The following is a 115,343-nucleotide window of genomic DNA, read 5'->3' as shown; positions in this document are numbered from 1 at the left end:
GCCGGGATCATCGTCGACAGCCCCGCCACCCTGATCAAGCTTGGCTCGTTGCGTGAACCCGGTCCGTTGCTGGCCGCGGTGTGCTTCCTGATGATCGCCGTGCTCAGTTATCACCGCGTGTTCGGGGCGATCCTGATCAGCATCATTGCCGTGACCCTGGCCGGTTGGGGCCTGGGACTGGTGCAGTACAACGGCGTCATGTCGACCCCACCGAGCCTGGCCCCGACCTGGATGGCGATGGACGTGGCCGGGGTGTTCAACATCAGCATGATCAGCGTGGTGCTGGCCTTCCTGTTCGTGCACATGTTCGACACCGCCGGCACCTTGATGGGCGTTGCCCAGCGCGCCGGCCTGGTGAAGGCCGATGGCAAGATCGAGAACCTGTCCCGCGCCTTGAAAGCCGACAGCGCCTCCAGCGTATTCGGCGCCATGGTCGGTGTGCCGCCGGTGACCAGTTACGTGGAAAGCGCCGCCGGTGTGGCCGCCGGTGGCCGCACGGGGCTTACCGCCGTGACCGTCGGTGTGCTATTTATTGCCGCCATGTTCTTCGCACCGCTGGCCGGGATGATCCCGGCCTATGCCACGGCCGGGGCCTTGATCTACGTCGCCATGCTGATGATGGGCGGCATGGCCCACATCGAATGGGACGAACCAACCGACAGCATTCCAGCCATCGTCACGGCCATCATGATGCCCCTGACGTTCTCGGTCGCCGACGGTATCGCCCTGGGGTTCATCACCTATGTGGTGCTCAAGGCCGGCACCGGAAAACACAAGGAAATCTCCGTCAGCCTGTGGGTGCTCTGCGCGATCTTCATCGCCAAGTTCATCTTCTTGTAAGCGATACCGTATCCACCTGCCTCACCCCTCGGGTGAGGCTTTTGTACATCAGGAGCAAAGCAATGAATCTGGAAACCTGGCTGTTGTTCAGTGGCGCCGCCTTGGTGGTGATCCTCATCCCCGGCCCGTTGTCGTTGTTGATGATCGGCAATAGCCTGAACTACGGTCTGCGCCGCTCGTACCCGGCATTCCTCGGCGGGGTGATCGCATCGATCTGCCTGCTGAGCGCTTCGGCGCTGGGGCTCGGCGCATTGTTGATGGCCTCGGAGCAGTTGTTCAGCGCCCTGAAGATCGTCGGTGCCCTGTACCTGTTTTACCTGGCCTGGCAGAGCTGGCAGCAATCGCGCCAACCCTCCCAAGGCGCCGAAGTGCCCCAGGCCGCTGCCGTCCCGCGCTTTCGCGCCCTCTTCGGGCGGGCGTTCGTGTTGGGTGCGAGCAACCCGAAAGACATCCTGTTCTTCGCCGCTTTCCTGCCGCAATTTTTGAGCGCCGAACACGCGTTCCTGCCACAACTGCTGATCATGATCGCCACCTGGACCGTACTCGACCTGCTGTGCAAGCTTGCCTACGGCCTCGGCGCCCATGGCGCGGCGCGGTATTTGCGCACGGGCAGAGGCCAGAGTTGGTTCAACCGCATCAGTGCCGGGCTGTTTGGCGGCGCGGGCGCAGCGTCCTTACTGTCCAGCCACTGAGTACCGGTGACCTTTTTTGAGCCGCGGCGCTGGTAAAACGGCGCAACAACCCATTGATATACACCCGTCAGAAAAACACCTTACATAGAAGGCCATTCATTATCGTTGAACAAGGAAGTTCACAATGGCCAAGGTTTTTTACCCCGGTTCCGTTTCTCACGAGCACGCCGTCGTCGTGACGGATCTAGGCTTTCATGCCAATGATCATTCTGTCGAGACACTCGATTTCAAAGCAGGCAATGAAACCCTGATCGGCCCGGAACATAAGCGAAGACAAGCCCAACTCGAAGTGGTCGATAAACTGTATGGCCCGCTGCGTATCGGCTCCGTGACGGTCACTCGTTTAGCCCTGGATGCGCTGGGCGTGACGACCAATGGCCAGCCCCTGAACGGCGACAATACGTTTTTCCGCACCCCCAATCGTTTTTTCCTGAATACGTTGCGGTTCAACCCGGTTGATGTCGAAACCCGTATAAAGCTGATCGACAACGCCAACGACTACCGCTTGCCAACACTGCTGTTCGAAATTGCCAGTGAGCGCTCCTCTATCGCCCCGCCGTTGCTCAATGACCCTCCTGAAACACAACCTGAATCAGCCCATTATCGAACCACGCTCGAAAAGCTTTTAAATTCTGCCCAAAAACTCAATACCGCTTCGCTTGCAGAAAAAACATTTAAGTGGGTAAACAGATCCAAGAGCAACATCCTGATTCCCACAGGGTTCGGACTCCAGGCCTTTGGCATCTACAGCGGCCTGCGTGGATTGCAAGATGCCATCCGCAACAAGAACGGTTACCAGGCCGTCTTCAATGGGGCCAGCGTGAGTGCCGAGGTCGCCTCGATCGGTGTCGAGGCCGCGCTGACCCGGCAAGCCACGCACATGCTCAAGGCCGGCCAAAGTTCCCTCGGGAGTTTCGCCAAAACCTCGTTTGCCTTACGGCTGGGGCGTGGCAGCGGCTTGATTGCCAGCGTGCTGACACTGCCATTCGATATCGTCGCGGCCATCGACGCTTTCAAGGCTGCCGCCAACGCCACCGGCAATGAAGCCACGGATCATTACGTCAACGCCGCCTTGAGCATCACCAGCGCCGCCATGTCCGTGATGATCGGCGCAGCGGCATTGGCGGGTTTTACTTCCGCCGGCCCCGTGGGCCTTGCCGCGGGATTGATCCTCGCGGTTGGATCACAAGTCTGGGGGGCGATTCGTGAAGTCGATGAAATCGACAACTACATAGAACTCACCGTGCATGAGCGCCTGCGCACAGGTTGGTTCGCCTTCTGGACCATCAGCCCCGATGAAGCCATCCAAGAGCGCTATACCATCGCCAAGGCGACCGCTGAACACACGAAACAACTTCGGGCCAATGCCATGAAGTTATTGCAAGGCACCTTGAAAAACAGCACCGAAGCCATCGTAAACGGAAAGTTCAGCGTAGAACTCGAACAGGTGACTTACAACACTTGGAATTGGTGGACGGGAGAACGCTACCAGGCGACCCGAGTGCGCCCCAGGATCACGGACAGCGACGACTTCATCGATGCCCGCGACGGGGTCACTGCCGATACCCCCGGGGCCGTGCTGGGTACTTCGGCGGAACACAAAGGCATCCACTGGTATATCGGTGGTGGCAACGACACCATCATCGGTCCGAAAAGCAAACCGAACGTTTTCCATTACGGCGCAGGTGTTAAACAGCTGACCGGGGGTGAGAAAGACGATGTTTTCATTTTCGAGGGTTCAACGCAGAGCCTCACGGAAAACCCTCCTTCACCCAATCGATTGGTCGGTGGCGCAGGCAGTGACACCGTCATTTTATCCGGTCGCTCTCGGGATACCGAGGCACAACAGCTTGGTTATCACGTCGACCTGGAGGCCGGGCAGATCACCCTCATCACCCAAGCCAGCCAGGAAAAAGACACCGAGGACTATCGCCATGCGGTCCTGGAGAGCATTGAACACGTAGAAATACTGGAGGGGGGTCGCAACATCATCAAGGGCACCGCCGGCCCCAACATCATTAAATCCCGCGGCGACGATGCCATCGAGGCCGGTGCAGGCGATGACCAGATTTTCCTCCTGGGCGCCAACAACCGCGACGCAGACGGTGGGCCGGGCAACGATGTCTACGCCATCGCCCATAAGCCGGGCCGCGTATCCATCAGCGAGGACGGCATCGGCAATAGCGTCATTGCCGTGGACTGGAGAGCCGACCTGATCGAAGGCTGGAAGATCGAAGGGGACAACCTGGTGGTGACCTCGGGCTTTGACGCAGATGACTGGCAACTGCGTGAAGTCATCATCAAAAAGGTCTACCAGCCCGACGACGACATACGATACCTCCAGAACAACAAACTGACCTTCATCACAAAGGATGGCTATCACTTGGTGCCCGACCTGCCCGACACCCTGGAGCAGAGCCAGTCCCTCGCCATTGAAGCGGTCATCACCCAGCAGGGAACACCTCGCAACCCGATTATCCTCAATAACCAGAAAACGCACCGGGTCGCACACGACAAGGACACGAGCTATTACCTGTCACGCCTTACCGTGGCGACGACGCTGCAGGTAACACAACGCAGCGACTTCACCACCACGGTGCATCTGGATTATGCCAGCACCGAGCTGACGCGGATCGAGGCCCATTACAACGTCCTGGTCACTCACGACGATGATGGTTGGGACACCGTAAAGTATGGGGAATGTGGCCTGACGATTTATTTCGGCTCACGCCACGTGGTCTTGAAGAACCTGGCCAGCTCCGATGAGCGTTACAGCGCGCAAAATACCCGCACGAAGCGACGTGCATTTTCCGCCCTGGGCTCCAACCACCTCGTTACCCTCATCATGAAGGACGGCGTGTCCTACCGCCTCGTGCAACCGGCACCCGACTATGGCCTGCTACTGAACGAGACATTAATTGGTCAATCGCCGGTGAACTGGACAACCGACGTGGCATTACCGCTCACGGCGACCCGAAAGCAATATGTCTATCTTCCTCCTTCGGACAAGCCCCCCTATTACATGCGCAACCGAGCCACCTGCGCCCAGCTTACCTCCCCCTCGGAGCAAACCGGCATTGAAGTCCTGATCGGCGAAGGCGCCACCTACCTGGTGCACCTGAGCCCGGACATGACGCTACGGTTATCCACACCCGGCGCCCTCGCGGGGGCCAATCCCCGGCTGCCCCAGGCCTCGACCTGGGAACTTGACGCTACGCGCCTGGGGCATGTCGAGATCAATCTTGCTTCCAACCGGTTGCAGCTGGGCACAACGATTATTCATCTCCCCACGTATGAGGCTGAAGACCTTGTCGACAAGATACGGGTCATCACCGCCCAAGGCGTCGTTCATGCGGTCGATACCCTGTTTGAACGGGTGTATGTCGAGGCGCTCGACGCTCGGTATTTCACTTTTGCGCTCGCCCCCTCAGCGGCATGGCCCAGCGAACTGGCCGCCTTCGCTGCCAGGGAATTGAGGGTGCTGAACATTGCCGTCAGGGACGGCACTCGCGGCGGTCTGACCTACAACCTGAAAACCCGCCAATGGACCCTTGAGACCGATAAGGCTCGCCCCATCGTTGCCCAGGACCTGAGAAAAACCAATCTTTGCGATCACCATCTCAGCCTCTATCAGGACTTGGCGCGCGAAGGCCTCAGCCAGACGCCGCCCGCAAACGATGGCGCACTTCGCTTGCTACGGGAAAAGTGCGTGGCCCTGGTGGAAAGCCTCACGCCGGGCAATTCGAAGTTCATGGTGCAAACCCTGACGCTCAGCCTGGCCTTTGGAATGAGCGCGGCTCAATTAAGCGGGCTTCTTGCATTGCATGGGTTCTTACCCGCCTATTTATAGCCCCATATACATATGTACTGCACAGGCTTGAGCCGTTTCCAGGAACATCTCAAGCCAGTGACCTGTCGGTGCGTCAATCGCAAGGCAGGGCATGCTCCACGACGAATGAATGACTCATTCATCACTTTCCAAACCTGAAGGAACAGGAATCCCAATGAGCCCAAAACTAAACACCCGCCCCAAGCTTCCAACCTCGCCCCCCGACACGCCCCATTCAAGTCGCGATACGTCACCGGAAACACTGCCCAGAAGCCCCGCCCGAGGCGAGGGAGGCGACCTGGCCCCCGTCACGCCGCCCGGACGACAACCTGACGCCGCAGAACCCCAGTCCCCCACCATCCAGATAGCCGAAATCACCTCACAGACACCCGGCCATGAGTCAACCATGGCGGTGCCGCTGGAGCACTATCTTCTTTCACCCGAACTGGTCCCCATGCTATCGGAGCCCGACGCAACCTCGGGCATCCGCACATTCAGGACACGTACCTATGTGGATCTAACGGAAGGCGGCACAGTGCTGTTGGGGCGCGATGCCGAGCAGAATTACCGGGCCCGACTAGGCACCGAACTCATCGCCTCCGGGCCACGCCTCGAACAAGTGGAAGGCAGCCTGCTGTGGCGTCTTGCGCACCGCGCCGAGCCGGATGCCGCTGACTCCATACTGACGATTACCCGCCGCAGACCGGCGGAAGATGAGCCCTCGGACGTCATTGAACCCAAGCGTCAGCACACGTCCCCTTCACCAAGCGAAGCCACCTTGGAGAGCGCCCCCGCCTTCGCTAAAAACTGGGGAATCGAGCCAAGGCTCACGGTACCCGACTTCCTGACCATAGACGGTGTTCACTACAAGGTAGTGACGCGCGCCGACGCCCGCGAGTATCCGATCGCCTACGTCCAGCAACCCACCCATTCACCGTATGATTTTGACGTACTGGAGGCGACCATCAGGCATACGCCCGACGAGCAACCCCGAAGCGCGATACGCGTGCCTCCTGACAATCGCTGGCAAATCGATGCGAGGCTGCCCTTTGACAAACCACTGACGGATTACGTCAGGGAGGCGTTTCCAGAAGTCACCACCGTCACCCTGGAAAATATCGCCAGAAAGCAATTTACCCTCGCCAACAGCTCGTCTTTTGCCGACGCGGCAGGCTTGACCGCGCTCCGGCAGATTTTCAGCAGTTGGAAAGACGGCACCCCGTCCCCGCACCCGGAATGGAGTGATCCATTATTGATGCTACCCGTGCTTCGCGCCGCTTCAGGCAGCGTCAGCAGCACTGCACGCTCGCTCGATCTGCCGAATCCAACGTCAAGAATGTCGTTGGATCGGCTGGATTTCGACCCTCAGCGATTCACCCAGCAGTGGGATTATTTCGTCATGACTTACTCCCCGTTGGACCTCAAGCGCTTCATGGCCAACCTCATGACCCGTAACGGCTATGCAGTCTTTGAACCCAATTCTTTCAATAGCTTTCCGGCGTTGGTATTCCGGCGCACAGGGCATGACTATGTATTTTTCATGAGCTTGCATCGCACCCGGATCCCGAAGATTTCCCTGCCGGCACACACCAGCCCAAACACAACCGGCATCAGCCTGGAAACCCAGGTCGGCGAACACGCCGCGAACGTTGTCAGGGAGGCCCACCAGAACAACAAGATCATCTGGCTCAAGGGCGGTTCGCAAATCCGGCCAAACCATCCGGACACCGTTTTCATCGTTCGGGATGACGACGCCAGGCTGTAAGTCTGCAGGCAAAAAAAAGCCCGCAGTGTGAGCGGGCGAAAACCAAAGAAGCGCCATGCGCAGTCGCTTCCAGGAGAGGCAGCTGCTTGGGGGATCAGCTGCCTCGATAGGTGGAATAGGCGTAGGGCGAAATCAGCAGGGGCACGTGGTAATGCTCCTGCTCGGCCGAAATACCGAAGCGCAGCACCACCACATCCAGGAACGCCGGATCGGGCAGTTGGACGCCACGGGCGCGGTAGTAATCGCCGGCGTGGAATTGCAGTTGATAGACCCCCGAACGGTAGTCATCCCCTTGCAGCAGCGGCGCGTCGCAGCGCCCGTCGCTGTTGGTCAGCGCACTGGCGACACAGTGCAGTTTCGAACCTTCCACGCGGTACAGCTCGATCTTGATCGAGCTGCCCGGGCAGCCGTGTGCGGCATCCAAAACGTGAGTAGTCAAACGTCCCATTGCTTATGCGCGCCTCGCTGCACTGCAGTCCGGCCCGACGCCTCCTGAATCAGTTGAAAGACAGGCCGCACCGTTTCGGAGCACGAAACGCCACGGCGATGTGCGAATTAAGACACTTTAAAAGAAAATTGTACACAATAAAAAATAAACACTTCGCCCATGGACTGCGCGACGGCGCGTCAGCCCCAGGCTCAAGCAAACCAAATGAATACAAGATCCTCCTGACGATTCACTGACCAAGTGGGCAGGTTTCTTGCAGTGTAGACAACACCAGGGACACAGTGAAAAATGCAGAAAATCAGGCTTACAAATCGCGCATAAAGTTGTATACAATCATTCCATCGTCGTGACGCCAGCCTGAACCACATCGCCAGGGCGCCACCTACATGGTTCGAACAAGAAGGAAAACTGCAGTGAGCGCTGACTACCCACGCGACCTGATCGGTTACGGCAGTAACCCTCCCCACCCCCAATGGCCGGGCAATGCCCGCATCGCGTTGTCCTTCGTGCTCAACTACGAAGAAGGCGGCGAGCGCAACGTCCTGCATGGCGACAAGGAATCCGAAGCGTTCCTTTCGGAGATGGTCGCGGCGCAACCGCTGCAGGGCGAGCGCAACATGAGCATGGAATCGCTGTATGAGTATGGCAGCCGTGCCGGTGTCTGGCGTGTCCTCAAACTGTTCAAGGAATTCGATATTCCTCTGACCATTTTCGCCGTCGCCATGGCCGCCCAGCGCCATCCGGAGGTGATTCGCGCCATGGTCGCCGCCGGTCACGAAATCTGCAGCCACGGCTATCGCTGGATCGACTACCAATACATGGATGAGGCCCAGGAGCGTGAGCACATGCTCGAAGCGATCCGCATCCTCACCGAAATCACTGGCGAGCGTCCGCTGGGCTGGTACACCGGCCGCACCGGCCCGAACACCCGCCGGCTGGTGATGGAGGAAGGCGGTTTCCTCTATGACAGCGACACCTACGACGACGACCTGCCCTACTGGGAACCGAATACCCCCAACGGCAAGCCGCACCTGGTGATCCCCTACACTCTCGACACCAACGACATGCGCTTCACCCAGGTGCAGGGTTTCAACAAGGGCGACGATTTCTTCCAATACCTCAAGGACGCTTTCGACGTGTTGTACGCCGAAGGCGCCGAAGCCCCGAAGATGCTTTCCATCGGGTTGCATTGCCGGCTGATCGGCCGCCCTGCGCGCCTGGCCTCCCTCAAGCGGTTTCTCGAATACGTCAAAGGCCATGAACACGTCTGGTTCAGCCGTCGTGTCGACATCGCCCGCCACTGGCAGCAAGTCCATCCGCATCAAGGGGCTTCGAAACCAGGAGCCTCGAAATGACCGCCTTCCAGACCCTCAAGCCCTCCACCTTGAGCCGTGAAGCCTTCATCCGGGCTTTCGCCGATATCTACGAACATTCGCCATGGGTCGCCGAAAAGGCGTTTGACCTGGGCCAGGATCCCTCGATCGACGAGATCGAGACCCTGCACCAACGCATGAGCGACATCCTGTTGAGTGCCGATCACGCCAGCCAACTGGCGCTGATCAACGCTCACCCGGACCTGGCCGGCAAAGCCGCCGTCCAGGGCCAACTGACCGAAGCCAGCACGAACGAACAGGCCGGCGCCGGTATTCACCAATGCACGGCCGAAGAGTTTCAACGCTTCACCGAGCTGAACGACGCCTACAAGGCCAAGTTCAAGTTTCCCTTCATCATGGCGGTAAAAGGCAGCAACCGGCACCAGATCCTCGCGGCGTTCGAAACGCGCATCCATCACTCGGCAGACGCCGAATTCAAATGCGCCCTGGCAGAGATCAACAAAATCGCGTTGTTCCGATTACTGACCCTTTAGCGAGCAGTCCTGAACCCAGGAACCTGCAAGCATCCCCAGCCAACTTATTTAAAGGCAGACAAGAAGAATGAAAGCTTACGCCGTACCTTTCGAGAAGTTCGTCAACCTGGCCGACGCCCGCCTGGGCACCAAGATCATTTCGGTCACCGATGACTGGTTCGCCGACGCCAACCGCCTGTTCCAGCCGACCCCGGCCGTGTGGAAGGAGGGCGTGTTCGATGATAACGGCAAGTGGATGGACGGCTGGGAGTCGCGGCGCAAGCGCTTCGAAGGCTACGACAGCGCGGTGATCCGCCTGGGTGTGGCGGGCTCGATCAAAGGCGTGGACATCGACACCTCATTCTTCACCGGCAACTACCCACCGTCGGCCTCCCTGGAAGCCTGCTTCCTGACGGAAGGCGAACCGGACGAAAACACCCAGTGGACTGAAGTGCTGTCGGCCGTCGAGCTGCAAGGCAACAGCCACCACTACCACGAAATCAGCAACGACCAGGCCTTCAGCCACCTGCGCTTCAACATCTACCCCGATGGCGGCGTGGCCCGGTTGCGGGTCTACGGCATTCCGTACCGCGACTGGTCGGCGGTGGGCGACAACGAACAGATCGACCTGGCCGCCGCCCTCAATGGTGGCCGCGCCCTGGCCTGCTCCGACGAGCACTTCGGCCGCATGAGCAACATCCTCAACCCGGGTCGTGGCGTGAACATGGGCGACGGCTGGGAAACCGCCCGTCGCCGTACCCCGGGCAATGACTGGGTCATCGTCGCCCTGGGCCATGCCGGCGAGGTCGAGAAAGTCATCGTCGACACCCTGCACTTCAAGGGCAACTATCCCGACAGCTGCTCGATCCAGGCCGCGTTCGTCAAGGGCGGCACCGACAGCCAGATCGAAACCCAGTCGCTGTTCTGGCGAGAACTGCTGCCGAGCCAGAAACTGGAAATGCACGCCGAACACACCTTCGCCGAGCAGATCAAGGCCCTGGGACCGATCACCCATATCCGCCTGAACGTGTTCCCGGACGGTGGTGTGAGTCGCCTGCGGGTGCTGGGCAAGGTCGCAAAATAAGGGTGAACCCAAATCGCGAGCAAGCTCGCTCCCACATTTGAAATGCATTCCCCTGTGGGAGCGAGCTTGCTCGCGATGGCGGCACAACAAACAACACAGAATTCAAGGTAAGAAGACCAGCATGCGCACACTCAAGATCGAACCGTTGACCAAAGAAGCCTTCGCCCCGTTCGGTGACGTGATCGAAACCGACGGCAGCGATCACTTCATGATCAACAACGGTTCGACCATGCGCTTCCATCGCCTGGCGACGGTAGAAACCGCCACGCCGGACGATCAGGCGATCATCAGCATCTTCCGCGCCGACGCGCTGGACATGCCGCTGACCGTACGCATGCTGGAGCGCCATCCGCTGGGCAGCCAGGCCTTCATTCCGCTGCTCGGCAACCCCTTTCTGATCGTGGTCGCGCCACTTGGCGATGAACCTGTATCAGGCTTGGTCCGCGCCTTCGTCACCAACGGCAGGCAGGGCATTAATTACCATCGCGGCGTCTGGCACCACCCGGTGCTGACGATCGAAAAGCGGGATGACTTCCTGGTGGTTGATCGCAGTGGCACAGGCAATAACTGCGATGAGCATTTTTTCAAAGAGGATGAGTACTTGATCCTCGCCCCCCACCAATAAGAGAAGGTCCGATCACGCGAAAACAAGCGTGACGGGCGAGAGGTAAAGACTGTGGAAGCACATATGCTGGAATGGCTGAACCTGAGCGTTCGCTGGGTTCACATGATCACTGGCGTGGCCTGGATCGGCGCGTCGTTCTACTTCGTCTGGCTGGAAAACAACCTCAATCGCGTCAACCCCAGGAGCGGCCTGGCCGGCGACCTGTGGGCCATCCACGGTGGCGGTATCTACCACCTGGAAAAATACAAACTCGCGCCGCCGTCCATGCCGGACAACCTGCACTGGTTCAAGTGGGAAGCCTACTTCACCTGGATGTCGGGCATCGCCCTGCTGTGCGTGGTGTTCTATTGGAACCCGACCGTCTACCTGCTGGCCCCCGGCAGCGGCTTGAGCGGCCCCGAAGGCGTGGCCTTGGGCCTCGGTTCGTTGCTCGTCGGCTGGTTCGTCTATTCCTTCCTCTGCGACTCGGCCCTGGGCAAGCGCCCTGCCTTGCTCGGCTTGATCCTGTTCGTGCTGTTGATCGCCGCGGCCTACGGCTTCAGCAAGGTGTTCAGCGGTCGCGGTGCCTACCTGCATGTCGGGGCGGTCATCGGCACGATCATGGTCGGCAACGTGTTCCGCATCATCATGCCGGCACAACGTGCCTTGGTCGCGGCCATCGCCGTGAACCGCACGCCGGATCCAGCGCTGCCAGCCAAGGGGCTGTTGCGTTCGCGCCACAACAACTACTTCACCCTGCCGGTGCTGTTCATCATGATCAGCAACCATTTCCCGAGCACCTACGGCAGCCAGTACAACTGGCTGATCCTGGCCGGGATCGCCGTGGCGGCGGTGTTGGTGCGGCATTACTTCAACACGCGCCATGACAGCAACCGGTTTGCCTGGACGCTGCCGGTCGGCGCCCTGGCGATGATCTGCCTGGCTTATGTCACCGGCCCCAAGCCCATGCCCAGCACACCGGAGGTGGCCAAGGCGCCCGGCGTGATCGAGTACCAACCGTTGCCGGAAACGGCAGTAGGCGGTGGCGCGAAACCGGCGACGGCCCCCGCCGCACCGGCAGCTGCGCCCACTCAGGCCGCCAACGCCCAGGGCCCTTCGTTCGAGAAGGTCCACAGCGTGATCCAGGAACGCTGCTCGGTCTGCCACTCGGCCAAGCCCACCAGCCCGCTGTTCAGCGCCGCCCCAGGCGGGGTGATGTTCGATACGCCGCAGCAGATCCAGCAACAGGCCGCGCGCATCCAGGCCCAAGCCGTGACCAGCCAGATCATGCCGTTGGGCAACATCACCCAGATGACCCAACAGGAACGCGATCTGATCGGCGCGTGGATCAACCAGGGCGCCCACACTAACTGAGCCACGCGCTCCAACACCGTTAAACGTCATACCGCTGACAGGTCGACCGGCACACCACCGGTCCCCCGTCAGCGACTGCCTGCGCCTCAACAATAAAAACAAGAGCAAAGCACCCGATGACCACGCCCCGCCATCACGCCCCAAATTCGCCGCGCATGCGCTGTTGCAGGGCACTTGAGCCTTCCAAGGCAAGCCCGTATCCTGCGCGGCCGTTTGAAACAGGCCGACCACAAAATCCCTTCAGATCCTGACCGGATCGCCAGCTTGTTGCGGTGTTGGCGGACATAAACGCGCCCCTGAAAACAGCTTTCCGACTGATCAAAAAACCGCAGGGCAAGCCTTTTCCGGTTTTTTCCGGACTTGGCTCAGCGCTTGCTATCAGCATTCGCCACGCTCAAAAAGCTGACCGAACGGATGTTTTTAATCCATGGAAAAAGGCGCCACACCAGAGCGCTGACCTGAAAAAAAGCGGTACCACTTACCTTTGGGAGCAAACCGAATGAAACGTACGTGCACCAGCCTGATACTCGCAGGATCCTTGCTGGCCGCAGGCCAGGCGATGGCCGACGATCTGTTCCAGTGGCAGAACAACAGCCTGACCTACCTGTACGGCAAGGATTTCCAGATCAACCCGCGTATCCAGCAGACCGTGACCTTCGAACACGCCGACGCCTGGAAATACGGGGACAACTTCTTCTTCCTCGATCGGATCTTCTATAACGGCCAGGATGACGGCCAGTCCGGCCCGAACACCTACTACGGTGAGTTCAGCCCGCGTCTGTCGTTCGGCAAGATCTTCGACCAGAAACTGGAACTGGGTCCGATCAAGGATGTGCTGCTGGCCATGACGTATGAATTCGGGGAAGGCGACAACGAGTCTTACCTGATCGGCCCGGGTTTCGACCTGGCGATTCCCGGCTTCGACTACTTCCAACTGAACGTCTACAACCGCCAAACCGAAGGCCCGCGCGCCGGCGACAACGTTTGGCAGATCACCCCGGTCTGGGCCTATACCGTGCCGGTGGGCTCATCCGACATCCTGATCGATGGTTTCATCGACTGGGTGGTGGACAACGACAGCAACTCGAAGGGCACCTACCACGCCAACCTGCACATTGTCCCGCAGATCAAATATGACTTGGGCAAAGCGTTGAAGCTCGGCGCCAAGCAGTTGTATGTCGGGGTGGAATACGACTACTGGAAGAACAAGTACGCCATTGAAGACAGCGACGGGTTCAAGACCAACCAGAGCACGACCACCTTTTTGCTGAAGTATCACTTCTGATCCCGGAATCAATATCGCAGACAATCCCCTTGTGGGAGCGAGCTTGCTCGCGATAGCGGTGGGTCGGCTTGCATTGATTTTGAATGTACCGCCGTCATCGCGAGCAAGCTCGCTCCCACATGGGTTTGTGTGCTGGGCTCAGCTTAAGCGTCCACCGCCAATCCCTTGTGGGAGCGGGCTTGCTCGCGAAGGCGTTGGGTCTGCTTGCATTGATGTTGAATGTACCGCTGTCTTCGCGAGCAAGCCCGCTCCCACACGGGTTGCATGCCAACCACAGGTTTAGCATCCACCACAAATCCCCCTGTGGGAGCGAGCTTGCTCGCGATAGCGGTGGGTCGGCTTGCATTGATGTTGAATGTACCGCCGTCTTCGCGAGCAAGCTCGCTCCCACACGGGTTGCATGCCAACCACAGGTTTAGCATCCACCACAAATCCCCCTGTGGGAGCGAGCTCGCTCGCGATGGCGGTGGACCTGCGTGCATCACGCCTCAGGACAACCCCAGAAACCGACTCAACGCCTCACGCTGCGCCAACGCATCCTGGCGCCCGAGCTCGATCAGTTCGCTGCAATACCCCGCCTCGAACAGCATGTAGCTCAGCACCCCCGCGCCACTGGTCTTGGTCGCGCCCGGCCCGCGCAAAAATACCCGCAACGCTCGCGGCAATTCCTGGCGATGGCGGGCGGCGATTTCGTCGATGGGCTGGCTTGGCGAAATCACCAGCACGTCCACCGGTGCCGCGCCGAGGGCATGGGCCGGGACGTCATCGGGCAGCAAGTGGCTGAACCCGTTCAGGCGCTCCAGCAACTCGATGTCACTTTCCAGGCTGTCGATGAACGTGCTGTTGAGCATATGGCCGCCGATCTGCGCCAGGGTCGGTTGCAGGCCGGTGTAGCTGCGTTCGGAGGGATCCTGCCCGCCACCACCACGGGGGTTGCCACTGACGCCGATCACCAGCACGCGATTGGCCCCCAGGTGCAAAGCCGGGCTGATGGGCGCCGATTGCCGCACCGCGCCGTCGCCGAAGTATTGCGGACCGATCTTGACCGGCGCGAACAACAGCGGAATCGCCGAACTGGCCAGCAAGTGTTCCACCGACAACTGCGTCGGCACACCGATACGCCGGTGGCGCAGCCAGGCATCGATGGTGCCGCGGCCCTGATAGAAGGTGACGGCCTGGCCGGATTCATAACCGAATGCCGTCACCGCCACCGCCCGTAGTTGCTGCTCGGCGATGGCCTGCTCGATACCCGAGGCGTGGAATTGGGCCTCGAGCAGTTCGCGCAGCGGCGAACTGTCGATCAGCGCCACCGGCAACTTGGCTCCCAGGCCCAGCAGGCTGTGAGTGATGAAACGCATTGACTGGGCGATCACGCCCCGCCAGTCGCTGCGCATGACCTGATGGCTGCGCACCGCTTGCCAGAACGCCGTCAGCCGCTCGATGGCAGTCTTGAAGTCCATCGCCCCGCTCGCCAGGCTGACCGCATTGATCGCCCCGGCAGAGGTGCCGACGATCACCGGAAACGGGTTATCCGCCCCGTCCGGCAGCAATTCGGCAATCGCCGCCAATACCCCCACTTGATATGCCGCCCGAGCCCCGCCGCCGGAAAGAATCAAACCTGTAACCGGTTCAGCTGGGGTCATCGCAATGCTCCGTGCTCAAGGTGATATCAAAAAAACTCAGCCGCGTTTGTCGTACAGCTTGGGCTCACCCGGTGGACGACTCTTGAAGCGCCGGTGGGCCCAGAGATACTGCTCGGGACAATCGCGCACCGACTGCTCGACCCATTGATTGATGCGCAGGCAATCGGCTTCCTCGGTCTCGCCCGGGAAATCGGTGAGCGGGGCCTGAATCACCAAGCGATAGCCACTGCCGTCGGCCAGGCGTTCCTGGATGAAAGGTACCACCAGCGCCTTGCCCAGGCGGGCGAACTTGGTGGTGGCGGTGACCGTCGCCGCCTGGATGCCGAACAACGGCACGAACACGCTTTGCTTGGCACCATAGTCCTGGTCCGGCGCATACCAGATCGCCCGCCCGGCCCGCAGCAGCTTGAGCATGCCGCGCACGTCGTCACGCTCCACCGCCAGGGAATCGAGGTTGTGCCGCTCACGACCGCGGCGCTGGATGTAGTCGAACAGCGGGTTCTTGTGCTCGCGGTACATGCCATCGATGGTGTGCTGCTGGCCGAGCAAGGCCGCACCGATTTCCAGCGTGGTGAAATGCAGAGCCATCAAGATCACGCCCTTGCCCTCGCGCTGGGCCTGTTTCAGATGCTCCAGCCCTTCGACGTGGGCCAGTTTCGCCAAACGCGAGCGCGACCACCACCAGCTCATGGCCATCTCGAAAAAGGCGATGCCGGTGGAGGCGAAATTTTCCTTGAGCAAACGCTTGCGCTCGGCAGCGGACTTTTGCGGGAAACACAGTTCCAGGTTGCGACGAGCGATGCGCCGTCGGTCGCCGGCCACCCGGTACATCAGCGCCCCCAATGCACGACCGACCCGCAGCAATAACGGATAAGGCAATTGCACGATCAGCCACAACAGCCCCAGGCCGCACCACAGCAGCCAGAAACGCGGATGAAAAAATGCAGCTCGAAAACGCGGGCGATCCATTACAGCTTCCATTAAGACATGGGCCGCGCATTCTACATTGTTCGACCCGGGTTGCGGCTGGCGGACGATCTCGTTATAAGTCTCGGCACTTTTAGTGACAAGCCGTTGTACGCCGACCATGAGCCAAACCGAACCGCTAGACCAAGATCCCGTGTTCCAGCTGAAGGGCAGCATGCTCGCCATTACGGTGCTGGAACTGGCCCGCAACGACCTGGAGAGCCTTGACCGGCAATTGGCGGCGAAAGTCGCCCAGGCCCCGAACTTCTTCAGCAATGCCCCCCTGGTGCTGGCCCTGGACAAGCTGCCGGCCGGCGAAGGCTCAGTGGATCTGCCAGGCCTGATGCGCATCTGCCGCCAGCACGGTCTGCGCACCCTGGCGATCCGCGCCAGCCGCATCGAAGACATCGCCGCTGCCATCGCCGTGGACATTCCGGTGCTGCCGCCGTCCGGCGCCCGGGAGCGCGTGCTGGAACTGAGCCCGGCCGAAGCGAAGAAAACCCCGGAAAAACCACCGGAGCCCACCATCAAGCCAACGCGGGTCATCACCTCGCCCGTTCGCGGCGGGCAGCAGATTTATGCCCAGGGTGGCGATCTGGTCATAGTGTCCTCGGTCAGCCCGGGAGCGGAACTTCTGGCCGATGGCAACATCCATGTATACGGCCCGATGCGCGGTCGAGCACTGGCCGGCGTCAAGGGTGATACCAAAGCCAGGATCTTCTGTCAGCAATTGAGCGCTGAGCTGGTTTCCATCGCCGGGCAGTACAAGGTCTCCGAGGATTTGCGCCGCGACCCGTTGTGGGGGGCCGGCGTCCAGATCAGCCTGTCGGGCGACGTGTTGAACATCATTCGGCTTTAACGGATACTGCCGCATTTTCCAAGCATCTCTAAAACGAGCGAAAACGGCTTAAACGACGTAGGAAAAAGGATCAGGCAGTGTTTACCGGAGGTAGACCCCGCCCGACAGCCGATTCCAGCCAAGCCTGTCCAATTGCAGCGGTTTTCCAGAGATGTTTTTCAGGGGCTGACAAAGTCCTTTTTCCTTAGGGGTGAAACACCTTGGCCAAGATTCTCGTGGTTACATCCGGCAAGGGTGGTGTGGGTAAGACCACCACCAGCGCCGCTATCGGTACCGGCCTCGCTCTGCGCGGCCACAAGACAGTCATCGTCGACTTCGACGTCGGCCTGCGTAACCTGGACCTGATCATGGGTTGCGAGCGTCGCGTGGTCTATGACTTCGTCAACGTGGTCAACGGCGAAGCCAACCTGCAACAAGCCCTGATCAAGGACAAGCGCCTTGAGAACCTCTACGTGCTGGCCGCCAGCCAAACCCGCGACAAAGACGCGCTGACCCAGGAAGGCGTGGAAAAAGTCCTGATGCAGCTCAAGGAAGACTTTGAGTTCGTGGTCTGCGACTCCCCGGCCGGTATCGAGAAAGGTGCCCACCTGGCCATGTACTTCGCGGACGAAGCGATTGTCGTGACCAACCCGGAAGTGTCGTCGGTCCGTGACTCCGACCGTATGCTGGGCCTGCTGGCGAGCAAATCCCGGCGCGCCGAGAAGGGCGAAGAGCCGATCAAGGAACACTTGCTGCTGACACGCTACAACCCGCAACGGGTCAGCGATGGCGAGATGCTGGGCGTCGAAGACGTCAAGGAAATCCTCGCTGTCACCCTGCTGGGTGTCATTCCGGAATCCCAAGCGGTACTCAAGGCTTCCAACTCCGGCGTGCCGGTGATTCTCGACGACCAGAGCGATGCCGGCCAGGCATACAGCGATGCCGTCGATCGCCTGTTGGGCAAGACCGTGGAGCATCGTTTCCTCGATGTAACGAAGAAAGGTTTCTTCGAGCGCCTGTTTGGAGGTAGGTAATGAACCTTTTTGACTTCTTTCGTGCCAACAAAAAGCCCAGTACCGCCTCGGTCGCGAAAGAGCGTCTACAGATCATCGTGGCGCACGAACGCGGCCAACGCAGTACCCCTGACTACCTGCCAGCCTTGCAGAAGGAACTGGTGGAAGTGATCCGCAAATACGTCAACATCGGCAGCGATGACGTGCATGTGGCACTGGAAAGCCAGGGCAGTTGCTCGATCCTGGAACTCAATATCACCCTGCCGGATCGCTGATCGCGCCGGCGGGAGCCACGGCGGCTCGGGTCCCAAAGTCCTTCTCCCTGTGGGAGCAAAGCTTGCTCGCGATAGCCTCAACCGGATCTAACAGACAGACCGTGTTGTTAATCGCGAGCAAGCTTTGCTCCCACAGGGTCAGGAAAAAGGGCCCGAGCCGCCGTTGGCGTTTGTAACGAGACTGTTTTCAATGCCCCTGTCCAACATCCGCATCATTCATCAGGACGCCGCTGTCCTGGTGGTCGACAAGCCGACCCTGTTGCTTTCCGTGCCCGGCCGGGCCGACGACAACAAAGACTGCCTGATCACCCGCCTGCAGGAAAACGGCTACCCGGAAGCGCGAATCGTGCACCGACTGGACTGGGAAACCTCCGGCATCATCCTCTTGGCCCGTGACCCGGACACCCATCGTGAACTGTCCCGACAATTTCATGATCGCGAAACCGAAAAAGCCTACACCGCGCTGTGCTGGGGTCAGCCGGAACTGGACAGTGGCAGCATCGACCTGCCCTTGCGCTACGACCCGCCGACCAAACCTCGGCACGTGGTGGACCATGAACAGGGCAAACACGCCCTGACCTTCTGGCGCGTACTGGAACGTTGCGGCGATTGGTGCCGGGTCGAATTGACGCCGATCACCGGGCGCTCACACCAATTGCGCGTGCACATGCTGTCCATCGGTCACCCGCTGCTGGGCGACGGTCTCTATGCCCATCCGCAAGCGCTCGCGGCCTGGCCACGCCTGTGCCTGCACGCCAGCATGCTCAGCTTCACCCATCCGCAAAGCGGCGAGCGCCTGCGCTTCGAGTGCCCGGCACCGTTCTGAGGGATGTATCCGCAAGCAGGCCACAAAACCTGTGGGAGCGAGCTTGCTCGCGATAGCGGTGGGTCAGTTTGCATTGATGTTGAATGTGCCGGCCTCATCGCGAGCAAGCTCGCTCCCACAAGGGATTTGTGGTGAACACAAGCTCTGTACACGCCTGCGCTCCAATGTGGGAGCGAGCTTGCTCGCGATGAGGCCCGCACATTCAACACGGATATCACCCACTTCCCACCCTCCCCATCGACTACCAATACGGTAAACTCCCGCCCATTGCTGTCTGGAGTTTCTTATGCGCGCAGAGTTGAACCAAGGCCTGATCGACTTCCTCAAGGCCTCCCCTACCCCGTTCCATGCCACCGCCAGCCTGGCCAAGCGCCTGGAGGCGGCCGGCTATCAGCGTCTTGACGAACGCGAGACCTGGACCACCGAGGCCAACGGTCGCTATTACGTCACGCGCAACGACTCCTCGATCATCGCCTTCAAGCTCGGCCGCCACTCAGCGCTGAACGACGGCATCCGCCTGGTCGGCGCCCACACCGACAGCCCCTGCCTGCGGGTCAAGCCGCAGCCGGAACTGCAACGCCACGGGTTCTGGCAACTGGGTGTGGAAGTCTACGGCGGCGCGCTGCTGGCGCCGTGGTTCGACCGCGACCTGTCCCTGGCCGGGCGCGTGACCTTCCGCCGCGATGGCAAGGTCGAAAGCCAGTTGATCGATTTCAAGGCGCCGATCGCCACGATTCCAAACCTGGCCATTCACCTCAATCGCGAAGCGAACCAGGGCTGGGCCATCAACCCGCAGAACGAACTGCCGCCGATCCTCGCCCAGTTCGCCGGTGACGAGCGCGTCGATTTCCGGGCCGTGCTCACCGATCAACTGGCCCGCGAACACGGCCTGAACGCCGACGTGGTGCTCGATTACGAGTTGAGTTTCTACGACACCCAAAGCGCTGCGGTCATTGGCCTGCACGGCGATTTCATTGCTGGCGCGCGCTTGGACAACCTGCTGTCGTGCTACGCCGGCCTGCAGGCCTTGCTGAACGCCGACACCGAAGAAACCTGCGTATTGGTGTGCAACGATCACGAAGAAGTGGGCTCGTGCTCGGCCTGTGGCGCCGACGGCCCGATGCTGGAACAGACCCTGCGGCGCCTGCTGCCCGAAGGTGAAGAGTTCGTACGGACCATTCAGAAATCCCTGCTGGTGTCGGCGGACAATGCCCACGGCGTGCACCCCAACTATGCCGACAAGCACGACGCCAACCACGGCCCCAAGCTCAACGCCGGGCCGGTGATCAAGGTCAACAGCAACCAGCGCTACGCCACCAACAGCGAAACCGCCGGGTTCTTCCGTCACCTGTGCATGGCCGAAGAAGTGCCGGTGCAAAGCTTCGTGGTGCGCAGCGACATGGGCTGCGGCTCGACCATCGGCCCGATCACCGCCAGCCAACTGGGCGTGCGCACCGTGGACATCGGCCTGCCGACCTTCGCCATGCATTCGATCCGTGAACTGTGCGGCAGCCATGACCTGGCGCATTTGGTGAAGGTGCTGAGCGCGTTCTACGCGTCTCGCGAGTTGCCGTAACCACCCAGAAGGCATGATGAACCCTGTGGGAGCAAGGCTTGCCCGCGATGAAGGTGATGCGATTTTTCCAGAAATCGAGTCACCTTCATCGCGAGCAAGCTTTGCTCCCACACAGCGCTCGCCTCGGGATTGAGGGGTGTGCTGACATACATCAGCCCCCCCAGCCAAACCCCAACTAGACTGTCCTTATCCCTCCCCGACAAGGCCGTCGTCATGATCTCGATGTCTTCGTTCAACGCCATGCTGGTGCCCATCATCGCCGGCATGATCCTGCTGGCCATCGGCTTCAACTTCCGTGACAAGAACTTCGGGGTCTTTGCCATGTGGATCGGCATGCTGCTGATCCTCGCCACGGTAGTGATCAAGATCCTGGGCAAGCTCAACGAGTCGCTCTGAACCTGCCTCAAACCGGCGCTTGCTCCGGCACATCCACGCCGACATGGATCGCATCGTGTCGCCAGAACTCCAGGTCGCAGTCGATCAGCCGCTGGTGCTGGTCATAGTTGACCCGCGCGATGCGCAGCCCGGGGCTGCCCACCGAAACTCTCAACGCCGCTGCCGCTTCCGGCTGTAAAGAGGTGGGCACGATCTCGAACTTCACCCGGCCGTAGTGCAGGTCGTAATGGCGGGCGTACAGCTCGGTGATGGACTGGTTGAGGTCGAATTCGAGGATGTCCGGAAAATACTGTGGGTTCAGGTAGTGCTCGACATACAGCACCAGCCGCTCATCGATGCGTCGTACGCGGCAGATCTGGATCACGCTGGACAACGCCGGCAGTTGCAACCAGGCACACACTGCCGCCGAAGCCGGTTGCAAGCGCGCCGAGATCACTTGGGTAGAAGGCACACGCCCCTGGGCCGCGACCATGGCGTGAAAATGGCTGCGCTGCATCAGGTTGTAGGCCAGGCGCGGCGGCGAGACGAACCAGCCCCGGCGCTCTTCCCGATAGATCTGCCCCTGGGCTTCGAGCTGCAACAACGCCTCGCGCACGGTAATCCGCGTGGTCCCGAACAATTCACTGAGCTTGCGCTCGGCCGGCAACTTGCTGCCGGGCGCCAGCAACCCGTGATCGAGTTGCTCTTGCAGGACCTGTCCGATGGCTGTCACCGCTTTGGTTGCATCGATGCGCATCAACGTTACCTATCTGGACTAGACCAGCACTGTTTCGGGGCAGGATCGACGGTCCGTCGATCCGCTTCTGGGTCCAACAAGCCTAGGCACTGCACATGACTGGCAGATGACAGAGCCGCCGAACGGTCGTTTTTCGAGCGTGCAAATTAACGGCCAAGTCCTTGCAGATCAGCTGTTTAACCATGGTCTACGCTTAATTCGCAGCCAATCTCCACGAGCCAGGCATTTCCCGCCCCCTGCGACACCGACATCAAAATGTCACAGGGCTCGCCTACATTGGCTCAGGTATTGCTGACCTAGACCAACACAACCGCAATCGCAGCGTTGAAAACGCCCATAGGAGCTTCGGATGAAACAGCTTTTCCTGGCATCACTGTTAGGCTCGACCATTGCCATGTGCACCGCCGCCATGGCCGCTGACACCGATCTGAAAACGTTGGAAGCCGCTGCGAAAGCGGAAGGCGCCGTGAACAGCGTCGGCATGCCCGATGACTGGGCAAACTGGAAAGGCACCTGGGACGACCTGGCCAAGATCTATGGCTTGAAACACATCGACACCGACATGAGCTCGGCCCAGGAAATCGCCAAGTTCGCCGCCGAAAAAGACAACGCCAGCGCCGACATCGGTGACGTCGGCGCGGCGTTCGGCCCGATCGCGGTCAAACAGGGCGTGGTCCAGCCGTACAAGCCAAGCACCTGGGAACAGGTCCCCGCCTGGGCCAAGGACAAGGACGGCAACTGGGCATTGGCCTACACCGGCACCATCGCCTTCATCGTCAACAAGAAGCTGCTGCACGGTTCCGAAGTGCCGACCAAATGGGGTGACCTGAAGACCGGCAAATACAAAGTTTCCATCGGTGACGTGAGCACCGCCGCCCAAGCCGCCAACGGCGTGCTGGCTGCGGCCCTGGCCAACGGTGGCGACGAGAAAAACGTTCAGCCGGCGCTGTTGATGTTCGCCGAAATCGCCAAGCAAGGGCGCCTGTCCATGGCCAACCCGACCATCGCCACGATGGAAAAAGGTGAAGTCGAAGTCGGCGTGGTCTGGGATTTCAACGGCCTGAGCTACAAGGCCAAGATGGCCAATCCGGATGATTACGTCGTGCTGATTCCGTCCGACGGCTCGGTCATTTCCGGCTACACCACCATCATCAACAAATACGCCAAGCACCCGAACGCCGCCAAGCTGGCCCGTGAGTACATCTTCAGCGACGCCGGCCAGATCAACCTGGCCAAGGGCAACGCCCGTCCGATCCGCGCCGAGCACTTGAAACTGCCGGCAGAGGTCCAGGCCAAGCTGCTGCCGAACGAGCAGTACAAAGGCGTGACCCCGATCAAGGATGCGGATGCGTGGGAGAAGACTTCCAAGGCACTGCCGCAGCAGTGGAATGAACAAGTCATCGTCGAGATGAAGTGAGGCGCTAGCGCCCGCTCGGCTATCCACTGGCAATCCAACTGTGGGAGCAGGCCCTGTGGGAGCGAGCTTGCTCGCGATGGCAGCGGATCAGTCAGCATTGAGGTTGACTGATACACCGCTATCGCGAGCAAGCTCGCTCCCACAGAAGCTCGCGCCCACATCAGGTTCCTGAAGGATCCGAGTTTTCTGGTATCTGCCCGGAGTCCCGGTACCCATGAAGCACAACGTCATCCTGGTGGTGCTCGACGGTCTCAACCATGAGGTCGCCCGGCATGCCATGGGGCATTTGCAGGCTTACGTCGGCGCAGGACGCGCGGCCCTCTACAAACTGGAATGTGAGTTGCCCGCCCTGTCCCGCCCGCTCTACGAATGCATCCTCACTGGCGTCGTGCCCATCGACAGCGGGATCGTGCACAACAACGTCACGCGCCTGTCGAACCAGCGCAGCATTTTCCACTATGCCACCCAGGCCGGCTTGAGCACGGCGGCCGCGGCGTACCACTGGGTCAGCGAGCTCTACAACGTCTCGCCCTTCGTCGCCGGTCGCGATCGTCACACCGACAACCCCGACCTGCCGATCCAGTACGGGCATTTCTATTGGAATGACCACTACCCCGATTCCCACCTGTTCGCCGATGCCGAACACCTGCGCCAGCGCTACTTGCCGAACTTTTTGCTGGTGCATCCAATGAACATCGACGACGCCGGCCACAAGCACGGCCTCGACACCCCGCAATACCGCAACAGTGCGCGCTCGGCCGATATCAACCTGGCGGTCTACCTGCAAGCCTGGCTCGATGCCGGTTACCAGGTGCTAGTGACCTCCGACCACGGCATGAACAGCGACCGTTCCCACAACGGCCTGCTGGCCGAAGAACGGGAAGTGCCGCTGTTCGTCCTGGGTGACGGCTTCAGTCTCGATCCCGCTGCCGCGCCGAGGCAGACCGAACTGTGCGGCACCATTTGCCAATTGCTCGGCGTCGACCACGACAAACCCTATTGCCAGGAGTTACTCAAGTGAACGCCATGACGCGCGGCAAATGGCTGGCAGCGTTGTGCCTGGTGCCCTTCGCGATTTTCTTCATCGTGTTCCAGATCGCCCCGCTGCTCTGGGTGCTGGTCAACAGCCTGGAATCGGAAGAGTTCGGCTGGGGCCTGGCCAACTTCAGCAAGATCTTCAGTTCCAAGTTCTACCTGCAAGCGATCCAGCACAGCCTGGAGATCAGCTTCTGGTCCAGTGTGTTCGGCATCGTCATCGCCGTGCTCGGCAGCTATTCACTGCGCCGTGTGGATTCGCGGCTGCGCAACTTCGTCAATGCCTTCGCCAACATGACCAGCAACTTCGCCGGCGTGCCCCTGGCCTTCGCCTTCATCATTTTGCTGGGGTTCAACGGCAGCATCACAATCATGCTCAACCAGGCGGGGATCATCGAGGATTTCAACCTGTATTCGAAAACCGGGCTGATCATCCTCTACACCTACTTCCAGATTCCCTTGGGCGTGCTGCTGCTCTACCCGGCTTTCGACGCCCTGCGCGAAGACTGGCGCGAATCCGCCGAGTTGCTCGGCGCCAGCGGCTGGCAGTTCTGGCGGCACATCGGCTTGCCGGTGCTGACCCCGGCGCTACTGGGCACCTTCGTGATCCTGCTGGCCAACGCCCTCGGTGCCTATGCCACGGTCTACGCGTTGACCACCGGCAACTTCAACGTACTGCCGATCCGCATCGCCGCCATGGTCTCCGGCGACATTTCCCTCGACCCGAACCTGGCCAGCGCCCTGGCCGTGGTGCTGGTGGCGTTGATGACCGTGGTGACCATCGTCCATCAGTTGCTGCTCAAGAGGAGCTACCATGTCTCGCGCTGAACCGGGCTCCGTCGGGCTCTATCATCGGGCGGTGGTGTACCTGCTGTTCGCCATCCTGCTGCTGCCCCTGGCCGGCACGCTGGTCTACTCCATCGCCAGCAGTTGGTCGGCCACCGTGCTGCCCAGCGGCTTCACCTTCAAATGGTATGTGCAGTTGTGGAGCGATCCGCGTTTTCTCCACGCCTTCGGTCAATCGCTGCTGGTCTGCGTCGGTGCGCTGGTGCTCTCGGTGGTGTTGATCCTGCCGCTGCTGTTCGTGGTGCATTACCACTTCCCCAAGCTCGACGCACTGATGAACATCCTCATCCTGCTGCCCTTCGCGGTGCCGCCGGTGGTGTCGTCGGTGGGGCTGTTGCAACTCTATGGTTCCGGGCCGCTGGCGATGGTCGGTACGCCGTGGATCCTGATCGGTTGCTACTTCACCGTCGCCCTGCCGTTCATGTACCGGGCGATCACCAACAACCTGCAAGCCATCAACCTGCGCGACCTGATGGACGCCGCCCAACTGCTCGGCGCCAGCACCTTCCAGGCGGCGTTCCTGGTGGTGCTGCCGAACCTGCGCAAGGGCCTGATGGTGGCGCTGCTGCTGTCCTTCTCGTTCCTGTTCGGCGAATTCGTGTTCGCCAACATCCTCGTCGGCACCCGCTATGAAACCCTGCAGGTCTACCTGAACAACATGCGCAACAGCAGCGGCCATTTCACCAGTGCCCTGGTGATTTCCTACTTTTTCTTCGTACTGGTCCTGACCTGGGCGGCCAACATCTTGAACAAGGACAAAAGCCAATGAGCTACGTCAGCGTCCAACACCTGCAAAAAAGCTATGCCGGCACACCGGTGTTCAGCGACATCAACTGCGAGATCGGCAAGGGCGAGTTCGTCACCCTGCTCGGCCCTTCCGGTTGCGGCAAATCCACGCTGCTGCGCTGCATCGCCGGCCTGACCGCGGTGGATGCCGGCCAGATCATCCTCGACGGGCAGGACATCGTCCCGCTGAGCCCGCAGAAACGCGGCATCGGCATGGTCTTCCAGAGCTACGCCTTGTTCCCGAACATGACCGTGGAGCAAAACGTCGCCTTCGGCCTGCGCATGCAAAAGGTAGACGCCTCGGACAGTCGCCAGCGCGTGCTGGAGATCCTGCGCCTGGTGGAGCTGCACGATTTTGCTGCCCGCTATCCCCATCAACTCTCCGGCGGCCAATGCCAGCGCGTCGCCCTTGCCCGCTCCCTGGTCACGCGGCCGCGCCTGTTGCTGCTGGACGAGCCACTGTCAGCCCTGGATGCGCGGATTCGCAAGCACTTGCGCGAACAGATCCGACAGATCCAGCGTGAATTGGGCCTGACCACGATCTTCGTCACACACGATCAGGAAGAAGCCCTGACCATGTCTGACCGGATTTTCCTGATGAACCAGGGAAAGATCGTACAAAGCGGCGATGCCGAAACCCTTTACACTGCGCCCGTCGATGTCTTTGCCGCCGGCTTCATCGGCAACTACAACCTGCTGGACGCCGACAGCGCGAGCAAACTGCTGCAGCGGCCGGTGACCGGTCGCATCGCCATCCGCCCGGAGGCCATCGAGCTGAGCCGCAGCGGCCAGGCCGATGCGCTGATCCGCAGCCACAGCCTGTTGGGCAACGTGATTCGCTACCGGGTCGAGGCTCGTGGCGTGGAGTTGGTGGTGGATGTACTCAACCGTTCGGCCGCCGACCTGCACCCCGATGGCGCACGGTTGGCACTTTCCATCGATCCGTCGGCGCTGTGTGAGGTAGCCTGACGGCTTTGTTGATTTTGAAGCTGATCTTGAAAAGGGAAACACGCTGATGGCCTTGGCAATTTTTGATCTGGACGAAACCCTGATCCACGGCGACTGCGCCACCCTCTGGAGTGAACAGATGGGTCGCCTGGGCTGGGTCGATCCCGAGTCGTTCATGCGGCGCAACAACGAGCTGATGGACGCCTACAGCCACGGCAAGCTGAGCATGGAAGAGTACATGGACTTCAGCCTGGAACCGATGATTGGCCGCACGCCCGAAGAGATCGAGCATCTGGTGGCGCCGTGGGTGGAAGACTTCATCGAGCCGATCATCTTCAGCGACGCCACCAAGGCCATCGCCGAACACCGCAAGGCCGGTGATCGGATCCTGGTGATCTCGGCCTCCGGCACGCACCTGGTCAAGCCGATTGCCGAACGCCTGGGCATCGACGAGATCCTGGCGATCGAACTGGAGGTGCTTCATGGGGTGTACAGCGGCCAGACCGTCGGTACCCTGACCTACCGCGAAGGCAAGATCACCCGGCTGCTGGACTGGCTGGATGCCGAGGAAGAGAACCTGGAAGGCGCGAGCTTCTATTCCGACTCGCGCAATGACCTGCCGTTGTTGCTCAAGGTCGATCACCCGCACGTAGTGAACCCGGACCCGGCATTGAAGGCCCATGCCGAATCGGCCGGGTGGCCGATTCATACCTGGAAATAAGCACTGCACAACCCCAGGAAGAACACTCGGATTGTGTGGCCAGGTGCCCTCTGTGGGAGCGAGCTTGCTCACGATAGCGGTGGATCGGCCGGCATTGATTTGGCTGACACACCGCAATCGCGAGCAAGCTCAGCTCCCACAGGTTCAGCCCCTAGCCCAGCAACAGCCACAGGCTCCAGCCAAGCAACAACACACCGCAGATACGACTAAGCCAGAGTCCCTGCGGCAGGTTTTTCTCCAGCAGAATGAAGGCACCGATCACTGCCACCCAGAGCAGGTTCATCACGCCGACCACGAACAACAGTCCCATCAAGGCCCAACAGCAGCCCAGGCAGTAAGCGCCATGGGCCAGCCCCATGCGCCAGCCGCCGAGCACGTCGGAGCGCCAGTAGCTGAGAAGAAAATGCAGCGGCCCGCGACAATGTTTAAGGCAGACCGCCTTGCTTGGCAGCCACTGATAGACGCCTGTGACCAACAGCAGGCCGGCGCCCAACGCGGTACTGCTGACGCGCATCCCTGGACTGAGCAAAGTGAGCTGCTCGAGCGCCCATTGCAACGCCGTGGCGCCCAGGGCGAAGCCAGCCCAGACCAGGCCATAGGCGCTGCAGAACAGCAGCAGGGCCAGGTGTCGCTGCGGTGCCGGCATGCGCTTGCACAGCATCTGCTGGTAGATCAGCAGCATCGGCAGGGCACTGGGCAGCATCATGCCGATCATCATCACCACCCACATGGCAAACATCAGCAGCGCATCGGCCAGGCTCCAGGGCATGACCATGCCAGCCATTGCCGCATCAGCCATGCCGCCCGGCGCGCTCATGTCACGGGCCATGTGCAGCAGCACCAGCCAGGCCAGGGCGGTCAGCGCAAGCAGGCAGGCCAGGAACAGCAACTGCTCGCCTGTCAGTCGCCTGCTCTGGGCCGCCACCTGAGGTGCTGCCATCTTTACGGCTCTATGCCATGGCCAGTGAAGTGCACATGGGCGAGGTGGCTATGACTGTCTTGGGATTGTAGCTTGAGGGCCGAATGCGTCTGGTAACTGCCGCTGGCGACCTCAGCCTCAAGGAATTCGAAGCCGTTGGGCAGGGATAGCCGGACTCGATGAGGTGAACCGTCGATCGGGCTGCGGATCGGCTCGCCGCTGGCCTGCAGCACGCCTGGAATGTCCAGGTGCGCCAAGCGTTGATCGACATCGATAGACAGAGTAATGGGCACGAACTGCGGTTCGAACACTTCACTCATGGTGCTGCTGAACACCTGGAACACGTTGGCCCCGGGGTCGCTCTCCAGACCAGAGAGGATGGTCAGCAGAGCCTGACGTTGCGCCTCGTCGGCGCGTTCATCGATGAACACCTGACAACTGCCGTTGCCCTCATGAATGGCACCCGGCCAAGCGAAGGTGGCGGCCCAGCACAAGCCTTCCAGCGTCACCTGATTGAAATACCCGTGTTCCACTCGCATCGACGCCACCGCCTGGCAGTGGCCATGGGTCGGTGGTGCGTCGAATTGACAGGGGCAGCCCCAATTGCAGTTGCAGGCAATGAATTCGACGCCCTGCATGCGCCATTCGGTGATGGCCATGATCAACCTCTTCACCTGGCGGGTGAAATGAAAGCTGCGGTTACCCCATCCCTCCATTAATTAACGCTAGCAGGACGCGCGCATCGGATACCGGCTGCCGACCAAAGGTCGGCCTGCCCGTGGTCGCAGGTCAAAGGTGAAAATTGGGGGGAACACCGACTCTGCGAACATCCGAAGCACCATGTGGGAGCGGGCTTGCTCGCGAAGGCGCCAGCACATCCAACCTCAATGCAAACTGACCCACCGCTATCGCGAGCAAGCCCGCTCCCACAGGGGATTTGGGGTGAATACCGGTTCTGTGAGCACCCGAAGATCCATGTGGGAGCAAGGCTTGCCCGCGATGGCGGCCGCACATTCAACATCACTGCAAGCTGATCCACCGCTATCGCGAGCAAGCTTTGCTCCCACAGCTCCGCACCCAGCTCCGGGAGTCAGCTCAGGCTCTCATCGATCAGCAACACCAACTTGCCGGACACCTGGTTGGTTGCCAGTTCCGCGAACGCCGCTTCGGCGTCCTTGATCGCGAAGGTCCGGGCCAGTTGCGGGCTCAGGCGTTTGTCGGCAAACAGCGGCCACACCTGTTGCCCCAGCTCACTGATCAGGTCGGCCTTGAATTGCTCGTCGCGACTGCGCAGGGTCGAGCCGAGCAGTTGGATACGCTTTCCCAGCACCTGGGCCAGGTCGAGCTCGGTCGAGCGCCCGCCCATCAGGCCGATCAACACCCAGCGGCCGTCAACTGACAAAAGTTTCACGTTGAGTTTGGCGTAGTTGGCGCCCACTGGATCGAGGATCACGTCGAAGGGACCGAGGTCGTTCAAACTCTCCAGGCCATCGGTGCGCACCACGCCCCCCTGGGCGCCCAGGGCCTCGCAATAGGCCAGCCGCTCGGTCGAACCGACACTGACCCAGCACGGGTTGCCGAACGCCTTGCACAGCTGGATCGCGGCCGAGCCGACGCCGCTGGCCCCGGCATGCAGCAGCACTTTCTCGCCCGGCTTGAGCCCGGCCAGCTGGAACAGATTCAGCCACGCGGTGCTGTAGACCTCAGGCAGCGCGGCCGCTTCAGCCAATGACAAGCCCTCGGGCACCGGTAGCACATGGCGGCCATCGACCACCACCTCCTCGGCCATCCCACCGCCGGCCAGCAACGCGCAAACGCGGTCGCCCACCTGCCAGGACGAGCCCGGCCCGACCTCGCTGATCACCCCGGAACATTCCAGCCCCAGCACCTGGCTGGCGCCGGGTGGCGGCGGGTAAAGCCCGGCTTTTTGCAACAAATCGGCCCGATTCAGGCCGGCAGCCGCCACACGGATGCGAACTTGCCCGACATCACACGCCGGACTTGGCTCATCAGCCCATACCACTTGGCCTTCAACGCCTTGCAATGCTTTCACGGTGCCTCCATAGTGAGTCTCGACTGGGCCCGCTGCTTCAACGCCGGGCTTTCTTGCATTATGCGCCCGGGCCACATGGAACCGGCGACTTCAAAGACGGCCTAATATGCGTTATCAATTGTCCCTGCGTCGAATCAGCATGAAGCACCTGTTCCCCAGCACCGCCCTCGCGCTCGTCATTGGCCTCGGCCTGTTACCGTTGTCGAACGATACGTTCGCAGCCAACAGCTGGGACAAGCTCCAGCCCGATCGCGACGAAGTGATTGCCAGCCTGAACGTCGTCGAATTGCTCAAGCGCCATCACTACAGCAAGCCGCCGCTCGATGACGCGCGCTCGGTCATCATCTACGACAGCTATTTGAAGCTGCTCGATCCATCGCGCAGCTATTTCCTGGCCAGCGACATCGCCGAATTCGACAAGTGGAAAACCCAGTTCGACGATTTCCTCAAGAGTGGCGACCTGAATGCCGGGTTCACCATCTACAAGCGCTACTTGGACCGCGTGAAGGCACGCCTGGACTACGCCCTTGCCGAGTTGAACAAAGGCGTCGACAAAATCGACTTCAATGCCAAGGAAACCTTGCAGGTCGACCGCAAGGACGCCCCTTGGCTCAAAAGCACAGCCGAACTCGACGACCTGTGGCGCAAACGCGTCAAGGACGAAGTGCTGCGCATGAAGATCGCTGGCAAGGATCCCAAGCAGATCCAGGAAACCCTGACCAAGCGCTACAAGAACCAATTGGCGCGCCTGGACCAGACCCGCGCCGAGGACATTTTCCAGGCGTACATCAACACCTTCGCCATGTCCTACGACCCGCACACCAATTATCTGTCGCCGGATAACGCGGAAAACTTCGACATCAACATGAGCCTGTCCCTGGAAGGCATCGGTGCCGTGCTGCAGAGCGACAACGACCAGGTGAAAATCGTGCGCCTGGTCCCGGCGGGCCCTGCGGACAAGACCAAACAGGTCAGCCCGGCGGACAAGATCATCGGTGTCGCCCAAGGCAACAAGGAAATGGTCGACGTGGTCGGCTGGCGCCTGGACGAAGTGGTCAAGCTGATCCGTGGCCCGAAAGGCTCGGTGGTGCGTCTGGAAGTCATCCCGGCCAGCAATGCGCCGAACGACCAGACCAGCAAAATCGTGGCCATCACCCGTGAAGCGGTGAAGCTGGAAGAACAAGCCGCGAAGAAATCGATCCTCAACCTCAAGCAGGACGGCAAGGACTACAAGCTCGGCATCATTGAGATCCCGGCCTTCTACCTGGACTTCAAGGCCTTCCGCGCCGGGGATCCGGACTACAAGAGCACCACCCGTGACGTCAAGAAGCTGCTGACCGAACTGCAGAAGGAAAAGGTCGACGGCGTGGTCATCGACTTGCGCAACAACGGCGGCGGCTCCCTGCAGGAAGCCACCGAGCTGACCAGCCTGTTCATCGACAAGGGCCCGACCGTGCTCGTGCGCAACGCCGATGGCCGGGTGGATGTGCTGGAAGACGAAAACCCGGGCGCGTTCTACAAGGGACCGATGGCCTTGCTGGTCAACCGCCTGTCGGCGTCGGCCTCGGAGATTTTCGCCGGCGCGATGCAGGACTATCACCGTGCGCTGATCATCGGCGGCCAGACCTTCGGCAAAGGCACCGTGCAGACCATCCAGCCGCTCAACCACGGCGAGCTGAAGCTGACCCTGGCGAAGTTCTACCGGGTGTCCGGCCAGAGCACCCAGCACCAGGGCGTACTGCCTGACATCGATTACCCGTCGATCATCGACACCAAGGAAATCGGTGAAAGCGCCCTGCCCGAAGCCATGCCGTGGGACACCATCCGGCCGGCGATCAAACCGGCCGTGGACCCGTTCAAGCCGTTCCTGGCCCAACTCAAGTCCGACCACGACGCGCGCTCGTCCCAGGATGCGGAGTTCGTGTTCATCCGCGACAAGCTGGCCCTGGCGCAGAAATTGATGATGGAAAAGACCGTCACCCTCAACGAAGCCGACCGTCGCGCGCAGCATGCCGATATCGAGGCCAAGCAACTGACTATGGAAAACCTGCGTCGCAAAGCCAAGGGCGAAGAACCGCTCAAAGAGCTGAAGAAAGAGGACGAAGACCTGATCACCGAGCCGGAGAAAACCAAGCCGGAAGACGATGCCTACCTGAGCGAGACCGGGCGAATCCTGCTGGATTACCTGAAACTCAACACGGCGATCGCCAAGCACTAAGATGATGGCCATTTAATGGTGATGCTCGTCGGAGTGTCATCAAACTGACATCAGTCTGTCGTGAAATACAGGACTGGGTGCCCCGCACCCGGTCCTTTTTTTATCGCCAGAGATTGCCATGACCACGACAGAACAGCTGGGTGCCTTGAGTTCGATCCTGGCTCAAAGCAGTTTGTACAGTCTGTTCCAACCGATCATCTGCCTTTCCGAACGGCGCATCGTGGGCTATGAAGCCCTGACCCGCGGCCCTTCCAACAGCCCGTTGCACTCGCCCATCGCACTGCTCTCCGTAGCGCGCCAGGCCGGACGCCTCAGCGAGCTGGAACTGGCCTGCCGCCGCAGCGCCTGCCAACGCTTCAACGAGCAAAAACTGCCGGGCAAGCTGTTTCTCAACGTCTCGCCCGAGTCCTTGCTGGAGTCCGCGCACCAGACGGGGCGCACGCTGCAACTGCTGCAAGACTTCGGCATCTCACCCAGCCAGGTCGTGATCGAACTGACCGAACAGACCCCCATCGATGACTTCCAGCTCCTGCAAACCGCCCTGCACCACTACCGGGCCATGGGTTTCTCGATTGCCCTGGACGACCTTGGCGCGGGTTATTCGAGCTTGCGGTTGTGGTCCGAATTGCGACCCGACTATGTGAAGATCGACCGACATTTCATCGACGGCATCCATCAGGACGCCCTCAAGCGCGAGTTCGTGGGCTCGATCCTGAAGATCGCCCGGGCCTCCCGTGCCCAGGTGATTGCCGAGGGCATCGAACTGCCGGAAGAACTGGCGGTGCTGATCGAAATGGGCGTCGACCTGGTCCAGGGTTATCTGCTGGCCCGCCCCCAGGAACAACCGTCACGCGATGCCAGGGCGCTGATGCCCAGGCAGGACAGCGGCGTGGCAGCGCTGAATGATGAGGTCAACGACCTCGGTGCGCTGCTCAATGAACAGCCGGCGGTGGCCCACAACACGCCAACCGCCACCGTACTGGAGGCGTTCCGGCGCCAGGCCAACCTCAACTCCCTGGCGGTGCTGGACAATCAGAACCAGCCCTGCGGCATCGTCCATCGCCATTCACTCTCGGACGCCTTGCTCAAGCCCTTCGCCACTGACCTGTTCGCTCGCAAGCCCATCAGTCGGCTGATGAGCGATGACTTCCTGGCGGTGGAGTTGAACCAGTCGCTGCAACAAGTCAGCCGCCTGATCACCAGCCGCGCCCGACAACGTATCGAAGAAGACTTCATCATCACCCTCAACGGCGGCTACCTCGGCCTGGGCCGGGTGATCGACGTACTCAAGCTCATCACCGAGCTGAAAATCCAACAGGCCCGCTACGCCAACCCACTGACCCTGCTGCCGGGCAACGTCCCGATCCAGCAATGCCTCACGCGCTTGCTACAACAACGGCAGGAATCGGTGATCTGCTACGTGGACATCGACAGCTTCAAGCCCTTCAACGACATCTACGGCTACGGCCGCGGCGACGAAGTCCTGCTGTGCCTGGCCCAATGTCTGAACGAACGCATCGACCCCAGCCGCGACTTCGTCGGACACATCGGCGGCGACGACTTCCTGCTGGTCCTCGGCCCGGAAGACTGGCGCAGGCGCCTGGACCAGTTGCTCGGCGACTTCCAGACCCACTGCCGCCGCTTCTACCGCCCTGAGCATTTAGAGGCGGGATGTTTTACGGCATTGAATCGACAGGGCATTCGGCAGGAGTTCGCGTTGTTGTCGCTGTCGATTGGCGTGGTGCACCTGCGCGCCGAGGCCTGTGAAGCACTGGACGCCAGTCAGTTGGCGGAACTGGCCTCGCAGGCCAAGCACCATGCCAAGGAGATTTTGGGGGGGAGTGTGTATCTGGTGGAGGGGTTGGCTGAGCGGGAGGCTGTGGTGGAGTTGGGTATTTCGGTGTAAGTCGGTTCGCGTTAGCGCCTCGCCACGGCCCGAATGCCTGGCGCTAACCCTGTGGCGAGGGAGCTTGCTCCCGCTGGGCTGCGCAGCAGCCCCCTCTTCTGACCAACGCCTCGGTGTGTCTGACTGAACGAGTTAGTTGTTTTTAGGGCTGCTTCGCAGCCCAGCGGGAGCAAGCTCCCTCGCCACGAAAAGCGGTTTGGTGATGTATTGATCAGCCATAGGTCAGCAAAGACTATCAATTCTAGAGCTCAGCCTGCTAGCAATATGCCGTAACCACACCTCGCCGACTTCCCATGTATTCCAATAACTGCAATAGCAACTTGACTCTTTCAATAAATACTCTCTCAACTCCAATTCATTTTTCTTTTTGCCAAGTAGGACACTGAGTTTTTGCTGACCGGTTTTCAATATCTCGACGTCCGACTCTGCTAGAAAGGCTTCAAGGACTTGCTCAGCGGATTACGCAGAGCGTCATAGGATGCATTACCACGCGGAGCGTGGGACGATGAAATTCCGTCTTTTGTAACAAAGCTCCTTTTCGGCAATTCAGCTATACATAATCCCAAGTAGATCTGTCCTCAGATTCAGCCTTGCGGAGATCATCTGCCCACAGCTCACTCGCCAGTCTGTATATATCTTCAAAAAAAATTCTTGGATTATCCATTGCGTCCCACCCGTTGGGTAGCAATGAACATTCCTGACAGTCATGCTCTAGCAAAGCCTGAAAATCATAACCGCTGTCTCGCAGCGCTTCTTCTAAACTTTTATGTAATGCAAATTTTTGCCTGTACGTTATTTTCCATTTTTTAGACAGCGAGTAATTTAAGATTAATGCCTCTCGATCTGCTGGGCTGTTGGGGTCATATTTCTCAAGCTCCTCCCCCAGTGTTTCTTCTCGATCATATATGTCAAAACAACCCAGAAAATACGCAGGTGTGGGTACATACGGCTGACCTGTGCTTGGATCGATCATCTTGTAGCTTCCTATTTTATTGGATACAGTGTAAATGGTACTTCGGTATCCCGATCAAACTTCATTTCTATGCGATTCATGTTGATCAATTTTGGATCGCTTGGATTTCTAGAATTTGGAATATATCCTTTCCCCGCGCCCGGCAAATCTGCCCGTAGATATTTGTTTCCGTTTTTGTCCACCAATAGTTCATGCCCGCTATTCTTCTTCGCAATTGCTAATTCATAGGCCTTTAGCTGTAGCTCCCAACTATTAAACCTTGAACTTGGATTCCCTTTCCTATGCGAGGGGGTTCTACCAGTTAAGGGATCTGTACCGTCAATTGCCCGCCGCTTCCACACCTGATCTGAAACCGCAAGGCTATGTTTACTGACCATATGCATGCCTTGCTCTCGATCTAGACGCCTGACTTCTTTTTCGGCCAACTCAGCGGCGGTCGGCTTGGGCAGCGCAGGCTCATTCTCATCCACCCCAACCTTAACCGCCGGATCCTGCTCCCCAACCGCCGGCCTACACCCGCCCTTCCCCGGACAGTCCACCAACCCCAACGGATCCACCCACCCCGTCGGGTTCAGGGTGTACCGGTACCCATTGAGCCCTCCCGCCAACTTGCTCGGGTCCGGCGTCAAATAGCGACCAGTCTCAGGATTGTAGTAGCGGTGCCGGTTGTAGTGCAGGCCGCTTTCGGGGTCGAAGTACTGGCCCTGGAAGCGCAGCGGTTGTTCCAGTGGCTCACCGTCGCCGTACTGGAGCTCGGTGACTTGGCCGTAGCCGTTGTAGCGCGCCGACCAGACGATCTGGCCGGCGGGGTTGGTCAGTTCCTGGGGCGTGCCCAGGTGGTCGAGGTGGTAGTAGAGCGGGCAGGCGTTGGGGCCTTCGCCCTCAAGTAGGGCCAGTGGACGGAAGGTGCCCGGTTCGTAGACATAACTGCGGTGGTGGTGCGGGCTGTTTTCGGCGACGAGCTGGTCGCCCTGCCAGAAAAATTCCGTGGTCAGGCCGTCCACGGTCTTGCTGATGCGTCGGCCGAAGGCGTCGTAGCGGTAGGACGTTTCGCGGCCATCGGCCGTGGTGACGCCGATCAGGCGGTGTTGGCTGTCGTAGCGGTAGGCGCTGACCAGGGCTTGGCCGCGGCGTTCGCGGATCAGGTTGCCGAAGGCGTCGTAGTCGTAGTGGCGGTCGCCCTCCCTCAGCAGGCGGTTGCCCTTGACGGTGGTCGGCCCGGGACGGTCCTGCATCAGCAGGTTGCCGGCCGGGTCGTGGCTGAAGTGTTCCGGCGGCTCGCTGTGGGAAAAGTCGATGCGGGTCAGGCGATCCAGCGGGTCGTATTGGTAGCTGCGGCGGTTTCGCTTGTCGGAAAGGGTCTGGAGGTTGCCCCGGGGCCTGTAGGCATAGTCGCGCCAGAACAGTTGCTGCTGTGAGCTCTGCCAGACGGTCTGGGCTTTGAGGCGGCCTTGCTCGTCGTACGCATAGTCACTGAGCAACCGGCCCTGCTGGCGTTGCCGTTCGCGGCCGCCGTCGAAGCGGTGTTCGGTCAGGCGCGTGCCGTTGAGGTCGATGGCGGTCAGCGCGCCGCCTGGGCTGTGGTGATAGTCGAGCTGGCTGTCGTCCGGCAGGCGCAGGTGGTTGAGGCGCCCGCAGGCATCGTAGCGATAACGCAAGGTGCCCCAGCCCTGGTGCTCAGCGATCAGACGGTCCTGGGCGTCGTATTCGAAGGCCAGCGGATGGTCGCTGCCGTCGTCGACCTGGACCAGCCGGCCCAGGTCGTCGTAGCGATACTCGATGGCCTGGCCGTCGGGCAAGGTCTTGACCCGCAGGCGCCCGGCCGCGTCACGCTGGTACCGGGTGACCAATTGCAAGCCGTCCTCGCCGTGCTCGGTTTTTTCCAGCAGGTGGCCGTTGAGGTCGTAGGCGTAGGCGGTGCGTTGGCCGTCGAAGCCGATCTGCTGTCGGATCAAGCCGTTGGGCGTGTAGTCCAGCTGATATTTTTCGCCGGATTCGTTTTCAATTTCCGTCAGCAACAGCCGCGCCGAGTCGTAGCGATACTTCACCTCGCTGCCGTCGGGGTTCAGGCGGCGGCTGACCAGGTGCAGGTCGTCGGCGTATTCGTAGCGGGTGGTCCGGCCCTGCTCGTCACGCTCGGCGATGACCTTGCCGTAGGCGTTGTAGCTCCAGGCCCGGGTGGCGCCGGTGGGCAGGGTCACTTGCAGCAGGCGGCCGACGGCGTCCCATTGGTAGTGCGTGAGGGCGCCGTGTTCGTCCCGACGGCTGAGCAAACGTCCCAGGGCGTCGTAGGCAAAACACCGGCGACCGCCGTCGGGCAGGGTCTCTTCGGTCAGTTGGCCCAGGCGACTCCAGGTGAAGCGATGTTCGCCACCGTCCGGGTCGTACCGCGCCAGCAGTTGCCCATGGGCGTCGTAGGCATATTCCGTACGCTGGCCGTGCGGGTCGATGCTGACGATCACATCGCCCCGGGCATTGCGCCGGTAGGTCCACACGGCTTTGCCACGGGAACGGGTATGCAGGAAACCGTTGCGGTATTCGTAGGACGTTGGCGCCTCGTCCGGAGGAATCAGCGCCACTAGCCGTCCGACTTCGTCGTAGCGGTATTCGCTGACCGCCCCCAGCGGGTCCTGTTCGGCGATCAACCGGCCCTGTTCGTCATAGGTCTTGAGGTGCTCGCCGCCGTCGGGCTCGACCTTGCGCACCAGCCGCGCCCCATCGTCGTGGACATACACTTCCTGGCTGCCATCCAGGTGCCGGACCGTGACGCTGCCGTCCTCGCCCCAGGTGTAGCGGCTGTCCATCTGCGCAAACGAGGCCCAATGCCGGACGCAGCGGGACGCCGCCCCGACGCCTTGCCACTCCCAATAAAAACTCGCCCCGCCGGCCAGTTGCCGCTGGAGGATGACGTGCTGGTCGTCGTAGTCGTAGCGTTCGCTTTCACCGGCGGCATTGGTCGCTTCGATCAGTCGGAAACGTCCGTCGTAGCGGTAGGACACCAACGTCTGTTCGGTCCGCCAGGCTTCGTCGAGGGTGATAGCCGGGTGGAAGCTCTGGTAGTCGACGGCGATCAGGTGGCGCTGTTCGTAACGCAGGCGCAGGGAACGCCCGGCGCCGTTGTCCAGGCGGCTGATGTCGCCGTGGATGTTGCGCTGGAGGGTCAGGCGATTGTCGTAGCGGTCGCTGAGGGCGATCAGATGGCCGTCGCGAAAGTGTAGGAAAGGGACGTTTTCGCCGGGCTGGGCGACGATCAGTTCGTCCGCCTCGGTGCCCAGGTAGATTGCCGAGCGGGCCAGGCTGTTGTGGATCGCCGGACGCTGGGTGGTGGGCCGGGGGAAGGTGGTGCGGCGGTTTTCCTGGTCGATCCAGATGACCTCCTCGCCTTCGATCAAAAGGCGATGGGCCAGGGCATGGCTCCAGCCGCGGCCGAGGCCGACGTCCAGGTCGGCGGCGCTGGTGCGGTACAAGCGGGTGAAGACAAACGGCAAGCGGCCATCGAGGGTGCCGTCGTCCAGGGTCAGCAGTTCTTCGCCGGTGACCATCGACACCGGGCAGCCGCTGGTCTGGGTCTGGGCCGCGGTGTCGGCGCTGTCGCCGTTGGGGTTTTTCGATTGGGCGGGGGCGTCGTCGTGGGGTTCGTGTTTTTTCAGCGTGGTGTTGCGCTGTGCATCCCAGCGCAGTTGCATCCGACCTTTTTTTATTCCCGCCGCGATGCCGCGTACCGCCACGGTTTTGTAGCGGTCCACGTAGGTCATGAAGCCGTTGACCACCGCGAAGATCGCCTTGACGAAACGCTGCACGGCGTTCAGCAGGCTAGCGCCGTGCCTGGCCAACCGCATCGATAGATAGGCGATCCCAGCGCCCGCCCCGGCAAAGGTCAAGACCACGCCGATCAGCAAGTCGATCACCAACTGCACCACCACGGTCGAGAGTGCTTCGGCCGTTTCGCCGGCAACCTCACTGGGCGGCAACATGTCCAACCAGAGACTGGCGGTGCGCACCAATAGGCACAACGCCGCTTCATCGCTGGCCAGCAGTTGCAGCCTGGCCATCAGTTGCGGTGCTTTTTCCGCCAGGTCCTCCAGCTGCTTGGCGCTTTCGCCCAACCGCTCTACAAACTGACCGGGATCCTTGAGGATGTCCGACAGCAGGCTGATGCTGTCCCACACCCCCTCGATCGCCGCCCAACTGCCAGCGAGCAACCCGTTCCCCACCGCAGCCGCCGATGTCGCCAAGGACTGCTGGGCCCATCGCGGCTTGAAGCCTTGCCACTCGCCCCGTAGCCAGTCCGTCAGATCGCGGGTCAAGCCATCGTAGGAAGAAAACAGGCTCTCGATGTGCCGGGGAGACACCTCGCCCTGGACATGCACCCGATAGGACTTGCCCGCCTCCCCCTTGAAGGTCCCGAGACCCTGGGCGTCCAAGGTGACCGGCGTCACCTCGCCGCTGTCCACCGCCACCACATCCACCACGATGCCGCCCAGCGGGATGTCGTACACCGACTCGAACTTGCTCTCGATCGTCATCACCCCGCCCAGGGGGCACTGGACGACCGTGGAGAGGAAATCATCGTCACCCGTGCTGACGGCGGTGGTGCTGTCGCCGAAGCGGATCAACCGCTCCATGCCCATCAGCGAGGGCAAGTCGACCGCATGGCTGGCCCGGTCCGCCGCCCGGCTGTACCAGCGTTCGAGTTGCTCGCGGTAGACCGACAGGGTGTCTTTGAAGCTGTCGAGTTCCTGCTCGATACGGCTCACCTGCTCCATCAGGACAGGGCTCGCGCAAGGGCCGGCAGGAAAAAACGGTCGAACATGGGCAGCGTCTCGCAGCACTCAGGGAGCGCGAGACTGTGCCGGGGATGACGGGGGAATTAAGTCAGGGGAACGGGACAAAGGATGTAGGGCGATTCGCTAAATTCGCCCAACTGCACAACGAATAGCCTGTGGATAACGCTAGAGATCGCGCGCTTCGAGGGCCTTGAGCTTGATCTCGGCCAACGGGTGCCCGGCTTTCGCCGCCAAGGTCCACCAGCGTGCCGCCTCGACCGGGTCCGGCGCTTTGCTGGTGGTACCGGCCAGGCTGATCACGCCGATCTGGTAGGCGGCCTTGCCATCACCGGCCAATGCCGCCAATCGCAGCAGGCGCACTCCTTCTTCACGGGCGCCCAGCCCTTGGCCGCGAAACGTGAGGATGTGCCCATAAAAGCTTTGCGCACCGACATCACCCAGGTTCGCCATGCGGGAGAACTGGCCCTCGAGCCAGGCCCAACCACGCGGCTGGCGGACGAACCAGGACCAGTGAAACAACCGACGCGCCAGCCAGTAACCGAGCCGCGCCTTGAGTCGCCAGAGCACTCAGGCCTCCGCCGACTCGGGGTATTCGTATTCAAACACCCGGACCACTTCCGAAGCGTGCCAAGAGGCGGCGGCCACCCCATCGGAAGGCCCGGAAAAACGGCCCAGGCGTTCAACACACTCGAAGAACCCCGTGCGCGGCAACCGGCTCGCACCCTGGCTGATCACCAGGGAACTGCGCAACGGCTGTTCTGCCCGGGCGTCCAGCGCCGCCAGGTGTTCAAGGGCCGCGGTCAAGGTCTGCATGGCCGGGCTGGGCAGCTGCAAGCGCTCCAGCAAGGCGCGGTAAGTCAATAAATGGCGCTGGCGACGCGCCTGGTCCAACTCACCCAACAACCCATCCCAATGCTGCCGACTGATGCGTACGCTCACGATTCTTCCCTCCAACCCGGCACCGTCAACTCCCAGGCCAAACTGCGCCGAATCGCGGCATCGGGCTGTCGCTCGCCGCTCTCGATCAAGGCCAGATAAGACGGGCTGATACCTACCGTGCGGGCCAACGCCTCAATGACGATGCCCTTCCCTTCGCGCAAACTGCGTAATTGATCCAGGCCAGGGAGAACCTGGCCGGGTGCCGCCGCGTGACGGACTGTCGCTTCGCGCGGCGGAGCTTGATCGATGCCTGCTGCTTTCAACAACGCTTGGTACTGATCCCACGGCAAAACCGCGTACTCGGGCTCTCCGTCACGTGTGATGATTTGAATATCCATGTCTACCCCGTAGGACAACAACACTTAGCGAGTCAGCCTTTTTCCTTGGAAGTGTAATCCTAAATGCTGGCTAAGGTCGCGGGGTGATGAATTCTCAGGGGATCAGGGCTTTTTCTGGCCTTGGAGCTGGAGTTGTTCCGGGGTATCGGGAAGCCTTTCGACCTGGGCCAGTTTCTCGGGGGATTGCCGATAACGCCAGGCGCGGAATGCCTCGAGTTCAACGTCGAGGGTTTTCATGACCCACGCCAGCACGGCGATGTCGTCGAACATGCCAAACATCGGCAAAAGGTCGGGAATCGCATCCAGGGGGCTGAGGAAGTACATGAGGCCGGCCACTACCGACAACATCGACTTGGCGCTGACCGCACGGTATTCGCCGCGCCAATAGGCCAGGCACAGGGCCTGCAACAGGCGCAGGTCCTCCTTGAGCTTGCCCAGCCGCCCGCCCTCCCGGGCACCTTTGCTGGCGACGGCGAAGAGCAACGTCGGCAATCGACCGCGGGCCAGCAGGCGGCCTGCCAAGGGCAGAAATCGCGCAAAATTCCACGGGGCCTTCATTTTTTCTCCCACTGAAATGTTATCCACACAAATTGTGGATAACCTTGTGAACAGAGCTGCATTTCACCGCTGAAGCCCCCGTTTCATAAGGGCCCGGCTTAGATCGGGCGTTTTTTACTCACATAAAAAAACCCAATATTTCATTGACTTGACCGGCTGACTGCGTCTAGAGCAGCGCCTGTACTGCCTATGACTGTAGCCTGCCTTATGCGTTCGGTTTTTTTGCCATTTGCCGCCGCCCAGATGCGACAACGCCCCGCATAAGCGAGGCGTTGTCGTTATAGCAGACGCGATTACTTGGCTGCGTCTTCTTTTGCCGGATCCTTGATCGCCAGCAGTTCCAGGTCGAACACCAGAACCGAGTTGGCCGGAATGGCCGGGCTCGGGCTCTGGGCGCCGTAGGCCAGGTCGCTCGGGATGTACAACTTGTACTTCTCGCCGACGTGCATCAGTTGCAGACCTTCGACCCAACCCGGGATCACGCCGCTAACCGGCAGGTCAATCGGGCTGCCACGCTCAACGGAGCTGTCGAACACGGTGCCGTTGGTCAGCTTGCCGGTGTAGTGAACGGTCACTACGTCGGTCGGCTTAGGCTGCGCGCCATCGGCTTTCTTGACCACTTCGTATTGCAGGCCGGAAGCGGTGGTGGTGACACCGGCTTTCTTGCCGTTTTCCTCGAGGAATTTCTTGCCGGCGGCTGCCGACTCTTCGCTCATCTTGGCCATGCGCTCTTCGGCACGCTTTTGCAGCGCGGCAAAGGCTTCGACCAGTTCTTCGTCTTTCAGCTTCTGTTCTTTCTTGCCGACGGCATCTTCGATGCCCTGGGCAACTGCTTTGGAGTCCAGGTCATCCATACCTTCCTGAGCCAGGCTTTTGCCCATGTTCAGGCCGATACCGTAGGAAGCTTTCTGCGCCGGGGTTTTCAGCTCTACGCTGGTCTGCGAGTCGCAACCCGCGAGTACCAGGCCAACCAGGGCCACCGCCGCCGCCAACCGATGCTGTTTCATGCTATTTCCTTGTTCATGCGCCTAAAGGGCAATCGAATAAAGCCGCGAGCTTATCAGGCGGCCACGACCAATGGCTACCGGCATGTGAGCCACAAAGTGATGATAAGTTCAGGTCCGCAAACGCTTTTTAATCCTGGACAAATGAAGCATCTGTCATCTGTTACGTACAGGGATACATTGCCCCTCCCTCACAGGCCAAGGGTAATGGCCACTTGCCCGGCGCGCAGCACTGAGGCATAAGGGCTTATCAAAAAAACAAGGACGTTACCGTGCGCCTTCTCTCTCGCATTCTCTTGCTGCTTCTCACACTGCTGATCGTCGCCGTGGCCGTGGTGCTGTATTACGTCGCCAATCCTCGCTTGCCGTTCTATACGCCCGTCGAACAGGTGCACTACCTGGACCAATGGAGCGCCGCCGAGCGCCAGACGTATTACTTCACGCCCCAGGGCACCCAGGTCAAAGGCCTGCGCTACGACTGGTTCACCGCCCTCGAATTGCCGTTTTCGCAACAACGCTTCGCCTCGCCGGAGTATCTGGCGCGCTTTGGCTTCCTGATCGACCCGGCAAAGAAAGCCTCGCCCGACAATCCCGGCAACTTGCCGGTAGGGTTTGCCCGACACCAGAACCCGGGCAGCACCGACCAATTCCTGGATATCACCTGCGCGGCGTGTCATACCGGAGAATTGCGCTTCAAGGGCCAGGCGATACGGATCGATGGCGGCTCGGCCCAACACGTTCTGCCTTCCAGTGTTCCTACGCTACGCGGTGGCAGTTTCGGACAGGCACTGGTCGCCAGTCTGGCGTCTACCTACTACAACCCTTGGAAATTCGAACGCTTCGCCCGCCAGGTACTGGGCAAGGACTACGACGCCCGCCACGAAGAATTGCGCAAGGCGTTCAAGGTTTCCCTGGACACGTTCCTCAAGGCGGCCTGGAACGACACCCACCGCGGCCTCTACCCCACCGAAGAAGGCCCCGGGCGTACCGACGCCTTCGGCCGCATCGCCAATGCCAGCTTCGGCGACGCCATCTCGGCGGAAAACTACCGGGTCGCCAACGCTCCGGTGGATTACCCGCAGTTGTGGGAAATGTGGACCTTCGACTGGGTGCAGTGGAACGGATCGGCCCAACAACCGATGGCCCGCAACGTTGGTGAAGCGCTGGGGGTCGGCGCGACACTGAATTTCTTCGACGCCCAGGGCAAACCGCTGCAGGGCGACGCGCGATACCCTTCCAGCGTGCGCGTGCGTGACTTGAACAAGATCGAAGAGACCCTGCAACTGCTCAAACCACCCGTGTGGCCGGAAGCGTTGCTGGGAACGATCGATAAACCGCTGGCCGCCAAGGGCCGGGCCCTGTTCGCCGAAAACTGCGCCGGCTGCCATGTGCCCAAAGTGGTCCAGGGGCCTGACAGGCCGATGCAGCAATTGCACATGCTGCCCGTGCAGGTGATCGGCACCGACCCGGGCACCGCCAATAACATCGCCGACCACCGCTTCGACCTGACCAGCCTGCAGTGGGACCCGGCCGAGCTGGCGAAGCTGGACGTGCAACTGCACCCGACCCCGACGGAGCCGCTGGACCTGAGCCGGCTTTCGGTCGCCAAAGGCCTGGCCTACGTCACCGCCTTCGTCGAAAACCGCGCTTACCGCGATGCCGGCGTCACCCCCGCCGAGCGCCCGGCCCTGGACGGCTTCGGCCTGCCCATTGGCGTGCGTGAACTGCGTGCCTACAAGGCCCGGCCGCTGGCGGGTGTCTGGGCCACGCCACCGTTCCTGCACAACGGCTCGGTGCCGACGATCTACCAACTGCTGTCCCCTCAGGCTGAGCGGGCAGCCACGTTCTATAAAGGCAACTTCGAATACGACCCACGCCACCTGGGCTATCGCACCGAAGCCTTCACCAACGGCTTTCTCTTCGACACCCGGATTACCGGCAATCACAACGGCGGCCATGAATTCCGCGCAGGCGAGCGTGGTAACGGCGTCATTGGCCGCTTGCTGCAACCGCAGGAGCGCTGGGCTTTGCTGGAGTATTTGAAAGTGCTGGGCGGGCCATTGGAGTCGCAACTGTAATGATGAACCTCACCGGTAAAAGGATGTTGGCATGTTGATCACCCTCTGGCTGCGCCTCGGCGCCTTTTTAGGCAAGACGCTCCTGTGGCTGCTGGGTATCGGGTTGCTCGGCTGGGCCCTGTCCACGGCCTGGTTTGCCTGGCAGCACAGGGGACCGGTCCCGGACAAGGAACAGGTTGCACCCGGCGAAGCCGCCATGACCCAGGACATCATCCAGACCGCGATCCGCATCGTCGATCAGCACCGCGAAGGCACGCGTTACCTGCGCGACGCCCATGCCAAGGCCCATGGTTGCGTCATGGCCGAAGTCCAGGTGCCGAGCGACCTGCCGGTACCGTTGCGCCAAGGCGTGTTTGCCGAACCGGGCAAGACTTGGCAGGCAACGATCCGCCTGTCAAATGGCAATGCTTATCCGCAATTCGACAGCCTGCGCGATGCACGAGGGATGGCGATCAAGCTGATGAATGTACCCGGCAAGCAATTGCTGGCGGACCGGCAATCATTTGGCGAGCAGGATTTCGTGATGTTCAATCATCCGAACTTCTTTGTCAGTGATGTCGCCGAGTACCGTCAGAATGTGGCCGCTCAGGCTGACGGGAAGAAGGCGATGGCTTTTTTTCCGAGCCTGGACCCGCGCAGTTGGCAGATCCGTCATTTGTTCATCGCTCTGGCGACACTCTCGCCGGCTCCGGCCAGCCCGACCCAGACCACTTATTTCTCGGTATCGCCTTATAAGTTTGGCGAGGCCAACGCCAAGTTTCGCGTCGCGCCGGATCCGAACAGTTGCCCTAGCTACATCCTGCCGCCCCAGAACCAGGACCTGCCGAACTTTTTGCGTAGCGCATTGAATCAGCAGTTATCCACAGACCGGGTGCCGGCGTGTTTTGTCTTGCAGATCCAGCGTCAGGATCCGAGCAAGTACATGCCGATTGAAGACACCAGCATTGAATGGCGGGAAAGTGATGCGCCGTTCGAGACCGTGGCGCGCATTAAGGTGCCGGCTCAGGATTTTGATACGCCCAAGCTGAATCTGGCTTGTGATAATCAGTCGTTCAATCCTTGGTTTGGGATTGAGGCGCATCGGCCTATTGGTGGGATCAATCGGTTGCGTAAAGCGGTGTATGAGGCGGTCAGCGATTATCGTCATCGGCGTAATGCTGAGCAGTAGATGGGGGGCGTATATCCGTTATTTCGGTAACGGCTGCTGACGGTTCCGCTCTTAAAGCGGGTCACTTTTGACTGGGCCGGCTTCCGGGCTCTTCAAAAGTGACCCGCCGTCAGGGCGGAACCCTAAGTGGCCATAACCGCAGCAACGGATATACACACAAAAAAAGAACAAAAAAAAACGACGCTCTTCCCTCGAAAAGGAAAAGCGTCGTTTCTAGTAGCCACCTGGCGTTCAGCATTCCAGATAACCGAATATGGCGCAGCGGACGGGACTCGAACCCGCGACCCCCGGCGTGACAGGCCGGTATTCTAACCGACTGAACTACCGCTGCGCGTAACATTGAAAGTTTGGTGGGTGATGACGGGATCGAACCGCCGACATTCTGCTTGTAAGGCAGACGCTCTCCCAGCTGAGCTAATCACCCTTCACTTTCGATGCGGGGCGCATTCTCTCACAGTTTTTCGTAACGTGCTGATTTAATTAGCAAATTCAGCAAAAAAAGGAGCGACGCACACCACAGGAACCGCAAACAGCAAAAAGCCCGCGTGAGCGGGCTTTCCGTGGTGACCTGGCGTTCAGCGTTCCAGGTAACCGAATATGGCGCAGCGGACGGGACTCGAACCCGCGACCCCCGGCGTGACAGGCCGGTATTCTAACCGACTGAACTACCGCTGCGCGTAACACGTTGAACGAATGGTGGGTGATGACGGGATCGAACCGCCGACATTCTGCTTGTAAGGCAGACGCTCTCCCAGCTGAGCTAATCACCCTTCGCTTTCGGTGTGGCGCGCATTCTACGGAGCACTCTTTAAGCTGGCAAGCACTTTTTAAATTAATTTTTTCAGGCCTTCCAAAGGCTTAGCGAAGGGTTGGCCTATGGCGCCGCGAAGAGAATAATGCCCCCCTTTGTATAAAGGAGAGACTCACCCCATGTGGTTCAAAAACCTGCTTATCTATCGCCTGACCCAAGATCTGCCTTTTGATGCCGAGGCGTTGGAAACTGCACTGGCCAGCAAACTGGCGCGTCCATGTGCAAGCCAGGAGTTGACCACTTACGGTTTCGTCGCGCCGTTTGGCAAAGGCGAAGACGCACCGCTGGTGCACGTCAGCCAGGACTTCCTGCTGATCGCCGCGCGCAAGGAAGAACGCATCTTGCCGGGCAGCGTCGTGCGCGATGCCCTGAAGGAAAAGGTCGAAGAGATCGAAGCCGAGCAAATGCGCAAGGTCTATAAAAAGGAACGGGACCAGCTCAAGGATGAAATCATCCAGGCGTTCCTGCCCCGTGCGTTCATCCGTCGCTCGTCCACCTTCGCTGCCATCGCGCCGAAACAGGGCCTGATCCTGGTGAACTCGGCCAGCCCGAAACGTGCCGAAGACCTGCTGTCCACCCTGCGCGAAGTCATCGGCTCGCTGCCGGTACGCCCGCTGACGGTCAAGATGGCCCCGACCGCCACCATGACCGACTGGGTCAAGACCCAGAAAGCCGCGGACGATTTCTTCGTACTGGATGAATGCGAACTGCGCGACACCCACGAAGACGGCGGCATCGTGCGCTGCAAGCGCCAGGACCTGACCAGCGACGAAATCCAGCTGCACCTGAACACCGGCAAGGTCGTCACGCAACTGTCGCTGGCCTGGCAGGACAAGCTGTCCTTCGTGCTCGACGACAAGATGGTGGTCAAGCGCCTGAAATTCGAAGACCTGCTGCAGGACCAGGCGGAGCAGGACGGTGGCGACGAAGCCCTCGGCCAACTGGATGCCAGTTTTACGCTGATGATGCTGACGTTCGGCGAGTTCCTGCCGGCGCTGGTTGAAGCGTTGGGCGGGGAAGAGATTCCGCAGGGGATCTAAACCCCAGATTGGTTACCCTTGTGGGAGCGAGCTTGCTCGCGATAGCGGTATGACAGCCACCTAGATGTTGACTGACACTGCGCTATCGCGAGCAAGCTCGCTCCCACATTAGTATTCGGTGTTCTTAATAATAAGGATCAGGTCATGCGCGCATTGGCTGCATTGAGTCGCTTTGTCGGCAATACCTTCGCTTACTGGGTACTGTTTTTCGCGGTACTGGCATTCCTGCAACCGCAGTGGTTCGTCGGCCTGAAAATCGCCATCGTGCCGCTTCTAGGCCTGGTGATGTTCGGCATGGGCCTGGCACTCAAGCTGGAAGACTTTGCCGAAGTCGCCCGTCATCCGGGGCGCGTAGCCCTGGGGGTGGTTGCCCAATTCGTGATCATGCCCGGCACGGCGTGGCTGCTTTGCCAAGTGTTCAGCCTGCCGCCGGAGATCGCCGTCGGCGTGATCCTGGTGGGTTGCTGCCCGAGCGGCACGTCGTCCAATGTCATGACCTGGCTGGCTCGCGGTGACCTGGCCCTGGCCGTGGCGATTTCCGCCATCACCACCCTGCTGGCCCCTCTGCTGACCCCTGCGCTGATCTGGCTGCTGGCCTCGGCCTGGTTGCCGGTGTCGTTCTCGGCGCTGTTCTGGTCGATCCTGCAAATCGTCCTGGTGCCGATCGCGCTGGGCATCGTCGCTCAACGTCTGTTGGGTGCCCGGGTGCGTCATGCCATAGACGTGTTGCCGCTGATTTCGGTGGTGAGCATCGTGATCATTGTGGCAGCGGTGGTCGCAGCCAGTCAGGCGAAGATCGCCGAGTCCGGCCTGCTGATCATGGCCATCGTGATGCTGCACAACAGCTTCGGTTATCTGCTGGGGTACTTCACCGGGCGTTTGTTCGGCCTGCCGTTGGCTCAGCGCAAAACCTTGTCGTTGGAAGTAGGCATGCAGAACTCCGGCCTCGGCGCGGCGTTGGCGAGCGCGCACTTTTCGCCGCTGGCGGCAGTACCCAGTGCGCTGTTCAGCGTCTGGCACAACATTTCCGGGGCCCTGCTCTCGACGTACTTCCGGCGCATGAGCGAAAAACAGGACCGGGAACTGCTTGCCGGCCGAGCAGCTGACTGACCGAGCGACTTGACCGAACAGTCAGCATTGGGCATTCTTGCGCCCAATGCGGGGACGACCCCGCAACGCCATCGCGTTCATTCTCCGGGGACGACCCCACCCATCGATGAGGTGTGTGATGTCCTGGATCATTCTGTTTTTTGCCGGCCTGTTCGAAGTCGGCTGGGCTGTCGGCCTGAAGTACACCGACGGCTTCAGCCGCCCCCTCCCCACCGCACTGACCATCGCCGCCATGGCGATCAGCCTCGGCCTGCTCGGCCTGGCGATGAAGGAACTGCCGCTGGGGACCGCCTATGCGATCTGGACCGGGGTCGGTGCCGTGGGCACGGTGATCGCCGGGATCATTTTGTTTGGAGAGTCGATGGCGCTGGTTCGCCTGGCCAGCGTGGCGTTGATCGTTACAGGGTTGATCGGGCTCAAGGTCAGCGCCTGAATTGACCTGTGGGAGCAAGACCTTCTAGGAACAGTGGAGCTTGTAGGAGCAAAACCTGTGGGAGCAAAGCTTGCTCGCGATGGCGTCCTTGAGACCGTCATCGCGGGCAAGCCTTGCTCCCACAGCTCCTTGTTCCCACAGGTTCTTCTTACCTGACAGTCCCACGCAATTGCCCCACCAACGCCTGCAACTTCGCGGGCTCAGCCACTTCCACCGCCACCGCCGAACCCGCCACCAACGTCACCCGCGACCAGAATCGGCGAAACAGCCCTTTGGCCGGGTCGCGACTGAAGAAACTGCCCCACAAGCCCTGCAGCGCCAAGGGAATCACCGGCACCGGGGTTTCCTGGAGGATGCGTGTCAGTCCGCTCTTGAACTCATTGATCTCACCGTCAGCGGTCAATTTTCCTTCAGGGAAAATGCACACCAGCTCACCGTCCTTCAGGTATTGGGCAATTCGCTTGAAGGCTTTTTCGTAGATCTGAATGTCTTCCTGGCGCCCGGCAATCGGGATGGTCCCAGCGGTGCGGAAGATGAAATTCAGCACCGGCAGGTTGTAGATCTTGTAGTACATCACGAAGCGAATCGGCCGACGCACCGCGCCGCCAATCAGCAAGGCATCGACGAAGGAAACGTGGTTGCAGACCAACAGCGCAGCCCCCTCATCGGGAATCGCCTCCAGGTTGCGATGCTCCACGCGGTACATGGAATGGCTCAGCAGCCAGATCATGAAACGCATGCTGAACTCGGGGACGATCTTGAAGATGTAGGCGTTGACGCCGATGTTGAGCAACGACACCACCAGGAACAACTGCGGGATCGACAGTTTGGCCAGGCTCAGCAACACGATGGAGACGATGGCTGAGACCACCATGAACAACGCGTTGAGAATATTGTTGGCGGCAATCACCCGCGCCCGCTCGTTCTCGACGGTGCGCGACTGGATCAACGCGTACAGCGGCACGATGTAGAACCCACCGAAGACACCCAGGCCCAGGATGTCGATCAACACCAGCCAGGCGTGACCGAAACCGAGCACTTCAAGCCAACCGTGGCCCTCGACGCTGTCGGGGATTCCACCGGAATGCCACCACAGCAACAGACCGAATACGGTGAGCCCGAACGAGCCGAACGGCACCAGGCCGATCTCGACTTTGCGTCCGGACAGCTTTTCACAGAGCATCGAACCCAAGGCGATCCCCACCGAGAACACCGTCAGGATCAAGGTCACCACGGTTTCGTCGCCGTGCATCCACTCCTTGGCATAGGCCGGGATCTGCGTCAGGTAAATCGCCCCGACGAACCAGAACCAGGAGTTGCCGACAATCGACCGGGACACCGCCGGGGTTTGCCCCAGCCCCAGTTTCAGGGTGGCCCAGGATTGACTGAAAATGTTCCAGTTCAGGCGCATTTGCGGCGAGGCCGCCGCCGCGCGCGGAATGCCGCGGCTGGCCAGGTAACCGAGCACCGCAACACCGATGATCGCGGCGGACACCACCGGGGCGTAATGCGTCGAGGACATCATGATCCCGGCGCCAATGGTGCCGGCCAGGATCGCCAGGAAGGTGCCCATCTCCACCAGGCCATTGCCGCCGACCAGTTCTTCCTCGTGCAAGGCCTGGGGCAGGATCGAATACTTCACCGGACCGAACAGCGCCGAATGCGTGCCCATGGCGAACAGCGCCACCAGCATCAGCGGCAAATGATCGAACAGAAACCCTACTGCGCCGACCGCCATGATGGCGATTTCACCGAGCTTGATCAGACGAATCAACGCGTCCTTGGCGAATTTTTCCCCGAACTGCCCCGCCAGTGCCGAGAACAGAAAGAACGGCAGAATGAACAGCAGCGCGCAGAGGTTGACCCAAATCGAGCGGTCACCCTCGATGGTCAGTTTGTAGAGAATAGCGAGGATCAGCGACTGCTTGAAAATGTTGTCGTTGAACGCGCCCAAGGACTGCGTGATGAAGAACGGCAGGAAACGCCGCGTGCGAAGCAAGGTGAACTGCGAAGGGTGACTCATCTTCCATGTTCCTGAGTGGCGTGGACGCTTATTGAATGAACGTTTTTCGATCCAGGCCACACATTACCTGTCTTTAGCGATTATTTCGCCAGCCCTGCAATACAGGGCGACACAAACAACTCACCGTGCCAGGCACCCAGCACCGTACGCCGCCCGACGATCAGCCACAGCACCACCAGCATCGCCACCAACACACCACCGAACACGCTGAAAAAACCCAGGCCCAGCAGGCCCGCAAGCTTCAGCGTGGTCAGCGCGTACACGCCCAGGGGAAAGGTAAAGCCCCACCAGCCGAGGTTGAAGGGGATGCCGGCGCGCAGGTAGCGCGCGGTGATCAGCAGCGCCATCAGCATCCACCACAACCCCAGGCCCCACAGCGTGATGCCGGCCACCAGGCCTAACCCGGCGGCGATGTCGCCCACCCCGGGCAGGCCATTGGCAGCAAAAATCAGTGGGGCATCACTGCCCAGCAGCAACATGCCCAGGGCACCGGTGCCAATCGGGCCGAGGGCCAGCCAGCTCGAGGCGGCCATGTTTTCGTGAGGCAATTTGTGCAAGGCCATGCGCAACAACAGAATCGTCAGGATGCTGAACGCCACCGGCAGGGAAAAGGCCCAGAGCACGTAGCTGGTCACCAGCATGACCAGTTGTGCATGAGTGTCGGCCAGATGCGGCGCCAACAGCCCGCCGCTGGCCGCCGCGACTTCGGCGGCCACCACTGGCAACAACCACACGGCGGTCATCTGGTCGATGCGGTGTTCCTGGCGGGTGAACATCAAGAATGGAATCAGCACACCGCAAGCCAGGGACATGGCCACGTCGATCCACCATAACGCCTCGGTCACCGCCACCACGCCCTCCCCCCAACGCGGCAGCCCAAAGACCAACAAGCCATTGATGAGGGTCGCCAGCCCCATGGGAATGGTGCCGAAAAACATCGAGACCGTTGAATGGCCGAAAATCCGTCGCGCTTCGTCGAAGAACAGCACCCAACGGGCTGTGTACATCAAGGCGAACACCACGAACAACAGCGTGTTGAACAACCACAACCCTTCGCCCAAGGCGTGCAGGCCAGGCATCGTCGTCGGCCATTGCGCCAAGGCCAGCGCCAGCACACCAGTGCCCATGACCACGGCAAACCAGTTAGGCGTGAATTGGCGAATGGCCTCCAACGGCCTGGGCAAATGGCTCAAGGGGCGCAGGCGGTTTTTTGCAGCACAGCATGTCATGGCGAACTCCTCTCCTCGGATGAGGTGAAGCCATGCTAGAGCCGGATTGAATATCTATATAACGGGTAATTTCTCTATCTGTTATCTACTTTACAGATAATGGTCAGACGCTGCCCTCGCTCTCGATCACCAGGATCCTCGCTTCGCCCAAAGGCTTGGCGACATGCTCGGTGCCCACCGAGGCGTAGAAAATGTCCCCGGCTTCCAGCAAAGCCGCCTTTTCGACGCCCTCCTCCCGATAGCACATCTGCACTTGCCCATCGAGCACCACGAAGACTTCCTGGCCGTCGTTGATGTGCCATTTGTACGGCTGATCGGTCCAGTGCAAGCGTGTGGTGATGCCGTTCATGTTGGCGATATCCAGCGCCGCCCAGGCGCGGTCACCGGTGAAGGATTTGCTGCGAATGATTTTCAAGGGATCCGTCCGGAAGAAGTCTGAGGCGCCAAGACTAACCCACTGCCAGGGACACCTGCATGCTCGGCTTCAAGGGCGAACGCCATCGGTAAGCGGTTTTATCGACTGGCGTAACCCCAGCAGCGCCGAGACACACAACACAATCAACACAGCGCCATACCCATCGGTCGTCGGGATCAAGCCGAACACCCGCGTCAGGTTCCCCGCCAGCAGCGACGGCAAGCTGAAGGCCAGGTAACTGAGGACATAGAACGCCGACATCAAGCCGGCTCGTTCGTGGGGCAAGGCCAGCGGCATGATGCTGCGCAGCGCCCCCAGGAACCCTGCGCCAAAACCGCCACCGGTGATCAGCGTGCCGACGAAGAACAACGGCAAGCTGGCGCCATGCACCGCCACCAGCACCAATGCCAGGCCGATCACCAACAGGCCGGCGGACGGGCGCAACATTTTGTCGGCCTCCTGGTTGCGCAACAGGTAGATGGCTAACGCGCCGCTGAGGGTCAACACCGCCACCAGCGCGCCACCGATCAGGTTGGAGGTCGATCCGGTGGCCGCCCGCACCAGGGACGGCGCCAATGACAGGTAGAAACCGCCCACCGCCCAGGCCGCCAGGTCCAGTGGCAGGACTCGCCACAAGGCTTGCCGCGCCTGGGGCGGCACATGCAAAGTCGGGCGCAAGGACTGCCAGGCACCGGTTTGCGGGCTGACGCTTTCTTTCAGGCGCCACAGGTAAACGGCCTGGGTCAGGAACACCCCCAGCAGCAGCCAATACGTCAGTTGCAACGGCAACGGCGCGAACTCGGCCAGCAGGCCACAGCCCAGCGCCCCGCACGCCATGCCCAACAGCGGCGCAACGCTGGTGATCAACGGGCCTTGGCGACGGTCGAAGTCCAGCAAGGCCGCACCCAGCACACTGGTGGCCATGCCGGTGGCGAACCCCTGGATCAACCGAGCACCGATCAACCAGGCGACGCTGTCGGCGCAGATAAACAGCAGCATCGCCAACATGTTGAGCAACAGCGCCACGAAGATCACCGGTTTGCGGCCGAGGTAATCCGACAGCGACCCTACGGTCAGCAAGGCCGCCAGCAGACTGAAGGCGTACACGCCGAAAATCAGCGTCAGGACAGCCGGGGAAAACTGTAACTGTTCCTGATAGAGGTGATACAACGGCGTCGGCGCGCTGGACGCGGCGAGAAAACCGAGCAAAGTGAGCGCCAGGAAGATCAGGCTGGCGCGGGTCGAAGCTGGATGGGACATGGGCACGCTCCACAAGAACATTCGCAAAAGCTAATTTTTTGCTTTTGCGGAGTGTGCTACCGGCGCGCGCTTAAAGCAAATTCTTTGTGTTAAGGTCTGACGCATGGCTATTAAAGAAGGTTTACGCCCCGGCGGTCGAAGCGCCCGGGTCCAGGAATCGATTCACTCGGCGGTCCGCGCCCTGCTGCAAGAGCAGGAGCGCGCCACACTGACCGTGCCGCAAATCGCTGCGCGCGCCGGGGTGACGCCGTCCACCATCTACCGGCGCTGGGGCGATCTGCCGGCGCTGCTGGCCGACGTCGCCATCGCCCGCATGCGCCCCGACGGCGAACCGATCGACACCGGCAGCTTGCGCGGCGACCTGCGCGCCTGGGCCGAGCAGTACCTGGACGAAATGAGTTCCGAGCCCGGTCGCAACATGATGCGCGACATCCAGGCCTGCGCCACGCCGGGGTATTGCGTGGGAATCCTCAGCCGTCAGTTGCAGATCATCCTAGACCGCTACCCCGATGAACCCAATCCAGGCGTCGAGCTGCTGATCAATGTGGTGGTGGCGCCGACGGTGTTCCGCATTCTCTTTGCCAGCGCGCCGTTGGAGGTGGGGGAGTTGTATCGGTTGGTGGATATTGCGTTGGGTCAGTAAGGCCGCTATCGCGAGCAAGCTCGCTCCCACAGTGATCTGGGTGAACCATGGATTTGTATTCACCTCAAGTCCCTTGTGGGAGCGGGCTTGCTCGCGAAAGCGCTGGGTCAGCTTGCATCAATGTTGAATGTGCCATCGCCTTCGCGAGCAAGCCCGCTCCCACACTGAGTCTTAGGCGAACATAAATTTTGTGTTCACACATCTAACCCAATGCTGATCGCAACCTGCGACACCCCACCACGCCTCGACCTTGGTCGACACTGACGAACCCGAGCGGGCATGCGAGACTGTCCTGCCGGGCGCAAGTCCCGGTGTCTTTGTCCGGGAGTTTCCATGTCGTTGTCCAGCGGGCTGATCGCCGTTGTCGCCCTGGCCTATATGGCCATCATGTTCGCCATCGCCTTCTACGGCGACCGGCGCAGCACGCCGCTGCCGCCACGGGTGCGGGCCTGGGTCTACAGCCTGTCGCTGGCGGTGTATTGCACCAGCTGGACGTTCTTTGGCGCCGTGGGCCAGGCCGCCGAACAGCTCTGGTCGTTCCTGCCGATCTACCTCGGGCCGATACTGCTGCTGGTGCTGGCGCCGTGGGTCCTGCAGAAAATGGTGATGATCAGCAAACAGGAGAACATTACCTCCATCGCCGACTTCATCGCCGCCCGCTACGGCAAGTCCCAATCCCTGGCAGTGGTGGTCGCACTGATCTGCCTGGTGGGCGTGCTGCCGTACATTGCCCTGCAGCTCAAGGGCATCGTGCTCGGGGTGAACCTGCTGATCGGCGCCGGTGCCGATGCCATGGGTACCCGCGCCCAGGACACCGCGCTGATCGTCTCGCTGATCCTGGCGCTGTTCACCATCGTGTTCGGCACCCGCAACCTGGACGCCACCGAACACCACCGCGGCATGGTGTTGGCGATCGCGTTCGAATCCCTGGTCAAGCTGCTTGCCTTCCTGGCGGTCGGCGCGTTCGTGACGTACGGCCTGTACGACGGTTTCGAGGACCTGTTCAACCAGGCGATGCTCGCGCCGCGCCTGGAGCAGTACTGGAAAGAAACCATCAACTGGCCGTCCATGGTGGTGCAGACCGGGGTGGCGATGATGGCGATCATCTGCTTGCCGCGGCAGTTCCACGTGACCGTGGTGGAAAACATCGAGCCCCAGGACCTGCGTCTGGCCAAGTGGGTATTTCCCGCCTACCTGGCCTTGGCTGCGCTGTTCGTGGTGCCCATCGCCCTCGCCGGGCAGATGATGCTGCCCAGCTCGGTGCTGCCGGACTCGTTCGTCATCAGTCTGCCGCTGGCCCAGGCTCATCCGGCCCTGGCCGTGCTAGCGTTCATCGGCGGCGCGTCGGCGGCTACTGGCATGGTGATCGTGGCCAGCGTGGCGCTGTCGACCATGGTCTCCAACGACATGTTGCTGCCCTGGCTGTTGCGGCGCAACGCCGCCGAACGCCCGTTCGAGGTGTTCCGCCAGTGGATGCTGTCGGTGCGGCGGGTCAGCATCGTGGTGATCCTGTTGCTGGCCTATGTCAGCTATCGGCTGTTGGGCTCGACGGCGAGCCTGGCGACCATCGGCCAGATCGCCTTCGCCGCCGTGACCCAACTGGCCCCGGCCATGCTCGGCGCGCTGTACTGGAAACAGGCCAACCGCCGCGGCGTGTTCGCCGGCCTCGCCACGGGGATCTTTTTGTGGTTTTACACCCTGGTGCTGCCGATTGCCGCCCACAGCCTGGGCTGGTCGCTCAGTAGTTTTCCAGGCCTGGCCTGGCTGCATGGCAATCCCTTGAACCTGCCGATTACGCCGCTGACCCAAGGGGTGGTCCTGTCCCTGGCTGGCAACTTCACGCTGTTTGCCTGGGTGTCCGTGCTGTCGCGCACACGCGTCTCGGAACACTGGCAGGCCGGGCGCTTCATTGGCCAGGAAATCAGCGCCCGCCCCAATCCCCGCTCAATGCTGGCGGTGCACATCGAAGACCTGTTGCAACTGGCCGCGCGTTTCGTCGGCGAAGAGCGGGCGCGGCAGAGTTTTATTCGCTTCGCCTACCGCCAGGGCAAAGGCTTCAACCCGAACCAGAACGCCGACAGCGAATGGATCGCCCACACCGAACGCCTGCTGGCCGGTGTACTCGGCGCCTCTTCGACACGGGCGGTCGTAAAAGCCGCCATCGAAGGTCGAGAGATGCAGCTCGAAGACGTGGTCCGGATCGCGGACGAAGCGTCGGAAGTGCTGCAGTTCAACCGCGCCCTGTTGCAAGGCGCCATCGAGAACATCAGCCAGGGTATCAGCGTGGTCGACCAGTCCCTCAGGCTCGTGGCGTGGAACCGCCGCTATCTGGAGCTGTTCAAGTACCCGGACGGCTTGATCAGTGTCGGCCGGCCCATTGCCGACATCATCCGCTACAACGCCGAACGTGGCCTCTGCGGGCCGGGCGAGGCGGAAGTCCACGTCGCCAGGCGCCTGCACTGGATGCGCCAGGGCCGTGCCCATACCTCTGAACGGCTGTTCCCCAACGGCCGGGTCATCGAACTGATCGGCAACCCGATGCCCGGTGGCGGTTTCGTCATGAGTTTCACCGACATCACCGCCTTCCGTGAGGCCGCACAGGCGCTGACCGAAGCCAACGAAGGGCTGGAGCAACGGGTGGCCGAACGCACCCGGGAATTGTCCCAATTGAACCTGGCCCTGACCGAAGCCAAGAGCACCGCCGAAGCGGCCTATCAATCCAAGACCCGGTTCCTGGCGGCGGTCAGCCACGACCTGATGCAACCGCTCAACGCCGCGCGCCTGTTCTCCGCCGCGCTGTCCCACCAGCACGATGGTTTGCCGAGCGAGGCCCGGCAACTGGTGCACCACCTGGACAGTTCACTGCGCTCGGCTGAAGACCTGATCACCGACTTGCTGGACATCTCCCGCCTGGAAAACGGCAAGATCAACCCCGACCGCAAACCCTTCGCCCTCAACGAGCTGTTCAATACCCTCGGCGCAGAGTTCACGGCGCTGGCCCAGGAACAAGGCTTGAAGTTCCGGGTGCGCGGCTCGAAGCTGCGGGTGGACAGTGACATCAAGCTGCTGCGTCGCATTTTGCAGAACTTCCTCACCAACGCGTTCCGCTACGCCAGGGGGCCAGTGCTGCTGGGCGTGCGCCGGCGCAACGGCGAGTTGTGCCTGGAAGTCTGGGACCGCGGGCCGGGCATCGCCGAGGACAAGCTGCAAGTCATTTTCGAAGAATTCAAGCGCCTGGACAGCCACCAGACCCGCGCCGAAAAAGGCCTCGGACTGGGCCTGGCCATCGCCGACGGGCTCTGTCGCGTGCTCGGCCATACCTTGCGTGTGCGTTCCTGGCCGGGGCGCGGCAGCGTGTTCAGCGTCAGCGTGCCCGTGGCCTCTACACAGGCCGTCGTACCGAGCCCCGTGGCCGAGCCCAACGGTCATTTGCCAAGCGGCGCCCAGGTGCTGTGCGTCGATAACGAAGACAGCATCCTGATCGGCATGAACAGTCTGCTGACACGCTGGGGTTGCCAGGTGTGGACGGCGCGCAATCGCGAGGAATGCGAGCGTTGGCTGGCCCAGGGTGGCCGACCGCAATTGGCCCTGGTGGATTTTCATCTGGACGACGGCGAAACCGGTACCGAGCTGATGGCCTGGTTGCGCACGCGCATGGGGGAACCGATACCGGGGGTGGTGATCAGCGCCGATGGCCGGCCCGAGACGGTGGCCCTGGTGCACGCGGCGGGCCTGGATTACTTGGCCAAGCCGGTGAAGCCGGCGGCGTTGCGGGCGTTGTTGAGTCGGCATTTGCCGTTGTAATTCGGGCAAATAATGCCCCTGTGCAAGGGCATCTTGTGGGAGCAAGGCTTGCCCGCGATGTCGGTCTCAAGGATATCATCGCGAGCAAGCTTTGCTCCCACAAGATGACTCGCCACAAGTTTCTGCTTCAGCCCTGGGTTTGTGTTTCAGCCTTGGGTTTTCTCGCCGGCTTCTTCCGGCAACTCAGGCAAGCCATCCGCATCGGTCATCGCTCGCTCGAGCAACTCCGCCGGCAAGCTCTTGCTGGCCCGGGCGCCGAGCAGCTTGAGCTGTTCGCTACGGCTGATCAGGTTGCCGCGCCCTTCCGTCAGTTTGTTGCGCGCCGCACTGTAGGCTTTGTCCAACTGCTGCACGCGACTGCCGATCTCGTCCAGGTCCTGGATAAACAAGACGAACTTGTCATACAGCCACCCGGCCCGCTCGGCGATTTCCCGGGCGTTCTGGCTCTGGCGCTCCTGCTTCCACAAGCTGTCGATCACCCGTAGCGTCGCCAGCAACGTGGTCGGGCTGACGATCACGATGTTGCGGTCAAAGGCTTCCTGGAACAGGTTCGGCTCGGCTTGCAGGGCGGCGGAAAACGCCGCTTCGATTGGCACGAACAGCAACACGAAATCCAGGCTGTGCAAACCGTCCAGACGCTTGTAATCCTTGCCGGCCAAGCCTTTGACGTGAGTTCGCAACGACAGCACATGTTGCTTGAGGGCCAGTTGCCCGATGGCGTCATCTTCAGCCGCCACGTACTGCTGATAGGCCGTGAGGCTGACCTTGGAATCGACCACCACTTGCTTGTCGCCCGGCAGATAAATCAACACGTCCGGCTGGAACCGCTCGCCGTCCGGGCCCTTGAGGCTGACCTGGGTCTGATACTCGCGGCCCTTCTCCAGGCCGGCATGTTCAAGCACCCGCTCCAGGATCAGTTCGCCCCAGTTGCCCTGGGTCTTCTGACCCTTGAGCGCCCGGGTGAGGTTGGTGGCTTCGTCGCTCAGGCGCAGGTTCAGTTGTTGCAGGCGCTCCAGTTCCTTGCCCAGGGAGAAGCGCTCCCGGGCCTCAGCCTGATAACTTTCTTCAACACGTTTTTCGAAGGACTGAATGCGCTCCTTCAGCGGATCGAGCAACTGGCCCAGGCGTTGCTGGCTGGTTTCGGCGAAGCGCTGCTCACGTTCGTCGAAGATCTTCCCGGCAAGCTCGGCGAACTGTGCCCTCAGCTCATCTCGCGAACCTTGCAGGTCATCCAGGCGTTGTTGATGGCTTTCCTGCTGCTCACGCAGTTCGGCCTGCAACGACGCCGCCTGGGCATCGAGCCGCCGCAGTTCGGCTTCCTTGTTGGCGCGCTCGAGATTCCAGGCATGGGCCGCATCCCGGGCATTGTCGCGCTCGATCTGCAGCAACTCGACTTCCCGGCAGGCTGCGGCAAGCTCGGCTTGCTTGGCGGCGTTGGCTTGGCTCAGGTCGCTGATTTCGTCGCGGCAGGCATCGAGCTGGGCGTTGAGGCCATCGTGGGCCATGTGGGCAGTGGCCAGGCGCTCTTCCAGCAAAGCCTGTTCGGTCTGCGCGGCGGCGGCTTGGCGCTGCAGGTGCCAGGCCAGTGCCAGCAACGGCACCGCAGCGCCTGCCAGGCCAAACAACAGGCTGGTCAAATCCATAGCCATGACAATTCCTGCCGATCAAATAAAGCCCGAAGGTTAACCAAGCGGCTGGGGGTTGCCCAGCGCAGTCTGCGATTTCAGTCTTCGATTTCACCGAGGGCCCGGCGGGCACGATCATCGCCGGCCCGGGCGGCCTGACGCAGCAGGTCTTGGCCAATGCGTCGGTCCCGGGCGTTACCGCATTCACGGCACATCAACTGCCCAAGGCGACTTTGCGCGGCCACCACGCCTTCACGGGCCGGTTGCTTGAGCAAACGACCGGCCAGGTGCTTGACGCTGGGGCTGTCCCCTAGCCGTGGGCTATCGAGCAGCCACTCAGCCACCCGCATCGACATACGTTTGGGTGGGGTAACACCAGAGGGTGTGGAGGTAACAGGATTTGATACTGAGCGAAACTTCATAAAACACTGTGGGACAGATCGGAAGGCGCGCCACTCTACTCCTTTTTTCGTACGGGTAAAGCCGAAAAAAAACCGGCACGCCCGTGCTAGAGCAAGCGCTTGGGACAATCCACAGAAGCTGTGGATAACTCAGTGGACAACCCCCCCTGAACTCGCGCAAAGCCCTGTGGAACGGGGCCTGCGCTCAAACTGACGATTTTTTCACCAGTAAAAAAAAGCGATGTTTTTCATTGACTTAAATTTTGGATACAGGCACCCACCCCGGATTGTTTCGACATGACAGTTCGGTGACAGGTGGTACAGCGAGTGTGCACAAGTAACAGCCGAACCGGTTATAACGCTGCGATTTTTTGGCGCATCTGGCGGTAAAAGCTGGGGATAACCTGCGGCCATGCGTGAAGCGTGGGTGACGTAACCGCACCAGCAACCGTTGGGATCCTGTGCTAACCCGTTCCTCTTGAATCGGATTGAAAACCAACCCGTGACGAGGGAGCTTGCTCCCGCTGGGCCGGGCTGACGCTCCAGCGCGCAGCGGCGCTGTTCTGGGCTGCTGCGCAGCCCAGCGGGAGCAAGCTCCCTCGCCACAGGACATGGCTCGGCTTTCCTGCCATGGCTCACTTGAATATTTTTTAACCAACGCCCTTCCCTTCATGGGTTCGATCCGTTAGTATCCGCAGCGTTAGTACCAAGCTGAAAGTCAATTCCGGGTCGAACACATCTCCGCGGTCAGCCATCCTCCAAAGGACGCCTCACCGAAAAAAGGAGACCGGCCCCCTCGATGGTTTCCAGGTAAACCTTGCGTCAACACAGCCTTTGATCGAATGCAAAGGGTGTTGCCAGGCTCATTACTCTGACCGAACCAACCTGCAAAATTGATCAGGATCTTCACCCCGGGCCCAGAACCTTTGCCCTCGATGTGTTGCCTGCCCTCCTAAGTACCTACCTGCCAGCCCAAGCGCGCACTTATATAGCGCTCAAACTGGCTGCTTTGTTCCAGTCGGGTTCTTCGTTCGACCAATGGTGGTCGACGTTACTGGAACGTTTTAACGTTGCACGGTTCTTAACCGTGTCATTTGTAGGAACACCCATAACATGTCTACTCAAATCCACGCACAGGATGCTATCCGCACCCTCACCAACGCTTTTGCCCCGATGAACTGCCTGATCATGGCCGCTCGCAAAGGCTGCTTCAGCTTCACGCTGGTCAACGAACACGGCATCGCCCGTCACAGCGAACGCCTGTACCCCGATCAGTACTCCAGCGCCGAACCGCTGCAGGCCGTGATCGAGCGTACTCGCCAGGCACTGGTTGCCTGAGACGCCAGAAACGCTGAAACCCCCAAGGCCCCGCCCAGAAAGCGGGGCTTTTTTATTGCCCGAAATTTCTCGATTAAGCGAAACGGCGTAAGCACCAAGGGATATAACGGTTATAACCGTTCGCCGAAGATGTTTTAAAAACAGACCTTTACAGCGGGAATATGGACACTACACTTCAAGTCAAGCGGCATGATCCGCTTCCGGCGGGGCCTGGACCGATCCACCGCTGCCAAGCCCACACACTTCAGGCTCCGCCCCTTTCACACTTCGAGGGTTTTATGGGTATCGCTGCCAGCGAACTGTGTCGATATGTGATCCGCCCGACGCTGCTCTACCTTGAGCGTCACAGCGCAACTGCGGAATCCTTGTTGCTGGGCATTGCCGCCAGCCAGTCGGCCCTGGGGTCAGCCCTGCATGATCGCCGCGGACATGGCCTGTATCGCATCACCGAGCTCCGACACCAGGCACTCTGGGACCATTACCTGGCACGAGACCCGGAACGGGCCAGCCTGGTCCGCGGCCTGGCCAGCCAGCACGCCTTTCTCAGCGGCCCGCACCTGGAGTTGACCGTCAACCTGCGCTACGCCACCGCCATCGCTTGGTTGCTGGTGGAGGAACAGAACACCCCGCTTCCCGACGCCGACGACCTTCTGGGCATGGCCCGCATCTGGCGTCAGACCTTTCATCCCCAAGGGCGCCTGCGAGATTTCACCTGTGCCTGGCGAAGCTGTGTTTCACCACTGAATCAGGTCGCTTGCTGATGGGAAATTTGGAAAGTTCCTACAACGGTCGCGAATCTGGTCGGATTGTCCTACAAAACGCCTCTAAATCAAGCGATACAGGCTATAGCGCTTGAACGAAAATGTTGGTAATTTTCGCCCCGGTGATCACCAGGAGTTCTAACAATGAAAAAAATGATGCTCAAAACCACCCTTGGCCTTGCCGTGACCTTGGCATCCACCCAACTTTTCGCCAGTGGCTTTGCCTTGAACGAACAAAGCATCAGTGGCATGGGCACTGGTTTCGCAGGTCGTTCTTCTGCCGCCGACGACGCCAGCACTGTCTTTGGCAACCCTGCCGGCATGTCGCGCCTCAAGCGCCAGCAAGTGACCGGTGGTTTCGCCGCCATTGACGCCTCCACCGACATCAACGATGCCAGCGGCACCCGTTCCGGTACCAACAAGGGCGACATGGTCCCGCTCACTGGCGTCCCGATGGGTTATTACGTCAAGCCCATCGATGACCAATGGGCTTTCGGCCTGGGTGTCTACGCACCGTTCGGCCTGATCACCGACTACGAAAACAGATTCCAGGGCCGTAACTTCGGCAGCAAGAGCGAAGTGAAGGTCGTGACCTTCCAGCCCACCGTCAGCTATGCCTTCAATGACCAGGTGTCGATTGGTTTTGGTCCGACGATCAACCGGATTTCGGGTGCCTTGGAGTCATCACTGACCACTCCGTTTTCGCCGAACGACGGCAATGTGAAGATCAAGGGCGACGACATTGGCTACGGCTATAATATCGGTCTTTTGGTCCAGGCGACGGATACCACTCGTGTCGGCCTGACCTACCACTCCAAGGTCAAGTACAAGCTTGAAGGTCACACCGACGTGGACGCGGCTGCAGGTACGCCTGGGTTCTTGCTGAGTGACGGGCGTTACGACGCTTCGCTGGACATCACCACGCCTGAGTCGGTGGACTTTTCGGTTACCCAGCAAATCAATGATGCCTGGACCGTCTACGCCGGCAGCACCTGGACCCGCTGGAGCCGCCTGAAAGAAATTACCGTAAACAACGACGTAACGAGCGGCGGCGCCCTGAACCCAACCCTCTTCGGCACCATCACCGAAGAACAGAATTGGCACGACACCTGGGCGTACGCCATCGGTACGTCCTACCAGTTGAACAAACAATGGGTACTGCGTACCGGCCTGTCCTTTGACCAGTCGCCTACCAACAACACTGACCGTTCGCCACGCATCCCAACCGGCGACCGCACTATCTTCAGCCTGGGCGCCGGCTGGAGTCCGACCGAAGACCTGACTATCGACGTGGCGTACTCCTACCTCAAGGAAGAAAAAGTCAACGTCAACCGGCGCAACGCGCTGGGCCAAGCCTACAACGCTGAATACGAAAACAGCGCCAACGGTTTCGGTGTCGGTGCAACCTACCGCTTCTGATGTTTCACGGCGAACCTGAACCCCTCGCCACCTGAAGCGAAAAAAAGCCCCGCACTCTGCAAAGAGGCGGGGCTTTTTCGTGGCCGGCGTCAGGGTTTGGAGGCGATGGCCGCTTCTACCGCCTTGATGAAATTGGGATCGTCAGGCTTGATCCGACTGGAAAAACTGCCAACGACCTTGCCCTGGCGGTCCACCACGTACTTGTAGAAATTCCATTTCGGCGCGCCGGATTGTTCAGCCAAGTGCTTGAACAGCGGTATCGCATCCGCGCCACGCACCGGCTGCGGTTCGGTCATGGTGAAGGTCACGCCGTAATTGACGTAGCAGACCTTGGCGGTTTCAGCCCCGTCCTTGGCTTCCTGCTTGAAGTCATTGGACGGTACACCCAGCACTTGCAAGCCTTGGTCCTTGTAGCGCTGGTTGAGCGCCTCAAGGCTTTTGAATTGCGGGGCGAACCCGCAGAAACTGGCGGTGTTGACCACCACCAGTGGCTTGCCCGCAAAGCGCTGGCACAAATCGACAGTTTCCTTGGCCCGCAGCTTGGGTAACGAACCCTCCAGCAACGGCGGGCAATCGGCGGCCCAGACTTGCCCGGTCACAGCCAGCAACAGTGCGGGAACAGCAAACCAGCGCATCAACATGTCGGTATTTCCTTAAAGCATGTCAGACCTCGACGTTACTCCGCCAAGCCCGCAGCCGTCCATTGTTCAACACGTACCCATGCCCAGCTGCATCAAGGCCAACCCGCCCTGGTGCCAGCCCCACCAGGCGAACGCCAGCAGCAGGCCAGCGCCGGCAGCGATCAACCACGGGCCGATGCGACTCATGCCGCACCGACCTGGACTTGCAGGCGCGCCACCGGCCGTTCACGCACCGGCCAGTTCAACGCCGCCGCCAATAGGCTGAGCAGGATCGAAACCTGCCAGATCACGTCATAGCTGCCGGTACGGTCATACACCACCCCACCCAACCAACCACCGAGGAACGAGCCCAACTGGTGGAACAGGAACACGATCCCACCCAACATCGACAGATTTCGTACACCAAACAGGGTCGCTACCGTGCCGTTGGTCAACGGCACGGTCGACAGCCACAGCAAGCCCATCGCCATGCCAAACAGGTACGCCGTGGTGGTCGTCACCGGCAGCCACAGGAACAAGCCGATCACCACCGCACGCAACAAGTACAACCCGGTCAACAGGCGTGGCTTGGACATGCGTCCGCCCAGCCAACCAGCGGTGTAGGTGCCGAAGATATTGAACAACCCAACCAGCGCCAGCACGGTGGTGCCGACACTGGCGGGCAGGTGTTGGTCCACCAGGTAGGCCGGCAGGTGTATCCCGATGAAAACCACTTGGAAACCACAGACAAAAAAGCCCACGGACAACAGCCAGAAACCCGAATGACCGCATGCCTCGCGCAACGCTTCGGACAGGGTTTGCTCTTTGCCGCTCAGTGGCGCCGGCGCGTCCTTGAGCATACTCACCAGCGGCACGATCAACGCCACCAGCAGCCCCAGCGCCAACAACGCCGCCGACCAACCGAGCCAGCCGATCAGTCCCAGCGTACCGGGCAGCATGGCGAACTGGCCGAAAGAACCGGCGGCACTGGCGATGCCCATGCCCATACTGCGTTTTTCCGCCGGTACGGCCGGCCCGACCACGCCCAGAATCACCGAGAACGACGTGCCCGACAGACCGATACCAATCAACAGGCCCGCGCTCAACGACAACGACCATGGCGAGTCGGCCATGCCCATGAACACCAGGCCCAGTGCGTACAGCACACCGCCAATCAGCACCACTTTCGCCGCACCGAAGCGGTCGGCCAGCGCACCGGTGAAAGGCTGCGCCAGACCCCAGATCAGATTCTGCAAGGCGATGGCGAAGGCAAATACCTCACGGCCCCAGCCGAACTCGGCACTCATGGGCGCGAGGAACAGGCCGAAGCCATGCCGCACGCCCAGGGACAACGCCAGGATCAGCGCGCTGCCCACCAGGACCCAACCACAGGTACGCCACATCGATGTCATTTTTGTTCTCCAGTCGCGGGTATATACCCACTTATCATCGGACGAACCCGCTTCACGCCAGTTCATCCAGCAAAGCCAGCAAAGTCGCGCGCTTCTCCGCACCCAACTTATCGATCAATTTCTGCTGCGCCGCTTCCCAGGCCGGCAGTGCTGCCGCCAACCGGGCGTGCCCCGCGTCAGTGAGCACGACGATACGGTTACGCAAGTCGTCACCCTCGGCCAACGCCACCAGCCCCTCGCCTTCCAGCACCCGCAGGTTGCGCCCCAGGGTGCTGCGATCCAGGCCCATGGCCTCGGCCAGGGAGGAAATACTCGGTTGGTCCAGGCGCGCCAGGTTGTTCAGTAAAGAATACTGGGCAACGTTGATCCCGAAGCCGTCGAGGGCGCCGTCGTAATACCTGCTGACGCCACGGGCGGCACGACGCAGGTTGATGCACAAACATTGGGAGGGAAGCATGGTGCGTGTATATACCCGGGGTTGGCTGAATGCAAATTTAAATGGCGATTTCACTTGGGTCATGTGCCCCCAAGCCTCGCTTTCTCCTGGTTTCTTGCTTGATCAGGACAAACGGAATCGTCAACCAGAAGGAAATAAATCCCACAAAATCAGGCGCTTTGGCTGACAGCCTTTTCAATCGTTACTCATTAGAGTCCCCCACCTGTAATGTCTGACAGGTTTCAGGTGCTTTGAATCAAGCTATAAACGAAACCGTGTTTCAGCCCTGCCTATGGGCTTGAAGACGGGTCGTGCGAACCATGCCATCAAGAAGTAGGAAGATTCCGCCACCCCCACGCCATCAAGTAATGATGATGAATGGGAGTTTCAGTCATGTATCACAGCACCGCGATTTCTGGACGTTCGGCGCCATACCAGGGCCATTACCACTCCACGGAGAACACCCCAGCTCAAGCGATCCGGCTCACCAAGCGGGAGAAGGAATTCCTGCAGTGGAGCGAGGCTGGCAAATCTTCGTGGGAGATTGCCGTCATCGTCGATTGCAGCGAGGCCAACGTCAATTATCACTTCAACAACATTCGCCGAAAATTCGGCGTCAGTTCGCGTCATCTCGCGGGGAAAATCGCGCGCGAACGAGGCTTGATCTGAGCGCTCCGATGGCATCTCTGCAGCGGTCGGGATGTGCTTTGACCCTGTAGAGGCAGCAATGAATCTGAACCACACGCCTGAACACCGCGACATTTTCGGCCTCAGCACCTGTGACGATACGCGAGTGTCGCACAGGCCCCTTTCGGATAACCCCATACGCATCATCCTCGCCGACGATCACCCCGTCGTATTGACGGGTATCGAAATGGTCCTGGCGGGGGCTGGATTTTCAGTGGTTGCCAAAGCCCGCAACGCCGATGAACTGCTCCAGCACTTGGAGCGTACCCCCTGCGACCTGGTGATCAGCGACTATTCGATGCCGGATGGGCAGTTCCCGGACGGCCTGGCCCTGATGGGCTATTTGAAACGCCACTACCGTGCCTGTCCCCTGATCGTGATCACCATGCTGCGCAATCCATCCGTGTTGCAGGCCTTGCTCAATACCGGCGTGAACGGCTTGTTTGATAAACGCAGTCCCTTGACGGAACTGAAACAGGCCATCCTCGGTGTCACCCTGGGGCGACGGTATGCATGCCCAGCGTTCCTCGAACTTTTGCAAGAACAGTCCTTGGCCGCCACCAGCTCGGACGCCAGTCGGGTGAGTCTTTCCGAACGGGAGCTGGAGGTGGTGAGGTTGTTCGTGCGCGGGATGTCGGGCAGGCAGATAGCGGCCCAGCTCAATCGCAGTGAAAAAACCATCAGCCGACAGAAGCGCACCGCCATGGACAAGTTGGGACTTGGGCATGACGGTGGGTTGATAGAGTTTGCTCGGGTGAGTGGGTTAAAGGTTTGACTGGCCACCTAGGTTCATTTTGTTTAGCGGGGGTCGAAACCGGCGCAAAGCTGCCATCGCGATTACGGGGAATCTCCAGACGAAGCGGACCGTCGTCTGTCAGAACAGTCTTGCCGCTTTTACCGTTGCGCTGATTGTTCGACTCCTCCTGGGAGCTCCGCGCCCAGAGCTTGGGATTTTCCGAGCGAAACGGGCCCCATCGCGTTCCCGTCAACTCAGACCCACCCCAACCCCACCAACACCGCCATCTCCAGCAACTCCAGCAATGCCCCGGCCGTATCCCCGGTGCAGCCCCCGAGCCGGCGCAGCATCATCCGCCGCAAGCCGACGAATACCGCCAAGGTCACGGCCAACGCACAGACACCCGCCCAACCCGCCACCAGCACGCCCCCCAGCGCGCACACCAACAACACCCACCACGCTGCACGCCGGGGCAGATGATCGGCAAGGGCCTGGCCCAACCCGCCGGCCCGCACGTAAGGCGTGGTCAGGAACAAGCCCAGCAACGCCGCACGCCCCAGCACCGGCACGATGATCAAGGCCAACATTTGCCCCTGTTCGATCAACGCCAGCAACGCGGTGAATTTGAGCAGCAGCACCAACACCAGAGTGATCACCGCGATGGGCCCACTGCGCGGATCCTTCATGATCAGCAGCGTGCGGTCGCGGTCGCCAAAGCCGCCCAGCCAGGCGTCGGCGCTGTCGGCCAGGCCGTCGAGGTGCAGGCCGCCGCTGAGCAACACCCACGCTGTCAGCAACAGGGCGGCGTGCAGCAACGGCGGCGCCCCCAACAGCAGTGCATTGAGCAACCACAGCACGCCGCCGAACAACAGCCCCACCAATGGGTAGAACAACAATGAACGACCCAGTTGCTCGGGCTCGGGCATGCCGGGCAGGCGCACCGGCAGGCTGCTGAGAAATTGCAGGGCGATCCAGAAGGGCAACATCTTCAGCCAACCTCTGCCAGTACGGAGCCGGACGACACCTGAAGGGAAAACAGCGCGCCATGAGCGACTTCGACATTGAGCAACTGCTCCCGAGGCAGACCGCGGGCCTGGGCCAGCAGCAGGCGCATCACGCCGCCATGGCTGACCAGCAAGACCCGCTGACCGGCATAGGCCGCGCGCAGGCGTTCGATTGCCGTCAGGACGCGGCTGGAAAACGCCAGCACCGGCTCGCCTTCGGGGGGCGTGAAGGCATAGGGGTCAGCCCAGAACCGGCCCAGTGCCTCGGCGTCGGTATCCATCAGTGCCGCCGCGCTGCGACCTTCCCAGGCGCCAAAATGCAACTCTTGCAGGTCTTTGTCCAAATGCACTGGCAGGTTGAGACGGGCGCCGAGTTGCTCGGCGAAACGGGCGCAGCGCTGCAGCGGTGAACTGACCAGGCGATCCCAGGGCCCGCCTTGAGCGACAGCCGTGTGCATCTGCTCCCAGCCCTTGGTCGTCAAGGCGTCGTCGAGGCTGCCGCGCAGGCCGCCGCCCAGTTCGGTTTCGCCGTGACGCAGCAGGTCCAGGCGCAAGATCATGCCGGGCGATCCGCCACGGCCGCTTCGGCAAACGTCGCCATCTGTCCGTGAAGGTCACAGGCCAGGCGCAACAGTGGCACCGCCAACGCCGCGCCACTGCCCTCACCCAGGCGCAGGCCGAGCTCCAGCAGCGGTTCGGCGCCGAGGGTTTCCAGCACATGGCGATGGCCCGGTTCGGCGCCGCGATGGGCGAACAGCAACCACGGCTGGCACGCGGGATTGAGCCGTACGGCCACCAGGGCCGCGACGCTGCAGATGAAGCCATCCACCAGCACGGCGACGCCCTGCTGGGCACAGGCCAGGTACGCACCGACCAACGCGGCGATTTCAAAACCGCCAAGGTTGAACAGGGTCTGCAACGGGTCGTTGCCCTGGGCAGCGTGCAACGCCAGGGCCCGTTGGATCACCTGGGTCTTGTGGCTGACACCCGCGGCGTCCAACCCCGTGCCCGGCCCCACCAGATGCACCACCGGGCATTCGAGCAAGGCGCAGGCCAAGGCGCTGGCGGCGGTGGTGTTGCCGATGCCCATCTCGCCGCCGATGAACAATTGCGTCCCAGCCGCGACCGCGCGCAGCACACTGTCGCGCCCGGCGTGCAAGGCCTGCTCGCCCTGGCTCACCGTCATGGCCGAGCCCTGGGCAAAATTCGCCGTGCCCGGCCCGAGGTTCAGATGCCGCACACCGGGCAGGTCCAACGATGGCGTGACGGTGCCCAGGTCGACCACTTCCAGGGACGCGCCCAGTTGCCGCGCCAGGACGCTGATGGCTGCACCGCCACTGACGAAGTTGAGCAGCATCTGCCCGGTGACCGCTTGGGGATAGGCCGATACGCCTTCGGCGACCACGCCATGGTCACCGGCGAAAATCGCGATCCACAGCCGTTCCAGGCTCGGTTTGACCAGCCCTTGCAGGCCCGCCAGTTGCACCGCCACCGATTCCAGTCGGCCCAACGAACCGGCGGGTTTGGTCAGCTGTTGTTGACGGGCCGCAGCCATTTCCAGCGCGTGGGTATCGACGGGCTTGCACGGGTCCAGCCACCAGCGATGATTCATAACGCAGTACCTTTGAGAGTCAGGGGCAGGCCCGCGACGGTCAGCACGACGCGCTGACAACGTTCGGCCAAGGCTTGATGCAGCCAACCGGCTTCATCGACGTAACGGCGAGTCAGCTCGCCCAGCGGCACGACACCCATGCCGGTCTCGTTGCTGACAAAAATGATCTCCCCGGGCAGCACGGCCAGGCTGTCCAGCAGCGCTTCGCGTTCGGCGTTCAGTTGCTCGGTATCGTCGAGCATCAGCAGGTTGGTCAGCCACAGGGTCAGGCAATCCACCAGCAGGCATTGCCCGTGGGTGGCGTTTTCCCGCAGCACCCGGGCCAGGGCCAAGGGCTCCTCCACCAGCGTCCATTCGGCCGGCCGTCGGGCGCGGTGCTGGGCGATGCGCTGGTTCATCTCGCCGTCCAGGGGTTGGCTGGTGGCGATGTAGGTCACTGGCAAGCCGGTGTCCGCCGCGAGTTTTTCAGCCAAGCGACTCTTGCCGGAGCGGGCGCCGCCGAGGATCAGTTGCAGCATGGATCATTACCTTTTATTTGGCGGTGTGGTGACTGGCGCCATCGCGAGCAAGCTCGCTCCCACAGGTAATGCTGTTCACTTAAGGCAATCGACAAACCCGTGGCGAGGGAGCTTGCTCCCGCTGGGCCGCGAAGCGGCCCCATAACCTGCCAAATGCGGAGCATCAAACCACCGCTCCCGCCGGTTTACGACTGCTTCGCAGCCGAGCGGGAGCAAGCTCCCTCGCCACAGGTCCATCATTTTTCTTAAATGAACCGCATTGCGCTCCCACAGGGGATTTATGTGCCCCCGCAAATCCAATGCTGGGACATTGGCTACGTTGTATTAGCGGTGTTGATGCCGGCCTCATCGCGAGCAGGCTCGCTCCCACAGTTGATCCAGGGTGTACATGAATGCTGTGGTCATCAGAGATCCAATGTGGGAGCGAGCCCGCTCGCGATAAGGCCAGCCCAGCTACCCTACCCCCCACAGAGCCCACACCGTGCCTGCTGTGCACACAAATCCCCTGTGGGAGCGAGCTTGCTCGCGAAGGGGCCGCCCCTGCTACCCTACCCCCCACAGAGCCCACACCGTGCCTGCTGTGCACACAAATCCCCTGTGGGAGCGAGCTTGCTCGCGAAGGGGCCGGCCCTGCTACCCTAGATCCCACAGAGCTCACGCAACAATCCAGTATCCAGATGCCGCTCCACCAGATCCGCCAACCGCTCGATGTCCCGCTCGCGCAAGCCGTGGTAGTCCACCGCCTGCACCTCCTGCAACCCCGCCCAACGCAACAACGCGCAACTGGCCGCCGGTGATTCGAACAGCCCATGCAGGTAGGTGCCGAACACCTGTCCGTCGAGGCTCTGGGCACCGTCGCAACGGCCGTCTTCCAAGTGCACCGCGGCGTTTTCCAGGGCCGGGCCGCTGGTCACTCCCGCGTGGATCTCGTAACCGCTGACCTCGGCCGCTTCCAAGGCCAATCGCCCGCGCACATTACGCAATTGCTTCTCGTGCTCCAGGGTCGTTTCAAAATCCAGCAGGCCCAGCCCGGCACTGGAACCGGCCGCGCCTTCCAGGCCCAACGGGTCATGGACGTGCTGGCCGAGCATCTGCAAACCGCCGCAGATGCCCAGCAATTTGCCGCCGTAGCGCAGGTGACGATGGATCGCCGTCTCCCAACCGTTGGCGCGCAGGTAGGCCAGGTCGCTGCGCACGCTTTTCGAGCCGGGCAGGATAATCAGGTCGGCCGGCGGGATGGGCTGGCCGGGGCCGACGAATTGCAGGTCGACTTGCGGGTGCAGGCGCAGCGGATCGAAATCGGTGTGGTTGCTGATGCGCGGCAAGACCGGCACCACCACTTTCAGCACTTGCTCGGCCTTGTCGATCTGGCGTTGATCGAGGCCATCCTCGGCTTCCAGGTGCAGGTCTATCACGTAGGGCAATACGCCGATCACCGGTTTGCCGGTGCGCGCCTCCAACCAGTCCAGGCCCGGTTGCAGCAAAGCGATGTCGCCACGAAAACGGTTGATGATGAAGCCTTTGACCCGCGCCTGTTCGCTGGGGGAAAGCAACTCCAGCGTGCCGACCAGATGGGCGAACACCCCGCCGCGATTGATATCGGCGATCAGCAACACCGGGCAGTCCACCGCCTCGGCAAAGCCCATGTTGGCGATGTCACCGGCGCGCAGGTTGATCTCGGCCGGCGAGCCAGCGCCTTCCACCATGACCACCGGATAGGCCGCGCTCAAGCGCGCGTGGGAGGCCAGCACCGCTTGCATGGCGATGGCTTTGTAATCGTGATAAGCCACGGCGTTCATGGTGGTGACGGCGCGGCCATGGATGATCACCTGGGCGCCGGTGTCGCTGTTGGGCTTGAGCAGCACCGGGTTCATGTCGGTGTGCGGCTCGAGTCCGGCGGCCTGGGCCTGCACCGCCTGGGCGCGACCGATTTCGCCGCCGTCGGCCGTCACGGCACTGTTGAGGGCCATGTTCTGAGGCTTGAACGGCACCACGCCCACACCCTGGCGCCGGACCCAGCGGCACAAAGCCGTGACCAGGGTACTTTTGCCGGCATCGGACGTGGTGCCCTGCACCATCACTGTGGTCATTGGGTGTCCTTGGCGTAGGCCTCGAAGGCCTGTTCGAGGCGCAGGAATTCGCTGTCGTCGGCCGGCAGCCCGAAACGCAGGCTGCTGGTGTTCACGAACAGGCGCAGGAGAATGCCGCGCTGGGCCATGAAATCGTGCAGCCCCTGGGCGTGCTCGGTGACCAGCCATTGGAACAATCCGCAGCCGCCCTGCGGCTTGAAACCGTGGCGTTCAAGCAACAGCGCCAGGCGTTGGCTCGTGGCTTGGCAGCGTTGGCGCTGGTCTGCGTGGGCGGCGCTGTCCAGCAGGCAGGCCTGGCCCAGTACCCGGGTCGGCCCGCTGACGACCCACGGCCCGACTTGTTCGGCGAGCAACTTGAGCAAGCGGCGCTCGGCCAAGACAAAGCCCAGGCGAACCCCGGCGAGGCCAAAGAACTTGCCGAACGAACGCAGCACGATCAGCCCGACCAGATGGGTGTGCGCCGCCAGGCTCAGCGCCGGCGTGACGTCCATGAAGGCTTCATCCACCACCAGCCAGCCACCGCGCTGGGCCAGGCGGGCATGCCAGTCCAACAAGCGCTCGGGCGCCAGGCTCAAGCCCGTGGGGTTGTTCGGATTGACCACCACCAACACGTCGAGGCTGTCGAGAAAGAAATCCACTTCCGCTTCCAGTACTTCGCGCACGATATAGCCACTGCGGCGCCAGGCTTCGGCGTGCTCGGCATAACAGGGCGACAAGACGCCGACCTTGCCGCTGCGACGCAGGCGCGGCAACAGCTGGATGGCCATCTGCGAACCGGCCACCGGCAGCACATCTAATGCACCGTAGTAGTCGCAGGCGGCCTGCTCCAATCCATCATCGGTTTCCGGCAGGCGCGCCCAGGCCCGCAGGGGAATGGCCGGAACGTCGAACGGCCAAGGCGCGAGGCCGCTGGACAAATCGAGCCAATCGGCCTCGGCAATGCCGTATTGCCGGGCCGCATTGCGCAAGCGTCCGCCGTGCTCAAGCATAGAACTCAGCTCCCAGGCAGAGAATCAGCAACCACAACCATACCCCGCGCTGGACCAATTGCCAGCCGCGATCAATGGAATCGGCACTCGCCGCCACGCCTTCGCCCAAGGGCGGACGTTGGTGCAGTTCGCCGTGGTAAACCGCCGCCCCGCCCAGCTCCACACCCAGCGCTCCGGCCCCGGCGGCCATCACCGGCCCGGCGTTGGGGCTGTCCCAGGTCGGGCCCTGGGTGCGCCAGCACTTGAGCGCCAGACGGGTTTTGCCGAGCAGCGCGTAGGTCAACGCCACCAGGCGTGCCGGAATGTAGTTGAGCACGTCGTCGATCTTCGCAGCCGCCCAGCCAAAGCGCTCGAAGCGCTCGTTGCGGTAGCCCCACATGGCGTCGAGGGTATTGCTCAAGCGGTACAACACCACACCGGGCGCGCCGGCCACGGCGAACCAGAACAACGCGGCGAACACCGCGTCGCTGCCGTTTTCCAGCACCGACTCGGTGGCGGCGCGGGCCACGGCGGTTTCATCCAGTTCAGCCGTCTCGCGACTGACCAGGTAGCCGACACGTTGGCGCGCCTGCTCCAGGTCACCGCTGCGCAGCGCCCGCGCCACCGGCTCGACATGCTCGCCGAGGCTGCGCAGGCCGAGGGCACAGTACAACGCCAGGATCTCCACCAACCAGCCCACCATCGGCGCCCAGGACAGGGCCGTGGCCAGCAGGGTCAACGGCACCACCGCGATCACCCACGCTGTCACCCCGTGACTGCGCCAGCCACGCCCACCGGCGTTGAAGCGCTGTTCGATGCGATCGGCGAAACGACCGAACGCCACCAGCGGATGCCAGCGCCGGGGCTCGCCCAACAGCGCATCCAGCGCCACCGCGGCGGCACTGAGCAACGCCACACTCATGGGCTCACTCCCCAACGGTTTTCATACAGCAGTTCATGGAGCGGACGCGGTTGCGCCCAACCTTCCAGGGCGAGCATCGGCGCCGGGTAAAAGCCCTCGACCGGGCCCAGGCAGAGGATCGCCAGCGGCTTGGCCCCGGCGGGCAGGCCCAGCAGATCGGCCAGGGCCAGGGGTTCGAACAACGACACCCAGCCCATCCCCAACCCTTCGACGCGGGAGGCCAGCCACAGATTCTGGATCGCGCAGGACAGCGAGGCCAGGTCCATTTCCGGCAAGGTCCGGCGGCCGAAGATGTATCGCTCGCGATCCTCCATCAACGCCGCCACCAGCACCTCGGCGCAGTCGTCGATGCCTTCGACCTTGAGTGTCATGAACTCATCACTGCGCTCGCCCAGGGCCTCGGCGGTGCGAATGCGCTCCTGCTCCACCAGTTCGCGGATCTGTCCACGCAAGGCGCGGTCGCTGATGCGGATGAATCGCCACGGTTGCATCAGGCCGACGCTGGGCGCCTGGTGCGCGGCTTCCAGCAGACGACGCAGCAGGGCCGGTTCCACAGTACCGCCGCTGAAATGGCGCATGTCGCGGCGCTCGGCGATGGCGCGGTAGACCGCTTCGCGTTCGGCCTGGGAGAAAGCGGTGTCTGTCATGGCCGCTTCGCGAGCAAGCTCGCTCCCACAGTGGCTAGCGCTGCACTTGAGATCACTGGGTCCCCTGTGGGAGCGAGCTTGCTCGCGATAGCGGCCTCAAGCCCGGGCGCAAACAACGCGGCAATCGCCCTGGGATTGGACGGAAAATAAAAGTGCACATAGGAAGCCGTCATCCGCCCCTGCCGGAAAACCGCCTCCGCCCCTCGCCCACCATTCGGGCTATGGCCACGGGCAATCGGTTCAAGTTCAGTGCTGGTCAGGGAATGATGGTAGGTGTGCCCACGCAGGTTGCCTTCCGGCAAATCCACCGATTGCAGCGCCAGGGCCGCCAGGCGCTTTTGCATCTGCGCATCGCCGGCCAGCAATCCCAGCAGTTCGGCGCGCACGCCGTCGACATCGGTCAATGAATCGAGCAGATACAACATGCCGCCGCATTCGGCGAGCAACGGTTTATCGGCTGCGTGGTGGGCACGGATCGCGGCCAGCATCGGGGTATTGCGGGCCAGCGCAACGTGGTGCAGCTCCGGATAACCGCCAGGCAGATAAAGGCTGTCCGCCTCGGGCAGTTCGCTGTCATGGATCGGCGAAAAGAAGCTCAACTGCGCGCCCATGGCCCGCAGCAGATCAAGGCTGGCGCCATAGGTGAAGGCGAACGCTTCGTCACGGGCCACGGCGATGCTCACCCCAGCGAGCCACGGCTCCACGGCGATCACCTCGGGCGCGGCGAACGCCACGGCGGGCGGCAACGCCACTTCACAACTGCTGGCCAGGGCCTCGGCCGCTGCGTCGAGGCGCAGGTCGAGGTCGTTCAATTCACTGGCCTGGACCAGCCCGAGATGACGGCTGGGCAATTCGATGCCGGTTTCCCGGGACAGCGCGCCGTACCAACGCAGGCCTTCGGTCAGGCTGCCTTCGAGCAATTGTGCATGACGCAAGGTGCCGACCCGGTTGGCCAAGACCCCGGCGAACGGCAGGTCCGGTTGATAACGGGCCAGGCCCAGGGCCAGGGCGCCGAATGTCTGGGCCATGGCCGTGCCGTCGATCACCGCCAACACCGGCACACCGAAATGTCGCGCCAGATCGGCGCTGGACGGCGTGCCATCGAACAGCCCCATCACCCCTTCGATCAGGATCAGGTCCGCTTCGGCGGCGGCTTCCCATAACAGCCGACGGCTTTCCTGCTCGCCGACCATCCACATATCCAATTGATAAACCGGCGCGCCACTGGCCCGCTCCAGGATCATCGGATCGAGGAAGTCCGGGCCGCACTTGAAGACGCGCACCTTGCGTCCCTGGTTGCGATGCAAACGAGCCAGGGCGGCGGTGACGGTGGTCTTGCCTTGGCCCGAGGCCGGAGCGGCGATCAGCACCGCCGGGCAGTGGCGAGCATCACTCACAGCTCGACGCCTTTCTGCGCCTTGATGCCGGCCTGGAACGCGTGCTTGATCATGCCCATTTCGGTCACGGTATCGGCCAGCTCGATCATCTCCGCCTTGGCGCCACGCCCGGTCACCACCACATGCTGCATCGGCGGACGGGCCTGCAGATCGCTCAGCACCTGGTCGAGGTCGAGGTAGCCGTGCTTGAGGGCGATGTTCAGTTCGTCGAGCACCACCAGGCCAATGGACGGATCGCTGAGCAACTGACGCGATACGGCCCAGGCGGCTTCGGCGGCGGCGATGTCGCGCTGACGGTCCTGGGTTTCCCAGGTGAAACCTTCACCCATGACATGAAAACGCACCTGCTCCGGGAAGCGGCGGAAAAACAGCTCTTCACCGGTGCTGTTGCGCCCCTTGATGAACTGCACCACACCGCATTGCATGCCATGCCCCATGGACCGGGCCAGCATGCCGAACGCCGAGCTGCTTTTGCCCTTGCCGTTACCGGTCAACACCAGCAGCAAGCCGCATTCATTCGGCGAGTTGGCGATGCGCTCGTCGATCACGGCTTTCTTGCGCAGCATGCGCGCCAGGTGGCGTTCGTCGCGATCGGACGTGTCGGTGCTGAGGGAGTCAGTCATGGGGCTCTCCGTTGGGATTGGATAACGGCGGGCGGGCAGAAAAAAGACGGCAACAAGCCTGGCATCGCCCACCGTGATGCCGTTGGATGAATCAGGCCGGTCTCCGGGCTCATGAGCGGCGTAATGCCGGTCTGTGCGCCTTCCCATGTCGGCGACACAGTGGCTTAAGCACAGCGTTGACTCATTTACCGTTGCGGGGGCAGCGCCGGGTTCGTGTGCACTCACCGGCTTCCCTGTTTCACTCTGTCGAACACCGTCACAGAGCACCTGAAACAAGCGGCGAAGGTTAGAGGGTTGGGGGTGGAGCGTCAATTAAAGCCGCCACGGGTCATGCACCGAGCATTGGCCTCGATCAATAAAATGACGCCAATCTTGTGCCACGCTACGGCAAGTGATATCAAATAGGCATCACGACCCGATATCACAAGAACAAGAGGGCAAAACATGCAAGGCATGCTCATCAGCAATCCAAAACTGGAATTCCTGCGCCCGGTGCTGGAACGCTGGTTTGATTGTATCGACCGCTACAACGCCGTACGCGGCGATAACGACACGCCCTATTGGTTCGATGAACGGGCCAACCTCAGCTTGTTGTCGGCCGCCGCCTGGATGGCCGAGATGGTCACGCTGCAGAACGCGCCGACCCGCAAGCAGAATGAAGAAGGCGAACGCAACGTCAGCGCCGACCTGTTCATCGCCAGCACCGAGGAGCGGGCCTTCATCCAGGCCACCCAACGCTGGCCCAAGGTCAACAACTTGAACCTGACCCAACCGCTGTCGGAAGCCACCAGCGATGCCAAGCGCATCAGCTACGCCAGCGACCTGAAGCTGGGCTGCCTGTTCGTCTCGCCGCAAAAAGCCCAGCAAAGCGCCACGCCCGAAGAACTGCAGGACATGATCGACGACCTGCAGAAGGAAAACACCTGCGCCGTGGCCTGGTACTTCCCTTACGCCTATCGCAAGTTGCGCAACGAAGCCGGGCATTATCACCCGGGTATCGCCGTGTTGTTCAAACAGGCCCACGGCTGACTCAATCCACGCCAAAACTGTGGGGAAACTGTGGGAGAAACTGTGGGAGCGAGCTTGCTCGCGATAGCGGCGGGCCAGTCAGACCGCTATCGCGAGCAAGCTCGCTCCCCCCAGTGGGCTTATCTGCTGACACTCGTCCTGCAGTTGAACCATCGCGTGCCTACGCTTCTCTATGAATAACTACATGCATTTATAGGGAAGCCAGCATGCTCAAGCCACCGCACCTTCTGATCGCCGCCCTTGCCGCCGGGCTTGTCGCTTGTGGCGAGTCTTCCACGCTGCAAGTGTCCGATGGCACCGGTCCTGCGCCGAAACTGCCTGAACCAAACAAGACCCTGGTCCCGACCGTCAACATCGCCGAAGCCATCGGCTGGCCGCAAGGCGCCAAGCCAACCCCGGCCCAGGGTCTGCAAGTGGGCGCGTTCGCCGAAGGACTGGACCATCCGCGCTGGCTCTACGTGCTGCCCAATGGCGATGTGCTGGTAGCCGAAACCAATGCCCCGCCCAAGCCGGATGATGCCAAGGGCATCCGTGGTTGGGTGATGAAAAAAGTCATGGGCCGCGCCGGCGCCGGGGTGCCCAGCCCCAATCGCATCACGTTGTTGCGCGACGCCAATCACGACGGCATCGCCGAAACCCGCACGGTGTTCCTGGAAAACCTCAACTCGCCGTTCGGCATGACCCTGGTCGGCAATGACCTGTACGTGGCCGATACCGACCGGCTGATCCGCTTTCCCTACAAGGACGGGGATACGCAAATCAAGGCCGAACCGATCAAGGTCGTCGACCTGCCCGGGGGCACGCTCAACCATCACTGGACCAAGAACGTGATTGCCAGCCGTGACGGCACCAAGCTGTACGTCACCACCGGCTCGAACAGCAACGTCGCGGAAAATGGCATGGAGGCCGAAGAAGGTCGCGCCGCCATCTGGGAAGTGGACCGTGCCAGCGGCAATCACCGGATCTTCGCCTCAGGCCTGCGCAACCCCAACGGCCTGGCCTGGGAACCAAGCAGCGGCGCGCTCTGGACAGCAGTGAACGAACGGGATGAGATCGGTAGCGACCTGGTACCGGACTACATCACATCGGTCAAGGACGGTGCCTTCTACGGCTGGCCCTACAGCTATTATGGGCAGCACGTTGATACTCGGGTCGAACCACAAAACCCGGCCCTGGTAGCCAAGGCCATCGCCCCGGACTACGCCGTCGGCCCCCACACCGCCTCACTAGGCCTGACCTTCGCCGAAGGCAGCGCCTTGCCTGCACCGTTTACCGAAGGGGCTTTCGTCGGTCAGCACGGCTCCTGGAACCGTAAGCCCCACAGTGGCTATAAAGTGATTTTCGTACCGTTCAATGGCGGCAAACCGGTGGGGCAGCCGGTGGATGTGCTGACCGGCTTCCTGAACGCCGACGAAAAAGCCCAGGGCCGGCCAGTGGGCGTGGTGATCGACAAGCAGGGTGGGTTGTTGGTGGCTGATGATGTGGGGAACAAGATTTGGCGGGTGTCAGGCAAATAAGGCCGACACACCTTTGTGAGCGCCGCCCGAACTGTGGGAGCAAGGCTTGCCCGCGATGGAAGCGATGCGGTCTGTCAGAGATCGAGGCGCCCGTTTCGCGAGCAAGCTTTGCTCCCACAGATCAGGGCAACAACAACTCAGGGATTACGCGCCAGGTGCTCCGGTTGCAGCACACGCTTGGCGCCCAGATAGGCCTTCTGCCAATAAGCCTTGGACAGGCTGTCGAGCTTGACCGTGCCACCGGTGGCCGGCGCGTGGACGAAGCGCCCCTCGCCGACATAGATCCCGGCATGGCTGACCTGGGAACCGCCGTTGGTGGCGAAGAAAACCAGGTCACCGCTCTGCAACGCATCCTTACCCACCTCAGGCGCCCGCATGCTGATCATTTCCCGCGTGGAACGTGGCAACGCGATACCGGCGGCGTCGCGGTACACATAACCGATCAAGCCACTGCAATCGAAGCCTGAATCCGGCGTGTTGCCGCCCCAACGATAAGGCGTACCCACCAGACCCAGCGCCCGGAAGAGCACATCTTCAGCGGCCGGGGAAAAGGGTTGCGAGGGTGCAAAGACCACCGGGGCCCGCACAACAGGTGCTGGCGGTGGGGTACGGCTGGCGCACGCACTGAGCAGTGCGGCGAGGAAGATGAGCGCGAGGCGGGCCGACGTCGACATATGCAGAACAATCCTGATCTGGATGCGGCTTTTCTGCCGTGGGCATGAAAACAAATCCGCCTGCGTAATACGCAGGCGGATTGCCATCAATCAATGATCAAGGATTCTAGCGGCTATGCAGCAAACTTCAAGTAAGACTTTAAGTTTGCCTTACAAACTGTGTGCTTACTTACGAGCAGTGACGACAGTCGGTGCCATGGCGAGGGCTCGCTTGGCTTCGATGAAGGTCTTGCTCCAGTAGCTGTCGCCCAGGCTGTCGATCCGCACACCACCGCTGCGGCGGCTGCTGGAATGGATGAACTGGTTGTCGCCCAGGTAGATACCGGCATGGCTGACGCGACCGCGACGACCGTTGGTGCTGAAGAACAGCAGGTCACCGGGCTCCAACTGATTGCGCGCGACCAGTGGGGCATTCACGTTGATCATTTCGCGAGTGGAACGCGGCAGGTTCATGCCGGCCTCTTCGCGGAACAGATAACCGATGAAACCGCTGCAATCGAAGCCGGCTTCAGAAGTACCGCCAAAACGGTAGCGGGTGCCGATCAACGACATACCACGTTCCAGGATGCTGTCAGCCAGTACTGGAAGCTGGTAAGGCTTGCTGCCGGCGAAGGCTGCGAGCTCTTTGTCGGAGGCCATTTCTTCCTGGAACGCAACGGAGGAAGACTGGGCAGTAACGGAATTCTGGACCTGTGGTTGTGGCGCTTGCTGGGACACTGGAGAGTGGGCAGCGCAACCGAACAACAGGGTAACGAGTGCGAGAGGCACGAGGGGTGCGAAGCGATTTAGCATGGGCACGACCGTGGCTGAAGTAGTAAAGATGGCGAGACTATGCCCTCTATCAACCTCATTTGCAAATTCAATCGATGCAAATGTGACTTCTTGATTTCTCGTTTACATCTAAGCGCTTAAGCCCGGTTTGAGTGGGTTGCAGGCCTGCGACCCAGTAAAACCGCGGGCTTCGCCGCACCAAGAACAGGCTATGAGCCATCATCTGGCGACAGTTTTACCAGCCTAAAGTTTCTTTCAAGAAGGGAATGGTCAGCTTGCGCTGGGCCTGGAGAGAGGCCTGGTCGAGACGTTCGAGCAATTCGAACAAGGCGCTCATGCTGCGGGTGCCACGGGTGAGGATGAAATGCCCGACTTCATCGGTCAGGTGCAGGCCACGGCGAGAAGCGCGCAACTGCAATGCACGGAGTTTGTCTTCGTCGGACAGCGGTCGCATCTGGAAAATCAGCGCCAAGGTGAGACGAGACTTGAGGTCCGCCAGTTTCACCGGCAGCTCTCGCGGCGATGTCGAGGCGGCGATCAGCAAGCGCCGGCCACTGTCGCGCAACCGATTGAACAGATGAAACAGCGCCTCTTCCCAATCAGCCTTGCCGGCCACGGCTTGGAGATCGTCCAGGCAGACCAGTTCGTACTGTTCCAGGTTGTCGAGGATTTCAACGCCGCGATCCAGCAACTCGGCCAACGGTAGGTACACCGCCGGTTCGCCCAGTTGCTCGAACCGCAGGCACGCGGCCTGCAACAAGTGCGTGCGCCCTACCCCGTCCTTGCCCCACAGATAAATCAGGCTCTCGGTCCAGCCGGCGTCGGCTTCGCAAAGCCGCTCGACATAGCCGAGTGCAGCGGCATTGGCGCCTGGGTAGTAATTGATAAAGGTGGCGTCATCACGCAGACGCACACCTAGGGGCAGCTGAATCGGTTTCATGCTGACTGAACAGTTCCCAAGGAACCGTTAGTGGCCTCTGTGTAAAGTGCGCAAAGTTTATACCCGTGGCGCGGACCGCACAATGCGCCGGACCACGAGCAAAATCAAAGGTTTGCAGCGGCAAGGCCGTGGAGCGTCAGTTTCCCTGACACCCCGCCGGCCATTTGCCCTACAGATCAGGGTCTTCGGCGCCGCTGTAGATGTCCGAATCCTTGTACAGATCGTGCATATGGCGCACCAGCACCATGATCACCGCCGCCACCGGCAGCGCCAGCAGGATCCCGGTGAAACCGAACAACTCGCCACCGGCCAGGATCGCGAAGATCACCGCCACCGGATGCAGGCCAATCCGATCACCCACCAACAGCGGCGTCAGCACCATGCCCTCCAAGGCCTGCCCGACCATGAACACCGCCACGATGCCGACCATCGGGTACAAGTCGCCGCCGAACTGGAACAGCCCGGCAACCAGCGCCGCGCCAATCCCGATCACGAACCCCATGTAGGGCACGATGGCCGCCAGCCCGGCGATCAAGCCGATCAACAGCCCCAGCTCCAGCCCCACCAGCATCAGCCCGGCCGCATAGATGAAACCCAGGGCCACCATCACCAGCAACTGCCCGCGCACGAACGCCCCCAACACTTCATGGCATTCACCGGTCAGGGTCATGATGCGTTCTTCGCGATGACGCGGCAGCAGGCTGCGGATCCTGGCCATCATCAGGTCCCAGTCCCGCAGCAGATAGAAGGCCACCACCGGAATCAGCACCAGGTTCGCCAGCCAACCCATCAACGCCAAACCCGAGGCCGTGGCCTGGCTCAACACCACGCCGACAATGTCGGTAGTCTGGCCCATGTGCTCGCTGATGGCGGCCTTGACCTTGTCGAACTTCCAGAAACCGTCGGCCAAGCCCAATTTCGACTGCACCCACGGCACCGCGCTGTGCTGCAACCAGTCGAGCATCTGCGGCGCCAATTCGTACAGGCGCACCAGTTGCTTGGCGAGCATCGGTATCAGCACCAGTAACAGAGCGCTCACAATCAGTGTGAACAGCGCAAACACCGCCACCACGCCCCAGGTCCGCGACAGGCCGAGTTTTTCCAGGCGATCCACCACCGGATCGAACAGATAGGCCAACAACAAGGCAACCAGGAACGGCGTGAGGATCGGGTGCAACAAATAGATAAGCGCGAACAGCAGGGCAACCCCGCCCAACCAGAACCAACGCCGCGTATCGCCCATGAACCACTCCTAGCTATATAAAGAAAGACAACCTACCAGCGGAACCGCAAGTTGGCGGCCGGTGCTGGCGCTGGTGCCGCAACCGGGGTCGAGCCATCGGTGGCGGGCGGCGCCACCGGCACCGGCGCGTGGGCCTCACCGGCTGGAACTTCCTGCAGTTTTGCCAGGGCCAACTGCGCCTTCAATTGTTCGGCGCTGCCGTTGACCCGATAGACGATCCGGTCCCCTTCAACCCGCTGCAACTGCCCAGCGAACGGTTCGAGTAGACGCCCTAGCGCCGCATAACGCTCCAGGTTCATGCCCTGCACCTCCAACAGTTGCTCGGTGGCCACGCCCGGCTTGGCAACGAAACGCGGCGCCAGTCGCTGACTCACCGCGAGCATGACCGCATCGGCCAAGGCCGCAGGATCGGCGCCCTGGGCCGTGCCCTGCTCGCGCTGATCCCCCAGCCACAGGCGCCAGGTGCCATGCCACTGGCCGCCCTCTTCCTTGGCATGCACCGCCAGCAAGGCATCCGTCGCGTAGCGCTCCGAGGCATCGCGCAACGGCGCCGGGTCGCTGCCTTCCAGGTTCGGCGCGGTGGCGACGATCTGCTCGCTCAAATCCGCCAGCGGCAGGTGCAGTGCCAGGCCCCGATGCTGCGCGGCACGCCGCAGCGGCGTGGCGCTGGCCTGGCCGTCGCCCACCAGGCTGGAGCCCTCGGCCGAATCGTTCAGCCACCAGCCCAGGATCGATGGCCGGTTCGCGCTCCACAACGACAAACCTGCCGAGCGCAATGCCCGATCGGTGCTTGCCGGGTCGAAGTCCACCTTGAGGCTTTCCGGCGGGCCGGCGTCGTAGCCATATTGAAGAATGATCTGTTGCGGGTCCTGGCGAATGGCCGCCAACCCGGGGTTCTGGGCCGCCTTGGCGTCGCCGGTCAGGCGCAGCACCAGCGTGTCCAGGGCGCGCAGCGTCGCCTGGTTGCGCTCCTCCGGCGTCTGGCTGGTGACCGGTTCGAGCACTTGATAGAGGCCATTGACGGTTTCGGCATGGCTCGCCAGGCTGATCAACGACAAGCAGGCCACGGACAAGAATTTCAACAAACGCATGGAAGATTCCCGGACATAACGGCTGGAACAGGCCGTGTGAAGAAGATTGAGCATGGCTGTGACCACAGCACCCGGCAAAACATTCACACCCCCGGTGGAAGTTTCGCACGGTCATCACCATAACCGGTTACCGCTACACCTTATACAGAGGCGTTGCGCAGTACCAATATAAGAAATATCGGTTTTTTTCCGTGGATTATGTCCCTGCCCGTCGGCGCGAGGATGGCCGCTGCCCCTCAAGCCTGATAAAATCGCGCGCCTTCGCAGACCGGCAATGGCTGGGCTCCCGGAATAATTCGTACAACGGTTATTCAATGGCCCCGGCGTCGGTCGTTACCCAGAAATCCCCCCTAAAGGCCTGGATCATGAGCAAGCAACCCTCCCTGAGCTACAAGGACGCCGGTGTAGACATCGACGCCGGTGAAGCATTGGTCGAACGCATCAAGAGCGTCGCCAAGCGCACTGCGCGTCCGGAAGTCATGGGCGGCCTGGGCGGTTTCGGCGCCCTCTGCGAGATCCCGGCCGGCTACAAGCAACCGGTCCTGGTCTCGGGCACCGACGGCGTCGGCACCAAGCTGCGCCTGGCCCTGAACCTGAACAAGCACGACAGCATCGGCATCGACCTGGTGGCCATGTGCGTGAACGACCTGGTGGTCTGCGGCGCCGAGCCACTGTTCTTCCTTGACTACTACGCCACCGGCAAACTGAACGTCGACACCGCCGCCCAAGTGGTGACCGGCATCGGCGCTGGCTGCGAATTGTCCGGCTGCTCCCTGGTCGGCGGCGAAACCGCTGAAATGCCCGGCATGTACGAAGGCGAAGACTACGACCTGGCCGGCTTCTGCGTCGGCGTCGTGGAAAAAGCCGAGATCATCGACGGTTCGAAAGTCGCTGCCGGCGACGCCCTGCTCGCCCTGCCGTCCTCCGGCCCGCACTCCAACGGCTACTCGCTGATCCGCAAGATCATCGAAGTCTCGGGTGCCGACATTGAAAACACCCAGCTCGACGGCAAGCCACTGGCCGACCTGCTGATGGCCCCGACCCGCATCTACGTCAAGCCGCTGCTCAAGCTGATCAAGGACACCGGCGCCGTCAAGGCCATGGCCCACATCACCGGTGGTGGCCTGTTGGACAACATCCCGCGCGTGCTGCCAAAAGGCGCCCAGGCCGTGGTCGACGTGGCGAGCTGGACCCGCCCGGTGGTGTTCGACTGGTTGCAAGAGAAAGGCAATGTCGATGAAACCGAAATGCACCGCGTGCTGAACTGCGGCGTGGGCATGGTCATCTGCGTAGCCCAGGAGCACGTCGAGACCGCCCTGAACGTCCTGCGTGAAGCCGGCGAGCAGCCTTGGGTCATCGGCCAGATCGCCACCGCGGCCGAAGGCGCTGCACAGGTCGAGCTGAAAAACCTTAAGGCGCACTGATGTCCGCAACCTGTGACGTGGTGGTGCTGCTGTCCGGCACCGGCAGCAACTTGCAGGCCTTGATCGACAGCACGCGGACCGGCGACAGCCCGGTCCGTATCCGCGCGGTGATTTCCAACCGCGCCGATGCCTACGGCCTGCAACGCGCCAGGGACGCAGGGATTGACACCCGCGTCCTCGATCACAAGGCGTTCGAGGGCCGCGAAGCCTTTGACGCCGCGCTGATGGAACAGATCGACACCTTCAATCCGCAACTGGTCGTACTCGCTGGCTTCATGCGCATCCTCAGCGCTGGCTTCGTGCGTCACTACCAGGGCCGCCTGTTCAATATCCATCCCTCGCTGCTGCCCAAATACAAAGGGTTACATACTCACCAGCGGGCGCTGGAGGCCGGAGACACGGAGCATGGCTGCTCGGTGCACTTTGTCACCGAGGAACTCGATGGCGGACCACTGGTCGTACAGGCAGTAATACCGGTAGAGTTGCACGACACGCCACAAAGCCTGGCGCAACGGGTTCACGCCCGCGAGCACCAGATCTACCCGATGGCCGTGCGTTGGTTTGCCGAAGGACGGCTGACCCTCGACGATCGCGGTGCCTCACTGGACGGCCAGTTACTCGCCGCCAGCGGCCATTTGATTCGATACTAGGAGATTTTATGCGTCGCGCCCTGCTCTTCGCTTGCGCTCTGCTGGCCTTGCCCCTGGCACAGGCTGCAGAACTTCAACCGTTCTCCGCCAGCTACACCGCCGACTGGAAACAGTTGCCCATGAGCGGCACCGCCGAGCGCAACCTGACCAAGGAGGCCAACGGCACCTGGAAGCTGAGCTTCAAGGCTTCGATGATGATCGCCAGCCTGACCGAAGAAAGCACGCTGACCCTGGACAAGGACACCCTGCTGCCACAGTCCTACCACTTCGAACGCGGTGGCCTGGGCAAAGCCAAGAAGGCCGACCTGGACTTCGACTGGAACACCAAGATGGTCACCGGCACCGATCGCGGCGATGCGGTCAAACTGCCGCTCAACCGTGGCATGGTCGATAAATCCACTTATCAGTTGGCCCTGCAGCACGACGTGGCGGCCGGCAAGAAAAGCATGAGCTACCAGGTCGTCGATGACGGCGAAGTCGATACCTATGACTTCCGCGTGCTGGGCTCGGAAAAGGTCGACACCAAGGCTGGCCAGATCGACGCGATCAAGGTCGAGCGCGTGCGCGACCCGACACAAAGCAAACGCATCACCGTGCTCTGGTTCGCCAAGGACTGGGATTACCTGCTGGTGCGCCTGCAACAGGTCGAGACCGACGGCAAGGAGTACAACATCATGCTCCAGGACGGCACGGTCAACGGCAAGGCTGTGAAAGGCAGCTGATCCAAGCCGATAACAAGAAGCCCCGCACATGCGGGGCTTTTTGTTGCCCGAGTTTCAAACCCACCACCTACCCCCTGTGGGAGCGAGCTTGCTCGCGATGACGGCTTCACAGTCAACATCACCACCAACTGATACACCGCTATCGCGAGCAAGCTCGCTCCCACAGGGGGGTTTGCTTTCAATCAAGGACTGCGCTGCAACATGAAAACTTCTTCATGAACGCCACCTGCGACCGAATGCCGCGCACTGCCTGGCCTGCAGGATTGTTGCGCTTTGCATGAAAACTTCTTAACGAACCGAGGCATTTACTTAGCACGCTATCCAAACCTATAACAAAGTCCTGCACACGCCTTGCTGCAGATAACAGAGATTGGAGCTTGCAAGATGACTGTGAAAGTAACTGAACGCGACGACGCTCATATGTCCCACGAAGGCATTGCCGCCGGCATTCGGATTTGGGACGTGCATCAACAGGATCTACTGGTGGGGATGTTCCACTCCGAAACGGACGCCCATAGCTACAAGGCTGAGCTGGAGCGCGAGGAACGACTGCGCTCGCGTGAAATGGCAGAATCCTGAACGACAGAACCCCCATGAACCTGTGGGAGCAAAGCTTGCTCGCGATAGCACTGTGCCAGACAGAAAAATATTGCCTGATACAGCTATCGCGAGCAAGCTTTGCTCCCACAGTTTTCCTAGAGATTTCTGCTGATGTTCCAGGTTTTGCGTTTAGCTTGCTGTCCGGCTTACCACATCAAATCATCCGGAATCTGATACGCCGCGTACGGATCATCGGCATCCACTTCTTCAGTCTGGGTGTTGAGCTGGACGATGCGCTTGGGGTCGCGTTCCTGGATCTTCAGGGCGGCCTCGCGCGGGATCACTTCGTAGCCGCCGGCGTGGTGGACGATCGCCAGGGATCCACTGCTCAACTTGTTACGCATCAGGGTATTGACCGAGATGCGCTTGACCTTCTTGTCGTCAACGAAGTTGTAATAGTCCTCGGTGGTCAGCTTCGGCAGGCGCGAAACTTCGATCAATTGCTTGATCTGTGCGGCCCGGGCCTTCTGCTCGGCCTTTTCCTGCTGCTGGCGGTTGAGTTCCTGGTCGCGCTTGACCTTCTCGGCCATGGCCTCCTGGGCCGCGCGCTGCTGGGAGTCATCCAGCTCGATCTGGCCCTTGTGGGCCAGGCGCTGCTGCTTCTGTTTTTCTTTGCTGACCTGCTTGGCCTGCTTTTGGTTGACCAGCCCTGCTTTGAGCAACTGGTCGCGAAGGGAAAGGCTCATGGTGCTTACTCACTTAGGCAACGGCCTCAGCCACAGCTGGGCAAATTCTTTTCCTGACGTTTGGCTTCGCCCCACAAGGCGTCCAACTCTTCGAGGGTGCAATCTTCCATGGGACGGTAGGTATCGCGCAATGCCTGTTCGATAAATCGGAAACGTCGTTCGAATTTCCCGTTGGCCCCACGCAGGGCCGTTTCCGGGTCAACTTTGAGGTGGCGAGCCAGGTTCACCACACTGAACAGCAGATCGCCGATCTCATCGCTGACGGCCTCCGGGTCATTGTCGGCCATGGCTTCGAGCACTTCGTCCAGTTCCTCGCGGACTTTATCGAGCACCGGCAAAGGCCCTGGCCAGTCGAAACCGACCTGGCCGGCACGCTTCTGCAGCTTCGCCGAGCGGGACAACGCCGGCAGCGCCCCCGGTACATCGTCGAGTAGCGACAATTGCTCGGGCGCCGAGGCTTTCTCGGCCCGTTCCTCAGCCTTGATTTCTTCCCAGCGCTGCTTGACCTGTTCTTCGCTCAGGCGCGGGATATCCACGGGCGCATACAGGTCACCGGTAGGAAATACATGAGGATGGCGGCGGATCAGCTTGCGGGTGATGCTGTCGACCACGCCAGCGAATTCGAAGCGGTTTTCTTCCCGGGCCAACTGGCTGTAATACACCACCTGGAACAACAGATCGCCCAACTCGCCCTGCAAGTGATCGAAATCGCCGCGCTCGATCGCATCGGCCACCTCGTAGGCTTCTTCAAGCGTATGGGAAACGATGGTGGCGTAGGTTTGCTTGATGTCCCACGGGCAGCCGTACTGCGGGTCCCGCAGGCGGTTCATCAGGTGGAGCAGGTCTTCGAGGCTGTACATCAATCCATCCCATTACAAAAAAGCCCTGTGGGAAATAATTCAATGAGCGCACGCCTGTGGGAGCACGTCTGTGGGAGCAGCCCTGTGGGAGCAAAGCTTGCTCGCGATAACGGTGAGTCAGTCTCCAGATAGGCTGGGACCACTACCACAATCGCGAGCAAGCTTTGCTCCCACAGACTTTGCTCCCACAGGCTTGTTCCCACATTTTTGGACTGCGCTTAACCCGGCGTCCGGTTACGCCGGGTCTCGATGATGTTCGGCAACTGGGAAATCCGCCCCAGCAACCGCCCCAGCGCATCCAACCCCGGAATCTCGATGGTCAGGGACATCAGCGCGGTGTTGTCTTCCTTGTTCGAACGGGTGTTGACCGCCAGCACGTTGATCCGCTCGTTCAGCAACACCTGGGACACGTCACGCAGCAGACCGGATCGGTCGTAGGCGCGGATGACGATGTCCACCGGATAGGTGAGCACCGGCACCGGGCCCCAGCTGACCTGGATGATCCGCTCCGGCTCGCGACCGGCCAGTTGCAGCACCGAGGCACAGTCCTGGCGGTGGATGCTCACGCCGCGGCCCTGGGTGATGTAGCCGACGATCGCATCCCCTGGCAACGGCTGGCAGCAGCCGGCCATCTGGGTCATCAGGTTGCCCACGCCCTGGATCTGGATATCGCCGCGCTTGCCCGGCTTGTAGCCGGTGGCCTTGCGTGGGATCAACTCCAGTTGCTCGTTGCCCCGCTCCGGCTCCACCAGTTGCTGGGCCAGGTTGACCAACTGCGCCAGGCGCAGATCGCCGGCACCGAGGGCGGCAAACATGTCCTCGGCGGTTTTCATGTTGGCTTTTTCGGCCAGCTTGTCGAAGTCAACCTGCGGCAAGCCCAGGCGACCGAGTTCACGCTCGAGCAAGGTCTTGCCGGCGGCGACGTTCTGGTCGCGGGCCTGCAACTTGAACCAGTGAACGATTTTCGCCCGCGCCCGGGAGGTGGTGATGTAGCCCAGGTTCGGGTTCAGCCAGTCGCGGCTCGGCGTGCCGTGCTTGCTGGTGATGATCTCGACCTGTTCACCGGTCTGCAGGCTGTAGTTGAGTGGCACGATCCGCCCGTTGATCTTGGCACCGCGGCAGTTGTGGCCGATCTCGGTGTGGACCCGGTAGGCGAAGTCCAGCGGTGTCGCGCCCTTGGGCAGGTCGATCGCGTGGCCGTCGGGGGTGAAGATATAGACCCGGTCCGGTTCGATGTCGACGCGCAGCTGTTCGGCCAGGCCGCCGATGTCACCCAGTTCCTCATGCCACTCGAGCACCTGACGCAGCCAGGAGATTTTCTCTTCGTAGTGGTTGGACCCGGACTTGACGTCGGTGCCCTTGTATTTCCAGTGGGCGCAGACGCCCAACTCGGCTTCCTCGTGCATGGAGTGGGTGCGGATCTGCACTTCCAGCACCTTGCCCTCGGGGCCGATCACCGCGGTGTGCAACGAGCGATAGCCGTTTTCCTTGGGGTTGGCGATGTAGTCGTCGAACTCCTTGGGAATGTGTCGCCACAAGGTGTGGACGATCCCCAGAGCGGTGTAGCAGTCGCGCATTTCCGGGACCAGTACACGAACGGCGCGAACGTCGTAGATCTGGCTGAACTCCAGGCCCTTGCGCTGCATTTTTCGCCAGATCGAGTAGATGTGCTTGGCCCGGCCACTGATGTCGGCTTCCACGCCCGTGGCCTGCAATTCTTCGCGCAACTGGGTCATCACATCGGTGATGAAGCGCTCGCGATCCAGGCGTCGTTCATGCAACAGCTTGGCGATCTGCTTGTATTGATCGGGTTCCAGGTAGCGGAAGGACAAATCCTCCAGCTCCCACTTGATGTGACCGATGCCGAGACGATGGGCCAGGGGCGCATAGATGTCGAACACCTCCCGGGCGACGCGATTGCGCTTTTCGTCATCGGCGGACTTCACGGCGCGGATCGCACAGGTGCGCTCGGCCAGCTTGATCAGCGCGACGCGCACGTCGTCGACCATCGCTACCAGCATCTTGCGCAGGTTTTCCACCTGGCCCTGGGTGCCCAGCACCATGGACTGGCGCGGGCTGAGGCTGGCGCTGATGGCGGCCATGCGCAGCACGCCGTCGATCAGCTTGGCCACCACGGTGCCAAAGCGCTGGCTGACCACCGGAAGCTGGATCTGCCCTTCGCGCACGCCGCGGTACAGCACCGCCGCCACCAGGGAATCCTGGTCGAGCTTGAGGTCAGCAAGAATTTCGGCGATTTCCAGGCCCGTCTGGAAACTCGAGGTGCCTTCGGACCACAGGTTTTTCGCCGCGTTGTGTTGCTGCTCCGCCTCGCGAGCGAACTCGCAGGCGGCCTTCAAGGCCTCGCGATCCAGTGCCATGTCGACGCTGACCGCATGATCGAGCCAAGCCTCGAGATTGATACTGCCGTCGGTGTTGATCGGCTGGTGTGCTCTCACCTGTACCATCTTTACTTACCTTCCCTACGACGCAGATTCAATGCGTCAACTTCGCTGACCTTTATGCCCGTGTTTGCGCCCAGGACTGTGGCGGATTGGCACGAGCGGGTCAGTCGGACAAGCCATCCTGGCTCGCTTCAAATAACGCCATGGCCTCGACATGCGCCGTTTGAGGAAACATATCGAGAATCCCGGCACGTTTTAACCGGTAGCCCTGCTTGATCAGTTCGACCGTATCCCGGGCCAAAGTTGCCGGGTTGCACGAAACATAAACCAACCGCTTGGCACCCAGGGACGACAGCTTGCGCACCACCTCGAAAGCACCGTCACGGGGTGGGTCCAAGAGTACCGCAGAAAAGCCTTCGCCGATCCATTCGGCATCCGCCAGAGGCTGGGATAAATCGGCCTGAAAAAAGGCAGTGTTATTCAAATTGTTGCTGACGGCATTGGCCGCCGCACGCTCCACCATGGTTTGCACGCCTTCGACGGCCACCACTTGGCGCACGCTTTTGGCCAGCGGCAAGGCAAAGTTGCCCAGGCCGCAGAACAGATCCAGCACCCGTTCCTCGGCTCGCGGCGCCAGCCATTGCAGGGCCTGGGCGATCATCGCCTCGTTGACCCCGGCGTTCACCTGGATGAAATCCCCAGGCCGGTACGCCAGCTCAAGGTCCCAGGCGTCCAAGCGAAACCCCAGGGCCTGCCCGGGCTCGACCGGTTGCGGTCCACCTTCACCGTGCAACCACAACTGGGCTTCATGAAACGCGCAGAAATCCTTGAGGATCGTCAGGTCGGCCTCCGACAGCGGCGCCATGTGGCGCAGCAATACCGCGATAGCCGAGCCGGCGAACAATTCCACATGCCCCAACGCCTGGGGTTTGCTCAAACGTCGAAGCATCTCCGGCAGGCGACTCATGATCGGCTGCAAGGGCTGTACCAGCACCGGGCAATCACCAATGGCGACGATGTCCTGGGTGCCAGCGGCGCGGAAACCCACTTCGAGCTTTTTCGCCTTCTGATCCCAACGCACTGCCACCCGGGCGCGACGTCGATAACCAAACTCCGGCCCGCTCAACGGCGCGGCCCATTCATCCGGCTCGACCCCGGCCACCCGCGACAACTGCTCGGCGAGCATGCGCTGTTTCAGGGCGAGTTGTTCGTCATGGGGCAAATGTTGGACGCTGCAACCGCCGCAACGACCGGCATGGATGCACGGCGCAACGCGGCGCAGTTCACTGGACACGAACACCCGCTCGGTGCGGGCCTCGACCACTTTGCCGTGGGCACCGAGCACCCGCGCCTCGACCTCTTCACCGGCCAGGGCGCCGATGACGAACCAGGTCCGGCCCTCGACGAACGCAATGCCTCGGCCATCGTTGGCCAGGCGTTCAATGGTCAAGCGCTGCTTCTTACCGTTGGGCACCTGCGGGGCCCGGCTTCCGCCGCTGGGCTGGAAGCGCAAGCCTCTTTCTTGCTTGGCCATCAGTTGGGCGCGTCGAAAATGCCGGTCGACAGGTAACGGTCGCCACGGTCACAGATGATCGCGACGATCACCGCATTCTCCACTTCCTTGGACAAGCGCAGCATCCCCGCCACGGCACCGCCCGAAGACACGCCACAAAAGATGCCTTCTTCGCGCGCCAGGCGACGGGTCACGTCCTCGGCTTCGCTCTGGGCCATGTCGATGATGCGATCCACGCGCTCGGCCTGGTAGATCTTCGGCAGATACTCTTCGGGCCAGCGGCGGATGCCGGGGATGGCCGAGCCTTCCATCGGTTGCAGGCCGATGATCTGCACATTCGGGTTTTGCTCTTTCAGGTAGCGCGAGGTGCCCATGATGGTGCCGGTAGTGCCCATCGAACTGACGAAATGGGTGATCGTGCCGTCGGTCTGGCGCCAGATCTCAGGGCCGGTGGTGGTGTAGTGGGCCTCGGGATTGTCGCCGTTGGCGAACTGATCCAGCACCTTGCCGCGCCCCTCGGCCTGCATGCGCTCAGCCAGGTCCCGGGCGCCTTCCATGCCCTGCTCCTGAGTCACCAGGATCAACTCGGCGCCGTAGGCCGTCATCGCCGCCTTGCGCTCGGCGCTGGAGTTGTCGGGCATGATCAGGATCATCTTGTAGCCCTTGATCGCCGCCGCCATCGCCAAGGCAATACCGGTGTTGCCGGAGGTCGCCTCGATCAGCGTATCGCCGGGGAGGATCTGCCCACGCAATTCACCACGGGTGATCATCGACAACGCCGGCCGGTCCTTGACCGAACCCGCCGGGTTATTCCCTTCGAGCTTGAGCAAAAGCGTATTGGTGGTCTCGCCGGGCAAGCGCTGCAAGCGGACCAGCGGAGTGTTGCCGACGCAATCGGCGATGGTGGGGTACTGCAAAGTCATGGCGTATTCGCAATCCGGGCTGCGGGGGCGCCTATCATACCGGCAAACCCGGCGAGGCCATATCACGCAAAGTAAGGGGGTTATGGCTTATGGGAATAAGCGAGGCGAAAGCCGGGGGCGCTGCTGGATGGAGGAGCTTGTCCCCCGCCACCAAATCCGCGCTCGCGCACGTGATGCTCAGGCCTATGTGGTCGATTCCGTACTCCACACAACCTTTTTCCTACAGGCCTGAGCGCTCAAATCATGCATGTATCTCTGTTGTAAGTACCGTCCGTAGGCACTCTTCCTGTCTGTTTGTGGGCTCGTTCCTTTTATATCGACGACCAGGCGTTTAAAGCTATCTGGCTTTGCACCGCGTTCTTTACAGTCGTACCGCTAAACGTATTATTAGTAGGTGTTGAGCAATAACGATGGTCGACGCGAAACAAAAAGATCCACACCCCAGCGCTCGGCGCGCTTGCGGGCAACGCTTGCGTAACCTATTGGAAGAGTACGACATCTCTCCCTCAGGATTTGCCGAGGTGCTCGGTATCAGCCCTCAATGCCTGACTAACTGGAGCGCGCGGGGTATACCTCGGCTGCGGGTGGAGCAATTGGCCCGTTTGCTGAGTGTCAGTGAAGTGTGGCTGGTGACTGGGGAGGGTGAGCGGGCACGTGATCTGCGTCGGGAGTAGGAGAGGATCTAACAGGTTCGCGGGGCTGGGACTGGTGCGCCCTCCCCGACGGAACCCTTCCTCGACTTTCCTCGCCTGATTGGAAAATGCGAATTGGCTACCGGCATCCCGGCTGTAGTCAATGACTAGCTGGGAGACCAGGCCTGTCCCTACGCCAAGGTTTTATCATTGATTTATGCACAAAGTTAAAATCCGCCTTCATCCCCTCCATCTGATCTCGAATGCTGCGCCCCCGATTCCCTTCTCAAGCCCATCCGCTGATCGACCCGACACCCAAGTCGAAAAAGTCTATCTACACCCCAACCCCGTCGACTTCCGAAACCCCATTGACAGCCTGGCTACGCCGCTCAAGCTGGAGGTAAAAGTTGCGCCCAGAGAGCAAGCTCCCTCGCCATGGGGGCCACGCTCGATGATTTAAGGGACGTTACCAGACCCAAAGCAGCCGCAGGACGACAGGAGCGTATCCGAACAGGGAGAAGCTATAAAGACGTAGCCAACCTGGTGCTTCCTCCATATTCGCTCCATCTAACTGTCAGACCTGCCACTTTCTGTAGTACTTATTACCCCGCAAGGGAAGTTCTTTCCTCGCAGCACATAAAAATCTGTAGGAACACGATTTTTTATCGGATCTTTCCCGCGACTCGTCGAGACCTCCATGAACTAGCGAGCCATCAGATATACCGATAATATTATTACCAAGCAATTCAGCGCTCGATCTTAATCAAGGAACAGTCAATTGAAGAAAAATAATAAAAACTTAACAAAGCGAGAGCACGAAGTCTTGCAGTTACTTCTGCAAGGTGAAACAAACAAAAGAATAGCTTTAGCGCTCGGCATTAGCGATTTCACGGTGCGAGAATACGTCTCCTCAATTTTACGAAAGAAAGGGGTAAATTCCAGAGGGAAGTTGTTCTCGGAGAAGCTAAACAAGCCTTAAAAGCATTACGCACTTTACACCCCGTCAGTATCGCACCATTAAAAATATAGAATCAAACCACTTACGTAGACGGGATCTCCTGAGCACAACACTTAACTGACACCAATATAAGCATACAAAGCAGGTAACCCATACACAACCATGAACATGCCCCCCCCCCCCCAAAAAAAAAAAAAAAAAAAAAAAAAAAAAAAAAAAAAAAAAAAAAAACAACACAACTGTTTATACCCCTCTGAAACAACATAACCGCACACTCTCTTCAAGATAAACTCAACACCTTTAAAAAATAACCCTATTGCTAAACCCGCCACAGCCCCTGTCACACCTTCCAACAACATAGACATCTCTCCCCTGTAATCGAACACACAAACCACACCAATACAAAGGAGCCAGACATTAAATATCAGCCTAACTCCCCTCATTCGAAGTAAAATATCGACAACCTGAGACTCAAACTCAAAAAAATCACAGATAAGTTATATTATGTTCCAAGCAAAACCCTTCAATCATTTTGATCACAAACTCTCGTTGCTCTTCAGGTATAAACCTTGGCAGCAAGAAAACCTCCCTTCGTCCAGGCATATTTATCACTACCTCAATTGATGTAAACACACAATTTCTGACACTTACCTCAACAACACCTCGATCAAACGAGACCGTCTTAAATCTACGCCTAAAGCAAATATATTCTCCTTCCAGCCAAAGCAATCTACGCCCCTTAAAATACAACACCAAAACAAACAAAAGCCAAACAAATATCACAAGCAAGACCAACCACAAATCCACCTTAAGAAAACTTAAAATAATAAGAATTAATATACTCCCTACCAAATAGACAGAAAAATCAAAATAATTCAAGACTACTTCATTATTCACACCACCCTCCTAATTAAAACCCCAGATCACAACTTACAGCAACGCCAACCACAATGTCGATCAAGCGCCAGCGAACACCCCGCCAACATTGCAAACTCAGTAGCCAAAGCTCGCCATTAGCGGAGGCACCACAAATATAACGAACCACACACTAAACGGCAGGACAACCAGCCGCCCATACAATTTGGGAAGCACATACCCATACCGACATTTTAGAAAATAAGCAAAAGCCTTAGTCGCACCCAACAAAACAAAATCAACCCCAAGAGAGAGAAGAACCAAGAACAGTATGAACTCCATATTTTCACCAATTTAAAAGAACACCGTAGCGCCCAAAACTACGCAACCAACCGAATTATCAGCCCGATAAAAACAAGAATAAAAACTGACTTTAAAGATAGCAACGAAAGCACCTTTACTTCTTCCACCCTGAAACTCACGGAGACTTCAGGCAGGTCTTATATTTTTCATAGATCGCTCAACCTATGCCGCGTCGACCAGCACATTCGACTCAACGATAGCGACCAAATACAAAAATCTGCACCCTACACATGTAGGGGTGACCCAAACGGACGCCCATGAGAAGATCTACGCCCCGCCGCGGTACGGCATAACGTCCCAAGATCTTCAACAGACCGATGTAAGAAAAAGGCTCACACGTTACCTAAGCAACTTAAAAAGTGATTTTGAGACTTGCGCTGAAAAATTTTCATTCAAAGAAAGCCGGTTGCCTAGGCTTGCACTTCCATCCACAGCATGACTGCTCATCTTTTCGTACGACTGAGCACCAACCCATAGATCAATCACCCCCCTCCTGCCATTCCGCGCCCACAGCCGTCCCCCTGGGCGGGAGCCATCAAGGCGGGTGAGCGGATCGAAGATACGGTTGCATTCCTGGTCTGCCAGCGAATACCCACCAAGCGATTGCAGATCGCGCTGCAACAACCCTCGGGTCGATCCGATGCACGGCCGACACGAATTTTACAAAGATCCCCCGCCCGCAAATCGCTACACTGCGCCGCTGGCCCACGCCGGCCCGACCATGCTCAACCGGGCACCGGAGGGCAACAGTGCGCAGTTGCTGCAACGCACCGGCAACGACGCTACGCGTTATCTATTGCCGGTATTCGGCAAGCACCGCAACCTGGCGGGCGAACTGATTCCCGAAGAAACCGACCGCCTGCTGGGCTGGGTCGAGTTGGAGTTGTCCCACAGCGGCATGTTGCTAAGCGGTTATCGCAGTATGTTCGCCAGCCTGCTGTTGATCGCCGCCTGCCTGGGCCTGACCGCGCTGCTGGCCCTGCGCATGGGGCGCACGATCAACCGTCCGCTGAGCCAGATCAAGCACGCCGTGGCGCAACTCAAGGACGGGCACCTGGAAACCCGCCTGCCACCGCTGGGCAGCCAGGAGCTGGACGAGCTGGCCTCGGGCATCAATCGCATGGCCAGCACTTTGCAGAACGCCCAGGAAGAATTGCAGCACAGCATCGACCAAGCCACTGAAGACGTGCGCCAGAACCTGGAAACCATCGAGATCCAGAACATCGAGCTGGACCTTGCCCGCAAGGAAGCCCTGGAAGCGAGCCGGATCAAATCCGAGTTCCTGGCAAACATGAGCCATGAAATTCGCACACCGCTCAACGGCATTCTCGGTTTTACCCACCTGTTGCAGAAAAGCGAACTGACCCCGCGCCAGCTCGACTACTTGGGCACCATCGAGAAATCCGCCGACAGCCTGCTGGGGATCATCAATGAAATCCTCGACTTTTCGAAGATCGAGGCCGGCAAGCTGGTGCTCGACAGTATTCCGTTCAATCTGCGGGACCTGTTGCAGGACACCCTGACCATCCTTGCCCCCGCCGCCCACGCCAAGCAGTTGGAACTGGTGAGTTTGGTCTATCGGGACACGCCGCTGTCGCTGGTGGGCGATCCACTGCGCCTCAAGCAGATCCTCACCAACCTGGTGAGCAACGCCATCAAGTTTACCCGCGAGGGCACCATCGTCGCCCGGGCCATGCTCGAGGACGAGCACGAAGACAGCGTGCAGTTGCGCATCAGCATCCAGGACACCGGCATCGGCCTGTCCAGCCAGGACGTGCGGGCGTTGTTCCAAGCGTTCAGCCAGGCTGACAACTCACTATCGCGGCAACCGGGTGGCACCGGCTTGGGCCTGGTGATTTCCAAGCGCCTGGTGGAACAGATGGGTGGCGAGATCGGCGTCGATAGCACACCGGGGGAAGGCTCGGAGTTCTGGATCAGCCTGCGCCTGCCCAAGACCCGTGACGATGCCGAAGACCTGCCCGGCCCGCCGTTGCTGGGCCGGCGCGTGGCGGTACTGGAGAACCATGAACTGGCCCGCCAGGCCTTGCAGCACCAGCTCGAAGACTGCGGCCTGCAAGTGACGCCGTTCAACACCCTGGAGAGCCTGACCAACGGCATCACCGTCGCCCACCAGACCGACCAGGCGATCGATCTGGCCGTGCTGGGCATCACCAGCAACGACATGCCGCCGGAGCGCCTCAACCAGCACATCTGGGACCTTGAGCACCTGGGCTGCAAAGTGCTCGTGCTGTGCCCCACCACCGAGCAGACGCTGTACCACCTCTCGGTGCCCAACCCGCACAGTCAGTTGCAGGCCAAGCCGGCCTGCACCCGCAAGTTGCGCCGCTCGCTGTCCGACCTGGTCAACCCGCGCCCGACCCGCAGCGAACCCAGCGAGCCGGTTGCCAGCCGTGCCCCGAAAGTGCTGTGCGTGGACGACAACCCGGCCAACCTGCTGCTGGTGCAGACCCTGCTCGAAGACATGGGCGCCAAGGTGCTGGCGGTGGAAAGCGGCTACGCAGCGGTCAAGGCCGTGCAGAAGGAAACCTTCGACCTGGTGTTGATGGACGTGCAGATGCCCGGCATGGACGGTCGCCAGAGCACCGAGGCGATCCGCCAGTGGGAAAGCGAGCGACACTGCACACCGCTGCCCATCGTCGCCCTCACCGCCCACGCCATGGCCAACGAAAAACGCGCCCTGCTGCAAAGCGGCATGGACGACTACCTGACCAAACCCATCAGCGAACGGCAACTGGCCCAGGTGGTGCTCAAATGGACTGGCCTGGCCCTGCGCAACCAGTCGCCGGAGCGCAGCAGCGATGCCCAGGGTGGCAGCGAACTGTTGGTGCTCGATCATGAAGAAGGCTTGCGCCTGGCCGCTGGCAAGGCTGACCTGGCAGCGGACATGCTGGCGATGCTGCTGGCGTCCCTGGAAGCCGACCGTGAGGCGATCCGCCAGGCCTGCGAGGCCAACGATCACAACGCCCTGATCGAACGGGTCCACCGCCTGCACGGTGCCACTCGCTACTGCGGCGTGCCGCAATTGCGGGCGGCCTGCCAGCGCAGCGAAACCCTGCTCAAGCAGCAGGACCCCAAGGCTGCCGTCGCCCTGGAAGAATTGGAGCGTGCCATCAACCGCCTGGCCAGCGAGGCGCGTATCAGTGCCTGATCCAGGGCAATACCCCTGGACCCGGAATCGCTGAAAATCCATGCTCCTACCCCGGACTGTAGGAGCTGACGAGTGCAACGAGGCTGCGATCTTACCCCTGGCGATTGAATCGCAAGCGAAAGATCGCAGCCTCGCTTCGCTCGACAGCTCCTACGGGTTTGTTTTTTGCCAGGAGGCCGCCATGCGCGTGATTTTTTTCAGCAGCCAGACCTACGACCGCGACAGTTTCACCCAGGCCCCGACGCCCGCGGGCCTTCAATTGCACTTCCAGCCCGCCCGCCTGAACCTGGACACCGTGGCCCTGGCCGAACGGCATGAAGGGGTGTGCGCCTTCATCAACGACGACCTCAGCGCCCCGGTGCTGGAGCGGTTGGCCGCAGGCGGTACGCGGCTGATCGCCCTGCGCTCGGCCGGCTACAACCATGTCGACCTGCTCGCCGCCAAGCGCCTTGGCTTGAGCATCGTCCGAGTCCCGGCCTACTCGCCCCATGCCGTGGCCGAACATGCCGTGGCGTTGATCATGGCCCTCAATCGCTGCCTGCACCGTGCCTACAACCGCACCCGGGACGGCAATTTCAGCCTCCATGGGTTGACCGGGTTCGACCTGGTGGGCAAGACCGTCGGCGTGATCGGCACCGGGCAGATCGGCGCCACGTTCGCGCGGATCATGGCCGGCTTCGGCTGTCAGCTGCTGGCCTACGACCCCTACCCCAACCCAGAGGTCGAAGCTTTGGGCGCCCGCTACTTGCCCTTGGTCGATCTGCTCGCGCAGGCGCAAATCATCAGCCTGCATTGCCCGCTGAACGAACAGAGCCGCCATCTGATCAACGCCCAAACCCTGGCCGCGATGCAACGCGGCGCCATGCTGATCAATACCGGGCGTGGCGGCCTGGTGGACACACCGGCCCTGATCGAAGCCTTGAAAAGCGGCCAGTTGGGCTATCTGGGCCTGGATGTGTATGAGGAAGAAGCCCAGTTGTTTTTCAAGGACCGCTCCGACCTGCCCCTACAGGATGACGTGTTGGCACGGCTGCTGACCTTTCCCAACGTGATCGTCACCGCCCACCAGGCGTTCCTGACCCATGAAGCGTTGGCCGCCATTGCCATGACCACCCTGGACAACATCGCCGCCTGGGCGGCTGGCACGCCACAGAACCTGGTAGATGGCTAAACCTTGAGCTAGCACACCCCCTGTGGGAGCGAGCTTGCTCGCGATAGCGGTGCATTAGCCGGCCTCAATGTTGACTGACACACTGCCATCGCGAGCAAGCTCGCTCCCACAGGGGATGGAGTTTCGTCGGCCTGATCTCCAGATCCCCACCATCGAGACCATCCCCAGCCATGCCCCGTGCTAGCATGTCGCGCCTATTTGGAGGACCCATGGCCGAACACGATTTCCGCTACACCCTGATGAACCCGCAGCACACCTTGACCGAAGTCCGTGCCCTGGCGCCGGGCCGCTACCAGGTCACCGGCAATGGCGGTTCGATCCAGGCCAACGATGTATTGCTCGTCACGCTCAAGGGCAGCAAGGACTTGTCCATGCGCCTGACCGTGGACACCGTGCGGCACCTGCTCAAGCCCATGGGCCAATGGACGGCCATGACCACCGGTCCGGTGTTCGGCGAACTGGCGATCCACACTTGGCAGGTCAACTGCGACGGCTGCGCCAAGACGCTGAGCTTCGAATTCGCCGTCGATGCCAAGCTCGGCGTCAAGGCCGAGAAAACGGCCGCCACCGCACGAATCGCCGAACTGGGCTGGACCACCGTGGGTGAAAAACACCTGTGCCCGACCTGCCAGGAAGCCGCCTGATGAAACGTTTGGCCCTGTCCGCGTCGATCGGCATGAGCCTGATGGGGTGTGCCGCTGAACCTGTGCAACTGCAACATAACCGCAGCTACATCCTGGAGTGGATCGGTGAGCGGCCATTGATGGACTACAGCCACCTGACCATCACCCTTGGGGATGACGGCCGGGCCTATGGCAACGGCGGCTGCAACCACTGGTTCGCACCCTACACCTTGGAAGGCCATCGCTTGAGCTTCGGCAAGATCGGCAGCACCCGCAAGCTCTGCGCCCCGGCGTTGATGGAGCAGGAGTCGCGCTTCTTGCAGGCACTGGAAAAGGTCGAACGCTGGGACATCTCGCCCATCGAACAGATGCGCTTCTGGCCGGCCCAGGGCAAGCCGCTGCGGTGGTGGCTGGAAGAGGGCTGAGGCTATTCCCGAGTGTGCCAAAGCCCCCTGTGGCGAGGGGATTTATCCCCGCTGGGCTGCGTAGCAGCCCCCCTGCGCTCCGTCTGACACACCGCAGTGGCAAATAGATCTTGGGGCCGCTTCGCGCCCCAGCGGGGATAAATCCCCTCGCCACAAAGTGTCCGCTCCAATAGGGGAGGCCTGCTCCCTCGCCACCATCTGCTATTTAAGCGCTTGCAACGCCTCAAGCCCTGGCCATCACTCCCGCCGCCGTCTGCTCCCCCAGCAACTGTTCGCGCACCTTGCCCTGGTTGTCGATGATGTAAGTCACCGGCAGCCCTTCGCTGCGCGGCAGGTCGAAGATCTCGGCCGGATCCCTCGCCAATACCGTGAAGCGAATCCCCATCTTGTCGCTGGCACTCTTGAGCTCTTCGCCCTGCACCTGGTCGAAGTTGACCCCGAACACGCCGACGTTGCGCCCCTTGAGCTGTTCGGCCAAGGCATTGAATTCCGGGATTTCGGTGCGGCACGGCGCGCACCATTCCGCCCAGTAGTTGAGCACCAGCCATTGTTTGTCCAGCCGCTGCGAAGCGATGGCCTGACCGTTCTGGTCCACCCCCGTAGTCGTTTCCGCAACCGGCGAGCAACAGGATGCCCATGAATGTCAGTGCCGCCATCAATCGCCTTGTCATGTGCCAATCCTTGTCTGAATGTGAACGCCGCTGCGACCCGTCGCCTCTCTAAGGTGCTAGGGTCTTCGCGGCACAGTAGAATAGCCGCCACCTTACGCAAGATGCGACCCGCTCATGACCGATCTGACGCTTTATCACAACCCGCGCTGCTCGAAATCCCGCGGTGCGCTGGAACTGTTGGAGGCCCGCGGCCTGACGCCCACCGTGGTCCGCTACCTGGAAACCCCGCTCGACGCCACGCAATTGGAACGCCTGCTGGGCAAGCTCGGCATCAGCGCCCGGCAGCTGCTGCGCACCGGCGAGGACGAATACAAAGACTTGAACCTGGCCGACGAAAGCCTGAGCCAGGCCCAGTTGATCGCAGCCATCGCCGCGCACCCGAAACTCATGGAGCGGCCGATTCTGGAAACCGGTGAAAAGGCCGTGATCGGTCGTCCGCCGGAGAAGATCCTGGAGATCCTGCCGTGAGCACGCCATACATCCTGGTGCTGTATTACAGCCGCAGCGGCTCCACCAACGAAATGGCCCGGCAGATCGCCCGTGGTGTCGAACAGGCCGGGCTGGAAGCCAGGCTGCGTACGGTGCCGGCGATTTCCGCCGAGTGCGAAGCGGTGTCCCCGGACATTCCTGAGCAAGGGCCGTTGTACGCCAGCCTCGATGACCTGAAAAACTGCGCCGGCCTGGCCTTGGGCAGCCCGACCCGGTTCGGCAACATGGCCGCGCCGCTCAAGTACTTTCTCGACGGCACCAGCAACCTGTGGCTGACCGGCGCGCTGGTGGGTAAACCGGCCGGGGTATTCACCTCCACCGCGAGCCTGCACGGCGGCCAGGAAACCACCCTGCTGTCGATGATGCTGCCGCTGTTGCACCACGGCATGCTGATCACCGGCCTGCCCTACAGCGAATCGGCCCTGATCGACACCCTGGGCGGCGGTACGCCCTACGGCCCGAGCCATCATGCCGGTGCCGACGGTAAAAGCGGCTTGAACGAACATGAAGTCGCCCTGTGCCGCGCCTTGGGCTCGCGCCTGGCGAAAACCGCCCTGCTGCTGGAGAACGGCCGTGGCTAAGAAGCCGAAGATCCTGCCTCCCATCCAATGGCTGGAACCGCGCGTACGCATCACCCGCGTCCTCAGCCTGCTGTGCTTTTTCGGCCTGGTGGGGTTGCTCAGCGCCTACTACCTGCTGATCGCCGACCTGCATGGCGCGCGCCCTTGGGTGATTCTGCTGATCGAGCTGGTGCCGCTGCTGATACTCGCGCCCGGCATGCTCAGCGGCAGCGCCCGTGGACACTCGTGGATGTGCTTCGTGGTGAATTTGTATTTCATCAAGGGCGCGCTGGCGGCCTATGACCCGAACCGGCAGCTGTTCGGCGTGCTGGAAATGGCAGCGAGCGTGGCGGTGTTCTGCTCGGCGTTGTTGTATGTGCGGTGGCGGTTTCAGTTGAATCGGCGGTTGGCTGGCGAGGGAGAGATTTCCGTCGCCTAATAGACCGCTATCGCGAGCAAGCTCGCTCCCACACTAGATTTGTGAACACCGTAAATCCCCTGTGGGAGCGAGCTTGCTCGCGATAGCCGCAACTCGGTCTCAATGATTGACGGTGTAAGCCAGCATCATCGAAATCTGCGACATCGGCCGCCCACCACTCTCTTCATGCCACTGGTTAAAGGCATTCTGCACCGTCGCCAGGTCCCGCAAGCTGGTGGGGACTTTGTCGATGATGTCCTGGGCATTGAGCGCGGCCACCACGTCATAACTGGGCACAAAGGTGTCCTTGCCCATCATCCGCAAGAAGCGCGGCGCCGACAGGCCGCCCAGTTGATGGCCGTGCTTTTTCAGGTAGGTCCACAGGCCGACGATGTCGGTCACCGGCCAGTCGGCGACCAGCGCGCCGAAGCTGCCCTTTTCGTGGGCCACGTCCAATATCAACTGCGCGTTGCGCGGCACGCTCTTGAGCTTGCCCAGGTGGCGGATGATCCGCGCGTCCTGCATCAACCGCTCCAGGTGCTCGGCGCTCATCAGCACGACTTTCTCCGGGTCGAACTTGAAGAACACCTCTTCGAAGGCTGGCCACTTGGCGTCCACGAGGCTGTGCTTGAGCCCGGCGCGGAACACCCGCAGCGCCATGGTCGAGAGGTAGCGATCGTCGCTGATCTTGCGCAGTTGCGCCGGGATCTTGGGCACCGGCAGGTGGGCTTCCAGTTCAGCCGCCGAACCGAAGCGGTTCAGACAATACTCGTGCAGCCACTTGTAATCGCGCATGCCCTCTCCAGGTTTAAAAATGAAAACGGCGCCCTAAGTGGCCTGTATGGCCCGTTCTGTTAGTCAACTTCGGGGGCCAGAAGTTGAACTAACGAACAGGCCACACAGGCCACCGCGCCGTGAATAGGAGCCTTTGCCCTCGTCAGAGGTTCACCACATTGACGAACCGCGGGGTGGCGTTTTCGTCGATGCGCAGATTGGTGAAGTCGAACAGGTTGCGGTCCGCCAGTTGCGACGGAATGACGTTCTGCAAGCCGCGGAAAATGCTCTCGGTACGGCCCGGGGTCTTGCGTTCCCACTCCTGGAGCATCTCCTTGACCACCTGGCGTTGCAGGTTTTCCTGGGAGCCGCACAGGTTGCAGGGGATGATCGGGAACTGCTTGAAATCCGAGTAGGCCTGGATGTCTTTCTCGCTGCAATAAGCCAGCGGGCGGATCACCACGTTGCGCCCGTCATCGGCCCGCAGCTTGGGCGGCATGGCCTTGAGCGAGCCGTTGTAGAACATGTTCAGGAAGAAGGTCTCGACGATGTCGTCGCGGTGGTGACCCAGGGCCATCTTGGTCGCACCGATCTCGTCGGCGAAGGTGTAGAGCGTGCCGCGCCGCAGGCGTGAGCACAGCGAACAGGTGGTCTTGCCTTCGGGAATCAGTTCCTTGACCACCGAATAGGTGTCTTTCTCGACGATGTGATATTCCACGCCCAGCGACTCAAGGTAGGCCGGCAGCACATGCTCGGGAAACCCGGGTTGCTTCTGGTCCATGTTCACCGCGACGATGTCGAACTTGATCGGCGCAACCTTCTGCAAATGCATCAGCACATCGAGCAAGGTGTAGCTGTCCTTGCCGCCGGACAGGCAGACCATGACCTTGTCGCCGTCCTCGATCATGTTGAAATCGGCGACCGCCTCACCGGCCTGGCGGCGCAGGCGCTTTTGCAGTTTGTTCTGGTTGACCGTAAGAGTGCCCATGACGCGAAATCCGTGAGGTGTGACGAAAGGCCGGCATTTTACGCAAAAAACCCGCCGTCGGCGAAGGGTTGATGCACCACTGTTGTGGTCAAGATTGTGGGAGCAAAGCTTGCTCGCGAAGCAGATGCCTCGGTTTCTGAAAGACCGCATCGCTTCCATCGCGGGCAAGCCTTGCTCCCACAATCGCCTCGCCACAAAGTGAATTTCGTTGCCAACAGTTATGTACAGACCCATCGGCGATTAACACCCTTGCCTACAGCGCGATTTGCTCTAAGCCCCCCATCCCCCTCGGGGTAACTCCTTTCTATACTGCGACATAAGGTCGCACACATTATCCAGACCTTCACTTACTTGGCCGTTTTGGCCCGTAGGCGCTCCGTTGGGGGGCGATGGCAATAACAAAGGAGTGACTGACTATGATCCATCATGTCGTGGGGCTCTTTACCCACCCTGATCAAGAATGGAAAGAAATCCGTGGCGATCAGGAGGAAAGCATCAGCCACATGTACCTCACCCACACGCTGATCCTGGCGGCCATTCCCGCGGTTTCGGCGTTCATCGGCACCACGCAGGTGGGATGGGTCATCGGCAATCGTCCACCGGTCATGCTCACGCAGGAAAGCGCGCTGTGGATGACCATCATGTCGTACCTGGCCATGTTGGGCGGCGTGGCGGTCATGGGCGCCTTCATCCACTGGATGGCTCGCACCTACGACGCCAACCCGAGCCTGGCCCGTTGCGTCGCGTTCGCCACCTACACCGCGACACCTTTGTTCATCGGCGGCCTGGCGGCGCTCTACCCGCACATGTGGCTGGGGATGATCGTCGGCACGGCGGCAATCTGCTACACCGTCTACCTGCTGTATGTAGGGCTGCCAACGTTCATGAACATTCCCCAGGACGAAGGCTTTCTGTTTTCCAGTTCGGTGCTCGCCGTCGGCCTGGTGGTGCTGGTGGCCATCATGGCGTTCACGGTGATCGTCTGGGGGCTGGGCGTCGGCCCGGTCTATACCAATTGAAGTAGTGCCCGCCAATAAAAAAACAGGATCTGCCGACACAGGCCGCCGCAAGGCGGCCTTCCTGTGTTTGAAACGACCACTGGGCGCCTGGACGATTCGCAACGGCCGACGCTTGCGGCATACTCGGGCTTCTGGAGACCCGTAAAGCATGCTCGAGCAACTCAATACCCGCGTCGAAGAGTGTTACCAACAAGCTGAATCCTTTTTCAAACGTCCTTTCAAACGCCCTGTGGTCAGCTTCAAATTGCGCGGCCAGAAGGCCGGTGTCGCGCACCTGCATGAAAATCTGCTGCGCTTCAACCCACAGTTGTACCGGGAAAACGCCGAAGACTTCCTCAAGCAGACCGTCGCCCACGAAGTCGCGCACCTGATCGCCCACCAACTGTTTGGCGAACGTATCCAGCCCCATGGCGAAGAATGGCAACTGATCATGCGTGGGGTGTACGAACTGCCGCCCAACCGTTGCCACACCTACGAAATCAAACGCCGCAGCGTGACCCGCTACATCTACAAGTGCCCTTGCGACGGCAGCGACTTCCCGTTCTCGGCCCAGCGCCACAGCCTGGTGCGCCAGGGGCGACGGTATTTGTGCCGTAGCTGTCGCAATACCTTGGTGTTCAGTGGGGAGACCAGGGTCGAGTAGCCATTCTTTGTAGTGTTTGGACTGGCCTCATCGCGAGCAAGCTCGCTCCCACATTGGGTCTGCGGTGTTCACACCCCCCCTGTGGGAGCGAGCTTGCTCGCGATGACGGCCTGACAGGCGCTACAAAACCACCCCACGCTTACGCAACGCTTCGATCCGCTCCACGCTGATCCCCAATTCCCCCAACACCTGATCCGTATGTGCCCCCAGCCCCGCACCAATATGCCGAGGCTCGGGCAATCCTTCGGAAAACTTCAATGGACAGGCCATCTGCGCCTGGTTCGAACCATCCCCTCGGGGCACCCGTGTCACCAGCTCCCGAGCCTGCAACTGCGGATGCTGCACAGCTTCCTCGAGGCTCAGCACCGGCTCGACGCAGGCATCGATCCCCGCAAACAAGCTGCACAGCTCGGCAAAATCATGCTTCTCGAACTCGGTTTGCAACGCCTGCTTCAGGGCCTGTTGTTGCTCAGGCTTGGGCGACAACCCTTGTGCCGCCAGTTCCGGCCGCCCCAAGGCCTCGCACAGCGCCTGCATGAAGGAAGGTTCCAGGCTGCCCACCGACATCCAGCGACCATCGCGGGTGCGGTAATAGTCGTAGAAGCTGCCGCCGTTGAGCATCTGGTTTTCCCACCCCGGTTCCACACCACAGGCCAGATAACCGGCACCGGCCATAGCGTTGAGGCTGAATACGCAGTCAGTCATGCTCACGTCCAGGTGCTGCCCCTGGCCGGTCTGCTGACGGGCGATGACCGCTGCCAACAGCCCGATCACCCCGTGCAACGAACCACCGGCGATGTCCGCCGCCTGGATGCCCAGCGGCAACGGCCCGCTGCCGGCACGACCGGTGTGGCTGGCCAGCCCCGCCAGGGCCAGGTAGTTGATGTCGTGACCGGCGCGGTCCTTATAGGGCCCGGTCTGGCCGTAGCCGGTGATCGACACGTAGATCAGCCGCGGATTGATGGCTTTCAAGGCTTCGTATCCCAGGCCGAGCCGCTCCATCACGCCGGGGCGGAACTGTTCCAGCAGGATGTCGTAGTCCCCCAGCAATTGCGTGATCACCTCCAACGCTTCCGGCTGCTTGAGGTCCAGGGCCAGGCTGCGCTTGTTGCGGTTGAGATAGGCATGGCTGGCCGATACACCCTGGTCATGGGGCGGCAGCACCCGCAGCAAATCCTGGCGAGTCGGCGACTCGATGCGCAACACCTCGGCCCCCATGTCCGCCAGCAACAGCGAGGCGAACGGACCAGGCAGCAGGGTCGAGAAGTCCAGAACCTTGAGCGATGCCAGTGGGCCTTGCATGGGCGATCTCCGAGGGGTGATGGTGAAAGACTAGGCAGGGGTTGGCGGTGGGGCAATTACCGCAGGTGTCACAAGGGATGACCATTGCGCTCAAGGCAGGTACGGATTTCTTTGTGGCGAGGGGATTTATCCCCGCTGGGCTGCGAAGCGGCCCCAGGATTCATCTGCCACCTAGTGTGTCGGATCAGACGCAGGGGGCTACTGCGTAGCCCTGCGGGGATAAATCCCCTAGCCACAAAGTGCTCTCACCACAAAAACACTCTCGCCTGAAAAACGAGGCGCAATAAAAAACCGGCCGAAGCGGGTTTTTTATTGCAGCCTGAAGATTACCTCACAGCGCCTGGAGCAGAGGTTTCAGCCGCTGCAATCTGCGCCGCCGCGATCTGCTCGTCGTCTTCACGGACATCGGAGATACCACGACCACCGGAAGCCAACTCAGTCTGCAACTGGTCTTCGTCCAGCTCCTTGACCCACTTGGCAACCACGATCGTGGCGACGGCGTTGCCCACCAGGTTGGTCAGGGCGCGAGCTTCGGACATGAAGCGGTCGATACCCAGGATCAGTGCCAGGCCGGCCACCGGCAAGGTGCCCACGGCCGACAGGGTGGCCGCCAGTACGATGAAGCCGCTACCGGTCACGCCAGCCGCACCTTTGGACGACAGCAGCAGCACCAGCAGCAGGGTGATCTGGTGAGTCAGGTCCATTGGGGTGTCGGTGGCCTGGGCAATGAACACCGCAGCCATGGTCAGGTAGATCGAAGTACCGTCGAGGTTGAACGAGTAGCCAGTCGGGATGACCAGGCCTACGACCGACTTCTTGGCACCCAGGCGTTCCATCTTGATCAGCATGCGAGGCAGGGCCGATTCCGAAGAGGAAGTACCCAGCACGATCAGCAGTTCTTCACGGATGTAGCGGATCAGCTTGACGACGCTGAAGCCGTGAGCGCGGCAGATGGCGCCCAGGACCACCAGCACGAACACCACGCAAGTGATGTAGAAGCAGATCATCAACTGGCCCAGTTGCACCAGCGAACCAACACCGTAGGCGCCGATGGTGAAGGCCATGGCACCGAACGCACCGATAGGCGCCAGCTTCATGATCATGTTGATGATGATGAACATCACGTGGGCGAAGCGATCGATGAAGTCCAGCACCGGCTTGCCGTAGGCACCCAGGCGATGCAGGGCGAAACCGAAGAGCACCGAGAACATCAGCACTTGCAGGATGTCGCCGTTGGCGAACGCCCCCACGATGGTGTTCGGGATCACGTTGAGAACGAAGGCGATGATGCTCTGGTCTTTACTGGCCGAGATGAAACCGGCGATCTTGCTGGTGTCCAGGGTCGACACGTCGATGTGCATGCCGGCGCCCGGTTGCACGACGTTGACCACGACCAGGCCGATCAGCAGGGCAATGGTGGAAACGATTTCGAAGTACAGCAGCGCGTAGCCGCCAGTCTTGCCCACCGATTTCATGTTCTGCATGCCGCCGATACCACTGACGACGGTACAGAAGATGATGGGGGCGATGACCATTTTGATCAACTTGATGAACCCGTCGCCGAATGGCTTGAGGGCAACACCGGTCTGCGGGTAGAAGTGGCCGAGCAAAATACCGATGGCAATGGCTACGATCACCTGGAAATACAGGGATTTGTACAGTGGCTGACGAGTCGTCATGGCAAACCTTCCTCAAGAGTCCCGCATGACGACTTCCACCTGTCGTCCACGGCACCTCAATTGCGAACCCTCCTGCACTGGAGGGATTTGTTTTTTTCGGCTGCACGCGGCAGACCTGCAAGCTGTATCGCAAGGCCCGTGCCATTTTTTTGAAAAGCCCTACAGCCGTGATTACAGAAGGGTTCGCGGATTCATCAGGGATTAAACAGGAAGGTGAAGAGTGGCGGATTTCCGCCCGCAGGTTGTTTACCGCTCCGGGATTTGGCGGATTTCCGCCTTGTTCCACCTCGCCCCCCTGCTACCATCGCCCGCTTAACGGACGGATTTCTGCCATGCGCCAACGCACGATTGCCAGCCACTTCGCCCGTGCCGCCTTGGGCGGTGCGCGTCGGCAAGGCTTCGACTACTTTCCCTTGCTGCAACAGCTGGGCATCAGCCCCGAGCTTTTGGATGAGCCGCGTGCGCGAATTGCGCCGGAGCAGTTCGCCCGCCTGTTGCAAGCCCTGTGGTTGGGAATGGAGGACGAATACCTGGGATTCGGCCGGGCGGCGAGTAAACCCGGGACGTTTGCCATGATGTGTCACGCGTTGATCCACTGTCGGACCCTGGGCAAGGCCCTTCAGCGCGGCTTGCTGTTCTACAGCCTGTTCCCCGACGCCCCGCGCCTGACGCTGGAAACCGAAGGCGAACGGGTGCGGCTGGTGCTGGACGACTCGACGCTGTGGGACCCCGATCACTTCCTGACTGAAAGCCTGCTGGTGGTCTGGCATCGCCTCGCCAGTTGGCTGATCGGCCAGCGGATCGGCCTGGAACAGGTGACTTTCGGCTACGCCAAGCCCGCCCACGGGGCCGAATACGACTTATTGTTCCCCTACCCGCTGGAGTTCGACACGCCCGGCAGCAGCCTGTTGTTCCACAGCCGCTACCTGGACATGCCGCTGTTGCAGGACGAACGCACCCTCAAGCATTTCCTCGAACACTCCCCCGCCGACCTCTTGTCACGCCCGGACGATGGCCACAGCCTGAGCAGCCAACTGCGCCGCCTGCTCAGCCGTGACACGGCGCGCTGGCCCGACCTGGACACCGTCGCCGCTCATTTGCACATCAGCCCGCAGACCTTGCGCCGGCATCTGCGGGAAGAAGGTACCAGCTTCCAGGAACTCAAGGATCAACTGCGGCGGGATATCGCCATCTACCATCTGGGGCGTGCGGAGCTGTCGTTGCAGCAGATCGCCGAGCAGTTGGGGTTCTCCGAACCGTCGGCGTTTCACCGGGCGTTCAAGAAGTGGACGGGGCTGACGCCGGGGGCTTATCGGGCGATGGAGAACTGACTGTTTTTGTGGTGTGCTGACTGGCCTCATCGCGAGCAAGCTCGCTCCCACAGGGGATTTGTGAGCGCCGAAAATCCAGTGTGGGAGCGAGCTTGCTCGCGATGAGGCCAGCGGCGACCCCAGCAATCCAGTCAAACCACCGGAAAATGAATCCGGAACGCCGCCCCGCCCAGCTCTGAATCCCCCAGGGTCAAGCGGGCGCCGTAGCTTTCGATGATGTCCTTGACCACCGCCAGGCCAATGCCCTGCCCCGGATGCTGGCGGTCCAGCCGTTCGCCCCGTTGGAGGATCCGCGCACGTTGATCCGGCGGCACACCCGGCCCGTCGTCCTCGACATTCAACTCCGTACCGCCGAGGGTCTGGTGCACGCTGACGCGCACCTCGCCCAGGCACAGCCGATAGGCGTTCTCCAGCAGGTTGCCGAGCATTTCCAGCAAGGCGCCCTGCTCGATCGGCACCTGGCAGTGCTCCGGCAGATCGAAACTCACATTGACCCGTTTGTCGCGATAGACCTTGTCCAAGGTGTCGCACAGGCTTTGCAGCACCGGGCGCAAGCGCACCTGATGGCGCACCAGCCCGCTCTTGCGCAGGCTGGCGCGCTGCAACTGGTAGCCGATCTGCTGGCTCATGCGCTCGATCTGGGTTTGCAGCACCCAGGCCTGGCCACGGTCCTCGGGGCGCCGGGCCATGTCTTCGCTGACGCCCTGCAACACCGCCAGCGGGGTTTTCAAGCTGTGGGCCAGGTCATCGAGGGAGTCGCGATAACGGCTGCGCTGCTCCCGTTCGCTGTGGAGCAAGCGGTTGAGGGAACCGGTCAGGCGCAACAGTTCCCGAGGGTGCTCGGTACTGAGGCTTTCCCGGGTCCCACTTTCGATTTCGTCCAGCTCCTGGCTCAGGCGCCGCAACGCCCGCAGGCCCCAGGTCAGGCCGATCCACAACAGCGCCAGCAACACCGCCAGGGCCGCGCCAAAGCCCAGGTAGAGATTGTCCCGCAGTCCCTGCAAGGTCACTTCGTAGTCGCGCACCGGTTGCAGGGTGACGATGCTGAACGCCGCACTCTGGCCGCCGAGCAGCTTGATCTCGACGTCGTAGACAAAAAACTCCTGGCCATTGTTCTCGCGAATGCGGGCGAACTGGTTGCCCTGGCCGTCATAGCGCGGCGTGTAGTTGATGTTTTCTTCCTGGGTAGCCTTCGACCGCCAGACCAACCGCCCCTCACGATCATAGATGTAGCCCAGCAAGCGGGCATCGGCGAGGTTGAAGCGCTCATCGGGCAACTGCGCCGGCATCTTCAAGCGGTTGTTTTCCACCCGGGCGGCGGAAATCAGCGTGGTCACGTCCGAGGCCAGGCGTTGCTCGATGGATTCCTGCAACGCCAGGCTGAACGCGCCTTGCATGGCCGGCAACAAGGCCAACATGAACAGCACCGCCAAGGTCATCGCGGCCAGCATCAGCCGCAACCGAAGCGAACGAATCACTGGCAGCGCTCGTTGAACAGGTAACCCAGGCCGCGC

General features: G+C 60.9%; 102 protein-coding genes, 4 tRNA genes, 3 pseudogenes and 1 riboswitch (2 of these 110 running past the window's edge). Of the genes and pseudogenes, 53 read left to right on the top strand and 56 right to left on the bottom strand.

Annotation, left to right across the window (positions count from 1 at the left end):
* From PSH84_RS03990 to PSH84_RS03975, 4 genes are all read left to right on the top strand, one after another.
* Positions 1 to 840 carry the 3' portion of an NCS2 family permease gene (locus tag PSH84_RS03990; RefSeq protein WP_122566984.1) on the top strand. 510 nt of this gene lie to the left of the window's left edge, so the window shows 840 of its 1,350 coding nt (coding positions 511-1,350); its start codon lies beyond the left edge, outside the window; the stop codon is at positions 838 to 840.
* Positions 841 to 902: 62 nt separating this feature from the next.
* Positions 903 to 1,532, top strand: a complete 630-nt coding sequence (locus tag PSH84_RS03985) for a LysE family translocator (protein WP_122566983.1) — start codon at positions 903 to 905, stop codon at positions 1,530 to 1,532.
* A gap of 124 nt (positions 1,533 to 1,656) precedes the next feature.
* Complete coding sequence (locus PSH84_RS03980; RefSeq protein ID WP_305482321.1) at positions 1,657 to 5,382, top strand: calcium-binding protein; 3,726 nt, start codon at positions 1,657 to 1,659, stop codon at positions 5,380 to 5,382.
* Between the two features lie 385 nt (positions 5,383 to 5,767).
* Positions 5,768 to 7,126: a hypothetical protein gene (locus tag PSH84_RS03975; protein ID WP_305468031.1), complete on the top strand. Its 1,359-nt coding sequence runs from the start codon at positions 5,768 to 5,770 to the stop codon at positions 7,124 to 7,126.
* A 94-nt stretch (positions 7,127 to 7,220) separates the two neighbouring features.
* Here the strand turns inward: PSH84_RS03975 and uraH are convergent, their stop codons facing one another.
* Positions 7,221 to 7,574 carry a hydroxyisourate hydrolase gene (gene uraH / locus PSH84_RS03970; RefSeq protein ID WP_305482320.1) on the bottom strand — a complete coding sequence of 118 codons (354 nt, stop codon included), beginning with the start codon at positions 7,572 to 7,574 and terminating at the stop codon, positions 7,221 to 7,223.
* Between the two features lie 413 nt (positions 7,575 to 7,987).
* Here uraH and puuE point away from each other — a divergent pair, with 413 nt between their 5' ends.
* The 6 genes from puuE (at position 7,988) to PSH84_RS03940 (ending at position 13,767) form a co-directional block, all read left to right on the top strand.
* Positions 7,988 to 8,929, top strand: a complete 942-nt coding sequence (gene puuE, locus PSH84_RS03965; protein WP_122566980.1) for an allantoinase PuuE — start codon at positions 7,988 to 7,990, stop codon at positions 8,927 to 8,929.
* Positions 8,926 to 9,441, top strand: a complete 516-nt coding sequence (gene uraD, locus PSH84_RS03960) for a 2-oxo-4-hydroxy-4-carboxy-5-ureidoimidazoline decarboxylase (protein ID WP_122566979.1) — start codon at positions 8,926 to 8,928, stop codon at positions 9,439 to 9,441. Before puuE ends, uraD begins: the two co-directional genes overlap by 4 nt.
* Before the next feature lie 67 nt (positions 9,442 to 9,508).
* Positions 9,509 to 10,504 (top strand): allantoicase, encoded by a 996-nt coding sequence (alc, locus tag PSH84_RS03955; protein WP_122566978.1) that lies wholly within the window; start codon positions 9,509 to 9,511, stop codon positions 10,502 to 10,504.
* Positions 10,505 to 10,625: 121 nt separating this feature from the next.
* Positions 10,626 to 11,129 (top strand): ureidoglycolate lyase, encoded by a 504-nt coding sequence (locus tag PSH84_RS03950; protein WP_122566977.1) that lies wholly within the window; start codon positions 10,626 to 10,628, stop codon positions 11,127 to 11,129.
* A 51-nt stretch (positions 11,130 to 11,180) separates the two neighbouring features.
* A complete protein-coding gene (locus tag PSH84_RS03945) occupies positions 11,181 to 12,482 on the top strand; it encodes a urate hydroxylase PuuD (protein ID WP_305482319.1) in 1,302 nt (433 codons plus the stop codon).
* Positions 12,483 to 12,981: 499 nt separating this feature from the next.
* Positions 12,982 to 13,767: an outer membrane protein OmpK gene (locus PSH84_RS03940; RefSeq protein WP_305482318.1), complete on the top strand. Its 786-nt coding sequence runs from the start codon at positions 12,982 to 12,984 to the stop codon at positions 13,765 to 13,767.
* A 488-nt stretch (positions 13,768 to 14,255) separates the two neighbouring features.
* Here PSH84_RS03940 and PSH84_RS03935 read toward each other — a convergent pair whose 3' ends face one another.
* Positions 14,256 to 15,410, bottom strand: a complete 1,155-nt coding sequence (locus PSH84_RS03935; RefSeq protein WP_305482317.1) for a patatin-like phospholipase family protein — start codon at positions 15,408 to 15,410, stop codon at positions 14,256 to 14,258.
* Positions 15,411 to 15,446: 36 nt separating this feature from the next.
* Complete coding sequence (locus PSH84_RS03930) at positions 15,447 to 16,379, bottom strand: lipid A biosynthesis lauroyl acyltransferase (RefSeq protein WP_305482316.1); 933 nt, start codon at positions 16,377 to 16,379, stop codon at positions 15,447 to 15,449.
* A gap of 118 nt (positions 16,380 to 16,497) precedes the next feature.
* Between PSH84_RS03930 and minC the strand changes: the two genes are divergently transcribed.
* From minC to PSH84_RS03900, 6 genes are all read left to right on the top strand, one after another.
* Positions 16,498 to 17,235 carry a septum site-determining protein MinC gene (minC, locus tag PSH84_RS03925; RefSeq protein WP_122566972.1) on the top strand — a complete coding sequence of 246 codons (738 nt, stop codon included), beginning with the start codon at positions 16,498 to 16,500 and terminating at the stop codon, positions 17,233 to 17,235.
* Positions 17,236 to 17,435: 200 nt separating this feature from the next.
* Positions 17,436 to 18,248 carry a septum site-determining protein MinD gene (minD, locus tag PSH84_RS03920; RefSeq protein WP_003179114.1) on the top strand — a complete coding sequence of 271 codons (813 nt, stop codon included), beginning with the start codon at positions 17,436 to 17,438 and terminating at the stop codon, positions 18,246 to 18,248.
* Entirely contained in the window at positions 18,248 to 18,502 is a 255-nt protein-coding gene (gene minE, locus PSH84_RS03915) for a cell division topological specificity factor MinE (protein ID WP_003179111.1), read from the top strand. Before minD ends, minE begins: the two co-directional genes overlap by 1 nt.
* Positions 18,503 to 18,692: 190 nt before the next feature.
* Positions 18,693 to 19,328 (top strand): RluA family pseudouridine synthase, encoded by a 636-nt coding sequence (locus PSH84_RS03910; RefSeq protein ID WP_018612476.1) that lies wholly within the window; start codon positions 18,693 to 18,695, stop codon positions 19,326 to 19,328.
* Between the two features lie 286 nt (positions 19,329 to 19,614).
* Complete coding sequence (locus tag PSH84_RS03905) at positions 19,615 to 20,904, top strand: M18 family aminopeptidase (protein WP_305468037.1); 1,290 nt, start codon at positions 19,615 to 19,617, stop codon at positions 20,902 to 20,904.
* A gap of 213 nt (positions 20,905 to 21,117) precedes the next feature.
* A complete protein-coding gene (locus tag PSH84_RS03900; RefSeq protein WP_305482315.1) occupies positions 21,118 to 21,300 on the top strand; it encodes a hypothetical protein in 183 nt (60 codons plus the stop codon).
* A gap of 7 nt (positions 21,301 to 21,307) precedes the next feature.
* Here PSH84_RS03900 and PSH84_RS03895 read toward each other — a convergent pair whose 3' ends face one another.
* Positions 21,308 to 22,036: a UTRA domain-containing protein gene (locus PSH84_RS03895; RefSeq protein WP_305482314.1), complete on the bottom strand. Its 729-nt coding sequence runs from the start codon at positions 22,034 to 22,036 to the stop codon at positions 21,308 to 21,310.
* 349 nt (positions 22,037 to 22,385) lie between these two features.
* On the opposite strand from PSH84_RS03895, the gene PSH84_RS03890 reads away from it, so the two are divergent.
* The 6 genes from PSH84_RS03890 (at position 22,386) to PSH84_RS03865 (ending at position 27,789) form a co-directional block, all read left to right on the top strand.
* Positions 22,386 to 23,453, top strand: a complete 1,068-nt coding sequence (locus tag PSH84_RS03890) for an ABC transporter substrate-binding protein (protein WP_305482313.1) — start codon at positions 22,386 to 22,388, stop codon at positions 23,451 to 23,453.
* A gap of 214 nt (positions 23,454 to 23,667) precedes the next feature.
* Positions 23,668 to 24,474, top strand: a complete 807-nt coding sequence (locus PSH84_RS03885) for an alkaline phosphatase family protein (protein WP_305482312.1) — start codon at positions 23,668 to 23,670, stop codon at positions 24,472 to 24,474.
* 5 nt (positions 24,475 to 24,479) lie between these two features.
* Positions 24,480 to 25,316, top strand: coding sequence for an ABC transporter permease (locus PSH84_RS03880; RefSeq protein ID WP_305483155.1), 837 nt, complete (start codon positions 24,480 to 24,482; stop codon positions 25,314 to 25,316).
* A complete protein-coding gene (locus tag PSH84_RS03875) occupies positions 25,303 to 26,103 on the top strand; it encodes an ABC transporter permease (RefSeq protein WP_060741108.1) in 801 nt (266 codons plus the stop codon). Before PSH84_RS03880 ends, PSH84_RS03875 begins: the two co-directional genes overlap by 14 nt.
* Positions 26,100 to 27,089: an ABC transporter ATP-binding protein gene (locus PSH84_RS03870; protein WP_305482311.1), complete on the top strand. Its 990-nt coding sequence runs from the start codon at positions 26,100 to 26,102 to the stop codon at positions 27,087 to 27,089. The genes PSH84_RS03875 and PSH84_RS03870 overlap by 4 nt, the downstream gene beginning before the upstream one ends.
* Before the next feature lie 46 nt (positions 27,090 to 27,135).
* Positions 27,136 to 27,789: an HAD family hydrolase gene (locus PSH84_RS03865; RefSeq protein WP_305482310.1), complete on the top strand. Its 654-nt coding sequence runs from the start codon at positions 27,136 to 27,138 to the stop codon at positions 27,787 to 27,789.
* Positions 27,790 to 27,940: 151 nt separating this feature from the next.
* Here the strand turns inward: PSH84_RS03865 and PSH84_RS03860 are convergent, their stop codons facing one another.
* From PSH84_RS03860 to PSH84_RS03850, 3 genes are all read right to left on the bottom strand, one after another.
* Positions 27,941 to 28,729, bottom strand: a complete 789-nt coding sequence (locus PSH84_RS03860; RefSeq protein WP_305482309.1) for a DUF2182 domain-containing protein — start codon at positions 28,727 to 28,729, stop codon at positions 27,941 to 27,943.
* A gap of 2 nt (positions 28,730 to 28,731) precedes the next feature.
* A complete protein-coding gene (locus PSH84_RS03855; RefSeq protein WP_122566961.1) occupies positions 28,732 to 29,367 on the bottom strand; it encodes a DUF1326 domain-containing protein in 636 nt (211 codons plus the stop codon).
* A gap of 431 nt (positions 29,368 to 29,798) precedes the next feature.
* Positions 29,799 to 30,761 carry a zinc-binding dehydrogenase gene (locus PSH84_RS03850; RefSeq protein ID WP_122566960.1) on the bottom strand — a complete coding sequence of 321 codons (963 nt, stop codon included), beginning with the start codon at positions 30,759 to 30,761 and terminating at the stop codon, positions 29,799 to 29,801.
* Between the two features lie 139 nt (positions 30,762 to 30,900).
* On the opposite strand from PSH84_RS03850, the gene PSH84_RS03845 reads away from it, so the two are divergent.
* Both PSH84_RS03845 and PSH84_RS03840 read left to right on the top strand, forming a co-directional pair.
* The gene (locus tag PSH84_RS03845) at positions 30,901 to 32,979 is read left to right on the top strand and encodes a carboxy terminal-processing peptidase (protein ID WP_163006778.1); all 2,079 of its coding nucleotides are present in this window, start codon (positions 30,901 to 30,903) and stop codon (positions 32,977 to 32,979) included.
* 118 nt (positions 32,980 to 33,097) lie between these two features.
* Positions 33,098 to 34,885, top strand: a complete 1,788-nt coding sequence (locus tag PSH84_RS03840; protein ID WP_305482308.1) for a bifunctional diguanylate cyclase/phosphodiesterase — start codon at positions 33,098 to 33,100, stop codon at positions 34,883 to 34,885.
* 550 nt (positions 34,886 to 35,435) lie between these two features.
* Here the strand turns inward: PSH84_RS03840 and PSH84_RS03835 are convergent.
* From PSH84_RS03835 to bamJ, 7 genes are all read right to left on the bottom strand, one after another.
* Positions 35,436 to 35,858 (bottom strand): hypothetical protein, encoded by a 423-nt coding sequence (locus tag PSH84_RS03835; protein WP_305482307.1) that lies wholly within the window; start codon positions 35,856 to 35,858, stop codon positions 35,436 to 35,438.
* Positions 35,859 to 35,869: 11 nt separating this feature from the next.
* Complete coding sequence (locus tag PSH84_RS03830; protein ID WP_305482306.1) at positions 35,870 to 40,624, bottom strand: RHS repeat-associated core domain-containing protein; 4,755 nt, start codon at positions 40,622 to 40,624, stop codon at positions 35,870 to 35,872.
* A gap of 186 nt (positions 40,625 to 40,810) precedes the next feature.
* On the bottom strand, positions 40,811 to 41,212 hold the full coding sequence (locus PSH84_RS03825) for an SEL1-like repeat protein (protein ID WP_122569180.1): 402 nt from the start codon (positions 41,210 to 41,212) through the stop codon (positions 40,811 to 40,813).
* Positions 41,213 to 41,584, bottom strand: coding sequence for a hypothetical protein (locus PSH84_RS03820; protein ID WP_003179080.1), 372 nt, complete (start codon positions 41,582 to 41,584; stop codon positions 41,213 to 41,215).
* Positions 41,581 to 41,922: a helix-turn-helix domain-containing protein gene (locus PSH84_RS03815; RefSeq protein WP_305482305.1), complete on the bottom strand. Its 342-nt coding sequence runs from the start codon at positions 41,920 to 41,922 to the stop codon at positions 41,581 to 41,583. Before PSH84_RS03815 ends, PSH84_RS03820 begins: the two co-directional genes overlap by 4 nt.
* A 102-nt stretch (positions 41,923 to 42,024) precedes the next feature.
* On the bottom strand, positions 42,025 to 42,480 hold the full coding sequence (locus PSH84_RS03810; protein ID WP_122569181.1) for a YkvA family protein: 456 nt from the start codon (positions 42,478 to 42,480) through the stop codon (positions 42,025 to 42,027).
* Between the two features lie 293 nt (positions 42,481 to 42,773).
* The gene (gene bamJ, locus PSH84_RS03805) at positions 42,774 to 43,487 is read right to left on the bottom strand and encodes a BamJ family beta-barrel-assembly machinery protein (RefSeq protein ID WP_030142016.1); all 714 of its coding nucleotides are present in this window, start codon (positions 43,485 to 43,487) and stop codon (positions 42,774 to 42,776) included.
* Positions 43,488 to 43,756: 269 nt separating this feature from the next.
* Between bamJ and PSH84_RS03800 the strand changes: the two genes are divergently transcribed.
* Positions 43,757 to 45,562, top strand: a complete 1,806-nt coding sequence (locus PSH84_RS03800; RefSeq protein ID WP_122569182.1) for a di-heme-cytochrome C peroxidase — start codon at positions 43,757 to 43,759, stop codon at positions 45,560 to 45,562.
* A gap of 31 nt (positions 45,563 to 45,593) precedes the next feature.
* Positions 45,594 to 46,730 carry a catalase family protein gene (locus PSH84_RS03795; protein ID WP_305482304.1) on the top strand — a complete coding sequence of 379 codons (1,137 nt, stop codon included), beginning with the start codon at positions 45,594 to 45,596 and terminating at the stop codon, positions 46,728 to 46,730.
* Positions 46,731 to 46,984: 254 nt separating this feature from the next.
* On the opposite strand, the gene PSH84_RS03790 is transcribed toward PSH84_RS03795, so the two are convergent.
* From PSH84_RS03790 to PSH84_RS03775, 4 genes are all read right to left on the bottom strand, one after another.
* Positions 46,985 to 47,061: transfer RNA gene (locus tag PSH84_RS03790), tRNA-Asp, on the bottom strand.
* A gap of 17 nt (positions 47,062 to 47,078) precedes the next feature.
* Positions 47,079 to 47,154: transfer RNA gene (locus tag PSH84_RS03785), tRNA-Val, on the bottom strand.
* 174 nt (positions 47,155 to 47,328) lie between these two features.
* A tRNA-Asp gene (locus tag PSH84_RS03780) sits at positions 47,329 to 47,405 on the bottom strand.
* A 19-nt stretch (positions 47,406 to 47,424) separates the two neighbouring features.
* A tRNA-Val gene (locus tag PSH84_RS03775) sits at positions 47,425 to 47,500 on the bottom strand.
* Positions 47,501 to 47,660: 160 nt separating this feature from the next.
* Between PSH84_RS03775 and rdgC the strand changes: the two genes are divergently transcribed.
* The 3 genes from rdgC to sugE all read left to right on the top strand — a co-directional run bounded on the left by rdgC (position 47,661) and on the right by sugE (position 50,124).
* Entirely contained in the window at positions 47,661 to 48,581 is a 921-nt protein-coding gene (rdgC, locus tag PSH84_RS03770) for a recombination-associated protein RdgC (protein WP_014339706.1), read from the top strand.
* A gap of 144 nt (positions 48,582 to 48,725) precedes the next feature.
* On the top strand, positions 48,726 to 49,691 hold the full coding sequence (locus tag PSH84_RS03765) for a bile acid:sodium symporter family protein (protein ID WP_305482303.1): 966 nt from the start codon (positions 48,726 to 48,728) through the stop codon (positions 49,689 to 49,691).
* A 118-nt stretch (positions 49,692 to 49,809) separates the two neighbouring features.
* Entirely contained in the window at positions 49,810 to 50,124 is a 315-nt protein-coding gene (gene sugE / locus PSH84_RS03760; RefSeq protein ID WP_123346156.1) for a quaternary ammonium compound efflux SMR transporter SugE, read from the top strand.
* 148 nt (positions 50,125 to 50,272) lie between these two features.
* Here the strand turns inward: sugE and PSH84_RS03755 are convergent, their stop codons facing one another.
* The 4 genes from PSH84_RS03755 to PSH84_RS03740 all read right to left on the bottom strand — a co-directional run bounded on the left by PSH84_RS03755 (position 50,273) and on the right by PSH84_RS03740 (position 55,051).
* Positions 50,273 to 52,147, bottom strand: a complete 1,875-nt coding sequence (locus tag PSH84_RS03755) for an MFS transporter (protein ID WP_122569186.1) — start codon at positions 52,145 to 52,147, stop codon at positions 50,273 to 50,275.
* A gap of 80 nt (positions 52,148 to 52,227) precedes the next feature.
* Positions 52,228 to 53,376 carry a TDT family transporter gene (locus PSH84_RS03750; RefSeq protein WP_305482302.1) on the bottom strand — a complete coding sequence of 383 codons (1,149 nt, stop codon included), beginning with the start codon at positions 53,374 to 53,376 and terminating at the stop codon, positions 52,228 to 52,230.
* Between the two features lie 103 nt (positions 53,377 to 53,479).
* A complete protein-coding gene (locus tag PSH84_RS03745) occupies positions 53,480 to 53,791 on the bottom strand; it encodes a cupin domain-containing protein (RefSeq protein WP_122569188.1) in 312 nt (103 codons plus the stop codon).
* 69 nt (positions 53,792 to 53,860) lie between these two features.
* A complete protein-coding gene (locus tag PSH84_RS03740; protein ID WP_305468059.1) occupies positions 53,861 to 55,051 on the bottom strand; it encodes an MFS transporter in 1,191 nt (396 codons plus the stop codon).
* 103 nt (positions 55,052 to 55,154) lie between these two features.
* Here PSH84_RS03740 and PSH84_RS03735 point away from each other — a divergent pair, with 103 nt between their 5' ends.
* Positions 55,155 to 55,694, top strand: coding sequence for a TetR/AcrR family transcriptional regulator (locus PSH84_RS03735; protein WP_305482301.1), 540 nt, complete (start codon positions 55,155 to 55,157; stop codon positions 55,692 to 55,694).
* A gap of 333 nt (positions 55,695 to 56,027) precedes the next feature.
* Positions 56,028 to 59,498, top strand: a complete 3,471-nt coding sequence (locus PSH84_RS03730) for a hybrid sensor histidine kinase/response regulator (RefSeq protein WP_122569191.1) — start codon at positions 56,028 to 56,030, stop codon at positions 59,496 to 59,498.
* A gap of 146 nt (positions 59,499 to 59,644) precedes the next feature.
* Here PSH84_RS03730 and PSH84_RS03725 read toward each other — a convergent pair whose 3' ends face one another.
* Both PSH84_RS03725 and PSH84_RS03720 read right to left on the bottom strand, forming a co-directional pair.
* Entirely contained in the window at positions 59,645 to 61,033 is a 1,389-nt protein-coding gene (locus PSH84_RS03725) for a DNA recombination protein RmuC (RefSeq protein ID WP_163006899.1), read from the bottom strand.
* A 188-nt stretch (positions 61,034 to 61,221) separates the two neighbouring features.
* Positions 61,222 to 61,545, bottom strand: coding sequence for an SEL1-like repeat protein (locus PSH84_RS03720; protein ID WP_122569193.1), 324 nt, complete (start codon positions 61,543 to 61,545; stop codon positions 61,222 to 61,224).
* Positions 61,546 to 62,637: 1,092 nt separating this feature from the next.
* Here PSH84_RS03720 and PSH84_RS03715 point away from each other — a divergent pair.
* The 3 genes from PSH84_RS03715 to PSH84_RS03705 all read left to right on the top strand — a co-directional run bounded on the left by PSH84_RS03715 (position 62,638) and on the right by PSH84_RS03705 (position 65,042).
* Positions 62,638 to 62,862, top strand: a complete 225-nt coding sequence (locus PSH84_RS03715) for a hypothetical protein (protein ID WP_003204606.1) — start codon at positions 62,638 to 62,640, stop codon at positions 62,860 to 62,862.
* A gap of 278 nt (positions 62,863 to 63,140) precedes the next feature.
* Positions 63,141 to 63,623, top strand: coding sequence for a hypothetical protein (locus PSH84_RS03710; protein ID WP_122569194.1), 483 nt, complete (start codon positions 63,141 to 63,143; stop codon positions 63,621 to 63,623).
* A 144-nt stretch (positions 63,624 to 63,767) separates the two neighbouring features.
* Entirely contained in the window at positions 63,768 to 65,042 is a 1,275-nt protein-coding gene (locus PSH84_RS03705; protein WP_122569195.1) for an OmpP1/FadL family transporter, read from the top strand.
* Positions 65,043 to 65,131: 89 nt separating this feature from the next.
* On the opposite strand, the gene PSH84_RS03700 is transcribed toward PSH84_RS03705, so the two are convergent.
* The 3 genes from PSH84_RS03700 to PSH84_RS03690 all read right to left on the bottom strand — a co-directional run bounded on the left by PSH84_RS03700 (position 65,132) and on the right by PSH84_RS03690 (position 67,531).
* Positions 65,132 to 65,683, bottom strand: coding sequence for a glutathione peroxidase (locus PSH84_RS03700; RefSeq protein WP_305482300.1), 552 nt, complete (start codon positions 65,681 to 65,683; stop codon positions 65,132 to 65,134).
* Between the two features lie 182 nt (positions 65,684 to 65,865).
* The gene (locus PSH84_RS03695) at positions 65,866 to 67,074 is read right to left on the bottom strand and encodes an MFS transporter (RefSeq protein ID WP_305482299.1); all 1,209 of its coding nucleotides are present in this window, start codon (positions 67,072 to 67,074) and stop codon (positions 65,866 to 65,868) included.
* 52 nt (positions 67,075 to 67,126) lie between these two features.
* Positions 67,127 to 67,531, bottom strand: a complete 405-nt coding sequence (locus PSH84_RS03690; protein WP_072348667.1) for a MarR family winged helix-turn-helix transcriptional regulator — start codon at positions 67,529 to 67,531, stop codon at positions 67,127 to 67,129.
* 372 nt (positions 67,532 to 67,903) lie between these two features.
* Between PSH84_RS03690 and PSH84_RS03685 the strand changes: the two genes are divergently transcribed.
* Together PSH84_RS03685 and PSH84_RS03680 are read left to right on the top strand one after the other, a co-directional pair.
* Positions 67,904 to 68,179: a LuxR family transcriptional regulator gene (locus PSH84_RS03685; protein ID WP_305482298.1), complete on the top strand. Its 276-nt coding sequence runs from the start codon at positions 67,904 to 67,906 to the stop codon at positions 68,177 to 68,179.
* 58 nt (positions 68,180 to 68,237) lie between these two features.
* Entirely contained in the window at positions 68,238 to 68,972 is a 735-nt protein-coding gene (locus PSH84_RS03680; protein ID WP_305482297.1) for a response regulator, read from the top strand.
* Positions 68,973 to 69,000: 28 nt separating this feature from the next.
* Here the strand turns inward: PSH84_RS03680 and PSH84_RS03675 are convergent.
* From PSH84_RS03675 to cobO, 11 genes and pseudogenes are all read right to left on the bottom strand, one after another.
* Positions 69,001 to 69,120, bottom strand: a pseudogene (locus tag PSH84_RS03675) (transposase); the annotation flags it as partial.
* 67 nt (positions 69,121 to 69,187) lie between these two features.
* A complete protein-coding gene (locus tag PSH84_RS03670) occupies positions 69,188 to 69,919 on the bottom strand; it encodes an adenosylcobinamide-GDP ribazoletransferase (RefSeq protein ID WP_305482296.1) in 732 nt (243 codons plus the stop codon).
* Positions 69,920 to 69,921: 2 nt separating this feature from the next.
* Complete coding sequence (cobC, locus tag PSH84_RS03665; protein WP_305482295.1) at positions 69,922 to 70,497, bottom strand: alpha-ribazole phosphatase family protein; 576 nt, start codon at positions 70,495 to 70,497, stop codon at positions 69,922 to 69,924.
* A complete protein-coding gene (gene cobT / locus PSH84_RS03660) occupies positions 70,494 to 71,549 on the bottom strand; it encodes a nicotinate-nucleotide--dimethylbenzimidazole phosphoribosyltransferase (RefSeq protein WP_305468093.1) in 1,056 nt (351 codons plus the stop codon). Before cobT ends, cobC begins: the two co-directional genes overlap by 4 nt.
* On the bottom strand, positions 71,546 to 72,067 hold the full coding sequence (cobU, locus tag PSH84_RS03655; protein ID WP_305482294.1) for a bifunctional adenosylcobinamide kinase/adenosylcobinamide-phosphate guanylyltransferase: 522 nt from the start codon (positions 72,065 to 72,067) through the stop codon (positions 71,546 to 71,548). The genes cobT and cobU overlap by 4 nt, the downstream gene beginning before the upstream one ends.
* A gap of 638 nt (positions 72,068 to 72,705) precedes the next feature.
* Positions 72,706 to 74,157, bottom strand: a complete 1,452-nt coding sequence (locus tag PSH84_RS03650; RefSeq protein ID WP_305482293.1) for a cobyric acid synthase — start codon at positions 74,155 to 74,157, stop codon at positions 72,706 to 72,708.
* A complete protein-coding gene (gene cobD / locus PSH84_RS03645) occupies positions 74,154 to 75,146 on the bottom strand; it encodes a threonine-phosphate decarboxylase CobD (RefSeq protein WP_305468094.1) in 993 nt (330 codons plus the stop codon). Before cobD ends, PSH84_RS03650 begins: the two co-directional genes overlap by 4 nt.
* Positions 75,139 to 76,047: an adenosylcobinamide-phosphate synthase CbiB gene (cbiB, locus tag PSH84_RS03640; RefSeq protein WP_305468095.1), complete on the bottom strand. Its 909-nt coding sequence runs from the start codon at positions 76,045 to 76,047 to the stop codon at positions 75,139 to 75,141. Before cbiB ends, cobD begins: the two co-directional genes overlap by 8 nt.
* On the bottom strand, positions 76,044 to 76,694 hold the full coding sequence (bluB, locus tag PSH84_RS03635) for a 5,6-dimethylbenzimidazole synthase (RefSeq protein ID WP_305482292.1): 651 nt from the start codon (positions 76,692 to 76,694) through the stop codon (positions 76,044 to 76,046). Before bluB ends, cbiB begins: the two co-directional genes overlap by 4 nt.
* Entirely contained in the window at positions 76,691 to 78,091 is a 1,401-nt protein-coding gene (locus tag PSH84_RS03630) for a cobyrinic acid a,c-diamide synthase CobB (protein ID WP_305482291.1), read from the bottom strand. The genes bluB and PSH84_RS03630 overlap by 4 nt, the downstream gene beginning before the upstream one ends.
* On the bottom strand, positions 78,088 to 78,714 hold the full coding sequence (gene cobO / locus PSH84_RS03625) for a cob(I)yrinic acid a,c-diamide adenosyltransferase (RefSeq protein WP_305482290.1): 627 nt from the start codon (positions 78,712 to 78,714) through the stop codon (positions 78,088 to 78,090). The genes PSH84_RS03630 and cobO overlap by 4 nt, the downstream gene beginning before the upstream one ends.
* 77 nt (positions 78,715 to 78,791) lie before the next feature.
* Positions 78,792 to 79,000: riboswitch (cobalamin riboswitch) on the bottom strand.
* 158 nt (positions 79,001 to 79,158) lie between these two features.
* Between cobO and PSH84_RS03620 the strand changes: the two genes are divergently transcribed.
* Positions 79,159 to 79,743, top strand: coding sequence for a hypothetical protein (locus PSH84_RS03620; RefSeq protein ID WP_122569224.1), 585 nt, complete (start codon positions 79,159 to 79,161; stop codon positions 79,741 to 79,743).
* 206 nt (positions 79,744 to 79,949) lie between these two features.
* Positions 79,950 to 81,260 (top strand): PQQ-dependent sugar dehydrogenase, encoded by a 1,311-nt coding sequence (locus tag PSH84_RS03615; RefSeq protein WP_305482289.1) that lies wholly within the window; start codon positions 79,950 to 79,952, stop codon positions 81,258 to 81,260.
* Positions 81,261 to 81,397: 137 nt separating this feature from the next.
* Here the strand turns inward: PSH84_RS03615 and PSH84_RS03610 are convergent, their stop codons facing one another.
* From PSH84_RS03610 to PSH84_RS03590, 5 genes are all read right to left on the bottom strand, one after another.
* Positions 81,398 to 81,934, bottom strand: coding sequence for a C40 family peptidase (locus tag PSH84_RS03610; RefSeq protein ID WP_305482288.1), 537 nt, complete (start codon positions 81,932 to 81,934; stop codon positions 81,398 to 81,400).
* Between the two features lie 165 nt (positions 81,935 to 82,099).
* A complete protein-coding gene (locus tag PSH84_RS03605; RefSeq protein ID WP_072411813.1) occupies positions 82,100 to 82,726 on the bottom strand; it encodes a C40 family peptidase in 627 nt (208 codons plus the stop codon).
* 214 nt (positions 82,727 to 82,940) lie between these two features.
* Positions 82,941 to 83,645, bottom strand: a complete 705-nt coding sequence (gene hda / locus PSH84_RS03600) for a DnaA regulatory inactivator Hda (RefSeq protein WP_003178999.1) — start codon at positions 83,643 to 83,645, stop codon at positions 82,941 to 82,943.
* 169 nt (positions 83,646 to 83,814) lie between these two features.
* Positions 83,815 to 84,888 carry an AI-2E family transporter gene (locus PSH84_RS03595; protein WP_305482287.1) on the bottom strand — a complete coding sequence of 358 codons (1,074 nt, stop codon included), beginning with the start codon at positions 84,886 to 84,888 and terminating at the stop codon, positions 83,815 to 83,817.
* A 32-nt stretch (positions 84,889 to 84,920) separates the two neighbouring features.
* Complete coding sequence (locus tag PSH84_RS03590; RefSeq protein ID WP_305482286.1) at positions 84,921 to 85,979, bottom strand: DUF2066 domain-containing protein; 1,059 nt, start codon at positions 85,977 to 85,979, stop codon at positions 84,921 to 84,923.
* Positions 85,980 to 86,344: 365 nt separating this feature from the next.
* On the opposite strand from PSH84_RS03590, the gene purM reads away from it, so the two are divergent.
* From purM to PSH84_RS03570, 4 genes are all read left to right on the top strand, one after another.
* Positions 86,345 to 87,403, top strand: coding sequence for a phosphoribosylformylglycinamidine cyclo-ligase (purM, locus tag PSH84_RS03585; protein WP_305482285.1), 1,059 nt, complete (start codon positions 86,345 to 86,347; stop codon positions 87,401 to 87,403).
* Positions 87,403 to 88,053: a phosphoribosylglycinamide formyltransferase gene (gene purN / locus PSH84_RS03580; protein WP_122569230.1), complete on the top strand. Its 651-nt coding sequence runs from the start codon at positions 87,403 to 87,405 to the stop codon at positions 88,051 to 88,053. Before purM ends, purN begins: the two co-directional genes overlap by 1 nt.
* Before the next feature lie 8 nt (positions 88,054 to 88,061).
* Positions 88,062 to 88,775, top strand: coding sequence for a DUF3108 domain-containing protein (locus PSH84_RS03575; RefSeq protein ID WP_060741064.1), 714 nt, complete (start codon positions 88,062 to 88,064; stop codon positions 88,773 to 88,775).
* Between the two features lie 384 nt (positions 88,776 to 89,159).
* Positions 89,160 to 89,354 (top strand): hypothetical protein, encoded by a 195-nt coding sequence (locus PSH84_RS03570; RefSeq protein WP_025215049.1) that lies wholly within the window; start codon positions 89,160 to 89,162, stop codon positions 89,352 to 89,354.
* A gap of 167 nt (positions 89,355 to 89,521) precedes the next feature.
* On the opposite strand, the gene PSH84_RS03565 is transcribed toward PSH84_RS03570, so the two are convergent.
* From PSH84_RS03565 to cysM, 5 genes are all read right to left on the bottom strand, one after another.
* Positions 89,522 to 90,061 carry a DUF2058 domain-containing protein gene (locus PSH84_RS03565; RefSeq protein WP_134925420.1) on the bottom strand — a complete coding sequence of 180 codons (540 nt, stop codon included), beginning with the start codon at positions 90,059 to 90,061 and terminating at the stop codon, positions 89,522 to 89,524.
* Positions 90,062 to 90,087: 26 nt separating this feature from the next.
* A complete protein-coding gene (gene mazG / locus PSH84_RS03560) occupies positions 90,088 to 90,921 on the bottom strand; it encodes a nucleoside triphosphate pyrophosphohydrolase (protein WP_305482284.1) in 834 nt (277 codons plus the stop codon).
* 218 nt (positions 90,922 to 91,139) lie between these two features.
* Complete coding sequence (relA, locus tag PSH84_RS03555) at positions 91,140 to 93,386, bottom strand: GTP diphosphokinase (protein ID WP_122569234.1); 2,247 nt, start codon at positions 93,384 to 93,386, stop codon at positions 91,140 to 91,142.
* A 100-nt stretch (positions 93,387 to 93,486) separates the two neighbouring features.
* On the bottom strand, positions 93,487 to 94,857 hold the full coding sequence (rlmD, locus tag PSH84_RS03550; protein WP_305482283.1) for a 23S rRNA (uracil(1939)-C(5))-methyltransferase RlmD: 1,371 nt from the start codon (positions 94,855 to 94,857) through the stop codon (positions 93,487 to 93,489).
* A complete protein-coding gene (gene cysM / locus PSH84_RS03545; RefSeq protein WP_305482282.1) occupies positions 94,857 to 95,759 on the bottom strand; it encodes a cysteine synthase CysM in 903 nt (300 codons plus the stop codon). Before cysM ends, rlmD begins: the two co-directional genes overlap by 1 nt.
* 1,410 nt (positions 95,760 to 97,169) lie before the next feature.
* On the opposite strand from cysM, the gene PSH84_RS03540 reads away from it, so the two are divergent.
* Positions 97,170 to 97,370, top strand: coding sequence for a response regulator transcription factor (locus tag PSH84_RS03540; RefSeq protein WP_369530562.1), 201 nt, complete (start codon positions 97,170 to 97,172; stop codon positions 97,368 to 97,370).
* Positions 97,371 to 97,835: 465 nt separating this feature from the next.
* Here the strand turns inward: PSH84_RS03540 and PSH84_RS03535 are convergent, their stop codons facing one another.
* Positions 97,836 to 98,246: a hypothetical protein gene (locus tag PSH84_RS03535; RefSeq protein WP_305482281.1), complete on the bottom strand. Its 411-nt coding sequence runs from the start codon at positions 98,244 to 98,246 to the stop codon at positions 97,836 to 97,838.
* A 1,018-nt stretch (positions 98,247 to 99,264) separates the two neighbouring features.
* Here PSH84_RS03535 and PSH84_RS03530 point away from each other — a divergent pair.
* From PSH84_RS03530 to PSH84_RS03515, 4 genes and pseudogenes are all read left to right on the top strand, one after another.
* Positions 99,265 to 101,736: pseudogene (locus PSH84_RS03530) on the top strand (response regulator); the annotation flags it as partial.
* A gap of 181 nt (positions 101,737 to 101,917) precedes the next feature.
* The gene (locus tag PSH84_RS03525; RefSeq protein ID WP_122569239.1) at positions 101,918 to 102,907 is read left to right on the top strand and encodes a 2-hydroxyacid dehydrogenase; all 990 of its coding nucleotides are present in this window, start codon (positions 101,918 to 101,920) and stop codon (positions 102,905 to 102,907) included.
* A 209-nt stretch (positions 102,908 to 103,116) separates the two neighbouring features.
* Complete coding sequence (locus PSH84_RS03520) at positions 103,117 to 103,551, top strand: hypothetical protein (RefSeq protein WP_122569240.1); 435 nt, start codon at positions 103,117 to 103,119, stop codon at positions 103,549 to 103,551.
* Entirely contained in the window at positions 103,551 to 103,955 is a 405-nt protein-coding gene (locus tag PSH84_RS03515) for an META domain-containing protein (RefSeq protein WP_305468109.1), read from the top strand. Before PSH84_RS03520 ends, PSH84_RS03515 begins: the two co-directional genes overlap by 1 nt.
* 201 nt (positions 103,956 to 104,156) lie before the next feature.
* Here the strand turns inward: PSH84_RS03515 and PSH84_RS03510 are convergent.
* Positions 104,157 to 104,626, bottom strand: a pseudogene (locus tag PSH84_RS03510) (TlpA disulfide reductase family protein).
* Positions 104,627 to 104,740: 114 nt separating this feature from the next.
* On the opposite strand from PSH84_RS03510, the gene arsC reads away from it, so the two are divergent.
* The 3 genes from arsC to PSH84_RS03495 are packed head-to-tail and all read left to right on the top strand — an operon-like array spanning position 104,741 to position 106,114.
* Positions 104,741 to 105,094 (top strand): arsenate reductase (glutaredoxin), encoded by a 354-nt coding sequence (gene arsC / locus PSH84_RS03505; RefSeq protein ID WP_122569242.1) that lies wholly within the window; start codon positions 104,741 to 104,743, stop codon positions 105,092 to 105,094.
* Positions 105,091 to 105,696 carry an NAD(P)H:quinone oxidoreductase gene (gene wrbA / locus PSH84_RS03500; RefSeq protein ID WP_122569243.1) on the top strand — a complete coding sequence of 202 codons (606 nt, stop codon included), beginning with the start codon at positions 105,091 to 105,093 and terminating at the stop codon, positions 105,694 to 105,696. Before arsC ends, wrbA begins: the two co-directional genes overlap by 4 nt.
* Positions 105,689 to 106,114 (top strand): DUF2069 domain-containing protein, encoded by a 426-nt coding sequence (locus PSH84_RS03495; RefSeq protein WP_305468112.1) that lies wholly within the window; start codon positions 105,689 to 105,691, stop codon positions 106,112 to 106,114. Before wrbA ends, PSH84_RS03495 begins: the two co-directional genes overlap by 8 nt.
* A 99-nt stretch (positions 106,115 to 106,213) precedes the next feature.
* Here PSH84_RS03495 and PSH84_RS03490 read toward each other — a convergent pair whose 3' ends face one another.
* Together PSH84_RS03490 and ttcA are read right to left on the bottom strand one after the other, a co-directional pair.
* Positions 106,214 to 106,888, bottom strand: coding sequence for a DNA-3-methyladenine glycosylase I (locus PSH84_RS03490; RefSeq protein WP_305482280.1), 675 nt, complete (start codon positions 106,886 to 106,888; stop codon positions 106,214 to 106,216).
* Positions 106,889 to 107,030: 142 nt separating this feature from the next.
* Positions 107,031 to 107,855 carry a tRNA 2-thiocytidine(32) synthetase TtcA gene (gene ttcA / locus PSH84_RS03485; RefSeq protein WP_003204698.1) on the bottom strand — a complete coding sequence of 275 codons (825 nt, stop codon included), beginning with the start codon at positions 107,853 to 107,855 and terminating at the stop codon, positions 107,031 to 107,033.
* A gap of 416 nt (positions 107,856 to 108,271) precedes the next feature.
* Between ttcA and PSH84_RS03480 the strand changes: the two genes are divergently transcribed.
* On the top strand, positions 108,272 to 108,874 hold the full coding sequence (locus tag PSH84_RS03480; RefSeq protein ID WP_039591896.1) for a Yip1 family protein: 603 nt from the start codon (positions 108,272 to 108,274) through the stop codon (positions 108,872 to 108,874).
* Between the two features lie 148 nt (positions 108,875 to 109,022).
* The gene (locus PSH84_RS03475) at positions 109,023 to 109,517 is read left to right on the top strand and encodes a SprT family zinc-dependent metalloprotease (protein ID WP_003204703.1); all 495 of its coding nucleotides are present in this window, start codon (positions 109,023 to 109,025) and stop codon (positions 109,515 to 109,517) included.
* A 120-nt stretch (positions 109,518 to 109,637) separates the two neighbouring features.
* Here PSH84_RS03475 and PSH84_RS03470 read toward each other — a convergent pair whose 3' ends face one another.
* Together PSH84_RS03470 and PSH84_RS03465 are read right to left on the bottom strand one after the other, a co-directional pair.
* On the bottom strand, positions 109,638 to 110,819 hold the full coding sequence (locus tag PSH84_RS03470; RefSeq protein ID WP_122569246.1) for a CaiB/BaiF CoA transferase family protein: 1,182 nt from the start codon (positions 110,817 to 110,819) through the stop codon (positions 109,638 to 109,640).
* A 326-nt stretch (positions 110,820 to 111,145) separates the two neighbouring features.
* Positions 111,146 to 112,498 carry a dicarboxylate/amino acid:cation symporter gene (locus tag PSH84_RS03465; RefSeq protein WP_122569247.1) on the bottom strand — a complete coding sequence of 451 codons (1,353 nt, stop codon included), beginning with the start codon at positions 112,496 to 112,498 and terminating at the stop codon, positions 111,146 to 111,148.
* A gap of 332 nt (positions 112,499 to 112,830) precedes the next feature.
* Here PSH84_RS03465 and PSH84_RS03460 point away from each other — a divergent pair, with 332 nt between their 5' ends.
* Entirely contained in the window at positions 112,831 to 113,829 is a 999-nt protein-coding gene (locus PSH84_RS03460; protein WP_305468115.1) for an AraC family transcriptional regulator, read from the top strand.
* Positions 113,830 to 113,960: 131 nt separating this feature from the next.
* On the opposite strand, the gene PSH84_RS03455 is transcribed toward PSH84_RS03460, so the two are convergent.
* Positions 113,961 to 115,307: an ATP-binding protein gene (locus PSH84_RS03455; protein WP_122569249.1), complete on the bottom strand. Its 1,347-nt coding sequence runs from the start codon at positions 115,305 to 115,307 to the stop codon at positions 113,961 to 113,963.
* Positions 115,304 to 115,343: the 3' end of a response regulator gene (locus PSH84_RS03450; RefSeq protein WP_305482279.1), read on the bottom strand. Its footprint extends 638 nt past the window's final position; the window shows 40 of its 678 coding nt (coding positions 639-678); the start codon falls outside the window, past its right edge; the stop codon is at positions 115,304 to 115,306. Before PSH84_RS03450 ends, PSH84_RS03455 begins: the two co-directional genes overlap by 4 nt.

Source organism: Pseudomonas beijingensis, assembly GCF_030687295.1.
In the GTDB taxonomy this organism is placed as follows: domain Bacteria; phylum Pseudomonadota; class Gammaproteobacteria; order Pseudomonadales; family Pseudomonadaceae; genus Aquipseudomonas; species Aquipseudomonas beijingensis.
Note: the sequence above shows the minus strand (reverse complement) of the source record. Positions and strands in the feature narration are given on the sequence as shown.

Bases quoted from the DNA above. Each gene is read 5' to 3' on its own strand.
- PSH84_RS03860 (WP_305482309.1), bottom strand. From the start codon at position 28,729: ATGGCAGCACCTCAGGTGGCGGCCCAGAGCAGGCGACTGACAGGCGAG.
- PSH84_RS03595 (WP_305482287.1), bottom strand. From the start codon at position 84,888: ATGGGCGATACGCGGCGTTGGTTCTGGTTGGGCGGGGTTGCCCTGCTG.
- PSH84_RS03570 (WP_025215049.1), top strand. From the start codon at position 89,160: ATGACTGTGAAAGTAACTGAACGCGACGACGCTCATATGTCCCACGAA.
- PSH84_RS03700 (WP_305482300.1), bottom strand. From the start codon at position 65,683: ATGTTGATGCGCTGGTTTGCTGTTCCCGCACTGTTGCTGGCTGTGACC.
- PSH84_RS03755 (WP_122569186.1), bottom strand. From the start codon at position 52,147: ATGAGTCACCCTTCGCAGTTCACCTTGCTTCGCACGCGGCGTTTCCTG.
- PSH84_RS03980 (WP_305482321.1), top strand. From the start codon at position 1,657: ATGGCCAAGGTTTTTTACCCCGGTTCCGTTTCTCACGAGCACGCCGTC.
- PSH84_RS03765 (WP_305482303.1), top strand. From the start codon at position 48,726: ATGCGCGCATTGGCTGCATTGAGTCGCTTTGTCGGCAATACCTTCGCT.
- PSH84_RS03615 (WP_305482289.1), top strand. From the start codon at position 79,950: ATGCTCAAGCCACCGCACCTTCTGATCGCCGCCCTTGCCGCCGGGCTT.
- PSH84_RS03880 (WP_305483155.1), top strand. From the start codon at position 24,480: ATGACGCGCGGCAAATGGCTGGCAGCGTTGTGCCTGGTGCCCTTCGCG.
- bamJ (WP_030142016.1), bottom strand. From the start codon at position 43,487: ATGAAACAGCATCGGTTGGCGGCGGCGGTGGCCCTGGTTGGCCTGGTA.
- PSH84_RS03870 (WP_305482311.1), top strand. From the start codon at position 26,100: ATGAGCTACGTCAGCGTCCAACACCTGCAAAAAAGCTATGCCGGCACA.
- PSH84_RS03815 (WP_305482305.1), bottom strand. From the start codon at position 41,922: ATGGATATTCAAATCATCACACGTGACGGAGAGCCCGAGTACGCGGTT.
- PSH84_RS03620 (WP_122569224.1), top strand. From the start codon at position 79,159: ATGCAAGGCATGCTCATCAGCAATCCAAAACTGGAATTCCTGCGCCCG.
- purM (WP_305482285.1), top strand. From the start codon at position 86,345: ATGAGCAAGCAACCCTCCCTGAGCTACAAGGACGCCGGTGTAGACATC.
- PSH84_RS03740 (WP_305468059.1), bottom strand. From the start codon at position 55,051: ATGTCCCATCCAGCTTCGACCCGCGCCAGCCTGATCTTCCTGGCGCTC.
- rdgC (WP_014339706.1), top strand. From the start codon at position 47,661: ATGTGGTTCAAAAACCTGCTTATCTATCGCCTGACCCAAGATCTGCCT.
- cbiB (WP_305468095.1), bottom strand. From the start codon at position 76,047: ATGAGTGTGGCGTTGCTCAGTGCCGCCGCGGTGGCGCTGGATGCGCTG.
- PSH84_RS03705 (WP_122569195.1), top strand. From the start codon at position 63,768: ATGAAAAAAATGATGCTCAAAACCACCCTTGGCCTTGCCGTGACCTTG.
- PSH84_RS03830 (WP_305482306.1), bottom strand. From the start codon at position 40,624: ATGGAGCAGGTGAGCCGTATCGAGCAGGAACTCGACAGCTTCAAAGAC.
- cobT (WP_305468093.1), bottom strand. From the start codon at position 71,549: ATGAATCATCGCTGGTGGCTGGACCCGTGCAAGCCCGTCGATACCCAC.
- cobO (WP_305482290.1), bottom strand. From the start codon at position 78,714: ATGACTGACTCCCTCAGCACCGACACGTCCGATCGCGACGAACGCCAC.
- bluB (WP_305482292.1), bottom strand. From the start codon at position 76,694: ATGACAGACACCGCTTTCTCCCAGGCCGAACGCGAAGCGGTCTACCGC.
- hda (WP_003178999.1), bottom strand. From the start codon at position 83,645: ATGAAACCGATTCAGCTGCCCCTAGGTGTGCGTCTGCGTGATGACGCC.
- minC (WP_122566972.1), top strand. From the start codon at position 16,498: ATGAGCCAAACCGAACCGCTAGACCAAGATCCCGTGTTCCAGCTGAAG.
- PSH84_RS03565 (WP_134925420.1), bottom strand. From the start codon at position 90,061: ATGAGCCTTTCCCTTCGCGACCAGTTGCTCAAAGCAGGGCTGGTCAAC.
- PSH84_RS03490 (WP_305482280.1), bottom strand. From the start codon at position 106,888: ATGCGCGATTACAAGTGGCTGCACGAGTATTGTCTGAACCGCTTCGGT.
- purN (WP_122569230.1), top strand. From the start codon at position 87,403: ATGTCCGCAACCTGTGACGTGGTGGTGCTGCTGTCCGGCACCGGCAGC.
- mazG (WP_305482284.1), bottom strand. From the start codon at position 90,921: ATGTACAGCCTCGAAGACCTGCTCCACCTGATGAACCGCCTGCGGGAC.
- PSH84_RS03470 (WP_122569246.1), bottom strand. From the start codon at position 110,819: ATGCAAGGCCCACTGGCATCGCTCAAGGTTCTGGACTTCTCGACCCTG.
- minE (WP_003179111.1), top strand. From the start codon at position 18,248: ATGAACCTTTTTGACTTCTTTCGTGCCAACAAAAAGCCCAGTACCGCC.
- sugE (WP_123346156.1), top strand. From the start codon at position 49,810: ATGTCCTGGATCATTCTGTTTTTTGCCGGCCTGTTCGAAGTCGGCTGG.
- uraD (WP_122566979.1), top strand. From the start codon at position 8,926: ATGACCGCCTTCCAGACCCTCAAGCCCTCCACCTTGAGCCGTGAAGCC.
- PSH84_RS03695 (WP_305482299.1), bottom strand. From the start codon at position 67,074: ATGACATCGATGTGGCGTACCTGTGGTTGGGTCCTGGTGGGCAGCGCG.
- PSH84_RS03935 (WP_305482317.1), bottom strand. From the start codon at position 15,410: ATGACCCCAGCTGAACCGGTTACAGGTTTGATTCTTTCCGGCGGCGGG.
- PSH84_RS03475 (WP_003204703.1), top strand. From the start codon at position 109,023: ATGCTCGAGCAACTCAATACCCGCGTCGAAGAGTGTTACCAACAAGCT.
- cysM (WP_305482282.1), bottom strand. From the start codon at position 95,759: ATGACTTTGCAGTACCCCACCATCGCCGATTGCGTCGGCAACACTCCG.
- PSH84_RS03900 (WP_305482315.1), top strand. From the start codon at position 21,118: ATGATCTCGATGTCTTCGTTCAACGCCATGCTGGTGCCCATCATCGCC.
- PSH84_RS03845 (WP_163006778.1), top strand. From the start codon at position 30,901: ATGAAGCACCTGTTCCCCAGCACCGCCCTCGCGCTCGTCATTGGCCTC.
- PSH84_RS03795 (WP_305482304.1), top strand. From the start codon at position 45,594: ATGTTGATCACCCTCTGGCTGCGCCTCGGCGCCTTTTTAGGCAAGACG.
- PSH84_RS03715 (WP_003204606.1), top strand. From the start codon at position 62,638: ATGTCTACTCAAATCCACGCACAGGATGCTATCCGCACCCTCACCAAC.
- PSH84_RS03985 (WP_122566983.1), top strand. From the start codon at position 903: ATGAATCTGGAAACCTGGCTGTTGTTCAGTGGCGCCGCCTTGGTGGTG.
- PSH84_RS03855 (WP_122566961.1), bottom strand. From the start codon at position 29,367: ATGGCCATCACCGAATGGCGCATGCAGGGCGTCGAATTCATTGCCTGC.
- PSH84_RS03480 (WP_039591896.1), top strand. From the start codon at position 108,272: ATGATCCATCATGTCGTGGGGCTCTTTACCCACCCTGATCAAGAATGG.
- alc (WP_122566978.1), top strand. From the start codon at position 9,509: ATGAAAGCTTACGCCGTACCTTTCGAGAAGTTCGTCAACCTGGCCGAC.
- PSH84_RS03610 (WP_305482288.1), bottom strand. From the start codon at position 81,934: ATGTCGACGTCGGCCCGCCTCGCGCTCATCTTCCTCGCCGCACTGCTC.
- cobC (WP_305482295.1), bottom strand. From the start codon at position 70,497: ATGATCTTGCGCCTGGACCTGCTGCGTCACGGCGAAACCGAACTGGGC.
- PSH84_RS03750 (WP_305482302.1), bottom strand. From the start codon at position 53,376: ATGACATGCTGTGCTGCAAAAAACCGCCTGCGCCCCTTGAGCCATTTG.
- cobD (WP_305468094.1), bottom strand. From the start codon at position 75,146: ATGCTTGAGCACGGCGGACGCTTGCGCAATGCGGCCCGGCAATACGGC.
- PSH84_RS03940 (WP_305482318.1), top strand. From the start codon at position 12,982: ATGAAACGTACGTGCACCAGCCTGATACTCGCAGGATCCTTGCTGGCC.
- PSH84_RS03895 (WP_305482314.1), bottom strand. From the start codon at position 22,036: ATGCGCATCGATGCAACCAAAGCGGTGACAGCCATCGGACAGGTCCTG.
- PSH84_RS03650 (WP_305482293.1), bottom strand. From the start codon at position 74,157: ATGACCACAGTGATGGTGCAGGGCACCACGTCCGATGCCGGCAAAAGT.
- PSH84_RS03810 (WP_122569181.1), bottom strand. From the start codon at position 42,480: ATGAAGGCCCCGTGGAATTTTGCGCGATTTCTGCCCTTGGCAGGCCGC.
- PSH84_RS03905 (WP_305468037.1), top strand. From the start codon at position 19,615: ATGCGCGCAGAGTTGAACCAAGGCCTGATCGACTTCCTCAAGGCCTCC.
- PSH84_RS03890 (WP_305482313.1), top strand. From the start codon at position 22,386: ATGAAACAGCTTTTCCTGGCATCACTGTTAGGCTCGACCATTGCCATG.
- PSH84_RS03515 (WP_305468109.1), top strand. From the start codon at position 103,551: ATGAAACGTTTGGCCCTGTCCGCGTCGATCGGCATGAGCCTGATGGGG.
- rlmD (WP_305482283.1), bottom strand. From the start codon at position 94,857: ATGGCCAAGCAAGAAAGAGGCTTGCGCTTCCAGCCCAGCGGCGGAAGC.
- PSH84_RS03680 (WP_305482297.1), top strand. From the start codon at position 68,238: ATGAATCTGAACCACACGCCTGAACACCGCGACATTTTCGGCCTCAGC.
- PSH84_RS03720 (WP_122569193.1), bottom strand. From the start codon at position 61,545: ATGAAGTTTCGCTCAGTATCAAATCCTGTTACCTCCACACCCTCTGGT.
- PSH84_RS03520 (WP_122569240.1), top strand. From the start codon at position 103,117: ATGGCCGAACACGATTTCCGCTACACCCTGATGAACCCGCAGCACACC.
- PSH84_RS03670 (WP_305482296.1), bottom strand. From the start codon at position 69,919: ATGTTGCCCTTCTGGATCGCCCTGCAATTTCTCAGCAGCCTGCCGGTG.
- PSH84_RS03525 (WP_122569239.1), top strand. From the start codon at position 101,918: ATGCGCGTGATTTTTTTCAGCAGCCAGACCTACGACCGCGACAGTTTC.
- PSH84_RS03730 (WP_122569191.1), top strand. From the start codon at position 56,028: ATGTCGTTGTCCAGCGGGCTGATCGCCGTTGTCGCCCTGGCCTATATG.
- PSH84_RS03690 (WP_072348667.1), bottom strand. From the start codon at position 67,531: ATGCTTCCCTCCCAATGTTTGTGCATCAACCTGCGTCGTGCCGCCCGT.
- PSH84_RS03460 (WP_305468115.1), top strand. From the start codon at position 112,831: ATGCGCCAACGCACGATTGCCAGCCACTTCGCCCGTGCCGCCTTGGGC.
- PSH84_RS03910 (WP_018612476.1), top strand. From the start codon at position 18,693: ATGCCCCTGTCCAACATCCGCATCATTCATCAGGACGCCGCTGTCCTG.
- arsC (WP_122569242.1), top strand. From the start codon at position 104,741: ATGACCGATCTGACGCTTTATCACAACCCGCGCTGCTCGAAATCCCGC.
- relA (WP_122569234.1), bottom strand. From the start codon at position 93,386: ATGGTACAGGTGAGAGCACACCAGCCGATCAACACCGACGGCAGTATC.
- PSH84_RS03605 (WP_072411813.1), bottom strand. From the start codon at position 82,726: ATGCTAAATCGCTTCGCACCCCTCGTGCCTCTCGCACTCGTTACCCTG.
- PSH84_RS03710 (WP_122569194.1), top strand. From the start codon at position 63,141: ATGGGTATCGCTGCCAGCGAACTGTGTCGATATGTGATCCGCCCGACG.
- PSH84_RS03575 (WP_060741064.1), top strand. From the start codon at position 88,062: ATGCGTCGCGCCCTGCTCTTCGCTTGCGCTCTGCTGGCCTTGCCCCTG.
- PSH84_RS03950 (WP_122566977.1), top strand. From the start codon at position 10,626: ATGCGCACACTCAAGATCGAACCGTTGACCAAAGAAGCCTTCGCCCCG.
- PSH84_RS03885 (WP_305482312.1), top strand. From the start codon at position 23,668: ATGAAGCACAACGTCATCCTGGTGGTGCTCGACGGTCTCAACCATGAG.
- PSH84_RS03875 (WP_060741108.1), top strand. From the start codon at position 25,303: ATGTCTCGCGCTGAACCGGGCTCCGTCGGGCTCTATCATCGGGCGGTG.
- PSH84_RS03465 (WP_122569247.1), bottom strand. From the start codon at position 112,498: ATGACGACTCGTCAGCCACTGTACAAATCCCTGTATTTCCAGGTGATC.
- uraH (WP_305482320.1), bottom strand. From the start codon at position 7,574: ATGGGACGTTTGACTACTCACGTTTTGGATGCCGCACACGGCTGCCCG.
- PSH84_RS03835 (WP_305482307.1), bottom strand. From the start codon at position 35,858: ATGATCGATCCAAGCACAGGTCAGCCGTATGTACCCACACCTGCGTAT.
- PSH84_RS03685 (WP_305482298.1), top strand. From the start codon at position 67,904: ATGTATCACAGCACCGCGATTTCTGGACGTTCGGCGCCATACCAGGGC.
- ttcA (WP_003204698.1), bottom strand. From the start codon at position 107,855: ATGGGCACTCTTACGGTCAACCAGAACAAACTGCAAAAGCGCCTGCGC.
- cobU (WP_305482294.1), bottom strand. From the start codon at position 72,067: ATGCTGCAACTGATCCTCGGCGGCGCCCGCTCCGGCAAGAGTCGCTTG.
- PSH84_RS03840 (WP_305482308.1), top strand. From the start codon at position 33,098: ATGACCACGACAGAACAGCTGGGTGCCTTGAGTTCGATCCTGGCTCAA.
- PSH84_RS03975 (WP_305468031.1), top strand. From the start codon at position 5,768: ATGGCGGTGCCGCTGGAGCACTATCTTCTTTCACCCGAACTGGTCCCC.
- PSH84_RS03930 (WP_305482316.1), bottom strand. From the start codon at position 16,379: ATGGATCGCCCGCGTTTTCGAGCTGCATTTTTTCATCCGCGTTTCTGG.
- PSH84_RS03590 (WP_305482286.1), bottom strand. From the start codon at position 85,979: ATGCGTTTGTTGAAATTCTTGTCCGTGGCCTGCTTGTCGTTGATCAGC.
- PSH84_RS03865 (WP_305482310.1), top strand. From the start codon at position 27,136: ATGGCCTTGGCAATTTTTGATCTGGACGAAACCCTGATCCACGGCGAC.
- PSH84_RS03735 (WP_305482301.1), top strand. From the start codon at position 55,155: ATGGCTATTAAAGAAGGTTTACGCCCCGGCGGTCGAAGCGCCCGGGTC.